The sequence below is a fragment of the Sporacetigenium sp. TC11 genome, assembly GCF_058146105.1.
The window spans coordinates 57,672-163,629 of record NZ_JBYVNY010000007.1; the positions used below are offsets into that span (position 1 = coordinate 57,672).

Sequence of the window (105,958 nt, forward strand, 5' to 3'; positions counted from 1 at the left end):
TGTTCTGCTGCAACTCAGGGAGCGGATGTCGGTGGAGTTGTAAAGTCAAGATTTAAGTATGCTTTAGCTGGTGCAATTATATCTCTTGTTGTATTTGCTATATTTGGCGGAAAAGGTGGATCTACTGCGGATATACCTTATGAACAATTACAACAATACATGAATCCTATAGGTCTTGTAATGTTAATACCAGCCTTTGTAACAATATATGTAGCTATTAAAAAAGGAGATATAATAGTTGCAGCCACAGTAGGCACTATATTGTCGCTAGCATTTGCTTTAATATTTGGGTTAACAACTTTTGATAGATTGTTCTTTATAAAAGATGGAGCTGTTGGTGGTGTTTTAGTTAACGGTATATCAGGAATGGTAGACATATGCATATTGGCACTACTAATACTTTCATGTGTTCATATAATGAAGTCTGGAGAGGGAGATAAAAAGTTACTACAATTAGCTGAAAGGTTTGTTCATACTGTAAGAGGTGTTGAAGCTTCTATAGGATTTTTGGCTATAACATTATCAGCTATAATGGGTCTTAATGCTCCTCCTATACTTGCTATAGGTAGTTCATTTGCAAAACCATTAGGAGAAAAATATAATATTCATCCATATAGAAGAGCAAATCTACTAGATGCAACAGCTTGTACCCTTGTATATTCACTACCTTGGACACCTGCTTTATTAATGACTCAATCATTAGCCCAACAAGCACATGTTGATTTTGGAAGTTTAGTTCCAGCTCTTACTACTACACAAATAGCTCCATGGGTAGCACATGCTTGGGCACTATTAGCTGTTATGATATTTGCTATAGCAACTGGATGGGGTAGACAGGAAGTTAAAAATAAATAGATATAGAAGCTATATTCTTAGGTATTAACGAAAATGAATTTAATTTTAGTGACTGATTTCAAAAATAAACAAAATAAAAAGATTACTTACCTTGTTGTATACAAAGTAAGTAATCTTTTTTATTTAAAATTCTCTGTTATTATAAAATTTTAAAGATAAAGCATAAGAAATTAATAAAACAATTATTGTTAAACCTATTGTAATCATATTTACTTGAGGACTTGATAAATTACTTATAAAATTTACAATACTACCTATAACTTTTATATTTTCACTTTCTCTAAAAAAGTCTATAATATATGATACGCCGAAAAAGAATGACATAAATAATATCATACTTAAAATTCTAGTTTTTGTATATCCCACCTTAAATAACACAGGCAAATATATTCCATTTAAAAGACTTACTGCAAATATAGCTATAACCATACCTTGAAAACTTATATAAGATACTTCTGTAGACATTCCAATAACATTAATAATTGCTACAGCTAAATAATAATAAACTGTTCCAATTATTACATATACTAATATTGAAAGGTATTTTGAAAGTACGATATGACTTCTTTTTATAGGCAAACTATTTAATAAGACATATACGTTATTTTTGTCTTCAGTAGCAGATGATGTTGTGATTAGTATATATGTTACCCCTATAAGTCCCGCAATAAATCCTAAGTCTACAGGGCCTGAAGAAATAATTATAACTAACATCATATAAACTAAACCTAATAAAACAGTCTTTTTTTGAATTATAATGTCCTTTAAAATTAAATTAATCATTTAAGCTCCCCCTTGTATAATAAAGCATTATATCTTCTAAAGTAGGTTTTTCAATAATTGCATCACTATTAAAAATCTTAATTGCATTTTGCTTATTATCTACTAATCCCTCAAACCCAAATTTATTTTCCTTGATTCCAATAAAATTCTTTTTAACATCTTTATCTAAAAGATCATTGCCCCCCTTAACTATTCCGTAATTATCCAAAATTTCATCCTTTGAAGTACTAAACACAATGTCTCCTTTATTTATAAAGGTAATATAATCGGCGATTTTATCTAAATCAGATGTTATATGTGTGGAGAAAAACACACCTTTATTTTCATCTTGTATTATATAAGATAAAATATCTAATAACTCAGCTCTAACTAAAGGGTCTAACCCCGATGTAGGTTCATCCATAATAAGTAGTTCCGCTTCATGTGATAATGCAATAGCCAATTGGAATTTCATTTTCATTCCTTTAGATAGGTTTTTTATTTTCTTTTTATTATCTAAGTCAAATTCTTTTAGATACTTTAAGAATGTTTCATCACTCCATTTATTGTATGTTGGGGAAATAATGTTTTTCATTTCAGAAATAGTTAACTCTTCATAAAAATAATCTTGATCATAAACAAATCCAATTCTATTTTTAATTTCTTGCTCGTATTTTACATTATCAAGTCCAAATACATTTATTTCTCCGCTACCTTTTTTAATCAAATTCATAATAAGTTTAATAGTAGTACTTTTCCCAGATCCATTAGGACCTATAAACCCCATTATAAATCCTTTTGGCATAGAAAAAGTAATATCGTTTAAAGAAAATCCCTTAAAATCTTTTCTCAAGTTTTTAACCTCTAATATATTTTCCATTAATTATACCTCCTCATGGTAAAAAAGCTTAAGCATCTCATACATCTCTTCTAAATTTAAATCTAGACTTTTAGCCGTAACAACTGCTTCTATTAACTTTTCCTCAATTATTTTTATTCTAGTTTCTCTCATTAGTTCTTTATTTTGTGCTCCTACATAAGTTCCCTTTCCTGGGATAGTAACAATATATCCTTCTTTTTCAAGTTCATCATAAGCCCTTTTGGTTGTTATAACACTTATCTGAAGTTCTTTTGCTAGATTTCTAATAGATGGAAGTGATTGATTTTCTTCAATTTCTCCCTTCATTATTGCTTCTTTAATTTGATCAACTATTTGCGCATATATTGGCTCCTGCGAAGAATTAGAAATAATAACCTTCATTTATATTAATCACCTCTTATAATCATATATACATTTGATTTTATTTTGTCAACTATATAAATTAAAAAATTTATAATTTCTAATACATACAAAAACACCAGTAAAGACTGTCTAATTTTAGGGGTTAGTAATCGTTGACTATGGATTTTCATTGAAATATAATATATTTATATCTTAACGAAAGGGGATACAATTTATGTCACAAACCACGAAAAGAGCTTTGGCGGCATCGTTAAAGAAATTAATGAATACTATTCCCTTATCTAAAATCACAATTAATGATATTGTTAATGATTGTGGCGTAAATCGCCGTACATTCTATTATCATTTTAAAGATATATTATAACTTAATATCCCCACCGTTGGTATTCGCGTCCTTTTGACACCCACAATGAGAAAACACACCATTTTGTGGTGTGTTTTCTGTAGTGGTGAAGTCTGGATTTGTAGAAACTGTCTCAATGCCTGAAACCATTTTAAAAACTATATTTCACAACCATCATCAATTCCTCAAGATTATTCAATGGTGTGGGATCAACTGACAATGTAAATGATTTATCCAATTTAATATCTGGATTACTTCCTCGGTAAAGCTTCCATTCATCTATTCTGTCAAGATCAGTAACGTCACCATCAACTTTGACCGAAAAATTTACCGGATTATTATCCTTAACCTTTGCCACAAACATTACATTTTCTATAGCAGCATTTAGTGTTTGTGCCATGTAGGGTAACCTTGACTTGTCAATTTTTAAATCAACAGTTCCGTTCTTTTTAAGCAAAAGCCACTCATTAGGCAGGTCATGTTTTATATTCAAAGCTACTTGTAAACCTGTTTCATTAAGTTCCTGTTCAATACTTTCAAGCCGTTTCGATACGGACTTGGTTGCATCGGATTTAAGTCGCTCACCGCCTTCACAGGCTGTGTATTTTAAGTGAATAATAATGTCTGAAATACTGTGATAATCAAATCGCCTGAATGTTGGTAATTCCAAACGCCACTTGCTGATAACCCCTGCCCCTTCAAATGGCAAATATCGCTCGTCCTTGAAGTTAAGCTCAAACATCCCGCTATCATTCTGAGCGGAACTGGCCGCTATCGCATTAATCGGTATAGTATAAGAGCTGAACCTGTCATCTGTTTCCTCGGTATTTTCTTCGTAAGCTTTACCACCTATAGCCGTGTTTCGGAATTTATTTTCTAAAAGACTGAGTGTAGCATTTATACCTGTATAAGGACCTGCAATACAAGGAATTGAAACAGATACCGATTTGATGCGGCGTTTGTAATGACCTGGGTAATCCATATCAAATAATACTTCCGGCAGTGTAAATTCACATTTGCCAGTTTCTCTGAGCTGTATTATTGCCAAAGGATTGATTTGATATATAGATATCTGATTGGTTATCTCGTATTCATGTCCCCTTTCGTTTTGATAAGCTTCTTCGAGTTTCTTAAGTCCCACATAGAGCTGCTCTCCTGCCAGCAGTCCATCTCTGCCAACATCAAAATAACCAGACTGAATAAAATTAGCACTGCTAATGCCTCTTTCAAAGCAATAGGTTTTCTCGGCTTTTTTAGCGAGATCATAAGCCAGGTTATAAACCTGATGGTATAAGGTTTTTAAGCTTCCCCTCATCCAGGTGTATAACTCTTCGCTGGAGTATTTGTTCTTTATAAATTCTTCCACTTCATTGGCATTGTCTATTGCCTTTTGTTGATTTGCTATTTCCTGTTTGGCAATATCGATTCGTATTTCTTGGGCAGTAATTTGCTTATCTATCTGTTTTAGCTCATAACCGGCTGCGTTGGCCTGGAAAATACGTTCTTGTAAGGCGCGGGTAAAGCCTCCTTTTTTGCCTGCGTTAGAACTTGCAAAAGAAAGATCGCTTGCGTGTACTTGCATTCCTCTTGCAACTGCTTGAGCTGCATTTCCTAGATTGATTCCCCCCCATTTTGTACCTGCCCCTACACCTAATGGCTTGACATCAGCGAATAAATCAGGAATAAGATGCATGGCGCTGGCTGTAGTTTCAACAATTCCAATGCCTTTTTGCCAGTCCTGTGCTTCGCTCGCCTTGTCCATATCCTCTTTTTCAAATGGTATCAATTTTAATCCGCTATCCCCATCTACAGTCACAATCTCATTTGGTATCCCATTGAAATCAGCCGTATCAGTAGGCACCAAACTTTCATCCAGGCCACTTAGCTTCAGGTAATATTTCATCCTAGCTTCCGGCGTCTTACGGTTTTGCATCAGATTTTCAATATTTTTTTGCGCTTCTTCCAGTTGTTTTTTCTTGATTTCCATCACCAGATTCTGCATTACTCCCTCGTGTTTTGCACGAATAAGCGCAATGGTTTCGTTGTCTTTTTTCTCAATTGCGGAAAGCATGGCACCACCTAATGACTTTAATTCATTACATAATTCCAGAGCCTTCTGTAACAAGTAGTAGAAGCGATAATTAGGCATTGGGGTATTGAGGTCATTTAATACAGTGGCTATGCTTAAACCCTGTGCGGCGGCCTTAACCAGTAATGCCGGATCAATAGGTGGTTCAAACAAGGGAAGTTTTCGGAAAACTCCTTCAATGTTTTGACAATAACGTATCTTATATAACCTATCGGCCAGAGTATCCCAATAGCCCATAAGCTTAGGATTGTTTGGGATGCGGAAATATAAAGATGAAGCCGAACCAAAGATATTGGCAAAAGCTATCTCGTTATTGACCACACCAAAAGGTAAAGTCGTTTGATTACTGAAAGGCGCCACCAATTCTAACTCAACCATTGCATTGCCAAAAGCATCCCATTTATCCAACAAACCAATATAAGTCTGCGGTTTGATTTTACCTCGCTTGGGTATCATCATTGGCTTAGGACCTAATATGTGGCCTGCTAAAACATAGAGTTGGGTTGCTTGGTTGATGGTTTCGATAGTGTCCTGGCGGAAAAGATAATCACCCCAAGCCAGAAGATTATCGATGTATTTCATTACGACCCATTTCATGTAGGCAACCGGTCTATTCCGTGCTACCACATGTGGCATAAAAGGTTTATTTCGCCATTCGTTAATGGTATTATCCGCCGCATTAGGCTTGAGGTTATTGAAGATGCTGTCCAAAATCCGTTTACTATCGATTTCCTGGAAAGGCTTAAATTGCCAAAAGCGTTTATCAATCTTTTCTTCTGGCAAATCATTTCCATCAGCAATAGGGTTGAACACAAAGTGGAACCATTTCATGGCTTCCTCAAATTGTTGGGCTTTGCTGAGCGCATCAGCTAAAAGTATTGGCGTGTGAAAAAATAACTCCCAATTATAAAGCGAATATGGCCGTTTCAATTCGTGATAAATATATGGTGGGCCAAAATTACCATCCGGGTCGAATGGACCAAAGTTGTTTTCCGGCATGGATAGATTTTCTTTGAAAAAAAGCTCCAATTGATCAAGATTAATTATTCCCAACAGATTCTTAGTATAAGAATGATTAAATTCAAATTGAATTAATAACCACTTCATTTGTTCCCTGGAGCTGTATCTTTCTTCATAAAAACAAAAATCCGTGTATTGTCTTACCATAGTGGAAATATCGATTTGCCATGTATACATCTTTAGAATATCTTCAGAATCGTCTAAATCTTGGTTAAAATAGTCAATCGGAATGTATTCTTTTATTTCTATTGCTTCTCCAACTTTTAATTCAGTTCCGTTGAACTCAAAGGCACCTGTGTGTCCATTTTCGCTATCATCATCAATGTTAATGTATACTTTATTTAAGAATACTATAGGAATAAATTTAAAAGATTCAATATTTTTCCTTAAATCCGAGACAACGGCGTCTTTACTAATCTGTTTCTGCGTCCATTTTCCATTTCTGTACTCACTCCAAGCCATTTTGATTTCATAGTATTCAATTAGTTTTGAATTTTCTATTCCTGATTTTTCTTCTGCAAGTTCTTTATAAGTAGTACTTATAGAAGCAGGATTAGGTCTAGCTTTCTTCATTATTTGCGGAAAGAACACTAACAAGCGTTTGTTCCAAACTACCGGCGTGAGGTAACATCCATTATCTTTCACGTTATGAGTATCATAGACTTCCACATCATAGCTTGGGATATCAATCTGCATTTTCTCCCATGGATACCAGTTCACCTCATCTAATGCCAAGTAACGGTAATAAAAGAGGTAGGGTGCATTGCGGGTACGGGAGAAAACATGCAGTTTTGCACCTTTACACCATTGTGTCCCGGTCCTTGTTCCATCAATATAAAACCCAACCACTTCCATATTAGCCACTTCATCTACTTTATAAAGATAAGACTTAAGAACATCGGTGACATTTTGTTTATTGATGTCTTTTTGCAATAGCTCACTTTCAAGCTCTTTAAAGAATGAACTTTTATCATCTCGAAGATTGCTTTCAAGCCAGTTTTCAGGATAAAGGAATACTTTGCGGTTGGCTTCCCATACTCTGTAACGCTGCATCCAATCCCAACGCGGTCTATCCAAGATATCGGGCTTTATGCCGTTGTGCTCTTTCTCTAAGCCTAGGAAGCATCGTTGCACAAATAATTGCACGGATGAGATAGCCTGCTTAATGCGCGAGGTTTCCATGCAAGCATCCATTTGAACATCTATAAGGAAATATTCAAATAATCCGTCCGCATCATTAACGTTAGAATCTATCAATTCATCTTGCTGCAATAAGTAACCAATCAACGCTTCTTTCTGATTATTCCTAAGCTGGTCATGGAGAGGTTTAACAACCTGCTCCCAATCGGTTTGGTTGTATTTTGCCCGAATGGTGTTTTTGATACTGTCGGCTATTTTACGGCAGATATCAAACTTGGAAACAGGCACTGCCCATTCAAAAAGCAAATCAATATCAACACCGATTTTGTCAGCTACCGTTAAGGCTTTCTGTAGTCTTAGCAGATTTTTTTCATTACGATAATCTTTTAATTTACCAATATTGAAATGATTCGCTGCTATTAATTTTTCAATGCGTTCTTTTTTCCAGGTAGTGAGATCAACTATCTTTTCAATGAGTTCGTTCTCATTGGTCTTATCTGATGAGGTTTTATATACCCAATTCCAAAAGTCAAGCATGTTCAGTTTGGCCTGCGGCAAGGAATTACGCAACCTAATATATGCCTCTATGCGTAACCACTGTGTAAGGGTTGGTGCATTAAAATCCAAATTGTCAAATTCATTCTTGTGAAGGTCTAAAAATTTGATTTCATCCGCACTTAAACCAAAGGTGGAAACCAGCATAGCTGCTTTTTTTAAGGCGATTAAGGCTGGTTCGCATTGTCTAGAAGCAAAATCTGGTATTACAGCTGATGAAGGCATAGAAGTAACAGCTGAAGCAGTGGTTTTCCAGAAAATATTTTTAAGATCTACTCCAGTTGCAGACAATTTATATAATTTCCCGGACTGGAGTTGTTTAGTTTCGCTCCACCACTCATTAGTCCCGCTCAAACATTCATTAACCGGTTCTTCCTTAAAATCCAAAACGTATCCATCTATGATGATAGTTGGTTTATTAGTACTGCTATTTTTAACAATGAACGTATATTCGGCGTCAACGGCAGGTATAAGATATCCGTTCCAATTAGTTTCCCCCGGTTTAGTGCTTTCCTTGATTTTTTCAAAAATGCTGTAAATCGACGTAACAGGTGAACCTAGTTTCAGCACCTCTGAAACCAAAACATCTGTGATTTTCACGTCAATCCCCGTAAAATTGGCAAGTGTATCTATTACAAAACGATGGTATAACTGCTGGCGCAAATAGGGCAAAAATATTTTCAGGAAGGCAGCCCGTTTCTGAGGTGCAGTATTGGTATCTGCTCCCCCTTCCGGGATTTTATCCAACGGAATTATTTTGTCTCCCAATTTGATAATTGCTTCTATTTCTGCTTTTTCAACCTCATTTTTTGATTTTTCGTTTTCAAATACACCCGACAAAAGTTCTTTAAACAATTTGTCCTGTTTCTTTTGAATACATGTCAATGCCTTAACCCAATCGGAGTTATTGCTAATGGCTTTATACTCAACAACTTCACATTCTGTTAAAATACCTGTAATCTGAATTATTCCCAGGGTTTTATCGTATTTGAGTTTCTTTTTAAGTGTACTGGTATCCGGTAAAGTAAAGTCCAAATTTTTTGGTCCATTGGTCATAAATACATTTGTACCTTCCAATATACCGATAATTTTTTCAACAGTGTCCGTTTCAAAAAGCAGACTGGTTTTTGTTCGTATCAACGCACTGGTTGCTTGATCCTGGATGTTTATTTCTTGCAGCACAGGGTTTGTAATTGAACCATCGGCTTTTAAGTCTTTATGCTCTTCATCAATTGCATTTAAGCCGTCATACAAAGTTTTGCTTAGCTGCAAAATATTCTTTTGGGTGGGAGCAAATGGTTTCTTTTCGTCATCTACATCCTTGATAATGTAATTAAGTTGCTGATAGGTAAATCCTGATTCCTTCATTTTTTCCCAAATATTCATAAATTTGAGAGACGCATGGGCATCCTGAAAGATATTTCCGTACAACGGCAAAATACTTACAAAAGCGGGAATCCTTAAACCTAACACTTTTGATAATAGACGATAACGATAGAGGACGGATAAATTACTTAGCGTAAGCTTGTCTTCCATTCCAGTAGCCTGCATTATCGCCTGTATATCATCGGCAGAAAGATTGAGAGAAGCCATCACTACTGGAACATGGTCAAGTAATTTGGCATCAGCCGTCAGATAATTTCCCTTATCATCAGCCTTGAATATTATATCAATCCCCAATATATTATGGGTCAAGAATAGTCGCTGATAAAGTGACTTTTCCCTGGCAGTACTAATATTGCTCCAAAAAGAAAGCAGCTTAATCAGTTCAAGACCTGTTTTATCCAACAGCTTCTTTACAGCTACAAGCTGGTGAATAAGATTTGGATTGATGCCGAAATCTTGCGTTACCGTATTTTCTTCACAGTCATCGCAATCTCCATTATTACAATCATCTTCGCCGCAATGATCGCATATGCTATCTGCTATGTCATCTTCTGGTGTACTGTCCTGAGTTATTACCTTGCTAAGGCCCACAATCGCCTGATCGGTTTCATCAACCGTCCAACCCAATTTGCGCCATAAACGGATGAAACGATGAATCCTGTCATATTCCTCGACAGTCAAAGGCGTGCCGTCTAAATGCTGGAGCAACGCCGTATCCAGATCGCAACTGTCTTTCTGTTCTAAAACCAGATAAATCTTTTGATCAATGACCATAAAAACGCCTTTTTCTCCTTCATCGCCAATGAATGATGAATCTGTGATGAATGATAAATCTGTGATGTGCAATACTTCTCCGGTTTTTTTATCGATACTACCTATTTCGCTTTTCACATCATCATCGTAATCGTAATAGAAAATTTTACAATCTTCTACCACAACATTCCATGGATAATTTGTACTCATAATCTTGCCATTCACACAACCTCTTCCACTCTCAATCACTATCATCTTACCTACTTTTTCAAAGTGGCATTTCACCCAGTGAATGATGTCTTTAACAACGGAGTCCTCAATTTTAGCCAGATATTCCGCCATTTTATCAATGCCATATACCTCGGCATAGTTCTGTAAAAACCGATAGCTGAAATGTAAGCTTTCCATTATTGTTTTTGATTGGCCTTTGGGCATACAGGGATTGATGTACCCGGTTTTTAACAAATCGACCAGATTGAAGTAGTCAATTCCTGTACGGCGCAAAAACTCTTTTTTAATAAGGGTAAGCCCATCGTCACCCAGCATGGTGTTATCATCATCAAAGCCATAGTATTTACAGACCGGTTTTACGCCAATCAATTTCCGATATTCGTCATCGGTGTGGATTTTATTTTCTAGCTTGTCCATCAAGTCTTTGCTTGCAAAGCACTCTTTGGTCAGGATCACATATTCTTCCATGGTTAACCCTAAAAATTCGGCATCAGCGGCCCTTTCCAGGGCTTTATCTTTTAAACGGGTGAGTTCCTCATCATTATCCGAATTATTTTTTCTAAATGTTTTAATCAGTTCATAGCGGCTGGTATCTAAATGTTTTAAGTAAATTCTTTCGGCATCGATTGGTTGATGATAGGGCAACGTGAAGGGATAAACCTCGTTTTTCAGAATGCAATACGCTTGGTATTCGGTATTCTGCGGTTCGGCAAGCAGTTCGCTGCTGGCTTCATCCTCCACGTTAAAAGGTTTAAGGTGCTTAAACGCAACATAATTTTCCATGACCTCATTTACCAAATCAATATACGGTAAAATGGTATTTGTATTTTTGCAGGTAAGTTCCAAGCATCCCAAATCTGGCCTACGGTCAAAGAGCTTTTCGAGAGGTGTTCCGGAAATATCTTTGGGAATCGGGTTATCCGGATCAGAATCCAAATTATTGTTGCGCAAATACTGAAGTAACTCCACAAAATATGCCGCCGCACTATACACAGAATTGCACTCGTCGCATTCGCAGAAATCAGCATCGCCAAAGAGCAAGTTCCAGGAAAGGTTATGTTTTTCCAGGGTTTCTTCGAGGGTGGCAAGAGCTGTATCTTCTTTGGCATCAACTTCCAAGCTCATTTTCTCAGTTTTTGCGGCAACGGCCATGTTCATGCTTTTATCGATCATGGCTACTCCTGTACATTTACCTGCTTCTCTTAACGCCATTATTGCCTGTTCGTTGCGCACACGCGCCTGTTGTGCATTGGTATGAATCTGCAAAAGAGTGTTATCATCCAAACCACTCTTGCTCATCACAACCATGAACTGATTTTTTGGTATGGCCGAAATTTGCATAGCCGAATGCAGGTTCGCTTTGTACAGCACCGGCAATGCATCCGTGTCCGGGCTGATGGCAGTGATGCGCTGCAAGGTTTTAAGCTGAGTTATCACAGTTTCACGGTATTCAAGAGGCGTGTCTTTCAACGCCTCTTTATTTTTGATAACCTCGTAGATAGATGTAGTTTTAATATTAAAATCGGGTTGTTTTGCTAAAACCGCCGCTACATTGGCGCCTACTGCGTCATTCAGCACCGGCACCTGCGGGTCTCTGATCACGTTGACCAACATAGCGGTTGGCTCCAGATTGAAAAGCTCGCGATGCAAGTTGAGGGCAAAAGCATTTTTGTCTTCCTCTGATTCTACCGTAGCAACACCCTTTACTTTCTCGATAAATGCTGCTTTATTAAATTTTGCTGCAATATCACGCATCGAATTGATCTGGTCGTCTTTTTGAAAAGCCAAAATCAATTCTTTGTTGTCTTTACTCCACTCGGCCAGGTGATGGGTAAATTCCAGGTTGTCGATGATATCGGCTGTAATACATTCTTCTCTGATGAGTTCAGATTTTATTGCTGACCAATTTCCGATGTTTTTTGTGTAAATGTCCTTGAAAACCTTTTGTTGCTCATCTGATTTTAGATCAAATTTAAATAAATCAATTCTCTCTGATAAATTTTGATTTTCTACTTGCCTTGCCATTTGATTCCTCCTTATTAATTAGATTTTTTTCCTCATCTACTCCTTTACTTTAATTTCATTGAAAGGGATTCAATTATATCTTCTATTACTTTCTTTTTGATAAAATTACTAGCATATTTTTAGTAAGTCAGTATCAGACCTTTTTCTAAATATCCACGAGCTAGATGTTTTCCTCTTTGTGCATTTGTTGTTATATCAATAGCCATTCCGGACAATAACCCATTTTTTGCGCCAAAGAAATCCGCAAATGCCCGCCTTGGCCCTTTTCCGACGACATGTCTAAGACCTAAGTATCCACCTTCACCTACATGGGCCGAAATAAATGGGTCTAGTTTAAATATTTCCCTTGCTCGTCTTTCGACGAAATATCCTAAACTTGCTCTAGCAGTTTGGCCACCCTGCAGTGCCCTAATTACTTCTTTCCACGAAAGAAATTGCCTTAATGTTGCTATATCTCTCCTAGAAGATGCGATTCTTCCTATACTCGCACTTTGATCTACAATTTTCTGCATCTTCTCGATAAGCTGTATACGTTGTAACGCTTCAGGTGCAGCTTGCGCCGTCGCTTTGGGCGATGCACTTGCTGCCGCTTTTGGTGCCGCATGTGCTGCCGCTTCTGGTGCCACATGCGCTGCCGCTTGCTCTGCAGCTACTGGTGCTGCATGAGATACTACAGCCTTAGTTGCACCTACTGCAGCGCTTGGACCTATCCCTGCCACAAAATCGGCTCCTGCTCCGATTCGATCGGCGGTCTTTTCACTTGCTCCAAAAGTGCGGGCAATTCCAGACACTGCTTGCTCTGTTAATGTATGTTGTACCTCACCAGTCAAGATGGTACGGATTCCTGTACGTGTGGTATCAGCACCATGAACTATTGCAATTGCACCTAATACTTGCGAGACTCCTGTTGGAGCGGCCATTCCAGATGCTCCTGCTGAAATTTCAAGGACACCTCCTACTACCTGTAACACACCAATGCCTCTATTTATCCATGCCCCTTTCCCATTAGGATCAGAGTACATTATTGGATTACCTTTTACATAAACATAAATGTTATGCCCATCTTTTATTCCAGCTGGGTCACAGTTTATCCACCTTCCTAACAATGTGTGATAGTATCTTGCACCATGATAATATAATCCACTTTCACTATCTCTTTCTTTACCAGTATACCTATACCGTTTGGCCGCACCTTTTATAGCTGCGTTTTTAGCTTGATATGCAGTAGTGCCATAAGGGTGGTATTCTTCGTAGCTGATAACCTTCGCTGTATCATCCAATTCCAACGCTACCGAACCAAGATGATTATGCAACTGATAACGAATCGTTTGAACAGGACTAGTACGGCCCATTGGTATTCCTAATACCACTCGGTGTTTTGTTTCGGCCTCTATCATGACAAAACGGTGCTCTTTGTCCATCAGGCTCAGGCTGGTGCGTTCCAACCCTGCAGCCGCACCGCTGTGCTGTTTGTAAAGTTCATATCCTGCAATATAAATCCGTTCGTCTTTTTTCCCTGGTATATCACCTGCATCGGCCTGGTTCTCGGTTATTTTTCTTATCCGTTGTCCTTGCCCGTCATATTGGTAATATGTCGTTTCCGGTGTGCCGCCATCTGTTCTCCTCTGGTGGATGGTTTGTACCAATTCTTCTTTAAAGTTCCATCCCATATTTTCCAAATGAGGCATGGCGGTTATAAAGCCATGACGCGGATGGTGCGGATAGGTGTACGTATTTGTACCTACTTGCGTGCTGATCAGACGATTATTCTCAGCCTGATAGTTATAATCCCTTGTCCAATTGTTGCCTGATGCCTTATGCCTCATTTGGAGTATATTACCAACTGAGTCATATAGGTAGCTTTGAGTATAATTCCACATTGCCATCGAATCGCCAGGGTTTAATTGCTGCATGAAAGCGATGTCATTCCAATTGTCTTTGCTGTCGAAAGACAGTGGCGTATTGTTCTCCCTTCCAGTGGCCTCCACCAGACGATAAAGGGCATCGTAAGTATAGGTAGAGACCCCGGTGATTTTTTGGTTATCAAAAAATACAACCGGAATGTTTTTGTCTTCAATATGGGTGATATTGCCCACCGGATCATAGGTGTAATGCCAATCCTGAAGTGGGTCGTTGTTTTGTCGTTTGGTTTCTAAACGCTTTAGCCGGAAGGTTTCTTTGTCATAATAAAATTGGGTGATTACATCATTGCCATAAATGATTTTATTGCGTTGGCCTTTTTCATTGTAGTCTATGTCTTTTATATAGGTAGTGGCACTGTCGGCACGAGCAACGCTTTCTCTGTTAAGCAAACCGGCTTCGTTATAAGAGGGCATGATTATGCTGCCATCTGGTGCATTTTGTTTAGTGACTCTTCCGAGTGCGTCTATTTCTGTAATAAAGGTAAAGCTTTCGGATTCAAGGTCTGTGACCAAATTGGCGTTTGTCCAGTTGGCAACGCCTTTATAATTTTTAAATAGCTTACGGGTGGTGAATTTTGGCTGTCCTTTGAAGTCATATTCAGATGTTTCCACAAGTCCGCCAGTGTCATAATGCCTGATTACCTGCCCTCTGAGGTTATTCAGTTCGGGATTTGCTTCTGCTTCCCCGTAAAAGATCCTCTCAAAAATATTGTTAAGAGGGTTATCGCCATCACCACCTATGACCTTGCTGTGAGTAGGCCTATGCAAGATATCGTAAAAATATTGGAATTCGTGATCTCGCTCATCCCAGGTACGCAGCGGGTTGCCCAGGATATTCGTAAGCGTCCACCTTTGGCCAGCATCCATGCTGTGCTGATATATTTTGTTGCCCAGCATATCATATTTGTATTGCATCACCACATTACCGCGAGCGTCGATAACTTTACGTAGATTGCCTTCAATATCGAGATCAACCCTAGTCAGGTAATATTCATCCTCATCGGCTTTCAAATGCTTATTGTGGTCGACTGACAAAATAAATCTGCCCAATGTATCAAAGTGCCGTACATTTGGGGTGTTGGCATGCTTCGCGGCTTTATCGGCAGCCGCTTTTTCCTTCTCCGGGTCTTTGCCTGCCGCAATGAGTTCAGCATCTATCAGGCGGTTTGTGCGTTTGTGATACCAAGAAGATTCCAAAATCGTATCGTTTTGGTCGTATACAACTTGTTTCCATGAATCAAATGCTATGCGCGACAAAGTGCCGTCGGGCATTTCGGTTTTGATGAGCCGTCCCAGTGCATCGTAATACATGATGGGCGTTACCCCAGTTTCCACCAATTCCTTCAGATCTTCGTAGTTGTGCGTTACCGAAAAGTACGGCTCGTATTGTTTTACAGCATTGCCTTTGTTGTTGAGCACGGATCTGCCGTCGCCAATCCATCGTAATTGCTTTGGGTTAAGTATGGCGGTATCGATGTCGATGACTATATAAGAATCGTCAGGATTGACCTTTACTTGCTTCGCCGGACCCGGTTCGGCCTGAGCCTTTTTCATCACCACTTGCCCATGGCCGTTGGAGTATTCAAAACTGATCTGAACTGGCGAATCATTATTTTTCTTAAACGAATCATTATTTTTCTTAAAGTGCTCTTCCCTTACAATGGAGGCTACAGCCACCGGTTTGCCTGAATTTTTATAAGCATCAAAGTCATAAACAAATCTTGCCGTAGCATGCTGCAATAAATTTTTCCCATAAGTAACCAATATACTGGAAACCGGGGCATGGAAGAAATCATTAACCAGTGTATTTTCAGACATAGAAGAAAACTCATTTAACCCAATCAGATCATCGGCTTCATTTCCTTTGCCAAATGTAGCCATTGCCTTCACCAGGCTCAATTCATCTTTGATAGCTTCAGAGATATTGTTATTCGGATCTTTCATTCGTTGCGGTGAAAGTGTCCTGAAATTAAAAAGCTCGACCTTTGTTTTATTGCCTAATGCATCTTCGGTTTCTTCAATGAAGAGGTGATAATTGCTGTCATATTTCACCTTTGTTTTGGTGCCATAAGTATCGGTATAGGAAATAGGGAGATAAAAACGGTCTCGAGCATCGGCTATGTCTTCCTCCATATCGACAAATTGGGTGGTTCCTGAGCGGATCCACCAGCTGTCATCGCCCTCCCTATGTGTGAATTTACCTTCCATCATCAACTCTTCATTAACCTTTACACCAAAAATATTGTCGACAAGGGTCGGTGTGTAAGCTAATTGATAGCTTTCAAAAGGCAGAGCCAATGATTCCAATTGATATAACGGCAAAGCATCCTTTAGATTATCGCTGCGATAAATGGTACGTATGTGTTCAACTAATCTTTTCTGTGAAGTCTTGGGTACAGGTTTTTTATCAACTTGATGATAATCCACTTCAACGGCAAGCGTAAGGATATTCTCAAAATCATTCACTGAATATAAAGAACTGTTTTTGGCAACACCCTTCAATTCGTAAGTCATCGTTTCCGCCGGAAGTCTCAGTCTGTACGAGGTATCAGTATCAATATCCTTCGTAAAGTTGTTTTTCGTATTTTTCGCATAAGTAAAGTTGTTTTTCGTATAAGTAATCAGTGTTTTATTCTGTGCTTTCTGTGTTTCTAGGGGTAGGGAACAGTCTTTTTTTACCCTCGGATAAACCACCGAAGCCGACTCTAACACATTCCCACATTCATCCATTTTGATATTGAGGGTATGGGCAATGCGTGGGTCCTCCGTGTTCCTCTCGTAGCTGTAAGTGATGGCCTCGCTCTCTTTAACAACAAATATAGCGTGCTTGTTTTGCCCTTTTGGCTGCAACAGTTCGATAACACAATTATGGCTGATAGCGGAATAAGGTGTTAATTCTTTTTGAATTTGCTCGGGGGATGCGTCTAATAAAGGCGCATCTTCAGCAAACACTTCCGAACGTAGGCCCATGCCTTTGCAGGCTCGTAAGGCTTCTCGCCATTCTTGTGCACTGAGGTGGTCTATGATGGATGCGTCTAATCCCAGTGCGGCAATAACCCGCGCATCAGGCAAAGGCGTTTCATAGTTTACAACAGTAAAGCCCTGCTTTGACATTTCTTCATACCAATATTCTTTTGCAAACTGGTTAAGGATTTTTTCCCTGCTTAGAAATGCTCCGGTATGAAACCAACTTTTGGTGATAACCGGTTCCTGATGCAGTGTTTTATCCACGATATTGCTGTCATCTCCTTTTACCCAATGCTCGAAATGTTCTGCATCCTTTTGTTCCACCATGCCAAAGCCCCTAAATTCTCTTTCTGCATGGTCGTAATAGCCATGATGGTATCGGTAAGAGCTGACGAATCGATAACCTGAAATTCTATCTCTTGTTTCGATTTTTGAAATACAATGAACCGGGAAATGCAGTTTGGTAATCCATGGCCTGCCTGCAAGCTTGTCTTCAATGTAAAACCTGGTTGAGGGGGTATATTCCAGCGTAACTTCTTTGCCAAGATTATTTTTGTAAGAAACCATGATGTGAGGTTTCTTGCTGTTCATCAGGTCAATATATTTTAATGGAGCCTGAGCATCCTTGGATAAAGGGCTTGACCAGACGATACATGCAACACCATTGCCCAGAAAATCAGTAACCGTGATTTTTGCCTGATTATGAATTTCAGGGAAGGCATCTATTTCAAAAGGTACGGTGCTAAATGCGTTTCCACTCAAATTCATCCAACAGGTAAATTTGTTTTTCCCAAGATAAATGATGTCGGTTGTGCCAGAGCCGTCTATGTCAGCCAATCGCAAATAAGTAGGATTAAATAAGTCTGGATGATCAAAAACGGGAGCATTATCCATGGTCACTTTTGCACCGAACCTTCCATAACCTAGGTTTGGCCAATAACAGACTTTACCGTTGCTAATCCTTACGATGTCAGTCATACCATCGCCAGACATATCCGCCAGAAAAATGGTTTGTTTAGGGTCAGCAAATACGATATGCGGACCGATTTCTTCATCAAAAGGTTTTACCGTTTTATGAACACTTTCAAACCCTTCTCTTCCTGAAGATTCATACCAGGTAAATACATTATCTTCCGTAATCAAGACATCTGGCTTACCATCGCCATTGAGATCAAGCATACGGGCATTGTCATCCTGCATATTGATATTAGGAATGTTTTTGAAAGTGCGAAAAGCTCGCCATTCCTCTTCTTCGCTTAATTCAAAGTATCCTTTGGGCTCTGTACTGAAGGTAACCAGTTGTTTTCCACCGTCAGCGTCCAGATCCATCAATTGCAATTGCCCACCTAAACCGGAAAAAGAAGGTTTAGGTGAAACTAATGTTGCCTGTTCAAATTTTCCATCGCCCAGACTGTGCTTATAATACCAACCTCCAGCTTGCTCCGTAAGTATACCCGACAAGCCTTCATTAAATAAATCGACGAATTGATATTGTCGTTCATCCAACCCTGACGGTGCATGAACTAAATTCTCTGACGATATAGTTTTAATCTTGTTATTCCAATGGTGCTTTTGATATTCAAATTCTATAGGGGGAAGATTTTTGGATGTATAGGCTCCATCTGCCCTTTTGATATATCCGAACTCCGTAATCGATTTTAAGAAAGTAAAACCTTCCTGAGTATTAGTGTCATATTGAAAATTCAGTGATTTTACCAGAGTTGAACCGCCTGGCAGTTCATTGAAATAGTGGAATAGTAAAACTCGTTTGCATAATCGAGTAATACGAATTTCAAAGCCGCCCTTGTAATCAGAAAAAGCATCCTTTCTTAAATCCCAATAATTAGTTTTTGCATAAGGGGCATTGCTCTCATACTCACCAAAATCGAACACCGTTTGGAACATAAAGTCTGATTCAAGGGGATAAGGATTATTGAATTTCGTATAAGGCGTTTTGTTACCATATAAAACCTTTTCTAAATAAAGATTAGTGTAAGTAATTGTTCCATTTTCAAGCCTGTTCCTGTTGTAAAGCAGCGTATCATCAAATCCCTTATCGTCTTCCTTTTTATAAATATATTGTGAGCAGTTTCCTTTGTCATCAAAAACAAATTCCGGCAGCCATTCGAATATTTTATTGACATTTTTAGGGTCAGAAATTCTTGATGCAACACTCCATCCAAAAAGTGTTGTTACATTCTCTTTCGTAATTACCCTCCATTTAATTTCTCCTGATGTTTTGCTGGACCATCTCTCAATTCGTGCAAATAAACCTTCAATTCTTGGTCTATAGAATCGAATAGTAAAGTTGCCGTCTGCTGAATCTTTTTCTTTGATTATATAATTCCCCTCTACATCTGTGTTGAATCTGCCATCTACCTTTTTGCTAAATTCCGGAACAAGATCTTCAACCTCAGAAAAAAGAAATGTATCCGAATCTATATCATCCATATACTGAGGCAGTCCTTTGTCGGTTTTACGTTTTATTGATGGCAAACTCAAAGCCCACCCTAACCCAAAAACACCATTTCCGGTACCGGAATTATAAGATAAATTCAATGTAGGTGAAGTACCTCTGGCGGTAGAGAAAGGAAGAGGTAGGGAAAAAGAAGCGGTACCATTAACCGTATTCACATTAAACTTTTCATCAATTCCTTTAATTGCACCCCCGCCTTGGGGTAAAGTAATAGATGGTACTTCAATCGCATTAGATTTAGTTTTGCCACCATCAGTTTTAAGAAATTGAGATGATAAATTTTTGTTTTCTATTTCTTTATTCATTTTATCCCTCTTTTCATTTGACTGTATGTGTAACCAGACACTGTCCTTGGTTTCCTGATTCCTCATTTTCCAATGCATTAAACTTTTAAAATGTCATGTCATCTGCCCTAAAGCTTTTAACTTTGTATTCATCTGGATTATTCATTTATAATTTATCCTATCACTTGTTCACAAGCCAATACGCAATTAATATTATTATATGTAAAGCTTATTTTGCATTACATAATATTACCTATATTCCCATTAGTTATACAATTGCCGTTACCCAATTCCATTAGTTATATATTTTACAAACAAAGATGAAAATTTTTTTATAGGTATTCTTCTTTGAAATAGTTTCTTTAGAATTGACACACCGGAAATATTTCTCAAGCTTAAGTCAATGGTGTGATTGAAATATATATCCATATTTGAAATTTTCACCAAATACATTTAAATTTATCAGAGATATCTTATATGATGCAATTATAGTTTAAAAGAAAACTTAAAATTTAATATGAAGACACAAACAAAGGTTAAAGGCTGTCTAATTTTAGGGATTAGTAATCGTTGACTATGGATTTTCGTTGAAATATAATATATTTATATTTTAACGAAAGGGGATACAGTTTATGTCACAAATCACAAAAAGAGCTTTGGCGGCATCATTAAAGAAATTAATGAATACTATTCCCTTATCTAAAATCACAATTAATGATATTGTTAAAGATTGTGGCGTAAATCGGCGTACATTCTATTATCATTTTAAAGATATTTACGACCTTTTAGATTGGATTTTCAGAACAGAAGTTAATGCTTCAATGGAAAGTAATGCTACCCTTGATACATGGCAACAATGTTCTTTAAAAATCTTTAATTACTTAGATGAAAACAAAAAAATTATTTTCAATGTCTACAATTGCATAGACCGCGATAAATTAGAATCTCATTTACATAGTGAAATCTATAAGCTAGTTTTTAATGTGGTAGATAAAATCTCTGTAGCTATGACTACTTCGGAAGAAGAGAAAGAATTTATAGTAAATTACTATAAAGTTGCTTTAACAGGATTATTATTAGAATGGGTAAAAAACAAAATGACAGAAGATCCTAATCAAATTATCGAGAACCTTAATAAAATCGTTACTGGAGATGTTCATAAAACATTATTAAAATGCGAGTCAATGTAAATTATAAAAAAACAATGCAGCCAATTGGCTACATTGTTTTTTATTTATATTAATCCTTCAAGACTTGTATTTTGTAAAAGTTTTTTCACAAAGAATTCTCCTGGTACAGAATTTTCCCCATATAATGTTTTTATTGCTGCTGCTCCTACACGTATATCATATTTAGAAGGATATACTGACGGTATATTTCTATCTACATTAAGTAAATTATATACAGCCATCATTGCAGAACGAATAGAATATTCAACAGTAAACACACAGTCTTCAGGTATCTCTACAAACTGCCCTAAGAATGCAAAGTTTACACTTCCTTTAGGTACAACATCTGGACGATCACCTTTTACACGAGGCATAAACTGACTCGTAATATATGGCATCATACATGGTATAACATTTATTGTTTTAATTATTTCAGGTATATCATCTTCTAATCCCATATGATATAAAAGTTCCATTGCTAACTCTTCACCTGTACAGTCACACATTTTCTTTTTAACAAAATCTCCAACATTATCAGCAAAAAGTCCATATGCCCATAAAACTATTACATCTTTAGGTTGGTTTATAAAGTGTGGTTGTCTATTGCATGTTACACTTAAAAGCCAGCTTGAATCTTTAATAGTTATTATACCACCTGTAACAACTTTTCCTGAGTATGGATCTCTTCCAGTTAAATCCTTAAGTCGCTGTACAAATTTAGAATCTTTACATGTTATAGTAAATGACTCCCATTTACTTTTATCTATATCACCACAGAATACTTCTGGCTTACCAAAAGACGGATGTTTTTTAGCGATGGTTTTCCATAAACTCCAAGATCCGCCTTCTTCTTTATTTAAAGTAGGTGCTTTATCCATACTTCCAAGAGTTGAACTTTCTGTCATAGATCCTATTGTAACAAAAACTAAATCATCTTCTGTTGTATTAATTGTTTCTTCTTTTCCATTTCTCAATAATTTAATAGCTGTAACTGTTTTTTTATCTTCTTCTATTTTAATATCTAAATCTGTAACTTGTATATTTAGGTCAAATACTACATCCTTAGATTGTAGCCATTTTTTTAAAGGAAGTATAAAAGAGTCAAATTGATTATATTTACTAAACATAACCTTTTTCATAGAGTTCATTCCAGGAAGTACATGTATAAAACGGTCCATGTATCGTTTCATTTCTACGGCACTATGCCAAGTTTCAAATGCGAACATAGAACGCCAGAAACACCACATATTAGTTTCTAAGAAAGAAGAATCGAAGAACTGCTCAATAGTAGCTGTACCTAGTTCTTCTTCTGTTGCAAGGAAAAGTTTAGCTAATTGTTTTATATGTGAATCATTTAACCCTAGTGATGAAAAATCTGCTTTTTCTCCACATTTGTGAAGCAATCTACAGTTAGATTCATTAGGATCTTTCATATTTAATTCTCTAAATTCTTCTAAAACAGTTCTATTAGGTTCTTCTATTGAAGGTATCCTTCCGTATAAATCCCAAGTACATTCATAGTGTTCTTCCATCTCTCTTCCACCACGAATTATGTACCCATCTTTAACATTTCCACATCCATCCATAGCCCCACCAAGAATATTTGTTTCCTCTAGTATAGTTATGTTTTTGCCATCCATATGACCATCTCTAATCAGGTATGCAGCTGCTGCAAGAGATGCTATACCTCCTCCAACTAAATATGCTTTTTTCTTTTCAACCCCTTTTGGTTTCACTGTATTGATATTTTGAAAATTCCCCATAATACTTCCCCCTTTATTTTATATTTCTTTAATAATAAGGATAATACAGGTTTTAAAAAATACAAATAATCAATACCTACCAAGTGTGAAAAGTTGCAACATATCTTATCATTTGTGTAAATTTAATTTTAATCTATTTATATTTTTCTATAAATTATAATTAATATTAGTAAAGCTAAAATAAAAAAGAAGATGCAGCTAGGTTTATCATCTAGCTGCATCTTCTTTTTTATTTTAAACTCATTAACACCTTACTTCATAATCAGGGAAAATAGATGTCATATGACACATCTTATGAACAACAATATAATCTAATTTTTTTGTTAATCTTATTATATGTATAGGTTTTGGTTTATAATAAAAACTTGAAAATTAAACACTTCAGTTTCATTGAAGTCTACCATTAACTCATATTGACCTTCTTGAGAAACTAAATCAGTTATAATTAAATTCTCTTCAGGAATTGATGTACTCGTATATACATAATTTCCAGAAGAATTATCTTTTAACATCACTGTAATAGGACATTTGGTATCAGTCTCGATTTTTAAACACTGACCTTCTTTCAAATCAATATTAAAAGAGTTCTTTGCCCCTGCACTTATGCCACCCTTCACTAATTCATTTAAAAACTTAGTATAGTTTCCCCCTATTTTACCTGGTTCTTTTAAGTTTATTCCAACTTTTAATATTTTAGTTTCTTGGCGAACCTTATATACAACCTTTGATGAGGTCTTGTCAGAGTCTACATCTTGTATTGAGCATCCCGTTACCCCTAAAACTAAAGTTGCAATTATAATTGCTTTAGTTATTAATTTCATGTTAGTTCTAAATCCCCTTTTAATACAAATTTACAACTTTCTCTATTTGTTAAAAATATATCTATGTTTAAGTTTATTATAAATTAATTTACATTATTTTTCTATAACTATCTTAAATTAATTCATATACTTAATTTGTTTATTTGTGAATTTAAAATAGGTAGTCCAAGAACGGACTACCTACAAGTTAAGTTAAATATATTTGAAGTTTCATACCCTATCTTAATTATGTATAAAAAACTCATCTTCATCACTATAAGGTACAACCTTTTTACCTAATAGACTAATAATCGATCCAGTAATTTTACCGCCAATAAATGCAATAATTACAGTTGCTACAATTGCACCTAACTGAATCTTTATATTTCCAGTAATAAATACAGCCACAATTCCTCCTAAAATTCCAGGCATTCCGTGTAAATTATGAATACCACAAGTATCTGTTCCTTTAATAAACTTTTGAAATTTCGGAGCAATAATCGCATAACCAATAACACTCAACGCTCCTGCAGCAATACCGATTAACATGGCATATCCTGGAGTCGTCACATCACAAGTTGAACCAATCGCTACTCCTCCTGCAAGTGCAGCATTAGCAATATCTTCAATGTCAATTTTTCCTCTAATCAACCTCGTAAATATATAAGTAGCAATAGTTGCTCCACATAAAGCAAAGATTGTATTGATTGCCGTTAAAACTACTCTTTCAGGAGCTACAATGGCACTCGTAAATGATGGCCAGAATAACCATAAGATCATACTTCCAAGCAAACAAAACCTACTACTTGTAGCATCACTTTCACAAGATGGGTCATCTTTAAACTTAGAAAATGTATTTGCAACAACTCCTAATCCAAAGTATGCACCAAAAGCATGAATAGCAATTGACCCACCTGTATCTAGAAAACCTTTAAAAATTCCACTTTCAAGCAATACCCATTCATTAAATATGTACACAGGAATAAATAATAAACCCATAATTATATATTGATCCATTTTGAGCCTTCCAAGAGGTGCTCCAATCGCTATTAATAAACTTGCAGCAGCAAATTCTGCAAATAGTAACGTATCCACGCTAATTGTAGGTTTTGAAAATTCTTCTCCCCCAAAACTTGTAATCATCATATACATTGGAATTGCAATACTTACAACAAGAAAAGTAGCAGTAATTGAACTAAATCCATGTTTTCTTACAGTTACCATAAGAAAACCAAAACCTACCAAAAGCATAGCAAGAACATCAATTGATCTGTTATACTTAAGAGTCTCAAATATAGTTCCATATTGACTTTCCATTTGAGCAGTATTAATATGTTCCCCATTGATTTGACTCATTTGTGTAGCTACATTTTCATTTATAGCTGGAATTAAAATAATAGCCATAACTATAAATACTGCCAATAAAAATACAAGCAAATTTTTGTTTTCTTTTGGTTTAGAAACTGGTGTTGATGTACTCGTTTGTTTAGAAACTGCTGTTGACGTACTCATTTGTTTATATCCCCCTTATAGTTAGTAGTTTCTTCTTTTGCATTTGAAACCGTTTTCCAAGATTATGCAAATAGCTTCTCTCTCTATGTTTTTTCATCACGTTATGTTAAAATTTTAACTTTTCGTAACATACTCTAGACTTTGAAGTTATTTTAATAGCCCCATTTCATTATATTCCTTTTTATCTATATTTCAACTATTTTTATTAAATTTCTAAAATAATTTCCATATTTCTCTAATTTATAAGGTGAATATACATAACCTGAATGGGCTAATTAAAAATGCAATCTAGTAAGAAAACAAATATTTTTATGATATAATGTAAACTGATGAAATTATTATTAGTAGTTTTGATAATCAAAAAGGGGAGATAAAAATGGCAAGTTTTATGTGGATTAATTTACTTTTTATAGCAGTTCTTGGTGGATTAGGTGTATTAGGCGTGTACGTTATTATCTTATTCATTAAAGCATTAAAGATTTATATTAAAAACAATTCATAGTATTTACATATCGTGAATGTATAGTATTATCCTATTGAAAGTATAAAAAACACGGCTATCTGGCTGTGTTAAACAATAAAATAATAGTAGGATAAATTTAGGATAGAGATTTGTTATACTCTTAAACACTACTCAAAAATTTATATTCAGAAAAGTAAACAGTTGACTTGTGTTTTACGAGGGGGGATAAGAGTGTTTAATACTGCGGTTACAGGTACAGAGTTTGCTTTTGTTGTTACAGGAGTTTTAATTATAATATATGGACTTATAATATTAACAGGAAGAAAATTCATGATAAAGCGAGAGTATGATAGTATTTCTACAATTTTTATTATCACATTATTTAACGCCCTAAGATATTTTGAAGACGTCTTGTCAAACGGAAGGTCGCATAATATCGTATCTATATTATTTAACGACATAAGATATATTGAATGGGGAGAGGTATTATCCTTGTTATTTATTACTTTTATATTTATATTAGCTGTTATGATAAATATAGGAAGGTATACCTTAACCAACATTAATTCTCAAATGCTATTAGATACACTCACTGAGATTTTAAAAGAAAAAGGAATATCTTATGATGAAGCAGAGAATTCTGTGATTTTAAAGGATTTTGATAATAAGATAATATCCTATACACAATCTTTAAATTCAGTAGAAATTAATCTGAGAGATATTAGAAAAACTTCCTTTTATAAGGAGTTAAAGAAAGAATTAGGATGTAGAATTAAAAAAATTAAAGTGAGAGTTTTCCCAGTTACAGGCTTATTTTTAATAGGATTAGGAGTAATAACGATGGCAATACCACAATATTTGGGAAATATATTATGATGAAAAATAAACAATACTTATTGAGTAATCTTTATAAACTATGAAAGTTGTTCTAAATAAAAAAAGAGTGTTTTTAGTAAAAAACACTCTCTTTTTTGTGTGATTTCTATTGTTTACATATTTATTCTAATAAACTTCGCCTTTCCAACCTGAATAACAAAGCTATTACTTGGATTTTTCATTACAAAATTATTAAACTTTTCCCCATCTATCTTTACAGCATTTTGAGTAATAAGACGTCTAGCTTCACTATTACTCTTAGCAATTCCACACTTTACAATAACCCTTATTATGTCAACTTCATTATTTTCTGTAAAACAATCTGAAGATAAAACAAGTTCATCTATATCATCTGGAATGAGATTTTTTTGGAAAACAGTCTTAAAATGTTCTTGGGCAGTTTCTGCTTCCTCTATACCACAGTATAGTGTTGTAATTTCTTTTGCAAGACGCATTTTAACATCACGTGGATTTGTCTCTGGTTTTTCAAGTTCTAACTTAATTCTTTCTATTTCATCTGGGTGAATATCTGTTGCAAGTTCAAAGTACTTAATAATAAGATTATCTGGTATAGCCATTGTCTTTTGGTAAATTAAAACTGCATCTTCGTGTATACCAATATAATTACCCAAACTCTTGCTCATTTTTTCAATTCCATCTGTACCCTCAAGTAATGGCATAAACAGAGCTATTTGACTTTCTTGGTCATAATCCTTTTGTAGTGTACGCCCCATAAGAATATTGAAAGTTTGATCTGTACCACCCATTTCAATGTCTGCCTTTAACTCTACTGAATCATATGCTTGCATTAATGGGTAGAAAAATTCATGTAATCCTATAGGTTGATTGCTTTTGTATCTTTTCTCAAAATCATCTCTTTCTAGTATTCTTGCAACAGTAACTTTTCCAGCAAGGTTTAATACATCTTCAAAATTAAGTTTAGACAGCCATTCACTATTAAACCTAAGCTCTGTCTTATCTCTATCAAGTATTTTAAATATCTGTTTTTCATAAGTTCTAGCATTTTCAAGAACTTCTTCAGTTGTCAATTGTTTACGAGTTTTGCTTTTACCAGATGGGTCCCCAATCCTACCAGTAAAGTCACCAATTATTATTACAGCTTGGTGTCCTAAGTCTTGCATTTGCTTTATTTTACGAAGTACAACTGCATGACCAAGATGTATATCTGGTGCAGAAGGATCAAGTCCAAGCTTAACTATTAGAGGTTTTTGTGAATCTATGCTTTTTTGTAGCTTTTGCTTCAAATTTTCTTCACTTACAATCTGACTTACTCCCTTCATAATAATCTTAAACTGTTCTTCAACATTTTTCATTATTATCACCCTTTCTATTATAATTTCCAATTAAAAAAGCCCCCGCCATCTGCTATATGCAGAGGACGAGAGCATTGCTCACGTGTTACCACCTCAAATTTATTTACACATCACTGTGTAAACCTCATCAGGTACGATATACCTTAGCGATATAACGGTCGCACCCGGCAACAGCCTACTAAGATATAATCCTTTCGGTGCGCCACTCAGAGATGTATTTCAAAATCTGTTTTCTGCCCCTCTCATCAACCGGTAGCTTTCTGTTGAAAACTTATGATTTTTACTTCTTCTCATCACAGTTTTTTGATATATTTTTAATATTCTATCATTTCAGCAATAGTCTGTCAATATTTATGTTTGTAATATTATCTCCATTTCTTAATTATAATACCTAAGTAACATCTAATTTTATAAAATCATAAAATATATAAAACATAAATGGAGGAATAACGGTGAAAAATTTGAATTATTTTAGTGGTAGAATTACAATGATTAAGGATTATTTAATAGATGAAGGTGCACAGGAAGCAGGATATTATAAATTAATATCTGTAATAAATAGATTTGGATTTATAGTAAACTTTATGGTATCACCAAACACTTACTTTGTAGACAATGCAATGATTTCAGTAGGAGATAGAATAACTGGATTTTTTGATGCAAATGCTCCTTTTCCCCTTGTTTTTAGACCACAATATAAAGCAATTGCCATAGTAAAAGATACACCATATGTAAATATAGTTATGTGTGATAGAGACTAAAAAGACAAGGATTTTTTTCCTTGTCTTCTTTATATTACTACTATTTTTATAAATCAATTCTTAACCTAATCATATCTATACATTCAATATCATTTTCTATAATCTTTTCTTTATAATGTATTTTAAAGAAATCTCTATCTACGCCAACTATACGAAATCCACATTTTTGATATAATGCTAATTGATATATACTCGAGTTTCCTGTTCCAACTTCTAAAATTTTAACTTTCTCTTTTCTGGCCATTTCTATTGCACTTAGTATTAATCTCTTACCAATACCCTTACCTTGGTATTCTTCCCTAACTGCGATATTTACAAGTTCTAAAGTTAAAGGTCTTGTCCTAATCATTACATAGGCTCCAACTATATCGTTATTAATGTAGGCAATATAACAATCTCCCCTACTTATATACTCATTAATTATTTCAATAGATGGGTCTGCCAAAAGAAGCAAATCATATGGGTATTCATCATTTTCTCTTAGTTTTTTTACTTCAATATCATACATCAATAATTCCTCCATGTTTCGTAATATTATGCAATAATATACTACTAATTTTATTATATCATTAAAACTAACTATTAAAATATTCCTATATCCTAAGGAAATACAAAATAAAACTTTGATAAAAATTATAAGGATTGAAAAATATATAAATTAATAATAGTATGTTTATATATAAAGATAACTAAGGGGGTAATTATTAATGAATATAGTTATTGCAAAAAATGGACAAGAAGTAATGCTAAGAGAAGCTACATGCGAAGATGCTAAAGATATTATAGATTTTTATAATATTGTAGGAGGTGAAACACCATACCTTTCATTTTGCGGTGGGGAATATAAAGTAAATGTAGATCAACAAGAAAATATGATAAAATCAACTAATTCTTCTGATAATAACACTATGATATTAGCGACAATAGACGATAAGATAATAGGTCTAGGTACAATATCATCAAATCAGAAAACAAAAGGAAAACATGTTGGGATATTAGGTATTGTAATCTCTGATAAATATTGTAATATAGGTCTTGGTAAGATAATTGTTGATTATTTAATTAATTGGTGTAAGTCTAATAATATAACTAAAAAGATATCTTTAGTAGTTAGTCAAGATAATCCAAGAGCTATTGCATTATATGAAAAATGTGGATTTGAACTAGAAGGAATACTTAAAAATGAGATATATTTAGATGGAAAGTTTTATAATTTATTAAGTATGGGCCTTATTTTAGGATAGAAGATGTATTATATTAAAGGAGCCCATATGGACTCCTTGTTTTTATATATGGTTTTGCCAAACCACAATTTCGTTAGTAGCACAGCTTATTATTACAGTCATTTCTTTTCCATTATCCAGCTTCACTTTAGCTTCTATTATTCTTTTAGAAGTTGTATTCGTCTCAATTTCTTTTATAGATGCTCCGTTATTTAAATTTTTTGATTGAATAAATTCAGCAACCTTAGTCTCTGCGTCATCTTTACTTAATGCTTCAGTTACTTCTGCTACATTTGATCTTTTACTAGCCATACTAAGTACCTCTCCAGTTTCAGCATCTACAAAGACAGAACTACTACCAATCGAAGTATTTGGTTGTGTCTTCCAAGAAACTACCCAAATTGACCTACCCTCATATGATGCATCATTCTTTGACTTATCAAAATAATTTGCTTGCATTGTATACTCATCTTTTATTTCAATATCAAATATGTTCTTAAGAGCATTTTTAGCTATATCAACAGCTTCATTCTCTTTAACTTTAGCTGATATATTAGTTTTATCAAAATAATCTTTATCACCATTTGATTCAGCACTCTCAGTCATAAGTACATCTTTTTTTACTATGTCACTATTTTGTGCCGCAAAAGACGCTCCTCCTATACTTCCTGCTACAAGTAAAGATGCTATTGCTGCACTCATAATTTTTTTACTTATCTTTAAACTGTTCATTTTAATTAACCTCCTCATAATATATATTTGGATTTGGCCATCTCCATCTACATTTTTAATTATATAAAACAGATATTTCATAAGTATGAATTACTTGTAAAGAAGTTGTAATTTCTATTAAAAACTCACCTCAAACTTCGTGCCTTTTCCTACTTCGCTACTTACACTTATTTCACCATTGTGAAGCTTAACAATTTCTGCACAAATTGCTAATCCTATACCTGCGCCTCCACTTTCCCTTGTTCTTGATTTATCCACCATAAAAAACGGATCAAATATTCTTTCAATATCTTTTTCAGATATACCAATGCCCTTATCTTCCACAACTATAACAGTTTTATCCTTTTGACTTTTCAAGGTTAAATTAACTTCACTACCTTCCTTAGAGGCTTTAATTGCATTGTCCAGTAAATTTGTCAGTAGTACTTTAAACAAATCTTTATCGACATAAGCTTTGCAATGCTGTAAATTAAGATTTAGTAAAATATTTTTACTGTCCAGTCTGTATTTAAGGATTTCTGCAGTTTCATTACATAATACAAAAAGGTCCTCTATTTTCATATTAAAATCCTGTTTATTTAGAAGTATCAAATCCATAAGTTTGAAAGAAAGAGCCTCAAGCCTCTTACCCTCATTATAAATATATCCTAATGATTCATAATAAATTTTTTCATTATATTTTGTAGACCTTAGAAAATCAGCATAGCCTATAATAGATGTTAGAGGAGTTTTTAATTCATGGGTAAAAGACTCAATGAAATGCTGTTTAATCTCTGCATTTTTTTCTAGTTCCCTTATCTTATCCTCTACTGCCTCTGCCATTTTGTTAAAGTTTTCTGCTAGCATACCCACCTCATCTTTAGATTCAATTCTCACTCTCTCAGAAAAATCGCCACCAGCAATAGTTTGAGTTGATTTTGTAAGAATACTTATAGGATAAGTAAAATATCGGGTAAGAACATACAAGGCAGATGCTAACAATAATGCTATTATTATATTTAGCTTTAAAAACAACCCGTATTGTCCAGTACGATCATTATAAACACTTGAAATATCTCTTATATAAGTGAATTTAAATGTCTGGTCACTAAGTTTTAGTCTTTTTGTTACAAATATAAAGCTTTGATCTTTAATATCTCGTATAATATAATTTCTAGTATTAGTCTTAGGATTATCTAATTCAACCCGGTTTCCATAATTACCATATTTAAAATTTGAGTAAATAGGATTGTTTCTTTCATCTAAAACTTCTATGTAAACACCTTTTTTATCAAAGTACTGTGTGTTCTCCTGAAATGTCATTCTTAGAAAGCTTCTTAACAAGTCCTGTGAATACTCAAAAGTATCACTTGCAATTTCGCTATTAGCTTCAATGCTTGTGTATAAAATAAGTTGCTCTGTGAGCCCTCTTTCTATTTCTTTTTTTAAATTCTGATTAAAAGTATACTGGATAAGAAATGGTGTGCTTATATTAAATACCAGCTCAAACAATATAAATGTGCAAATAAATATTTTATGCCACAACTTCATTATTTGCTCTCCAATCTATACCCAAACTTGTAAACAGTAGTAATTTTCTGAGCCCAATCTAACTTTTTTCTAAGCTTTTGTATATGAATATCTACCGTCCTTGTTTCCCCTAAATAATCATAACCCCATATAAGTTCTAAAATCTTTTCCCTTGTCAGTGCCTTGTTCCTGTTACGAACAAGTAATAATAGAAGCTCATACTCTTTAAGAGCCAAGTCTATAATTTTATCATTCTTTCTTACAATTCTCTCTTCTTCGTCTATTTCCAAGTCATCAAATATAATTAAGTTTTTATCGCTGCTATAACGCCTTAATATAACTTCTATTCGTGCAAGGAGTTCCATTGCCTCAAAAGGCTTAACTATATAATCTTCTCCTCCAATTTTAAGGCCTTTTACTTTATCTGCTAGTCCATTTTTGGCAGTTATAAAAATTACAGGGATATTTAGTGGACGAATTTTCTCCATAAGCTCAAATCCATCCATATCAGGGAGCATTACATCTAAAAGAATAAGATCAAAGAACTGCTCTTCTAATATTTGAAGTGCTTCATTACTTCTATATACTTGTTTGCTCTCATACCCTGCTACCTCTAAGTTTAAATATATTAAATTTGAAATTGACTTATCATCTTCCACAACTAATATCCTTTTCATGTGTTCCTCCTGTTAGTGTACTACCCTTAGTTTAATGATAAAGTATTCAATAGTTATCGCTAAGTTGTAAATAAGTTGTAAAGTTTTTATACCCTTTTAATTCTAACATCAATTTCAAATACATACTAAAAAATCTACTACAAATAGAATTGGCTATGTTTTAAAATAGTGTTGAAATCATATAAATTTTTTAAGGGAAGCCATTATGACTCCCCTTAATTCACCTTTATTGAATTTTATCAAAACGTTAATCATTTTCTGGTTTTGTATCTAGAAGTTTTTTTAATAGTTTTTGAAGCACGTCCACAATAGCGGTGATGATACTTGTTGCTAAAATACCCATTAGACTTAATGATATAGGACCTGCTGGGTCATCTCCTGTGATTTTAGAAAGTACCTTTAAGTATACTATCCCTAACACGATGAAGAAAATGGTTGTTAAAGCAGATTTCTTTATAACCTTCAAAGATTTAAGTGATAACTCGGAGAAAGCATTGTTCCTTTCGATATAGGTTAATAGTTTAAATACTTGATACAATGCAACAGAAAACGCAATACAGCATCCATACACAAATCCTAAAATGGGATATAGCGAGTAGTCCCCTGGATGTACTTTTGCATCTCTAATGGCTATCTCAGGCAACCAATAGATACACAAAGTAAGCATCGCAATTCCAATCATAAAAATAATTACCTTTAAGAAAGTGGTTGAACCTTGTTTAACATTCATTTAAAGCACCTCACTGATTTAATGATAAAATGATTTTAACACACGATTTATCGTTTTACAATAAATTTATGTCGTTTTTAATTATATTATTATTATATCCTTTTACTTATGACAAAAATAAAAAAACATTTCTCATTACAAAGAAATGTTCTTATTTTAAAATGTTAAATTTACAACTTGTCAACAAAACTTCCAATAGTTTAATAAAGTAAATCAACAACAAAAGATAACAGAACCTACTTAAAATAAATAATATCCTACAATTGTGTAATAAATTATAGTTTATCTATATTCCAATTATAATATTAATTTCAAGATAATGTACATACTTATGCAAATATTGGCTCTCTTTCTCTAAAGTCTACTGTTTTTGTATAAGCATGCGCTACATTACATTGAACCATAAAATTCTTTACTTTTACTGCTTCTTTATCATTTTCAAATAGTTCAAGCCATTTGAACCAGTACATATAATTACATCAATATATATTATAACTAAACAACTATATATAAATATCTGAAAACTCAATTTCTACAGCCTGTATTATTCTATCGTTATGTAGAAGTGACATATTATTAGAATTTTTTTCACTTCTTAATTTCTTTGCGTTAAATGCAACAGTAAATATACTTCCATTTCCCTCTTCACTATCTACGGTTATTTTTCCACCCATTGCATTAACCAAACTTTTTACAAGGGACAAGCCTATACCAGTACCTTCTGCTTGTCTGGATAAAGTGCTGTCTACCTGGCCAAAACGTTCAAATATTAGATCTTGTTTTTCTTTAGGTATACCTATTCCTTCATCTCTCACCGTTATAACTGCTTTTTTATTTTTGCAAGAGATGTTCACATAAATAGATTTATCTTTAGGTGTAAACTTAATAGCATTTGATAAAAGATTTAAAAGTATACGCTCGTACTTCTCCTCATCAATAGCTATCTCCAAATCTTCAATATCAGATGAAAAATTAAGTACTACCCCCTTCTCCTTTGCAAACACATCAACTGACTTAACAATTGATTGAGATATGAAAACAATATCTACATTACTCTTTTGTATTTTAAAATGTTCTGTGTTAATTCTAGTTATATCAAGTAAGTTATTTACAAGCCTTAGTTGTCTGAAGGAATTTAACTTGATACTTCTTAAATAATTTTTTACCTTATCACCTAATTCATGTCCATATATCTTTTCTATAACCTGAAGAGCAGCATAAATAACATTTATCGGAGTCTTAAATTCATGTGTCATCAGTATAAGAAATTCGTCTTTCATTTTTATTGATTTTTCAAGTTCAAGGTTCTTTTTCTTAAGCTCATCCTGTGCTCTCTTTAATGAAAGATGGGTTCTTACTCTAGAAATTAATTCTTTTCTATTAAAAGGTTTTGTAACATAATCTACAGCACCTAAATCAAAGGCTTTTACAACATCATTTTTCTCATCTTTTACAGTTAAAAATATTACAGGTATATCTTTGTATTTATAATTCTTTTTAAGAGTATCACATACTTCATAACCGTCAATCTCGGGCATATCAACATCTAACAAGATAAGATCAGGCATATTCCCTTCAAGAAATTTATAAGCCTCCTTAGCACTCATGGCTATCCCTAGTTCGTAGCCGTACTCAGCCATAATTGTAGCAACCACCTGAATATTATTAGGATTATCATCAACTACTAAAATCATTTCCCTGTTAATATTACGCATGCTGTTCTTCCCCCAAAATCATCTTCTTAATTTGCTCCAGCTTTGATTTTATATTTATTATGTTATAACTCTCAACAAATCTCATAAGTTCTTCCCCTTCTAATGATATGCAATATAAATTATGCTCATGGCCAAACGAAATTAACATAGTAGCTAGATTTTTAACATTGCCTATTATTATTGAACTTTCTAATTCTTCAAGGACAGGTAGCACTTTATTTCTTAAATCTTCAAGCAAATGTATATCTATTGTTGTAGATTCCCATTGATTATTAGAAGAAACATAAATTTCTTTTGGTACTTTATTTTCAATATACTTAGATATTTTCTTAAGTAGTTGTTCACCATTGACAGGCTTCATTAAATATTCATCAAACTTACTACCTTTTGGTATATCCTGTGTAGTTGAAGAACTTAAGGCTATAATTGGAGTACTACTAAACTTTGGATCTTCTTTTAGTCTAGTTGAAGCTTTAAAACCGTCCATTACCGGCATAATCAAATCCATAATTATTAAGTCAGGATTTTCTAACTCACATATCTTTAGTGCATCATATCCATTTTCAGCAGTTATAACATTAATTCCAACACTTGACAACAATTCCTTTAATAAGAATCTATTAGTTTCTATATCATCTACAACAAGAACCTTTTCATCAGAAAAGTCGTATTTCTCAAAGTAATGCATACTATTGTCTTCTGGCAGAGCTTCAGTTGCAGCTATCTGTACATTATAAAAATCCACATGAAAAATACTACCTTCTCCAACTGTACTCTCAACAACTATTTTTCCATGCATCATTTCAGCAAGCTTCTTAGTGATAGATAGCCCTAAGCCAGTACCACCAAATTTTTTGATACTTTGCCCCGATACCTGTTTAAATGCTTCAAATATATCTTCTCTTTCACTTTTAGGAATACCAATCCCACTATCTTCAACTGAAATTCGAAGGTCTAAACTACTGGAATCCTTATATGCAGTATTAGCTCTTAATGATACCTTAACATAACCTTTTTCAGTAAACTTTACAGCATTTCCTACTAAATTTAATAGTATTTGTCTAATTCTTACTTCATCAAGTAGAACATTATCAGAGAAATCTTCTTGAATATCTAATATAAACTCTATATTTTTACTCTCAAATTTTTGCCTAAATATATTTTCAATTTCTTTGAAAATATTATTAATCTTTATAGGTCTGTAATGTAGATCAATCTTCCCTGCCTCTATCTTTGAAAGATCGAGAATATCGTTAATTATAATAAGTAGACTGTTTCCTGCAACATTTATAGTTTCAATATAACTTTTATGCTTCTCATCTTTAAGCGTACTTTTTAGAAGTTCACTAAATCCTATTATTGCATTTAATGGAGTTCTAATTTCATGACTCATATTTGCTAGAAACTCACTTTTTGCTTCATTAGCCTTATCAGCTTCTATTTTTGCATATTTTAGTTCATTATTTGTTTTTTCTAATTCCATAGTTCTTTCTTTAACCTTTTCTTCAAGGTTATCTATATGTATGTTTAATTCTTCTGCCATGTTATTAAATGCATGAGATAACTTTCCAATCTCATCATTTTTGAAAATTTTGGCCCTTTGTGATAAATCTCCCTTTGAAAATCTTTCTGTTACCTTTATCAGATCCTTAACAGGCTTTAAGATAATATCTGTACTTTTAATATAAATGATAATTGATACTAAAAGTGCTATTATGGATAACAATATAGATGTTTGAATATTTTTATTTATTGGTGCCGTAAACAAACTTTCAGGAATAGATGTTATAACTATCCAGTCTAAACCTTCACTCTTATACTCAGAAAACTTAATATGACTTTTATCATTTCCTTCATCCATTATAAAACTATTGTCAGAAGTTTTCTTGTAACTTTCATAGGCTTTGACAATGGATTCATTTCCAGTTTCACTAATTAAAATTCTTTTAATCTTGCCATCTGAAAGAGTTATAAAATTAGGTTTTTCAAGGGAATTAGCTACCAGTTCTCCTGTGTCTTTTTCAATAATATAGGCAGTCCCATTATCTTGTATAATATCTTTTAACTGTGTATTTAGCCTTCTAAGAGTAATATGTGTACCTAATACCCCTTGTAGCCTATCTTCTTCATTGTATATAGGATAGGCTGCAGAAAGTGCAAAATCATCCTTAACAAAATGCTTATATAGTGGAGAAAATACTGGTGCATTTTTTTCTTTTGCAACTTTATACCAATCCCTTGTACGAGGGTCAAATGCTCCAAAATCTTCTACAAATTTTCCTTCACTTAAGTCTTCATTTGTAGAGTAATAATAAGAGTGTCCACTTGTCTCTTTATTACTTCTATATATTTCTATTTCGTTATTTTTGTTTCTACGAGCTCCATAATATTCCCCATTTTCTAAACCATAGCTAAAACTGTAAATCTCCTCACCGCTTGATTTGATTACTCCAGCAAAAAAAGCATCTCTTTTTTTCTTATCATTAATATCTAAAATTCCATTTTCAATTAAATTATGATTCATTTCATTTGTGTATAACGGCACACTAACAAGTACTTCAATTTCATGGAGTATGTTTTTGCTAAGATCATTTTCCAACTTATTAATAATATTATCTGAAGATTCCTTCCAATTAGAAAATATAATATACCCTATTGTAATAAGGGTACTTACCATAAGAACTATAAATGACACACTAATAATAACTCTAATAGAGCTTTGTTTTTTGATCATATATCTATACTCCTTATTTCCTACTATTTTTCTATTGAATACAATATATCATAATTTTTCTAATTATTCTACAAATTGAATTAATATAACATCCATACGCCACAATTTTCGCTTGACAAAAATCGCCAAAATAAACAAATAGGATGGATTACTCAATTTTTCAGGTAATCCATCCTATTTATTTACTTCCAAATACAAACTCTATATCTTTTGTAATATCGAAATCTATTAAATTTTCATCAGCCATTTCATATAGTATTTTCATAGATTGTTCATGTGATAGAGCCTCTCTATAAGGTCTATCCTCTGTTAGAGCTTGGTATATATCTAAACATGCCATTAAACGGGAATTAAAGTCAAGTTTATCTCCTGTAATCCCATTGGGATAACCTGTCCCATTTAATTTTTCATGGTGGTTTGAAGCCCACTCGATAATATCCTTAAATCCATCTAAAGGCTCTAAACATGTTCTTGTATAGTTACTATGAGTTTTTATAATATCAAATTCTTCTTTGCTTAGCTTTCCTGGTTTATCTAAAATACTATTTGGAATAGCTAATTTCCCTATATCGTGTAGATTTGCTGTAACAATGAGTTTTAGTGTTTCTTCTTCACTTTTATTATAATAGTTAGCCATTTGTGATACCATATTAGATAGTCCAAACGAATGCATAGCAGTAAATTTAGACTTACAATCTATAATCTTAGAAAGAATCTTTGTAATATTCCTAATATCTTTATAACTTAATTTTTTTGTAAGGGTTGGAAGGTTACTCATTAATGCATTATCTATAAATTCATCTATTAAGTCTAATTTAAAGTTATTTTTCTTATTTGAACTATAAAAAGCATTTAAAATTCTAGTAGAATATAACTGATTTTCTACTTCTCTTAGATATTGCAAAAGTTTCTCTTCTTTTTCCTCGTAATTTTCTTTTAAATTAAATATAATATCTATATTGTCTGCAAAGCTTATTATTTGAGCCATAATCGGTATATCATCACCTTTAATAGCGAAGAAACCGCTTCCATCAAAACGTTCATGATGGTATTTTATTGTATTTGTAACATCAGTAAAAAAAGGAAAATCTGATACATTTCTCTCACCAATATTACAGTGCTCTCTAACGCTCTCTAATGACATTAGCTTATTAAGATAATCCCCTTGCAAACTACTATGTAATACTTTTTCACTTGCACCATTATCATGTAAAATAGATAGGGCTACGATATCATAACATTCCTCAGGACTTAGTCCCATTTCTCTAGCCATATTAAGAGAAATATAAGCTACACGTTTTGAATGGTTTGAAGTAACTCCTAAAACATCTATCTCAACAAAGTCTATTGCATTAGATACTGCCAACAAAAGGTCGTTTAGATTTAATGTCATTATACTCTCTCCTTAAGAAAAACCTTTTTCTTCTTATATAATCTTATATCAAACCATCATATATATCAATAATATTTTTCTCACCATTTTGAAACTTTGTATGCAACATTATTGATTTTTAATTATAATATTAGTAATATATATAACTAAAAATTAGGGGGATTATATGAAGAATAAAGTATTAAAAATATTAGTTGCAGTATCAATTATATTTTTAGCTGGATACTTAATAAGTTCCAATGGAGAAATCTATGGGAATAATAGAGAATCTATAGTTAAATCCATTAAAAGCAATTCAATTATAAAAGATAAGAATGATTTTGCAATTGCAGATATTGTAGATGCTGATGAAAATACAAGGATAGTTGGATTCTTCTCTAGTGGTGGAACTGGAGTGGTTGCATTCATTAAAAATAAAAATAATAATTATGAAATGAAGCGAATATATATTCACGAAAACACAATGACTGCTTATTTTCATATAATAAATAGTGATCCTGATGATATGAAATTCGTTGTCGTATCCAATGGCGATGGTTTAGATAAAATTATAGTTAAAACAAATGGTAAGTATACGGAATCTAGGGACAATCTTATAAATAAATTATCAGTATCTGTATTTGATTATAGTTTGCCAGCAAATGAGTCCCTATCTTCAGCTTCTATACCTATAGAAGCTAGATTCTTAGATGTTAACGGAAATCCATTTAATTTTAAATAACTAAACACAAAAGCGAGTAAATTTCTTACTCGCTTTTTTCTTTATTATAATTAACTTCAATATACTTGTCTCCCCAAATTCTAAACTGCTCTAATACTGGACTAAAGGCCTCTCCTAAATCGCTTAGCGAATATTCCACCTTTGGTGGAATTTCTGGATAAACACATCTATTAATCATACCATAATCTTCTAGACTTCTTAATTGCTTTGTTAGTGTAGCCTGAGTAATATCACCTAGTCTTCTTTGAAGTTCTCCATAACGTAATGGCCCATAACTTAAGTGAAGTATAATTAATATTGACCATTTTCCAGAAAATACTTTTTGTGCTGTAAAATATGGACATTTTCCAAAAATACTATTATTATTCTCCATAATATTCCTTTCACAGTATCTTTTAGGATACTTACCTCACTAAATAATCGTACTTGTGGTTTTATTTGTACATGATATTATTACTGTGTAGTAAATTTTATCATATATATACGAGAGGGGCAATAATTATGAAAAAGGCATTAGAATTTTTACAAGAATGTGGTGTTTTCTATTTAGCGACTACTGAAGGAGACCAACCAAGAGTTAGACCATTTGGGGCTGTATTTGAATATGAAGAAAAGTTATACATTGTAACAAGCAATAAAAAAGAAAGTTTTAAACAAATGCTAGAAAATCCAAAAGTTGAAATTTCTGGTATGAATAAAAATGGACAATGGATTCGCGTTACTGGAGAGGTTGCAAATGATGACAGACGTGAAGTAAAAGAACTTGGACTTGATGCTGTTCCATCTTTAAAGTCTATGTATAGCGTTGATGATGGAATATTTGCAGTTTTATACTTTACTAAAGGAACAGCTACTATTTCTTCATTTACTGCTGAACCTGAAACATTCTCACTGTAATTTATGTAAAATAAACCATTCCAAGATAGCTCGAATCCATCTTTTGGAGCCAATAAGAAAAGAGTTGTCATATGACAACTCTTTTATTATTTTTAATGTATTTTAATATAGTGTTGAAGTTAAATCTAATTAATTAATCTATTTAAGAATTTCATTTATTTTATAAATTCTTTTTTGCTCTGGTTTATAAGATGTGTCTTGAATATTATCTAAGAATTCACTCTCATATATAATGTAAAAACTAAACAAAGCATAAAAATATTTTTAAAAATAGCTATGTTAGATGAAATTGTTGATATGAATATATTTAAACATGAATTTTAAAAAGAATTTGTTCAAATAATAGCAGTATTAGAATATTACATAAGAGAGGATGGCCATTTTGATAAAAAAATATAAATACTTATTTATTGCTATATTGTTATTACTATTAACTTCTCTAACTATATCTAGATCTAACAATGCTATAACTGTATTTAATGCACCACAACTTGAATATGAGAATTTTATTGAAAGATTTATAGTACAAATAAATGAATCTCAAAATAAAAATCCAGTAAGCAGAGCAGTTTATGAATCTAAAGGAGAAAGATATATCTATACTGCATTATCTGAAATAGAAACTATACTAGGTAGTTATTCTTATACTGATGATACAGTACCTAAAGAATATATTAATACACATAAACAAATGGTTGAGTTTATAACTACATATAGAGAAGGTATCACCCTAGCACGAGAAGGAATGCTACTGCTAGATATGAATGAATTTGAAGAAGGTTTATCCAGAATTGCAGCTGCTGATAAATTACTAGTTAGAACACAAGAGGATTTTATTCTAAAAAAAGGTTCTTTAAAAGACTAGATATCTAGTCTTTTATTTTGTATCAACAACATTATATAACATAGACTTAAAAATAATAAGGCTATGTTTTAATATAGTGTTGAAATAAGTATATATAAAAAAAAGAGGAGAATTAATTCTCCTCTTTTTGGTTCATAGTATATAAAAACTGTTCATTATTTTAATCTTTGTTATCTTTGATAATTTTCTCATGGTTAATATAAGCATTAATAAAAGGCTATGTTAAACAATTTGGTTGTTAACATAAATAATTAAAGCAATAGAAGGATACAGGCTGGATATTAATCCAGACCGTATCCTTCTTCTTTTTATTCGTATTATTTATAAACTATGAATATTTACACGTATCTTAACTAGTTTTTTTAGACCAAGCAACAAGCCTATCCCATAAATCTGGTATGCATAAACCGAGTACTAAATCAAATACAATTAGCCATAAGATATAAATAGGTAAAACTAACAATCTGTGTTTATTACCTCTTATAAAATTCGAACATTTATCTCTTAATACATTCATACACAAACCTCCTATATAATAATATATTGTGATGATAATTAAAAGTTCACTCTATGAAATACTGTAATATTCAAAAACTTATGTTTTAAGCATCAACTATAATAGTATCAATTATTCTTTCGTTCTCAGTATTATACTACTGTGTATCACATAAAAATTGCGAATTATTTTTTGTCTTTCTCATCATCAAAAGCCTCTTCGGGCATAAATCCCAATAAAAGAAATAGTAAGAAAATAACTATTCCATTCAAAAATGTACTATTTCCAAAGCCTATAGAAAATATCAGTAAAATAATATCTATAATAACTATAGTTTTGCTATGTTTTTTACAATAGATTTAATAAATCCTTCATAAAATCCCCCTTTTTTATATTGATTTGATTAAATTATATTTAGTTTATTAGGTAGTTATAATTAATTAAACAAAGTATATAGTTTTATACCATTGTGTAAGATATAAATATTATGAAGCAATTCTAATTAACATTATGTTCACTTGCATTTATAACATCTTTTATAAATTTACTACTCTCTTCTGCAATCATGTCATATTCAATATCGTGAATATAATGCCCCTTATTGAGTTTTATATATTTATTTGAACTCGTAGTTTTTATATATGATATTTGAGTATTTATCCATTTATCTCTATTCCAACCAGTTCCATCACCGTTAGAAATGAAAAATAACATTGGAATATTGGGTATACCATCATTTTTTACTTTTTCTGCACTAATCTTAATCTCATCTACTTCCGAGAACATTGGTTTAGTTAGTGTACGTCTATAAAAAATAGCCCTATAAAGATTTTTTTCTTCCTCTGACAACGTACCATATTTAATTGAAGCAGAGCTATCAACAATTGTTGGAAAAAATCTTGTAATACCAATATTAGAACCAAATGCACTAGCATTTAACATAAAACGATTGATTTGATAATTTTCATATGCTTGTGGTACTGCCATGTCAAGTCCTATAATTCCTTTAACCTCATTAGGATATTGTTGTGCCCAATACAACGCTTCTATTCCAGACATTGAGTGAGGAAATAAGATGTATGGTCCTTTTGCTCCTGCCTTAGATAATACTTCTCTGGTTTCTTCTAATATTGTATCAATATCTCTATCAACATCAGCAATTTCGCTAAAGCCATATCCTGATTTTTCTACAACAGTTATTCTGTATTCATCACTTAATAAAGAGTATAGACTTTTAAAATCTAAAACTGGAGAGCAAGTGCCTCCTCCTGACATAAATACCAATGTCTCATTACCATATCCTTGGTATATACATGCATTTTGTGTCCATTTACCTCAACCATTTTACCACTATGAATAAATATACTATTTTCTTTTGACAATTGTATTTTATGATTAATAAAGCTAGTTCCAATAGTAAATATTAATAATCCTACTATCACCCCTATAATAATTCCTATATTTTTCATCCCTTTTTTCATACTTCCCCCTAACAAAAGCTATTGTAACTTCTATGTTTGTTATAATACACTTTATATAAATAATACGTACTAACCTTCGCTTTCACCAATTAAATTTAAAAATTCTTTAATTTCGTCATTATGCTTTTTAATGTTTTTGTTTATAGGAATATCATTTTCTTTTATTATTCTATGTATGTCTTTTTTGCTATTATCCAACAATTCCTCTCTGCTTCTTAAACCAGCATCTTGAACATCAATAGTAAATATATCAAAGTTTAAAAGATATTGAAGGTTATAGTCACCGCCTTTTGTTCTATGATAATTTATTTCAACAGACCTTACTTTATCCCAAGAGTACTTTCTTTCTTCAAATAAAGTCCTAATATCTCTTACATAAAGTCCATCTATATCTGCCCTACAGTAGCTAAAAAATGAAATTAAAATCATAGAGAAAAAAACTACAGATGCTATCAAATTTGATTTAATATCTTTATCATATTTGGGCATTGGCTTCCCGTAATTTTCAGACACTTTTAGCTGCTTAAATTTGTAGTATGAAAATATAAATATTGTAGTTATAAATGCAGCTCCACCTAAAACCTCCATAAGTGTTACCAAAAATGAAGAAGTCATTAAGAGTAAAGTTTTCGAATCACAAAACAAATCCCATCGTATTTTGGCCGTAATATTTCTATTTACATAAAAATAAACAAAAAACGAAATTATAAAGAATATACCGAAAATTATATCTTGTTTTTCGTTATTTTTGCGTGAATTCTCATTAACATATTTTTCTTTTCTTCCCATAAAAACTCCAATCTCATATCATAATAAATTTCACAATATTATATAACTACGTATTAAACTATAGTTTGATTATATAATAAATATAAAAATTTCAACACTGGTTTAAAACATAGCCAATAATAAAAGTACCTACTTAATGTAGATACTTAATATTAGGATTATATTATATTCTTATAAATAAGTTATTGTTATTGTATATGAATTAAATTGGTAATAGAATTTTCATCTTTCTTTTCAACTTTAAATTTATCATTTGACCTAGGTATAATTGTTACAGTATTGTCTTTATACTCTGATTTCTCACAATTCAAATCCATTCCTAGTCTATCTACATAACCGTATAGGTAACAAACTGGTTTTTTATCTTTCATAAATACCATTTGCACCATATCATCACTTTCTGTTTCTGTAATGGCTTTCCACTTATATCCTACAGACTTGTATATTGTTTCTCTAGGAGTATTTGTCTCAAATACATAGGCCTTATCCCACTTAAATGGAGTTAATTCTGACAAACTAACTTCTTTAGTTTTATTATCTAAAAGTGAAACGTTAACCATTAACCTCCCGAAGTTATCAATATCTGAGTATTTCTCAATTTTAGTTATTTTACTAGATTTGTCCACTACATTCCACTTATCATTATTCTTTTTAAGCTTAAAATTTATTTTAGAAATAGCTTCTCCACGTGCCCCAGGTTGAGTAACTATTACAGTTTCACCAGATTTATTTTTGTAATCATGTTGAGAAATTTGCTTATGAGTATGCCCTGCAACTATTGCATCAATCCCTTCAACTTCTTGAGCTAACTCCTGTATTCTATTCCCTGGATTCTTTGGTTTTTTGGGTTCTTCTCCTGAATGTACAACGGCTATTATAACGTCAGGTTTATCTTTTTCCATTATATTTACCCACTTTTTAGCATCTTTTACTAAGTCATTCATATATAGCTTCTCATCATATCCATACTGATCTTTTAGATCTCTAGATTTAGCTTCTATTTTTTCACCATTTTCTGTTATATGGTATTTCTCTCCAACTTCCTTTATAGTAAGGCCTAAAATACCTAGTTTAACAGTACCTTCAGAAGTTTTAATATCTTTTATTATGTAAGGTTTTACATAGTTATAGCCGTTTTTTTCGTATGTATTTGCCGATAGTACCTCTATTCCTTGTTTTTGAAAATCAGATATAATACTATCTAAGTAAAATTTGTCATTAGTTATAAATTCGTGATTTCCAAGGACTACAGCATTATACCCTACTTCTTTCATCTCTTTTGCAATAGGAGCTTCTATATACTTTTTATCATTATTTTTAAAAGCTTCTTGCCTCTTTTCAGAATACTTTTGCATATCTCCTGATGATTCATAATCAACATCAAAGAAATCCCCTGCATCTACTAATGTTAAATTCTCATCTTTTTTGTACTCATCTTTTACATAGGAGGATAACTCATATGGTATTACCCCATGTAAATCACTGGTGGCTAATACATTGATTTCAGATTCCTTTTCATTTAAAGTTAGTATATTAGATGCTTCCTTTGTACATCCAATTAAAGATAATGTAAGTAAAAATGCTATTCCCAATATTATTTTATTTTTCATAAAATCCCCCTTGTTATATACCATTTTTTGTAAATTATGTATCTTAATACTTATTATATAGTATTGAGATACATAATTAAAGAATTGGTTTTCTCCTCTTTTTCATATCAATATTAAGAGTTAAACTGCACATTACACAATCTAAACCCATATATTATCCCCTAAATAAGAATAAAACAAAGGAGCCCTTAGGGGCTCCTTACTAAACAATAATATAATACTTAGAATTCTTCACTATCAAATAACATTTTGCCATCAAAGTATTTATCTTTTTCATTTTTTAAGTTAAATTGACCAATAAGTTCTTGTAACATATAAGCTTGGCTTGATAACTCTTCACTTGCAGCAGCACTTTCTTCAGAAGTTGCTGAGTTTGCCTGTACAACTGCAGATATTTGTTCAACGCCAATATTTACTTGATTGATATGTTCAGCTTGTTCATTAGTTGTATCTGCAATTTCTTGTATAACTTGTGCTGACTTTTGTGTACTAGAAACAATTTCTTCAAGAGACTTTGCAGTTTCTGAAACAATTATTGTTCCGTTTTCTATTGCCTTAAGTGCTTTTTCAATTAAATCAGATGTATCTTGTGCGCTTTGTGCAGATTTTGCAGCAAGATTTCTAACTTCATCAGCAACAACAGCAAATCCTTTACCAGCTTCTCCAGCACGAGCTGCTTCTATAGCTGCATTAAGTGCTAAAATATTTGTTTGGAATGCTATATCATCAATATTTTTTATTATATTTCCAATTTTATTTGATGCATTGCTAATTTCATCCATTGCAGAAATCATTTCTTTCATTTGTTCTTTTCCTTTATCTGTGGCAGTCATTGACTTTTCAGATATTGCCCTTGCTCTTACTGAATTTTGGGCAGTTTGTCTTATTTGTGATGAAACTTCATTTATAGTTGCTGAAAGTTCTTGAATTGAACTTGCTTGTTCTGTAGTCCCTTGAGAAAGTATTTGTGCACCTTCTGACACTTGACTTGAACCAATTGCAACTTGTTCTCCTGCAACATTTATTTGTGTTAAAGTATCATTTAAACTATCAATAATTTTATTTACAGCTATTAACATAGGTTCAAAGTCATTTACAAATAAATCACTTAACTTTTCATCATCTACATTAATATCTAAGTTACCATTACTAATTTCAGTTAATATATATGACAATGCAGTTATCATTTCTCTAAAATCGGTAACAATTTTACCTGTAGCATCTGCAACTAACCCTATTTCATCATCTTGATTTATAACTATAGTTTCTGAATTTAAATCACCTTCAGCTAGCTTTTTCAATCTTTCGCTACATTCTTTTAATGGATTTCCTATTTTATTAGCAAGTTTTATTGCCACAATAAATGCCATTATAGTAAATACTATAGTTAATATAATTGTAATAATTATTGAAGTATACATATCCCCAAGGAAGTCATTTTTATCTACCATTACACCAAGACCCCACCCATCAGTATCTTGTACTGGAGCATATCCTAAAAGCCAATTTTCCTTGCCGTACTTTATATCAGTATATCCTATTTCACCTGATATAAGTTTTTTGTCTGCTTCTGCAAAAGGTTTTAAGCTTGGATCTGTTTCTGCTTCTTTTATAGTATTTTCTACGCCGACAAGGCTAATATCTTCGTCTGCAATTGTTGTTCCTTCACTGTCTACAAGATAAGCATCACCATTTTCACCTATATTTATATCCTTAACCATATCATTAAAAAAGTTTTTATCTACATCAAAACTTATAACTCCTACTATTTTTCCTCCTTGTATTCCGCCTTCCCAAAGAGGTGCTGAAATTACAATTGTAAGTTCCCCTGTAGTTCTACTAATAATAGGTGGGCTTACATATGCTTTTCCTGTCATAGAAATTTTAAAATACTCTCTATCAGAGTAGTTATCTCCACTGAAGATATCCCTACCCTTTGTATCCTTAATCTGACCCTCAACCAAGCCATATAATTTTTCTTGTCCAGTTATAACTCTTTGTTTTTCTTCTAAACTTACCTTAGGATCTGAGAGAATTGGCATAATACCTGTTTGGACTGCTACGGTTTTAAGATTTATGATTTTTTGAGAAACATTTTTAGATGCTTGCTCAGTAGTCTCTACAACTGTATTTGATAAAATAGCATTAGAACTCTTATAATTTAAATAACTTGTAATTGCACCTAATAATAAACTACTCACTACTGCAAAACAAACAATTATAAATGCAAGTTTTGTTTTTACGCTTTTACTTTTGAATGTACTCTTCTGTCTTAATTTTAAATTCATTCTAACTTTATCTCCTTATGTTTTGATTTGCGTTTTTGACTTATTTTTATAAGCCTATTTTTTGAACATTTTTACCACCTCCAATTATTTATCGGATAAATCTTTATATCCTTTAGTTATTTATGGTATTTGTGGTAAAATGTACATGCATGTTTTATTCACAGTTAAAGGGGGACACACTTTATGGCAAAATTTGAATCTCTTCGCCATAGCACAATAAAAATTTTTACTTTGCTGTTTATTATCCTAATTTTTTCAATATATTTATTATTAAACACAATTATGATGAACAGCATTAACGAATTAGAAAGGAAAAATGTAGATGAAAATATAGATAGAGTTAAGAATTCCATTGACCTTGAGACATCTACTTTATCTTCTATTGCAAAAGATTGGGGAGCGTGGGACGATACCTACGAATTCATCGAGGATAAAAATGAGGAATATATAGTTGATAATTTAAATAAAGACGGATTTTTGACTCTTAATCTGAATTTAATGGCATTTATTAATGAATCAGGGGAATATGTATTTGCCAAGGGAATGGACATTAAGAATACAGAATTTATATCAGTTTCTACTGAGATAAAAGAAGCTTTAGAAAAAAAACATATATTTAAAACCACTGACTCAAACTATAAAGTAAAAGGAATCATTATGCTACCGGAAGGACCTATGTTAATAGCCTCTCATCCTATTATTAAAAGTGATTTTAAAGGACCAGTACGTGGAACTTTAGTCATTGGACGTTATTTAGATGATATAGCTGTAAGTGAATTATCAAGTAGGCTTAAGTTAGACATCTCTTTAGAAAACCTTGGACAAAACAAACAAACATCTAATATAGATATTGTGAAGCTAAGTAATGATAAAATTCTTGCCTCTACAATCTTAAAAGACATTTACAAACAGCCAGTATTGAGCTTAAGTCTAGAAATGCCTAGAGATGTAAGCCTTATAGGGAAGAAAGGCATAAACTATGTGCTTTATTCATTAATTGCAGCTGGCTTCATATTTGCTATTACTATAATATTTTTTGTAGAAAAAAACATATTGTCAAGATTACTAAAATTAAGCAAAGAAGTTTTAAATATAGGGGACAAAAGGGAATTTTCTATACGTTTAGAACCTCAAATAAAGCAAGATGAAATCTCTGTTTTATCAGAAGGAATCAACGATATGTTGGATAAGCTAGAAGGATCAGAGCATCAAATACGAGAAAGCGAAGAAAAATATCGAACCCTTGCAGAAAATTTAGAAATAAAAGTTCAAGAACGCACTCTAGAACTTTCAAAAACCAATGAACTTTTACAAGTTGAAATTATAGAACGAGAAAGTATACAAGAAGAAATCTATCATCTAGCATATCATGATCATTTAACAGGACTGCCTAACCGACTATTATTCGGTAATCGACTTAGAGAAGCTATTTTGCTTTCTAAATCATTAGAAAAGCCAATTGGAGTTATTTATATTGACTTAGATGGTTTTAAAATGGTAAATGATACAATGGGCCATGACCAAGGCGATGAACTAATAAAAGAAGTTTCTAGAAGATTTGTATCTTGTGTACATAAAGATAGCGTTGTTTCTCGCGTTGGCGGTGATGAGTTCATTATTATGGTGCAAAATCTTACAGAACCTAATGACATTACAAAAATTACAACTAAAATTATCAATAGTTTTCAACAGTGTTTTAAATTAAATAATCAAGATTTCTATATTACTGCAAGTTTAGGGGTTGCCTTATATCCAACTGACGGTGAAGATGCAACTACATTAATAAAAAATGCAGATATTGCAATGTACAAAGCAAAAGAAAATGGCAAAAACCAATATTCACTTTGTACTCCACTTATGAAGTCTAAGGTCATGGAAACTATGACTCTAACTAATAGCTTATACCGCGCTTTGGAAAGAAATGAATTAATGCTTTATTATCAGCCTCAGGTAAGTTCTTCTTCTGAGAAAATAATTGGTCTAGAAGCATTATTAAGATGGAATCACCCTGAGTTAGGTTTTATTCCTCCTAGTAAATTTATTCCTGTTGCAGAACAAACAGGTTTAATTATTCCTATTGGGGATTGGGTACTAAAAACTGCTTGCAAACAAAATAAATTATGGCAAGATGCAGGTCTACCAAAAATTCGTATGGCAGTAAATCTTTCCATATCTCAATTTCAAAACCCTGATATATCAAAACAGGTTGAAGAAATTTTGGTAGAAACCGGTTTAAGTCCAGAGTATCTTGAACTAGAAATTACGGAAAGCATTGCAATGAATGAAGTCAATGGTGTTATTGAAGCTTTGAACTCATTTAAAAAGCTTGGTATTACAATTTCTATAGATGATTTTGGTACAGAGTATTCTTCACTTAGCCGCTTAAAACAAATGCCTATTGACAAGATTAAAATTGCCATGCCATTTATCCACGGAATAAACATGAGTGATAAAGATGAAGCAATTGCAAAAGCCATTATTGTACTTGCAAATAATCTAGGATTAGACACTATTGCAGAAGGAGTAGAAACAGAGCAACAACTCGATTTTTTAAACCAACGTATGTGTGATGAAATCCAAGGATTTTATTACTATAAACCATTACCTGCAAATGAAATTGAATCTATATTAAGAAACAACAATATTCTAAAACCTGAAAAAGCCTATATCTAATGATATAGGCTTTTTATTATAAAAACTTTGAATCAAAATCATTAACATATGCAACTTTATTTCGTAATATTATACAACTTTTTATCAAATGTAATTACAACCTTAAATAAATCACCATCAACTACTATATCTAACTTTCCACCTTGAAGCTCTACAAAGCTTTTAGCTATTGCAAGGCCTAGACCTGCTCCTTCAGTATTTCGTGATTTATCTCCCCTTACGAATCTTTCCATAACTTCATCAACACTAAAGTTTATTTCATTAGCTGCCATATTCTTAAGTACTACTTCAACTTTATCGCCTTTGTTAATAATATCTATATATACTCTACTACCTTCTAGGGCATATTTCGTTATATTAAGTATTAGATTTTCAAATACTCTATACATTCTCTGGCTATCTAAAGGAAGTATTACATTTTCTTCTGGATAATTTGTCTTAACGATCAATGATGATTTAAGTATTTTATCATCTAGTTCTAATAAGGTTTGTTTCATTAAAGAAACCATGTCAACATCAATTATGTTTAAACTTACATTTCCACTAGTAGCCTTACTTACTTCAAATAAATCCTCTATTAACTCATTAAGCCTTTGTGATTTTCTATCTAATGTATCTAAATACGACCTGCGTTTATCTACTGGAAGATTTTCATCTTTTAATAAATCAACATAAGTAATAATAGATGTCAAAGGAGTTTTTAAATCATGGGATACATTTGTTATAAGCTCGGTTTTCATTTTTTGGCTTTTTACTTCTTCATTAACTGCCTTTTTGAATCCCTTTTGAATGTTTTGTAGTTCATCTTTAAATCCATTAAATAATCCTAAATCTTCTTCGATATTTACATCTAAATTCCCCTCAGCTATTTCATTTGTAGCATCAAGTAACTTATTATATTTGTAGCTTATATCACTATAGTTCTTTCTTATTAATTTATATAATACTATAGTGTATATAATAGATAGTATTATTCCAAAGAACCAAACTGTACTTATTACACATAATATTAATAAATTTACACCTAATAATATTCTAAGTTTTTTGTTTTCTTCACTTCTTAAATCTATATCTATTAAATAGTTATATAGCATATTAGCAACTCTCCAAATACTTTCAAAGATCTTGTATGTCAATGTGTTTTCTTTTAGATATTTAATAATACCAACACTTAATATATGTTTTATTAAAACAACTGTCATAAATACAATTCCAAAGCTAATAGCCCAGAAAAGAATATTTACTATACTTTCAAGTGTTCTAATAGTTGCTATATCTGTAATCATTGGAGTAAGATTAATTAAATTCCCTTCTAATGTAGCTTTTATCATTTCATAAGATAAATCGTTAATAACAGCTCCTATAGTAAACATTGATACAAATGCAATTATTTCAAAAGGTATTTTTGCAAATTTCTTAAACCCAATTGTATCTCTTGAAATCTTATATGGGATTATTAACCCAAGAGCAACTACTACAAGAAGAGCTATAGTTACAAAATGTGATGCAGCTATGTTATATGATTGAATTCTACTTTGATTTTGATAGCTAGATATTGAATCATCATACTTTAACTCTTTTTGTACTGCATAAACATAAGTCATGTTTTTTATAGGCTTCATTTGCAAATCATATGGAGCTTCTACTACAGTATTTTTCAGTATGTTACCTACAGTTAGCTTATCTGCTCCATAAACATCTTTTATAGTCATTTCGCCATTTTCATCGTAGTCAATTACCATATAAAAACTATATTCATCTTTTAAATCTTCAATAACATTTGTATTAACTTCATCATCTATTAGAGAATTTATATTACCTTCATTTCTTTTCTTAATTAAATTGTTATCCTTATTTACAGCATAGTAATTTAAGTTTTTTAAATTTGCATCTAAATTCTCTTGGTAGCTATTAATACTCATGTCAAATTCTTTTAGAACTTCAGTGTTATTTTCATCATTTTCGCCATACTCATTTTCTCTATTTTTCATAGCATCTGAATCTAAAAGAATCTCTGAAGGTTTTAGATTATTATTTTCTATATTTTTCAATGTATTAAAATATATTCCATAATTGCTGCGATATAAATCTGATAAAAAGTTCTCTTGTTCAAAGACATTATACTCATATTGTTTTGCATTATCTTTTATAAATGGGTATGTATAGCACATTCCTACTGATAAAGTTAATATTAATAAAAATACTATTATAGATATAATATATTTAATGCTATTGTTTTTCAATTTTGTATCCAACGCCCCACACCACCTTTAAGTATCTTGGATTTTTAGGATTTATCTCTATCTTTTCTCTTATATTTCTAACATGAACCATGATTGTATCTGTGTTTATTGCATGTTCATTCCAAACTCTCTCGTATATTTCCTGTGCTGAAAAAACTCTTCCAGGATTTTTTATAAGTAAGTTAAGAATCTTAAACTCACTAGGCGTAGTCTTAATTAAATTCCCATCTACAGTTACTTCCTTTGTATCACTATTAAGCTCCAATCCTCCAACTGTAAATACATTATGGTTTATATTATTTTCCTTGACCATATTTAAGAATTTGCTGTATCTTCTAAGCTGTGAATTTATTCTTGCCAAAAGCTCAAGGGGTTTAAATGGTTTTGTTACATAATCGTCAGCACCCATATTAAGTCCCATTATTTTATCAACATCTTCAGATTTTGCTGATAGCATTATTACAGGGAAATCATGATTTTCTCTAAGTTTCATGACAAATGTTATTCCATCCATTTTAGGCATCATTACATCTACAATGGCCAGATGTATATTCTCCCTTTCTACTATCTCAAGACCTTCAATACCATTGCTACAAATGAAAACCTTATAACCTTGATTAACTAAATATGCTTCTATTGCAATAGCTATATCAATTTCGTCTTCCACAACTAAAATATTATATGTGTTCATCCTCATACCTCTCTTCATAGGCTTATAACCCTATTATACAATATGATAGTTATTTAATCGCATCAAAATTCGTACTTCCCCCTTTCACAAAATTAAAGCTTATCTATTGAATATCTATATATTACTCCTAATTTTTAAAGATAATATAGATATAATTCTAAAGATTTTCTTAAGATTTTTATTAAATGAAAATAACATAAAAAGTGAGTTTTTAGTTAACTAAAAACTCACTCTTTTAATTACAATAATAAATTTAATAACTTTCTTTAATTAATGGTGTAATATTACCTGAATAGTATATGCATAAAACATGAAGCGCTCTGGTACAAGCGGTATAAAGTAGCAGCCTTTCATCTTCGCAGCAATAATTTTCATTCCCTACATTATAGATAAGTACTACATCAAATTCTAACCCTTTAGCAAGATAGGCCGGAATTACAAGGGTATCACTTACATATTCATCATCATCTTTCATTATGGCTTTAACATCAACCCTATCTTTTAACAATCCGTATACCTCATTCGCTTCCTTTACAGTCCTTGTTATTATTCCAATTGATTTGTATCCTTTATCCTTATATAATTTTATATCCTCAATAATTCTTTCTTGTATATCTTCTTCTGTGGAAAAACCAAGGACTAAAGGCTTATCTCCACTTCTTTCTACATATTCATCTGGCATCTCCTTGTTAAGCAGCTTTCTTGAAAACTTAGTAATTTCCATTGTAGATCTGTAGCTTTTAGTTAAATTTATTATGCAAGTATTGTCTTTCGGAAATATACTAGAAATATTATTATAATCTCCTACGTTCATAAACGGATTTATAGATTGATTAAGATCACCTAGTATAGTCATATTAGCATGTTGGAAAAGCTGATAAAAAATTTCATACTGAAGCGGTGTATAGTCCTGAGCCTCATCAATAATAACATATTTAATTTCTGATGTTTTAGGAATGTCTCCTAGTGCACTCTTAAGATATAGAAGAGGGGGCTGATCTTCATAGTTAAGCTTTCTGGCATTTAAATTGCCTAAAGTATATCTTTTTATTTCATCAATTTGCTTTTTAGAGTATTCAGTATTAGAGCTTTCAACAAAAATTTCTAATTTCTCAAAAATGTTTTTATAGATATCTACTAAATCAAAATCTGTCATCTTATTTATTTCATAATATATATCCTTCATTTCATTTTTTATATTAGACATACTAATCTCTTTAATTTCTTCTTTATCTATATAAGAACCTGAATCCCTAAGTTCATCAGCAGTTTCTTCAATTATATTTTTTTCATAAGGTTCTATAAGGAACAAAATTCTTTCTCTTATCTTTTGAAGTCTTCTTTTAAGAGGAAGTTGTACATAGTCTTTCAAAAATAGATCTTGTAAATCTTTAGATGATACTATTAACTCACCTCTAATAATTATATCTTTAAAGTTCTTGTCCATTTTTTCAATATAAGCGACATATTTTTTTAGTACATCTATGAACTCCATAGAAGACTTATATTTTATATTATATATTCTATTTTGATATGTTAGATTTTTCTTTGAGGCAAGAATATATTCCATCATATCGCAGTAGTCTTCCTTAACAAGTTCATTACCTAAGATCTTGTGCATATATTCTTTAAATGTTGTCTGATACATATTTTCTTCACCAAGCTGCGGCAATACATTAGAAATATAATCATTAAAAATTTCATTTGGTGAGAATATTACTATGTTTTTAGGTGTTATTTTTTCACGGTGTTTATATAAAAGATATGCAATTCTATGAAGGGCAACAGAAGTTTTCCCACTTCCAGCAGGCCCTTGAACAATTATATTTTTGTAATCCTCATTACGAATTACTTTATTTTGCTCTCTTTGGATAGTTGTTACTATAGCTTTCATATTACCATCGGCGCTCTTACTCAATATATCTTGGAGGATTTCATCATCTATCTTAAGATTGCTATCAAACATATACTCAAGTTTACCATTACTAATTTTGTACTGTCTTTTTAGTATTAGTTCTCCATCAATAGCCCCTTCAGGGCATGTGTATTTAGCTGCTCCAACTTCGGAATCATAAAACATGCTACTAACAGGTGCTCGCCAGTCGTATACAAGAAAATCATAATCATCATTAATAAGGTTTGAGATTCCAATATAATACTTCTCATCCCTTGCCTCTTTATTTTCAATAAAATCCATTCTTCCAAAGTAAGGTGACAAAAGCATCTTCTCGTATTTTTCCTGAAGTTTTGCTGTGAACTCATGGCTTCTTTTCTGTCTTTTCATAGTATCTATATATGACATAAATTCTGCAATCTGCTCAAGTCCATTGCCTATGGAAAGGGATCCTACATCTTGCCACATTTCCCTTTGTGTTTCAATGGCGTCCTTTTTGAATTTTTCTTTCATGTCACGTTTTTCATCAAGCTGTTTTCTTACTTCTTTAAGCACATTCTGTAGCCATTCATTCTCAGATTTCCATTCAAAGTCATTTTTGTTCATAATACCCCTCCTTAGTGAATAATTCAGTAATATTTTTTATAAAATCTATTGACATTGCTTTTGCAAAGATATATAATATAATTAGGAAGTTATGTTTTACATATTCAGAGAAAAGTGACAATGAATTAATTGTATCACTTTTAATTTATTGTGTCAATAAAAAAGACATTTGTCATTAGACAAATGTCTTTTTTTAATATAATCATCACTACTTTCTTATATTGTTAAACCATTCGATTGTTGCTTTTTCCGCCTCTTTTGGAAGCTTATTATTATATACTTCATCATATAACCATCCTAGCGTCTTATTATTTAGATATTTTTTCATTTCATTTTCTGCTTCTAACATCACTACTTTAATTAAGCAAGGACATTTTGTATGTGTATCTGGTAAATTCTCTTTATCTAGTAGTATGTTGTTTTGTCTTATTTCTGCACATTGGAAAAATGGTTCTTCACCTTCCACGGCTTCAACAACATCCCAAAACGTTATTTCTTCTGCTTTACGCGCTAGCGCGTATCCACCCTTTACACCGGATACAGATTTAATAATTCCTGACTTACTTAATTTTGCATATACTTTTGATAAATATGTCTCGGATATACCTTGAAATGTTGCTAAATCTCTTATCCCTACTGATCTGCCTTCCTCTAAATTTACCATATATAATAAACAATGTAGCGCATACTCTACACCAACTGAAAATTTCATTCATTTATTCTCCTTTAATATAATTTTTATATTCTATTATAATAGCCTATTATTTCTTCTCAATCAAGGTATACATGTTACCATCAACATTTATTACATTCATTATAATATTTTTATTGACTTAAAATCAAATTTATTATATTCTAATTATAGATAATAATTATCGACGATAAATTTTATCCATAATAAAAGGAGGATTACATTATGTTAAATGATAAGTTTTTTGAAGTAATAAACCACGAAGGAGTAGTATCTATTGTAACTTGTGCAAATAATGAGGCTCATGTTTCTAATACATGGAATAGCTATTTAGTTGTTGTTGAAGGAAATAAAATACTAATTCCTGCAGCTGCTATGATTAAAACAGAAGAAAATATTAATATTAACCCTAAGGTTAAATTAACTATGGGTACTAAAGAAGTAATGGGATATAGATATATGGGAACAGGTCTATTACTTGAAGGTACTGCTAGATTCTTAAAAAGTGGCGAACACTTTAATATGATGATGGAAAAATACCCATTCTTAACAAGAGTTTTAGAAATTACAGTTGATTCTTGTAAGCAAACACTATAAAGAATTTTAAACTTTGGGAGAAAAACTATGTCAAGAAAAATTAATAATTCTGAGTGTGTAGGTTGTGGAATCTGCCAAAGAGTATGTATTGTTGGTTGTATAACTCATCGAGAAGATAGAAAAAGATTAATTGACGAATCTGGATGCGTTGACTGCGGCGCTTGTCAACTTGCTTGTCCTAAGAAATGCATTTCAATAAATTAACTAAAAAAACGTAAAAATAGAATCTTTTTATTTAGTTTTTATAAGGCCTAGAATTAGTTCTAGGTCTTATTTTTTATATAAACTAAAATACATTACATATAGTTTAAATATATAATAAGAAAATATTTTATTTCAAAATTTGAAATTGTTATTCACTTTCTGAAAATTCATACATATATATTAAATAAACAATTCTATATTTTAAAGGAGGGAAACTTATTGGAAAACAAAGAAATCAGAGATAGGTCCAATGAAATGTTATCTATTCAAAGGCTTATTCCACTAGGATTACAACATGTTCTTGCTATGTACGCGGCTGCTGTCGCAATTCCATTGTTAGTTGGGGCCGCCGTTAAGTTATCACCAGAACAAGTGGCAACCCTTGTTGCACTTGACCTTTTTGCTTGTGGTCTGGCTACACTTATCCAAACTCTTGGTATTGGTAATTTTGCAGGTATTAAACTACCGGCAGTTCTAGGCTGTTCATTCGCCGCTGTTAGCCCGCTCATAGCTATTGGTAGCACATCTGGAATGAGGACTGCTTTTGGAGCTATTATCGTAGCTGGTATTATTGTTGTTTTAATCGCTCCACTTTATTGTAAAATACTACGTTTTTTTCCACCAGTTGTTACCGGAACTACTCTAACAATGATTGGACTATCTCTAATACCTGTTGGAATCACTAACATGGGTGGTGGTTATGTAGCAGATTTCGGTAATCCAAAATATTTAGCATTAGCATTTTTCACTGTTTTAGTTGTTATTGTATGTAATAACTTTTTTAAAGGCTTTATTCAATCTTTATCTGTTCTTATTGGTCTAATTGTTGGAACAATAGTTGCTGTACCAATGGGACTTGTTGATATGAAAATTGTAGCTGACGCTGCTTGGTTTGGATTACCAAAATTATTCTATCTTGGAGCACCACAATTTGATTTAACAAGTATTGGTCTGATGCTTCTAGTTATGCTTATAATTATGGTTGAATCAACAGGAAGTTTAATTGGTATTGGTAGAATCTGCGGAAAAGATATTGGAGAAAAAGAATTAGTCAAAGGATTTAGAGCTGAAGGATTAGCTACTGTAGTTGGTGGAATATTTAATTCTTTCCCTTACACAACTTTTGCCCAAAATATTGGTCTTGTTGCAATGTCAAAAATTTACAGCCGCTGGGTTGTCGTTACAGCTGGTGGAATATTAATGATTCTTGGCTTATGTCCAAAATTTGCAGCATTAGCTACAATAATTCCTGCTCCAGTATTTGGTGGAGCAACAGCAATAATGTTTGCAACTGTTGCTATAGCTGGATTCCAATCATTAGCCCATGTAGATTTTTCTAAATCTAGCAATATGTTAACAACTGCTATTTCGCTTGCATTAGGTATTGGCATTACAGTAAAACCTGAGATATTAAGTCAAATGCCTTCAATGGTGCAAACTATATTTGGCAGTGCTATAACTACTTCAGCTGTGTTTGCAATAGTATTAAATGCAGTTTTAAATTGGGGAGATAAATCTACATATGGTAACGTAAGTGATGTTGCCCATGCAGCGGATGCAGCTTCAACACATATTTAATGAATAAAAAAGCGAGTAAATTTTTACTCGCTTTTTTATTTACTATAATTAACTTCTTATTTAACATAATAAAAAAGCTGCAGATTTCTCACAGCCCTATTTTTCTACATTATTAATTTCAAAAGTATAGGTATAGTAAATACCGATAGCAATGTAGTAGTAACTACAACTACAGATGCATAGTCTCTTTGTATATCAAAGTGGTCTGCAAATATTGAAGTCATAGCTCCAGCTGGCATTGCACCTAGAATAATTACAGAATTTGCAACTATAGATCTATCTTTAATTAATAGTGATATTAAATACAAAATAGCCGGTATTATAATTAGGTTAACAGCAGTACCGTAGTACAATGTCCATTCTTTTAGATATTCCTTTATATTTACCTTATATGCCAATGCTCCAACTATTATCATAGATAGAGGTCCAGTCATATTTCCTACAGAACTTACACTTCTGAAAATCACTTCTGGTAATTTAATGTTAAATATCATCATTATTATTCCAATATACACAGCAATAAGAGATGGATTTTTTAGAGCTTTAAGCAATTCTTTTTTGAATTCTTCTTTTTCCATTTTTCCCTTAAATATTATAATTCCATAGGTCCAAATAAAAATATTAAAAAACACATTGAATATCGAACCGTATATAACAGCCTCTGGGCCATATATAACATTTAATATAGGAAAACCAATGAAGCCAGTATTAGTAAATATATTTGAAAAGTGCATTATAATCTTTCTTTCATTTTTGACTGGCATCATTAATAATTTAGAAGCAATTATCATTATAATATATACCGCAAAGCTATAATAAAAGGCCTTAGCTACGTTGCCTCTTATAGTTTCATCGTATGTTAAACTAAATGATGTAATAACCATACAAGGTAGCAATATCTGAAGGAGTATACTTGATAAACCCCTGTTCACATCGCTATTTATAATTTCTTTTTTTGCACAATAAACACCTACTAGCATTATTAAGAATAAAGAGATAACGCTATTTATAACAGTTGGCATCTTAACTATACCTCCTAATTACAATTTTATTAACAAAATTCACTTTATTAATCTAATTATTTTTACTTACATTACTTTATTATATACTATTGTACATATTTCTTGATAAATTTCTGTATTTGTCAATATACAAAGATGCAAAAAAACTAGGAACCTATAATCCCTAGTTTTTCAATTCATAATTTATTTTGCTAAGTTTTTTAATCCTTCTTCACCTAAAGCATCTATATTATCAACATAATAAGGATAATCTCTTAATATTGTTTCAGCAGTGATTTCTAACTTACTCTTATCTTCTTTTGAATTAGCTACATAGATATATTCTTCTCCATCTTCTCTTAATAAGAATTTATCTTTTGCAACTCTTAATAAACCAGGATTTTTTGAATCCTTATACTCTTCTAAGTCTCTATAAATAGTTGTTTTTTTAAGATATGGGAAGCCGCCTCTTGGACAGAACATATGACAGTTTCCACATTCATTACACATATTTTCGATGTGAGATATTTGGTAATTAGCCGAAAGTTCTTCAACAACAACTTTCATATTCGCTCTATTTGGACAGACATCAACACATATTCCACAGCTCTTTAAACAATCAAAAGTTTCTAGCTTGTCTTCTAAAACTTTTCCATTGCCTTTGTTTCTATAATTAACATCGATCTTTGATTTATCTGCTAATGTACTTATAGCTTCAAGATTTAATCCCTTAGGTGCTTGACCTGCTTTTTTCATTTCATTTAATACAGAATTGTTGTTTGTATATCCTTTTGGTTGTAAGAATAATGTTGACATAGTTATAGGAGCAATTCCTGTTTTAAATACATCTAATACATTGTTCTTATCTATTCCACCTGACATAGACATAGTTATACCACCAAACTCATTTGCAATGTTTTTAGCTACATTTATTGCTATTGGATATAATGGTTTTCCAGACATGTACATAGCTTCACCTGGCATAACACCTCTAGTATTAACTACAGGTAGTGTATTTGTTAACTTAACTCCAAATTCTACATTGTTTTCCTTAGCTGTTTCTAATAACTTAGCTATTATTTCCTTAGCTGTATCGAATTGTAAGTCGTGATCAAAATCATCTCTCTTTAATTCTATATCATTGTAACCTAAGTTATCTAAGATTTCTCTTACAGCATCATATCCTAATAATGTAGAGTTACATTTTAATAATGTATTTATCTTCTTATTTGATATTAAGTGAGTTGCTATATCTAAAATTTCACTTGCCTTACATCCGTGCATTGTAGAAAGTGTAATTATATTTGTAATCTTTGAAGTTATCTTATCTATATCTTCTAATTTAAAGTTTTTAAATTTGTCTATATTTTTCTTTAATACTTCTATACACTCTTTAAATATTTCAGTGTCTTTTGCATCTTTAAGGTCATCTATGAAGTTAGAAATCTTCTCTGATTGAATTCCTTTAAGGTCATATCCTACACTTATATTAAGTATAAAATCTTTTACATCTGATAATCCAAGTTCAATAGCTAGAGCTTGCATTAAAACTGAGGCTTTTACATATTCTTCTTTTGCTTCTTGAACTGTTAATTCTGTAGACCATTCTACGTTGTATCCTACATTTTTAACATCTATACATGGTCTTGCTATCATCTCTTGCATTTCTTTTCCATCTACTATTTGAACAGTCTTAGGTTCAAAATATCTACAACCTGTTAGGTAACCTGCTATAAAGTTTTGAGCTAATTGTGTATGCGGGCCAGCTGCAGGACCTATTGGGAATTTTAAATATTCTCCACAAAAATCCATTTCTATACTATTATCGATATCCTTAAAAAAATCCTTTTCCTCTACTTCAAATATCTTTCCTTTTGTATAATAATCTTGAAGAGATAGCTCAAGAATTCTTTCAAAAGACATTGTTTTCATTACTTCGCTCATTATTGTTCCACCTTTCTCCGAATAAGTTTTATGTGAATTAAATTGCTATATAACTATATAGCAATTTTCATGCCAAAACTGAAAGCTGAATACTGTTTTTTCTTGTAATAAAATGTAGATGTTGCGTTTCTTATAGTTATTTGCTATATATTTCACAAAAAAATTATAAAAGTATCAAAATGATAATTTTTTTCAAAACTTGTTCTGCTGTCACAAAATATCAAATCAATAATAAATATCAAAACGATAATTAATATCAAAATGATAATCTTACCAAAGCTTGTCTTACTGTGGCAAAACATCAAAGGAACAGGAATTATCAAACTGATAATGAATTATCATTTTGATAAGTAATTCAAAAACTAATAGTTATTAATATATGGTTTAAAATAAAAGGATGAGCTATCTTGTTATTTGGATAGCTCATCCTAGATTAAATACTAATTTCTTCTTTATTTCTCAGCTTATTGTGAACTTTATTGCTAAATAATCTATAAATACTTGCAGTTATAGGGACACTTAAAACCATCCCAACAATTCCACCTAACCCAGCACCTAATGTTATTGCAGCAAATACCCATATACCCGGAAGGCCTATACTTGACCCTACTATTTTAGGATAAATAAGGTTATTTTCCAATTGTTGAAGTATAGCTATAAAAATCAAAAATAATAGAGCCTTCGCTGGACTTATCGTTAGAATAAGAAAAGCTCCCAACGCTGCACCTATATATGCACCGACAATTGGAATTAATGCAGTGGCACTGATAAAAGCTCCAACTGTGACCGCATATGGAAACCTGAATATAAGCATTCCAATAGTACATAAACAACCTATAATAACTGCTTCCACACATTGACCTACTATAAAGTTTGAAAATGAATCATTAGTAACACGTAAAACATAATCTATCTTCTCTATAGTTTTATTTTTCAAGAAAGCCTTCATTACCTTTCTTATCTGAATAAATAGCTTTTCTTTATATATTAGAACATAAATAGCAAATACAAATGCAATAACAAAATTCATTAACCCACTAGTAAATGAGCTTACACCTGAAAGAATAGAGTTCAAAATACTTGTTAGTATACCTGATGCTGCAGTCATAACACTACCTAAAACTGCATCAATATCTATTTTTAGTGTAGCTAATGCTTTTTCAACTATTTCATACTTATAGCTATTAGTTATAATAAACTCTTTAACAGTTTCTAACGCTCCCGGAATTGCAGTTATAATAACAGAAACTGCATTAACAAATTCTGGTATTACTATTAAAGCTACTATTACTATTATCCCTATAATTATCAATATAGATAATAAGATACAAACAGCCCTTTTAGATTCTTTTATAACCTTATTATTTGATTTAGGAAAATATATTTTTTCTAACTTGCTAATTAATATGTTTAAAACATAAGCTATCACCAATCCATAAACTAAAGGTAAAACTGCACTACTGATATTTCTTAATTCTAATAAAACCCCCTCAGAATACTTTACTAAAAGTACAAAACATACTGCTAATAAAAAATACTTAGCAATACTTATAACTTTTTTATTATGATCCACTTAATTTATTCCTCCATTTTATTAATTTAATCATTTTACTTACATTCTCTATTATATACTATTGTACATATTTTTTGATAAATTTCTATATTTGTTAATACACAAAATAGTAAGTGTTGATTATGTATAAATATGAATTTTAAAAGGAGCTAGGTATAATCACACTAGCTCCTTAATTATTAATTTATTTAGTGGCTTTACTACTAGAATCTATTGAATACCCTAATCCTTCCACTTTTTTTATTGATACTTCGTAATTTATAGCTTTTTTAGGGCACTTATATTCACATATACCACAACTTATACAATCCGGATGAGTTACAACTCCTCCTTTATATGATTTAACATCTATATCCATTGGACAACTTTTATTACATAATCCACAGCTTACACAACTAGATGCTACTACCATACCATTAGTTTTTCTAAATCTAGCTACAAATGAAGCTAAGCTACCCATTGGACAGAATTTACACCATGTTCTATGACCATAAATAGGTGCAAGTATTATACCTACTATAGATGTTATAACTATTATTCTATAAAACACCATACCCATCCCATACAAATCTCCCCAAGTCTTCATTAGCCCTATTGTAAAATTAGATATTAAATAGATTATAACCAATACTCTAAACCATACACTTGATATAAACTTAGGAGCTCTTTTCTTTGGTTTTACTATTTTTTTCATTACATTATCATAAAAATTACCCCTTGGACAAAAATTTCCACACCAGTATCTCCCTTTACCAAACAAGGCAAATACAACAGGAAGTACCATACAGACTATTGCAGCTAATGCAAATCTTAAATCAAACAGACCTAATAATATAAATGTAAAAAACAATGTATAAGCATATTTTTTGTATAAATCTAAAATCTTCTTCATATTTTCTCCTCCTTATTTTCTAATGATATATCTTTATATTATTATATTACGATATATTGATTTATGTGTCAACATTATTTTCATATCAAAGAAAAAAGAGTGGATTTTTAATTAAAATCCACTCTACTGTTTGTTTACTTAATTTTTATAATTCATTTACAATATGTTCAGGGCGCTGGCCCTTTAATGCAGTATCAATATTAGTCCAATTTTTCCTATGTGCACGGAAGAAATAACTTGTAGTAATTCCACCGATGTGTGGTGAAAAAATTATTTTATCAGCATGTTCCTGCGGCAAATTCAAAAGAATGTTATCCTTTGTTGTAGGTTCTGGATAAACTGTATCTAAGCCAGCACCTTTAATTTGACGGGATACAATAGCATTATAGAGTGCTTCGTTATCAACTATTTCGCCTCTAGCTGTATTTATTATATAAGACGTAGGCTTCATTTTACTTAGGAATTCACTGTTAATCATTCCTGTAGTTTCAGATGTTACAGGACAGTGAATACTTATAATATCACAAGTACGTGCCATTTCATCTAAATCCATATAAGATACTTCATATTCTTTCTCTTCATCTACTGGCTTTTTTGTTTTAGCATTATAATATATTTCACATTCAAAAGGCTTTAATCTTTTTGCCGTTGCCTTTGCAATATCACCAAATCCAATAAGACCAATTTTGCAATCGCCTAGTTCTGCAATACCTTCAACCATCATTCTTTCCTTCATTTGCATCTGATAGCCTTCACGCTCAGTGCGATCACCAACAATAATGTTGCGAAGTAAAGCCAACATTAAAAGTACTGCCTGTTCTGCAACGGCCCCTGCATTTGCACCTTTGCAGTTACATACATATATACCCCTTTCCTTTGCTGCCTGGATATCAATACCATTGAATCCAACACCTTCTGACTGGATTATTTTTAAATTGGGCATATTTCGGATTACATTCCCAGAAAGAGTTGCCATAGGGTCAATGGCAATAGCATCAGCGTCAGAAGCAGCTTCTAATAGTTCTTCATCACTTGCACCACGAGGGCAGAAAACCATAGTAATATTTTTCACAATATCTATATCTGGCATATACTTTCTATATCTGTCTTCATTTGCAATAATTAAAATCTTCATAGCATACTCCTCTATGTATTAATTTGATTATGTCTATTTATATATCTAATATTAAATCTTCCAATTTTCTCTTTGGTACATGATGAACTCCATTTTCATCTCTATAATATTTTATATTACCATTTTCAGGTAATTCTTCTATAACAACTTCTTCTTTTGGCTTTCCAAGGGCAATTACTAATAAAACTTCATATTCATCGGCTATATTAAGGTCTTTTCTTAAGCCTTGTCTATCAACTGCCCCAAACATACAACCACCAAAGCCCTTTTCACAAGCTCCTAAAAGAATACTTTGGCATGCTATTCCATGATCCCATAGGTAATTTTTGCTTATATTAGTATCTCCAACCATAACAATATAAGCTGAAGGTTTTTCTCCTTCTTCAGGACCACTCCATTCAGGTAAGTATCCTGCCCACTTTAAATGTTTAAAAATAATATCGTTTTTCTTAGGTTCATTTGAGATAATATATTTTAACGCTTGAAGGTTTGCACCTGATGAAGATAATCTAGCTAAATCAACTAATTCTTCTAAAGCACTACGGTCGATGTCTACATCTTGATAAAACCTTCTATATGTTCTATTTTTCTTAACTAACTCTTTAATCATATGAAATTCCCCTCCACTTTGTTAATTTGACCATTTTTATGTACATCGCTATATTATGTACTTTGTACATATTATTTATTACATTGCTTCCTTTGTCAATATACAAAATGCTAAATATAGTAAAAAGCACCCAAGTAAAAACTCGAGTGCCTTATTTTCTATCCCTCTGACCCCCAAATAGCTACATTTTGATTATCTAAGACAAATTTATCATTTTCCCATTTTAGGGTATTTAAGAAATATCCTAGACCATCTGCATTATATCTTCCAGCTATTTTTTGATATGCCAAAAGTTCATAAACTCCATCGTAATTAAAATCTACAGGATACAAACCGCTTAAAGGATTTACAAATCCACTTATTCTCTCTTTAAGTTTGCCATTTTCATCGTATATTTCATTTAAATAATCATCTCCCCTAAGAGATATATCTATAATGTATCTTTCATTATTTTCATTACTATTAACTTCAACTTTATAGTTGTCTTCATAAGTAACATCATATTCATATTCATTGTTGTATGCATCTACATCAAAGATTAGTTGAAGTCTATTATTATTAAATGAATAAATATAGTGATACATCATGCCTCCACTTCCACCTGAATCAATGCTAATTAATATATCATTTACTTTGTCGCCAGTAAAATCTCCTAAAAACAATCTAGGATTATATCCTGCATTTTCTTTTAGAGGTACTGTTATGCTCCTACCTGTTCTCCCATCTTGTATTACAAGAGTTATGTTTTGAACAAATGGACTTGATTGTGTTATTGCTCCAGTAAGATATATCTTATCAGATATTCTATCGCCATTTACGTCTCCTCTAACAATATATAGAACATCTTGACGCATGAAATTGGGGCTATAATAATTGTACATATTAACCTCCTTAAATTATAAACGTAATATAATATCTTATGAATTAAGGAAAAAAATTGATACAGATAAACTTATAAAACTAACAATAAAATAAGTAATCTAATTATAGTTAATATAATATAATAGAGAAATAAACTAATTTAGGGGTAATTTTAACTATTAAAGTACTCTAAATTTTAGGCAAAGTCTATTAATTAAATAAGTATATTTCTGGAGGAAACATTATGTCGACAGTTATAAAAAGTCGTCCCCCAGAAGAAAAATCAAAGAAATACAAAAGAAAATTCTATATAAGTGTTAGTGCTAAGTTCGTGATTAGTTCACTCTTTGCATTACTGTGGACCCTGTTTTCCATATATATTTCTATAGATTGGATTATAGATATAGGCAATCTAACTAATTTAGCGCTATCAATAATAATTATAACTGGTATAGCATATATTCCAGGATATTTAAACATGTTTTTAGCTGTTAGTTTATTACTAGACAAACAAAAGAAACTAATAGATAACGAAGTAGATGATGACGTAACTATACTACTCCCTGCATATAATGAAGAAAAAAATATATATAATACACTTAGTTATATAAATAAGCAGGATTACAAAGGTAAAATATCTGTATTAGTTGTAGATAATAATTCAACCGATAATACTCTTCTTGAAGTGGAGAAAGCTAAATTAGATATGGGATTAGATATAACAATTATGAAAGAAAAAATACGCGGAAAATTTAATGCTTTAAATAGTGGATTAAGTAATATAAATACTCAATACTTAATTACATTAGATGCAGATACTGTAATATTATCAAATTCCGTCAATGCTTTAGTCACTAGAATTAAGCATTCTCCAGATAATATCTGTGCTGTAGCTGGATGTATGTTAGTAAAAAACAGCCGCGAAAGTTTTTTATCTAAGATGCAAGATTGGGATTATTTTTTTAGTATTTCTGCAATAAAACGTATGCAAGGTTTATATCAAGGTGTACTTGTAGCTCAAGGAGCTTTTAGTATTTATAAAACAGATGTGCTAAAATCAATAGATGGTTGGTCCGATGCGATAGGTGAAGATATTGTTTTGACATGGAAAATGTTCTATAAAGGATACAAGGTTTACTATGAACCTTTAGCTGTAGCTTATACACTGGTTCCTTCAAGCTTAAAACATTTTTGGAGACAACGCTCTAGATGGGCACGTGGTATGATAGAAGCATTAAAAGAGGTTAAACCTTGGTCTACCCCTAGATCTTTATCAAAATACCTAACTGGGGTTGACATTATAGTACCATATTTAGATTTAAGTTATACATTGTTTTGGATTCCAGGATTGATTCTTGCATTTTTAGGATACTACTATATTGTTGGTATAATAACATTATTAGTATTGCCACTTAGCTTGTTGACTTTTTACATTGAATATAGGTATAAAAAGAAGTACGTTTTCAAGGAATTAGATTTAAAATTAAGAAAAAATAAGCTTGGATTTGTATTGTTTGTGTTATTTTATCAGATGTTAATGTCTCCAATATCTATAATAGGATACATTCAAGAGTTTTTAAAATTAAGTAGAAAGTGGTAGTAAATTTTCAAATAATTTTAAGGAAGCCATTTGGCTTCCTTTATTTATATTTTTAATTTTTATTCACCCAAAACAATTTACACTTCAAAAGTAGCAACTACATCCTTTAAATGTTTTGTAATCTCGATATGTTGTGGGCAATGTTTTTCACACTTTCTACATTGGATACAGTCTGATGCCTTTCCATATTTTTTTGTATAATTGTTATAATATACCCCTTGTATAGAAAACCCTTTGTTCAAAGATTGATTTTCAGCATTATATAATGAAAAATAATTTGGAATAGCTATATTTTTTGGACAGTCCTCTACACAATATTGACAGGCTGTACATGGAATTGCAATTGCTTCGTTGATAATATTTACAGCTTCTTTCACAATGTCATATTCTTCTTGTACAAATGGCTTAAACTCCTGCATATATCCTGTATTATCCAAAAGTTGCTCTATATCAGACATTCCACTTAATACCATCATAACTCCATCAAGGCTTGCCGCATAACGTATAGCCCATGATGGTATAGACATGTTTGGATCATATTCTTTAAATAATCCCTCTGCTTTTTGTGGCACTTTTGCCAATGTACCACCTTTGACAGGCTCCATAACAATAACTAGTTTATTGTGTTTTCTTGCTACTTCGTAGCATTTTCTTGACTGAATACTTTCACTGTCCCAATCCAAATAATTAATTTGTAACTGAACAAAATCCACTTCAGGATGTGCTGTTAAAATTTCATCTAATAAGTCAGCGTTATCATGATATGAGAATCCCATGTGTTTAATTTTTCCTTCTTTTTTTTTTTGCTCAACAAATGCGAAACTATCTAACCTTTGAGCTATTTCATAGTGAGCTACACCTAAATTGTGAAGTAGATAGTAGTCGAAGTAATTAACACCACATTTTTCTAACTGCTCATTAAAAATTCTTTCTTGATCTTCCTTTGTTTTCAAAAACACAACTGGCAATTTTGTTGCTATAGTGAAACTGTCTCTCTTATGTCGTTTTACTAAAGCCTCTCTAATAGCTATCTCACTTTTACCAGCATGATACATATAAGCTGTATCAAAATATGTAAATCCTCTTTCTAAAAAATTATCTACCATTTTATTTAAAGTATCAAAATTTATGTTTGTTAGATCATCCTGGCTATTTACCGGTAAACGCATAAATCCAAATCCTAATTTTTTCATTACTAATCCTCCTATTTTCTCAGTTCTTTTTCTTTTTCAACTACTGAGTTTTCATAACTTTCAACTTTATAATCAAGACGTTCTATTGTTTTCTTCATATCTTCCATTTTTTCTGTTAATATCCTACGTTGTTCTACTAATAGTTCTTTTCTTGCTTCAATGGTTTCATCTCCCTGTTGAAACAAACCAACATACTCAATTAATATTTCAATTGGAAGACCTGCACCTCTCATACATTTAATAAACTCAACCCACCTACAATCTTCTTCAGTATAATTCCTAATTCCATTTTTATTCCTGTTAACAGTTGGAATAAGTCCGATTCTTTCATAATAGCGGAGTGTATCCTGAGTAAGATCAAATTTTTTACTTACTTCTGTAATAGTCACGTCTTTGTACCTCCTAATTCCCAAAAAATTTAACAGCCTGTTTCATTTTATATATAATATCCACGCCAAATGGTTTCGCAATCTTTATAACCTTTATATAATAGTTTATCACTTGAAGTTAACTCTAAGTCAAGTAGTTTTTAATAACTAAAAAAGCACCCAAGCTAGAGACTTGAGTACCTTATCTATGAGTATCTATCCAATCAATGACTTCTTGTATTACTTCTTCTCTGTTAGTTTCGTTGAGCATTTCATGCCTTCCATCTTTATATAGCTTGTAAGTTACATCTTTAATATTAAGTCCTTTATAAGTATTAAACAGTCTAATTATACCTTTACCATTTTTACCTACAGGATCTTTATCTCCGGAAAAAATATAAATAGGCAAATCCTTTGGTACATTTATTAAATTATTTTTGTTTTCGATTTCTTTTAACCCGATAAAAAAGTCGTAGAAAAATCCAGAAGTAAAAACACCACCACAGAAAGGGTCATTAATATAATTATCTACCTCATCTTCATCTTTGCTTAACCAATCAAATTCTGTTCTTGTTGGCTTAAATGCACTATTAAATCCGCCAAACATTATTTTGTTTAACTTTTCGCTTTTTGTCTTTCTTCCATTTTTCTTAATCTCATTTTTTGCTAAAAGTAAGCCTATATCTAGTATTATTCCTTGTTTCCCATTTGAACCAGAAAGTATAGCTCCCTTTAATTCATTGCCGTATAACATAATATATCTTTGAGCAATAAATGATCCCATACTATGTCCAAATAAAAATAAAGGTAGTTTAGGATATTCTTTTTTTATAATTTCAGTTAGTTTATGTACATCTTCAACAAGCAATTTAAATCCATCTTTATCTGCAAGATATCCAACATTTTCTATAACCTTAGCTGTTTTTCCATGACCTCTATGGTCATTTGCATATACAATATATCCATTATCAGTTAATTTCTTTGCAAATCTTTCATATCTAGCACTTGTTTCTGCCATACCATGAGATACTTGTACAATACCCCTAACTTCAATATGTTCCTCAGGTAACCATTCATAAACGTGTATTTGCGTCCCATCTTCTGATTTAAAGGTAAAGCTTTTATTTATCATAATTATTCCCCCAAGAAAAATCTCTTATCGTATTTCATATTTTCACTACTTTAAAATTAAATTAATACACATGATCTATACTATATAAATTATGCTTATTAATTTCTATCTATTCAAGTACAAATGCGGAATCAGTTTTTAGTAAGTAGAAAATATAATTTCAACTTCCAAGTCCTATTACATTGAAGAAATGAAAAGCGTTTAAAAATCTGATTTCGACTTATCAAGTTTAAGTTGTTCTTCACCCCATATAGATAATTCATTCAATGCAGGAAGTAATGCTTTACCTCTTTCTGTTAGAGCATATTCAACTTTAGGAGGAATCGCTTCATATTGGATTCTAACAATAAGATTATGTTCTTCTAATTCTTTTAAAGATTTTGTAAGCATCATATTAGTAATACCTTTAACTTTTCGTTTTAATTCATTATATCTAGTGAAATCATTTGCAAATAAGTACCACATAATAGGCAACTTCCATTTCTGTCCAATAATCTCTAATGCGTATATAAGGGGACATTTGTTCTCATATATATTATTCCCAGGGAATTCTACATTGCAATCCTTATTATTATTCATAGTTACAACTCCTCTAAATTTAATGGTATATTTTTTATACTAACACAGAAAAAAATACGTACTTGTAGATTTATGACCTTATGCTATATTTATTATAACAGAAATTTAAAAACAAAATACTATAGAAAATATAAAGAAAGAGGAGTGCTACTATGAAAGTTTATGCTATTAACGGAAGTCCAAGAAAAAATAAAAATACAGCTACATTACTTCAAAAAGCTTTAGATGGAGTAAAAGAATCAGTAAAAGATAAAGAAATTGAAACTGAAATCATTAATTTATATGATTTAAGCTATACTGGGTGTAAAAGTTGCTTTGCTTGTAAAAGAATTGAAGGTAAAAGTTATGGAAAATGTACAGTCAAAGATGATATTCAAGAAGTTTTAGAAAAGGTATCTCAAGCTGATGGTATTATCTTTGGTTCTCCAATATATTTTGGTAATATAACAGGTCAATTACAGTCATTTTTAGAAAGACTATTATTTCCTAATTTAGTGTATGATGAGAATTATTCTTCAATTGCACCAAAGAAGATGCCAACAGCATTCATTTATACAATGAATGTTCCAGAAAATCGTATGGAACAAGTTGGTTATCCAAAAACCTTCAATAACATTGAATCTGCTATTGAACGTACACTTACAAAACCATTAGTTATGTATTCAAATGATACTTACCAATTTGATGATTACTCAAAATATGAATCTAGTGCCTTTTCTGAAGAAGCAAAAGCATCACAAAGAAAAATTCAATTTCCTATAGATTGCCAAAAAGCATTTGAACTAGGTGTTAGCTTACTAAAGTAACGGGTTTACTTTTGAAGTGCAAATTATAAAATCTCAATCAAAATCACAATAGAAATCACGTAAAAAGGGGTGTGTTTTTTAACTAAAAACAAACCCCTTTTTATCTTAAAAATTAATTCACAGTTTATAAAAACTATCCATTAATTAAGAAATAAAAATAAAAGTATATAAATGAAACAATCAACTTGATTTTATAGAGCCAAGTAATATATATTCTTTTTGTGACATACAACATTTAAAAGATTTTCCTTCATTAGTAGTAATATTTAAATATACTTGGTCTATAAACTTTCTGTCAATATACAAATATCTTATATTTTTAAGTGAAATTGGTCCTAAACCTACTCTTATCCAATAATCGTTATGTAGATATGAATAATTTAAAATTAAATATGAGTGACCTAAGAATACTGCTAATACTCCTATTAGTGCATTATCTGAATAAAACCCATTTGAAATAATTTCAAGTAGAAAAAATACCTTTCCTAATAAAAGAAGGAAAGAGTCAATTCTTTCTTTAGTTGAAAGCTTGGTACTAGGAGGATTTTTTCTTACAATTCTTAACTTATAATTAACAAGAATACTTGCCATCAAAAATACTATTAAAGTTATTACATCTTTTGTATAAGCTATATTTTTTATAAACATTAATAATAAAATTAACGATATTATTATTAGGCATAAGTCTATATAATAAACTTTTTTCATGAAAACCCCCTTTTTTGATTATTAAAATCTATTATATCGTTTTTTATTAGTCTAAAACACTATATACTCCCTTGCTTCTAAAAACATATCTACACATTACTTACTTCTGAGTAGTATTTAAATATGGTGTTGAAATCGATTCTAGATATTCGAGATTATTTATTATCTGTACTACTAGTATTATCTTCTTTGAATGTATAATATATAGTAATTCCTATACCAGCAAATGCACAAAGAATACCTATTATCATTGGAACAGTATTAATTGACATGTTTATCACCTACCAATCTAAACGATTATAATCTATTTACTGAAAATATAAAATTTAGCACTAACTTAAAATATAATTATTAAATAGTGTGCATTAACACAATTCAATTCTATAAACTTGAGTTTATAACACTTTTATTTTTTATTATTTTTTTTATGCACTTCAAATAATGACCCACCCAATGCAATCGCTAAGCCTATAGAAAAAATCCAAACAAGTATATTTGGAATGGTTTTATTTAATAGCACAAGAAGAATCATAATGACCAATGCGATAATCTGAATAGAGATTCCAACTTTTGCTGATTTACAAATCTCCATAATTTGTTATCCCCCTTTGTATTTATTCTATATATAACATTATAGTTCATGTCCATAAATTCTAGTTTCAAAAACGTTTTTATAAATGTCATTTTCTTTAATACTAAAAACCATTCTATAGTAATCTTTAGAGTTTATATTTTTAATGTTAAACTTAGAGTAAAATCCGTAGTAACCTATATCATAATATTTATTTTTAGATAGCTCTTCATATACACTTCCTTTATTATCTATTAACTGTATTCTAAGAATATCTCCGTTTTTAAAATCTAAGTTCTCCTTTATTTCAAACCCTATTGGAATAGTCAATTGTTTATTACTTTTAGATATATTTATATTTTTCACAGTTATGTCCCCATCAAATGATATTTTATATTTTTCAGTATCATAACTTGAATGTGAATTAGTAATTACTTTTTCACTAAACAGAAGATTACTTGCAATTACAGTACCTATTGATAGTGTAAATAAGTATATTGGAATATTTTCTACTAATCTAGGATATTTTTCCCCTAAATATCTGCATGCTAAAATCCAACCAATAGCTATAATGACTACAGAATATATAAATGTTATATGAAATCCTGAATTTCCATTAGACCATGATTTTAATCCAATGTTATTTAATATAGTGTCACCTAAAGTAAACTCATTGCCAAATGTAAAGCTAAAATAAAATCCAAAAATTATTAATATAAATCCTAATATTCCTAATTTATTTTTATTCACATTGTGACCTCCTATTTGTATAGCGAGTTTGTAATATGTATAAGTAAGTATAAACGGTTGTTTTTTGTATATAAGTAGTTGAGTTATACCCCTCCTCGTGAAACACGACCCCGTCTTTTTAATAATTAAATTAAGAATATAGTAAAAGAAGAAAAACTAGTTCTTATTCTTTTATTTCATATTATATAAAAACTGTGTTTTAGAATAGCGTTGATAAAATATTGGTTTTAAGGTTGACTAAGATATGGTTTCTATTAATTTATATTTTGAAAATATTATACTTTTTTTATCTTTTTATCGTTTGAATACTCAATTAATCCTCCTATAAACGCACCAACACCTGAACCAATAGATGGTCCCATAACATAATGTCCAGATACAACTCCAACTGCACTTCCTGTTCCTATTCCAATTAATAGACATGTAATGTAAATGTTGCCTTTTTTCATATGTACTATAGTTTTGCTATGTTTTTTTACAATAGATTTAATAAATTCCAATAAAATCCCCCCTTTTTATATGGGTTTTACTAAATTATATTTAGTTCATTAGGTAGTTATAATAAATTAAGCACATTATAGAGTTTATAAATACTATGTAATACGCTCATAACTAATCCTTATCTAGCTTATTTTTTGCTTTAAAAACTATTAAATAACTAATTATTGAAGAAACAAATAAATACCAAAACCAAGTGAATGCTCTTTCACCAATACTATCTCCAATTAAACTTTCAATGTTTCCTAAAACATAGAAGTCTAAAAACATGAACACAAATGTAACAACAATGACTGTTATTGTAAATTTAATCCTATTACTCACAATATACCCCCTATTCAAATTTGTTTAATTTAGTTAATGCTAATTCTCTTGAAATCCCCCTTTTGATATAGATTAATTATATTTTAATTTAAGAATATAAGTAAACTAGATTAAAAAACATTTTCAATCATTTAATCCATAGTATTATACTACTGCGTAATATATAAATAATATTTCAGGACTTAATCATTAATTTTCTTCTCAAAAATAATTTCATAATCTATAGGCTTACCGTTTGTATTGTATTGGCTAGGGAGAACTTGCACTAATCTCCATCCTTCTTCAGCATGCTGTTTAATAATCTCATGATGGTTTGCCTCTGTAAAAAATCCTCCTAAAGTTGCTTTTACAAATTTATATTGATACATTAATTTCCCCTCCTAATTTAATATATTTAACAATAATTGATTTTACTAAAGTACAGTTAATTACTATATTTCTATCCAGTATCTTTGAGTTATTTCTCCATCTTTAATAACTTCATTCTCTAGTACTCCACCATTATTTAATATTGTTTTTGATGATGATACGTTGTTTTTGTTACAAGTAACTAGTACTTTTTTAATACCAAGTTTTCCTGCTATTGTTAATGATAAAGAAAGCATTTGAGTTGCATATCCTCTTCTACGTTGAGAAGGCCTTATTCCATAACCTATATGTCCACCATGGTTTAATAAATAATCATTTAACTCATGTCTAATATGTAAAGATCCATATATTTTCTTATTTTCATCTACTAAAAAATATATTGAAGCCGGAACAAAACCCTGTTCATATACTTTGTTAGTTTTTTGTTCTCTCCATTTCTCAATTAAATATTTATAATTAAAGTTATTTCTTATTGATGCAGCTGGAATAATAGTCTCCCCTAATTGCTCCCATTCATCTATATAATCGTTATATTCTTTTTCCATTTCCAATGTTGGCTCAACCAACTTAAATACCATAATATTCACCCCTTTAACCTTTTATAAAGTGTACCTATCCCAAGAACTGAAAAAAGAAACATACCTACTTGAAAAGTAGGTATAATAAAAATGTTTAGTCTTCTACCTTTGTGAAACTTGTAATAACTATATAGCCTAAAATCACTTGGAAAATTGATAGAAAGTTAGTGCTATCTCCTAAAAAGAATTGTAGCGGATAAGATAAAGGCTGCTGAATAAAACTTAATGGAATATACATGATAAATATGCCTAAAGAAAAATAAAGTGTAGGAACTCCTAATAATATAATTTTAGGTAAATTCACTCTCCAAGTTCCTTCTTTTTTAGTTTCTAATAAAAATGTCTCTAATCCAAGTAGTAATCCAAGAACTACAAATATTATCATTGACCATAACATTGATGGAAAAGGATTGTATGTCATTTCCCTTTGTTTATCCCAAAATATTAATATTTTATTGCTAAAAACAAAATAACATAGAAGGACTAACATATATCTAAAATAAGATAACCATTTATTTTTTCCCATTATACACCTTCTTTCAAATCATATTTATGCTACATTATATTCAATAATTCGGTATTTGTTATTTATATTTTATAAGTATTTAGTAAAGATAAATAAGTCTGAGCCACAACTTAGAAAAAAAAGGAAACAATAAGTGCTACAAAGTTTTTTAAAGCATGTATTATAGTGACTATTCAAAAAGCACTGTGTTTTGTATCGTCATATAATATAAAAGAGTATGCTAAAATCAATCCTATTAAAAAAGTTTGAAATATATATATAAGACTATAGTAATGGCCTAGGCCAAAAACTAAAGCAGATAAAAGTACTAAAATATATTTATTTTCTATTTTTAGAAAATCTTCTCCTAATCTTATAACAGCTAATTGATTTAAAAATGTCTCAAATATAGGTGCAAATATAACTGCTGTAAAAAAATCGAAAACAAAATTATCTCCTATAAAACTTGGTCCACCCCTATCTCCTATATTATTTGTATAATATATATAAATAGGAATGAATGGAATTACAATGAGATATGTAGATACGAAAGATATAAAAATAAACTTAATAGGAGATACTCCTTTAAGATAATTATGTATTTTTAAAAATATGTTTCTCACAAAATCCCCCTAATCTATTTTTAATATTCTATTATTTACTGAGCTTTTTCTTAGTCTATTTTTACGTATCAAATATATAGCACGCACTACCTTAAATAATAATCTTTTGGCTGATTTTATTTAAAGGAAATATGTTCAGCAGAAATAGTAAATTCTTCTATATTCATATTTTCATTTTGAAGTAATATATGTAATTCATATGTGTCATTTGTTTTATAAATTTCCTCATAAAGCCACCATGAATTTATTAAAAAACCATCTTGCCTTATTATTTTATAACTCTTAAAATTTATTTGATCTATATTGGTAAATCCTCCTGAATTATCAAATGATATGGATAAAACCTGTTCCGTCTGTTTTATATCTTTAATAATACAATCATGAAAGTTTATATTATCAACTATATTTCTATTAAATGACTTCAATGCTTTTTTATAATATATTTCATAATCTTTAATAACCTTATTTACTAACTTTTCATTCTCCTTACAAAATTGAGTTACATCATTTATTACTTGGCGAGATGCCTTACCCAATACATAAACCCTAATATCTGCTATCTTTTTTAATATTTCTTTTGGTAATGCCCCTTTAACATATTCTTGATTATATAAAAATGCTTTATAATATTCTTCGGATACTTTTTTTCTATCAAATGGTTCCTGACTAATTTCTAAAGGATAAATATCATCCAAATTATATGATGCGATTTCTTCATTTAAAGACAGATGCTCCATAAGTTTTTGATTGTATAATTGTTGGAAATATTCTTCGGAAAAAAACTCTGCTTCTTTATCTTCCTCTAAACTCAGATAATCACCAGTTCTTTGACATAATTCATACCATTCCTTAGTAAAGTAATTCATAACCTAACTTTATCCTTTCTAAATAGAAATAATCTTTATTCTTTTATTAAAGTAACTACTACTAGCTCTGGTGGATTAAATACTCTTAGTGGAAAAATGCTATTTCCTAATCCTCTACTTACAACCATTGATGTTGATTTTTCACTATATATTCCTTGTGTATACGTTGGAAATAAACCTTGATTTGGAGCAACTAACCCTCCAACAAAAGGAATTCTAACTTGACCACCATGTGCATGACCACTGAAAACTAAGTCCACATTCATATTCTTATATATACTGAATTGCTCCGGTCTATGTGAAAGTAAGATATTAAAGTCTGTATCTATATTTTCAAATAATTTATTAATATTACTTTTAATATATTCGCTACTATCATCCCAAAGATAAGTTCCTTCATTTTGGATAATTGCAGGATCTGCTATCCCCATAAGTCCAATTTCTTCCCCTCTTTTATTTAATGTCTTATAAGAATTATCGATAATTTCTACATCTAACTTTTCAAGTTTTTCCTTTAGTTCATTATATTTTCCAGATAATTGCTCATGGTTTCCCGAAACATAGTATATTGGTGCTATTTTAATTATTTGCTTCACAAATTTTGTTGATATATCTATTTTAGTGTTTCTTCTATCAATTAAATCTCCAGTTATTACGATAATATCAGGGTCAATATCTTCAATTTTTTCTAACAATCTCCCTTTATAATCCTTGTTGTGTAAATCAGAAATTTGAAGAATTCTGTATCCGTCAAAGCCTTCAGGAATTTTGGAGTTAGTATATTCGTATTTCGTTATGCCTACAGCATTGTTTTGCCATGTGAAGAATATGATTAATCCTGTAATAGCAATGATGAGGTTTTTGATTGATTTTGATGTGAGTTTCACTTTTATCTCTCCCTAATAAAGTTCTAATATTTACTTTACTTATGTTAATGCTGTACACTATCTATAAACCAATCTTCCTTATGTATATTTATTTTAACATAATAACTATATAATAGTTCATTTTGTAACTAAATTTGGATTTTATCTTATAATTAAATAAGGGAGCAATAAGCTCCCTCAATAAAATTATTGTTTTGTATATATTTTAGAATCTGGTATAGTCTGAAATATTTTTCTAAATCCTCTATTCTCAAGATTTAAATACATTACCAAGGTTTCTCCTTCGAAATTTATCTCTTCTGAAATCATCTCTATAGCCTGTGGGTATTTTTCTTCATCAGCATGCCATGGTAAATCTAATAAAACTCCAAGTACGTATAAAAGTTCATCTTCAGTATGCTTTAGTTTTTTCTTAACTAAATAAGCTTCCTTTATTACAGGGTATTTTTTTAGTTGTACTTCAAGTTTGTAAATATTTCTTTCATCAAGATTATGTGGAATATATTCATCATCTATATTTAAAACACTTTTTTCTTCTTCAATTTCTTCAAGGTGTAGTGACTCATTATATGCCATTTCATAGTATTTTTCAGCTTCACTTTCTTTACCTTGAGAAACGAGAAAACTATATATAATTTCACAACCATCTATTATATATTCTTGATCTAATTCCATAGCTTTTTTAATATAATTTATACCACTTATATCTTCTTTTTCAACTAAAATCCTACCTAATGCAAAGTTTCCTGGTGCAAAATTTGGATATTCCTCAACATGTTGAACATATAGGGGTAGTGCAATTTCGCTTCCTTCAATAGCTTCTGTTAGATAGGACATATCCCATTTTTCTTCCTCATTTAACTTGTCTTTTTTTCCAAGTTCTAATAATCTTCCTTTTCCCTCTTTAAACATATTATGTCTTTCTATCCATTCTTCTCTTACGTCTTCTTGCCAAATCATATTTATCTTATCTATATAGTTTTGGATATTTTTTCCCAATAACCATATTGATGATTCTGAATTACTTGGTATAAAAGGCTCAATACAAATAGATTCTAGACGTTGCTTTAATGTTGGATGGGTATCAAAAATATCATTTTTTCCTTTTAAAGCTTCATTTATCCACTTTTTAGATATTTCATCATCTATATTGTCGCCAAAACTATTATTTAATTCCCTATATACAGAATGTGGAGGTTCACTTTCATCAACAATTCTTTTATAAACATTACTCCAAAATACTTCATCGATATATCTACCTTTAATATGTAAATTTATAAGGGCTGAAGCTGTATCATTAGGCCCTACTGCTTGTACTGAAAACCTATCTGCTTCATATTCATTTTGCCTTCTAAGGATAAATGAATATACTTCATATTTTGGCACATACCAGTCGAAAAACCATCTAAATATAAATGCACCTTTACTATTCTTCTTTTGAAATTCTTCCCTAATGTTATACCAAGTTATTCTCATTCTATAAATCCAATTTCCAAATTTACCATGATAATGTGATATATGTCCTATTTCATGGGCAAGTACAGCTTTAAGCTCTTCCTTAGATAAAGCCATCATAAGTGGAATACCTATTGTAAGATAACTTCTATTTCCAAATACTGAAAATACCGGTAGTTGTTGAACTGAAGCATTAAACTCATCATCAATAATAACTTTATGTATCTTTGATGCATTTGTATCTCTTCTTATCTCTTCAATAATATGAAAAAGTTCTGATGATTCTTCTTTGTTTATTTCTATACCTTGCGGCTTAGGTATTTTTACTAATAAAGATTTAATTATTAAATAGATTATTGAAACAAGTATAACCAATATGTTTCCCATTCCAATTGTTATATCTGTAGTTACTCCAATGTAGAACATTCCTAAAATAGCTCCTATTAATATTAAAAGAATTAGTCCAATATAGGAATATCCAAGCATAGTAAATAAATATAATCTTAGTTTATACATACCTGGATTTTGATTAGCCAAGACCTCTATTTTCTTTATTTTTTTCTCAAATTTGTCCATAACTGCACCTACCTTTTATAATGTCTATTATTTAAATACATTATATCATCGGCATGCGTTTTTTTGTATATGGTATATATTTAAAAGGCTATGTTAACTAATTTGGTTGTTCATGTATTTATTTCTTAGTATAGGTTATATATAGATATATTATAGGACTAGGAGGTATAAGTATGGGATTAGATAAAACTTTAGAAAAACAAGTAAAAACATTAAATACTTCTGAACTTGAGGAACTATTTAGCCTTATAGGTTCTTTGCTTACTACAAATACTTATTCCTCCGAACTTAATAGAGAAATACAAGAAATAAAATTCTTTAAAGGTGAAATATGTCCTAGATGTAATAAAAGTCATATTATCAAATACGGCAAAAGATATGATAGAGAAAGATATAGATGTAAAACTTGTGGGAAAGTTTTTGATGAAAGAACTTCTTCTGTGATTTCTAGCACAAGACTACCTCTTGAAACATGGTTTAGATATATAAACTTATTAGTAAATAAGGCTACAATAAGAGAATGTGCAGAAGAATTACATATAAGCCTTAAGACATCATTCTTTATGCGTCATAGAATTTTAGATTGCTTGAGTGTAATACTTGGTAAAGGCTATGTTAGTGGAGTTATAGAAAGTGATGAAACATATTTTAGATTATCGTTTAAAGGTAATCATAGCAAAGGTAATAGATTTGTCATGCCTAGAAAACCTCATAAAAGAGGTGGTCAAAAACAAGGTAAAAGTTCAGGTAATAAATTAAGAGGAATATCTCACGAGAAAGTTTGTGTAGGCATATGTATTGATAGAAAAGGTGGGATAATCTCAAAGAAATTATACACTGGTAGAGTTAAATTTTCTCATTTGAAAGATTTCTTCAACAATAAAATTGAAGAAGGCTCTACTCTCTGTGTAGACTCTCATAAGTCATATATAAAGATTCCGACAGTTTTTAATGTTAGTCTTAAAAGAATAGATAGTGGTAAATATACTGATGGAATTTACCATATTCAACACGCAAATAGTTTTCATAGTCGCTTAAAAGGTTGGACTAGAGATTTTAATGGAGTATCAACCAAATATCTTCAAAACTACCTTACTTGGTTTAAATGGTGTGAAATTACAAAGAAAGAAAAAGATATATCTAAAATGAAAGAATTATTTTTAGGATTAGTCACTACTGAAAACTACTCCACCATCGAAACAATAAGAAATAGATATATAGAATTAACTTGAAACACTTTTGCATAACAGTTAGTATTGTAAATATGTAGAAGATGATATATACAGTTTAACTAGATATTTTTAATAGTTGTATAAAACTCTATAATGTGCTTAATTTATTATAACTACCTAATGAACTAAATATAATTTAGTAAAACCAATATAAAAAGGGGGGATTTTATTGGAATTTATTAAATCTATTGTAAAAAAACATAGCAAAACTATAGTTATTATAGATATTATTTTACTGATATTTTCTATAGGCTTTGGAAATAGTACATTTTTGAATGGAATAGTTATTTTCTTACTATTTCTTTTATTGGGATTTATGCCCGAAGAGGCTTTTGATGATGAGAAAGACAAAAAATAATTCGCAATTTTTATGTGATACACAGTAGTATAATACTGAGAACGAAAGAATAATTGATACTATTATAGTTGATGCTTAAAACATAAGTTTTTGAATATTACAGTATTTCATAGAGTGAACTTTTAATTATCATCACAATATATTATTATATAGGAGGTTTGTGTATGAATTTATTAAGAGATAAGTGTTCGAATTTTATAAGAGGTAATAAACACAGATTGTTAGTTTTACCTATTTATATCTTATGGGTAATTGTATTTGATTTAGTACTCGGTTTATGCATACCAGATTTATGGGATAGGCTTGTTGCTTGGTCTAAAAAAACTAGTTAAGATATGTGTAAATATTCATAGTTTATAAATAATACGAATAAAAAGAAGAAGGATACAGTCTGGATTAATATCCAGCCTGTATCCTTCTATTGCTTTAATTATTTATGTTAACAACCAAATTGTTTAACAGAGCCATTTAAAACTAATCAAAATCTCCCTGATTATTGTGTTGTACTAATGGCCTTATTTATTTCATCTAATGTTTTTCCTATCTCATCTTTTATAGAAATTACTTTGCTAGAGGTAGAATAAGGAGTATCGGTATAATTTATTATAATTATTTTAGCATTTTTAGGAGTATATTCTATGAGGCTTGCTACAGGATATACAACTAAAGATGTTCCTAACACCAATAGACAATGACAATTAGATACATTATTTATAGCTTCCGAGAATAAAGGTACATTCTCATCATATAAAACTATATCCGGCTTTATTAAGCCTCCACATTCACATCTATAATCTTTTAAGTATTGTTCTTGAGAATAAATCTTCTCGCAAATTAAACAAGTTCCCGTGTTAACATTCCCATGTATATGTAATACATTTTTACTGCCAGCTAATTGATGTAAATTATCTACATTTTGGGTTATAATACTTGAGATATATCCTTCTTCTTCCCATTTTGCTAATATTTCATGAGCTATATTTGGTTTAAACTTATGAAATACGAAAAATTCTTTGAAAAACTTATAAAACTTTTCAGTATTTCTTAAGAAATATCCTTTAGATAAAGCTACTTCGGGAGTAGTTGAATATATTCCATTTGATGATCTAAAATCTGGGATTCCAGACAAAGTACTAATTCCTGCTCCTGTTAATACTACTGTATTTTTTGATTCTTTTAAGATCTTCGCTATTTCTAAATACTTATTATCCAATATACTCACATCCTTTTTATTATTATATCCTTAAATATTAGGCTATGTTAGATAAAATATGAGTATATAAAATTTTATTTCGTAATATATAAAAAATATAATAACTCCAAAAAAATTATTAATATCAACATTTGCATTTTTAAACATTATAATAAAGGCATCACATCTACAGATATGATACCTTTATTATATATTTATCTAGCAAAATAGTTATTTATTATATCTTGACTAAGCTTTTGTTCAACTTCTATTATTTCTTTTACGATTTTATCCCTAGAATATACAATAACAGATTTATCGTAATCATTTATTTTATATAAACTAATTTGTTCTTTTGTACTTTTTTTAAATGCTTCTATATTTCCATATTTTAGATTATAGTTTTTATTAAATTCATCTATATTTTTTCCCATAAGTTCAGACTTAGTTTTTTCTAAATTAAAATCATTATAATCTATGGCTTTTGAATTATTGTAGTAGTTTATTATATATTCTGTGTTCTTGTATTCATTTTTAGGAATTTCTAAGAACTCCTTTATCTTTACTTCATTTATTTTATCTTTTTGTGCATAAACATAAAGTGCATTTTTTTCATCTTCTATTTCTCTATAAATAAATTCTTTTACTATAGGTATTTTATTAATTTCCTCTTTTTTATCAAAATCAGTTATATCTACAAAGTTAATTTCTTTATTATCAACATAATATGTAACTATATTAGGCTTATCTAACTTGACAAATAAATAATTTACATCTTTGCCTATTAATTCATCGGTGTTTTTTGAAAAGTAGTTCACATCTTTTACTGTATTTTTTTGTTCATCATTTTCATTTTTTGTAACTGACTTATTTGTACATCCAACTAAACTAAGGGTAATTAAAAAAACTGCTATTACCTTTTTTATCATCTTTCCACCTCCACATTAACTTAAGATATATTATTTTGTTAATTCTCAAAATTTATTATCCATAATATTCCTATAACCTTTTATAAATTATTGACTACTATGTAATATATAGCAACGGTTTATCCTTCTACATACATCAATAGATGCCATAAGGTTTTTTAAATTGACCTTTTTTTAAAATATAGTACAATGCATAACTAATTTAAATTTAATAATAAACTCTAGAAAACCACACATGTAGTGCTCCTTTGCGCGTAAATCTGATTACGGTACAAAGGGCTATATGTGTTTTTTTTGTTGCCAAAAATAGGTTAAAAGTTATTTGAGTAAAAGAAAAGAATAAAAAAGTGTTAATTAGAGTTTATATATGCGAGGTAATATATGATTAGATTTGAAAGAAATGCACAACTAGATATGGCAATGAAAAACCTTATGATATCTATGCTAGATATGAATGACTACCTCTCATCTATCCTGAATTATATGGGGGAGATTCTTACTCCTAAGAAAGAAAAAGAACTATTAGGAATACTTGAAGAGTATAATATCCCTTATAAAAATCTGAGATACGATGTGAAAATTCTGACTGAAAATCCATATTTCAGGGATATCAAACTCGAAAGTGTTCATTCTCAAAGTGTAAGGTATGAGAAAGACACCATAAAAAAGAGAACTTTAATAAACATGGATTTCCATAAACCTTTAGGGAAATATCTATTTCATCACCATCCCATGGGATACTTTGAAACAGACATTGATTTACCAGTCCTGAAGGAAGGCTATGATAAAGTATGGATGTCACCTACTATTAGTGAAATTGAGAGAGGCCATGGGAATTGTATGACTATGGGACTTGGAATCGGAGTCCTTCCTTATCTTTGGTTGCTAAAAGATGAGGTAGAAAGTGTAACTATAGTTGAATTTAACAAGGATGTAATTGATTTGTTTGAAAAGTACATTTGAACTCAGTTTAAAACTAATAAAAAACTAGAAATTATTCATGGCAATGCCTTTGACTATTATAACGAAGACTTCCTAAATAAATTTGATTATGTCTATGTGGATTTTTGGGAATCTAATGGAGATTGTTTAGATTTTTATACAAGACTTATGGAAAAAAGAATCGACCTAAATCATATCGACTACTGGATTGAGGATTCCATACTTTATGATATAAAGTATATAGTAGCGCCATACCTTTTTACCTTGTATCAAGGTAAAAGTATAGCCAATTTTATCTCATCCCTTGATGATGAAACTAAAGAGTTTTCTAAAAAAGTAAACAGATACTTTAAGAGTAGGAATGATTTAATAAGAACAGAAGATCAACTACTAGATATCATAAATAAAAAAGATGTTTTAAGAGAGATACTCTCTCAATAGAAAATTAACATATAAAAATGACTTACAACAAAATCAGGAAATTTATATAGGATTTAACTTTATAAGGTATATGATTATATAATTTGGTAAATATTATTTATTGATTGTCGTTAACAAAGGAGGCTAAATTGATGAAAACTCGTGTAGATAAGGATTTATGTATTGGATGTGGATTATGCCCATCTATGTGTCCAGAAATATATGAAATGGATGATGATGGATTGGCTATAGCTAGAAATCCCGAAGTAGAAGGTGATTTAGCTGATTGTGCAAAAGAAGCAGCAGAATCTTGTCCCGTTGATGCAATATCAGTTGAATAAAAAAAGAGTGTGTTTTCAACTAAAACACACTCTTTTTTGTGTTGTTTCTATTATGATTTTTAGTGCGATTTTATAATTTGCATCTCAAAAGTAAACCCGTTAGTATTATATATAGTCTTTTTTTACTGCGCAATATCTATAAAATCAAATTTAGCAACATCGAATAACCCTTTGTCAGTTATTTTTAAATTTGGAATTACAGGTAAAGATAAGAAAGATAAAGTTAAAAATGGATTAAAACTTATATTAGGTGCTATTTCACTTATAGCACTATGAAGTTTATCAAGGTCGTATATAACTTCTTGTGAACTTCTACTAGTCATAAGTCCTCCAATTTCAAGTTGCGTAGAAGCAAGTACCTTATTATCTTTAACTACTATTATTCCTCCACCCATCTTTCTTAGTTCATTTACTGCAAATATCATATCTTCATCATTGCATCCACTTACAATAATATTGTGAGAATCATGTGCTATAGTAGTAGCAATTGCACCTTCTTTTATACCTAACCCATTTATAATACCTAATCCGATATTTCCAGTACCTTTATGGCGTTCTATAACTGCTATCTTAATTAAATCTTTTTCTATATTAGAAGCAAATTCTTCATTATAATCAAGTTTATCAATATCTATTTTTAAGTGGTTGCTCTCTAGTTTATTTTGTATAATTCCAATAACATTTAACTTAGTCTTATTTTTTAAAGTTATAGTTAAATCTTCTTTATTTATATCTAAAATATTAATACTGTTTTCTATATTATATATATAATTTTCCTTTTTCTCATTAACCAAAACTTTATTATCTTTTACTACTAACTTCCCATTTTTATAAACAGAATTTATCTTAAATTCCTCTAAATTATCTAATATTATAAAATCAGCTATAAATCCAGGTGCAATAGCTCCTATATTTTTCAAGTTATAACACTCTGCAGTATTTAATGTAGCCATTTGTATAGCTGTTTCTGGTTTCAGCCCGTATTTGATAGCCATCTTAATTGAATTATCTACACTACCATTTTTTATTAAATCATCTATATGCTTATCATCTGTACAAAAACAAACTCTTCTAGAGTTAGCTATACTAGTAGCTTTTATTAGTTCATTAAGGTTCTTTGCAACAGTTCCTTCTCTTATAAGGACATACATTCCTCTTCTTAATCTATCTATAACTTCTTCTTTAGTATGACACTCATGGTCTGTTGTAATATTAGCTGTAGTATAAGCATTAATCATAGTTTCATCAAATCCGGCTCCATGGCCATCAATTACTAATCCATTTTGTTTTGCATCCCAAAGTTTATTAATCATGTTTTCTTCACAGTTTAATACAGATGGATAACTCATGACCTCAGCCAACCCCAAAACCTTATTGTCCTTATATAAAGGTAATAGGTCATTACTTTCTAGTTTTGCTCCACTACTTTCAAAGCTAGTTGCCGGAACACATGAAGATAGCATAAAATAAAAATCTAAAGGAAGATTCTCGCTTAAATCCATCATAAGTTTTATACCCTTAACCCCTAAAACATTTGCTATTTCATGTGGGTCTGTAATCATTGAAGTTATTCCATGAATAATTGCCCCTTTGTAGTATTCATTCGGTGTTATTAAAGAAGACTCTATATGTGCATGAGCATCGATAAGCCCTGGGCATATGTATTTATTAGTACCATCTATAACTGTTTTTCCATCATAATTTCCAATGCCTACAATATAACCATTGTTTATAGCTACATCACTAATAAAGGTATCATTTTGAAATACATCTATAATTTTTATATTTTTAATAACCAAATCACATATTTCATTTTTTATTGCTGCTTTGATATTTTGTACGAATATTTTTTTGTCCATAGTAATCCACCCTCAATAAATATTTAACCTTCGTGGATTATATTCTTCATAGTCATACTATTTAAGGTAGTACGGTAGATACGCTCAAACCATATTTTCGAGCTTATACGAAGGTTATTTTTACTATTATATTATTCTAAATTATCTTTGTCAAAGTATTTAATTTAATGTAGAAGGTGATTTAGCTGATTGTGCAAAAGAAGCAGCAGAGTCTTGCCTTGTTGATGCAATATCAGTTGAATAAAAAAGGAGTTGCATTAGCAACTCCTTTTTACTATTTATAAATTTATTTCCTCATATCATTAAATACAGATCTTAATTTCATTGTAGACTTTAATGACGAATCTACAATTACAAAAGCAAGTATTATAAATCCAATATATTTTCCAGATATTATATTTAATAGTGAAAGAAATCCTACAATAGCATAGAAAAGTCCTTCTATTAAATACAACAACTTCTTAGATTTTATGTATTTTTTCATAGCTTCATCATTAATATTTATTTTATTTTTATTGCCATATCGAATTGCTGAAAAGATAAGTGTTATACCTAGCAAAACCAAAACTAAACTCAATATTTTTATAGTCATTTCTTGCCTCCCGTAATGTCATAATTTAGTTTTATTATAATATATAAAGATTACAAATTGTAGTTAAATTAATCTGCTATTAAATTAATTTTATCTACAATACTATCAATTATTGAATCTATATCTCCATAGCCATTATATATAACGTGAATTACAACATCTCCTTTAGAGACATATACGTCCTTATATATATCAGATTCCCAAACAAGTAAATTATCTAACTCTTTGTGATTTATCTTTCTAAATTTTTTATTTTCATCTCCAGTATTATATCTTTTCATCAAATCAGAAATAAGGTCATTAGACATAGTCCCAAATCTAAGCTTATACACCTTTGTATAAATATTTGGTGAGTACTCTGCATTTCCATCTTTCCACTTTTTATTTGAAACAACACCTTGCTCATCAGATTCATATTGTATTGGTGATAACAAGCTCCAATCACGGGTGTACCTATTACCCCAATCAACATTGTCTTCTATGTATGATTTTTCTCTAACTAAATTAGGATCTTTTTCTATATCTTTTAATCTTATAATAGGTAAATCAATATTATTAATTGGCAATGTTTTAACATCACTAATTATAATCTCAGTCAAAGAAATTAAAATTGGAGTAATAACAACTATAGAATAAAAAACATTACTAATACAATTTAATCTATAACTCTTCTCCCATTTAGCATTATGATTAATAGGGTTGCCTTGTTTAAGACTTTTTCGCAAAAAGCTAATACCTATAGCCCCATTTATTGTACTATATACTGAATTTGCTATTGGTATAATTAATACAATTTGGGAAATAGCATTCCCATCTACCAAAGATAAAGTAGGTGTATTATCAATAGTCCAATTATAATAAGTCATACCTATAAAAATAACAATCCAAATTATACTTCCTAAAGCACTAGATCTAAATTTTTTGTTCAATTTTTCTAATGTATGAGATTGTTCATCAGGGTCCATATAAAATTCAGGTGCATTTATGTAAGCAGGTGATGAGAAAACATGAAACTCATTATAACTTGTAACATAGTCCCATCCCATCTTAGAATAACTTTCCTTTTGTTCTGCTGTTATATCATCATCTTGTAATACATCTATTCTATATCTCATTTCTTTAGATTCACCTTTTACAAACTTAGTAAAATACATTCCAGTATGTTTTAGGTGAAGCCCCTGTAAAGCCATATCTTCAAACCAACTCTCATGTTCGCCAATACGCCAATAATTACTAAAATTTAATTTATACACACTCTTACTTATTAGAATCACCTTCTTTTTTCTTATTAGTACTATTTCTAACATATCAAAAACAAACAGTTATGTAAATAAAAAAACTACTTGGAATCCTATACGTTTTTATAAATTATTGAATAATAACTTCAAACTATACTTGGAAAATCAGCTTTTACCAGCGGATTAGTACTTCTGCCAGGTGCATTATTAATGGCAGTTATGATGGTAGTGTCTGGGCGTCTATTTGATAAATATGGTTTAAAAAAGTTAGCAATACCTGGAATTATTTTATTGATTATTTCTACTTTCCCTTTTGCAAATTTGCATAAGGATGTATCCACTATGTATATTACTGTGCTATATGCAATTAGATATATTGGAATTGCCCTTGTTATAATGCCAATGCAAACAGCTGGAGTGAATGATTTACCTAATAAACTGCTGCCACATGCAAATGCTGTTGTTAATACAGCAAAACAAGTAGCAGGATCTATTGGATCTGCAATATTAATAACTATAATGTCTAATGTTGCAACTTCTAATGCTCCAGCTAAGTCTCTTGCTAAAACAAATATGGAGCTTTATAATTTGGGAATGTTAGATGCTGCAATAAAAGGTATGAATACTACATTTATATTTGTTATAGCTTTAACTATAATTGCTTTAGTTGTATCATTCTTATTAAATGATAAAAAGAAAGAGAACAGTCCTGCTATAACTAATGATGTAGAACAGCTTGCATAACTGTAAATAGTAAAAGAGAGTGTTTTACACTCTCTTTTTTGTTTAATACATAGTAATATTACCTTAATACTATTAGTTACTTTTTTAGTATACATATATATCTGAGAATTCAATGTTTATTTTCTCAATTATATTACTTTGAAAATTTTCATTACTATTTTCAACACAACATTCTGTTGTTTCAGATATAGGTAATTCAATAATAAATTCGCTACCTAAACCTTCTATACTTTTTAGTGTTATAGTTCCTTTATGTAGTTCAACTAAAGACTTTACAAGAGATAAACCAATTCCACTTCCTTCTGTATTTCTTGTAAAAGACTTGTCAGCTTGTCTAAACTTTTCAAAGACGAAACGCTGTTGTTCATTAGAAATACCTATTCCATTGTCTTTCACACTTATAATTACGCTATTTCCCTTATCATAAATATCAATATTTATAGTACTATCTTCTCTTCTAAATTTAATGGCATTAGAAATTAAGTTTAGAATTATTCTCTCTACAGCATCCAAGTCAAAATTTAGATATTTTTCTTCTACATCTGTATCAAATATTAAAGTCATACCGTGTAATTCTATATAACTTGCAACAGATTGTGCAATATCTTCTACTACTGATACTATGTTATTATATGTTAAGTTTAATGACAAAAATCCTTCCTCTATCTTAGTTGAATCTATTATATTGTTAACTAGTCTCAAAAGTCTATAGCAATTTTGCTTTATTATTGAATTATATTTTTTTATAAATTCATCATTAGAATTTGACTCTACTACTTGAAGTGCACTATAAATAACATTTATTGGAGTTCTAAGTTCATGAGATAAATTTGCAAAAAACGCTGTTTTTAATTTTTCACTTTCTTGGGTTTCATTTAATAATTTTACAGCTTTCTCAGCTCTTTTTCTTTCTGAAATATCATACATAACACCTAAATAAGAATTATTTTCTTTTGGTTCTAAAGGAATGCATTTAATTTCAACATCTTTTATTTTTCCATCGAAGTCAATTATTTCATATTCTCCAAAATTAATAATAGGATTAATACTATTTTCTTGATCCTTTAGTTTTTTTGTTAAATCATCTAAGTGATGTTTTGGAAATAGTTCAAAAGGAGTTTTCCCTATTAATTCTTTTTTACTTTTTGCTCCAAAGAGTTTTATAGCTGCTGTGTTTACATATGTAATTTTGTAATTTTGTCTACAAATAACTGCATCTGGCAAAAATTCTATAAGAGCTTTATAATTATTTTTGCTAATATTAAGTTTTTCATTAATTTCTTCAACTTTAGCTCTTTCTTCATTTAAACTAGTAATAGCTTTTTCCAATTCTATCGTTTTGAATTCAAGTTCTATATTTTTACTATTTAAATCATCAAAAATAGCTTTTAAAGGTTTTCTTATTATATTTTCAACCAGAGCTTTATATAAAAAGTAAAAAGATATAAATTTTAAGATATGAACTAATATATCAGCATCATGGTAAACAAAGTCATTTATAATGAACATATATCTTACTACAATTGATGATATTAAGTATACACTTAAGTAAAACGCTGTTTTTTTACTAAAATATGATTTATTTTTGATAAAAAGTATAGTAGATAAAACCATACACAAAATTACTATGTATCCAGAGATAACAGAAAACGTAGTTTTTCCATAACCAACAATAAAGCATGTTGGAAAATAGTTTGTTGAAAAAATTATATGTAATAAGAATAAAGAAAGAAATGTATAAAAATAAAGTACTACATACTTATTAAAACTTTTATATAAAAAAATGAAGGACGTTAATATTGATAGTGCTTCTACAAGTCTAAAAGCTATATTTAACTGAGCAGATATATTTATTAATTCTTTTCCATTATACATAGAACTCATATAAGTCATTGCATGTAGAAAATTAAAAAACGATACAAATCCAAATACAATTCCTAAAAAAAGAAAGTATTTATTTCTCGATGTTTCATAGGAATTGATGACAATTATAACAAAACTAAAACATATAGCTGTGTTTAATGTTTCAATCATACCGTGAGATACTATATAATCTACAGTTCCTACATATAAAACAAATAGTAAAAAAATTATTAATATAATGTATTTATGAATATCATATTTGCTTAATATACCTTGTGATTGAAAATGCCTTGAGAACTTTTTGTCAACAGCTTCCATATTCATACCCCCACAATTATATTTTAGTATAATAATCTTTTACCTTATTCTATATTATTCTACAATTTACTTAAAATTCCTCCTTTATATTCAGAATATTTTATGTATTCTGTCTATTTCTTTTGTATAATAAAAAGGTCCAAGCATTATTGCTCAGACCATGTTGTATCTTTGTTTATATCTTTGTAAAAATTAGCTATACGCTACTATTTCTTCATTTACAGAAGATTCTGAAACGTTCTCACTATAACTTAGATAGAACAATTAAAAAGGAGTCCTTATGGACTCCTTTTGATATCTATGCAGCTGTTTCGTTCTGTTCTTTTGTGCGTCCAACTGGATTTAATTCAAGTACAATTAATTTTTCACTTTGTAACTCTTCATAAGTTATTTCATCTATCAAATTTAATTTCATTAAGTCTTCTTCTGTTGTAGGTGCTGGGTATTTTCTACGTCTTAGACTGCCGTATCTTTTCTTATTATAATGACCCCATGCCGAAAGCAATATATACATTGATACAAATAAAATAATACCTATCTTAATAATATACCATATATCATTATTAGTCATTTTGAAAATAGTTTTGAATAATGCTGGAAATTCATGATTAAGAGAAAATAGGGAGTCTACAAAGAAGTATACTACAGTTAAACAATAAGTCCACACTAACAGTGTAAATAACCCAACTATGACTTCTTGCCACCAAGATCGTTTTGATTTTATGATAAATGATTTGTTTAATTGGATTTGCGCGTTCCTCTGTCTGGACTTGACCATGTGGCATAGCCCCCCTTCACTCTACTTTTGATAGCTTTAGGTAAAGCGAACATTACAATCAATGTATTTAGTATCCAATAAATAAATGGATACCAAGCTCCCCATAAAAGGTAAGGTGAAATGTTGTCGTATTTACTATCTATTATACATGATATTATCAATTGTATCAAACATAAGAAAACTAAGCAAAAAGATGAAAAAGTGAACCATATCAATACTTCCATGATATTTTTTGCCGTTATTAAGTAATAAACTGTTACAATTATCCAGGAAAAATTCCAAAAAAGACTAGCCCATTGTTCATAATAAATTGGCCACAAACGGCGATGGCGCCAATCAAGTATTATTCTCCAATGGCGAAATATTACTTCTTGCCCTCCCTGTGCCCAACGAATCCTTTGTCCCCAAATTCCTTTAAGAGTTTCAGGTACTAACATCCAACAAAGGGCCCTTGGTTCATAACGTATATCCCAAAATTTTTCTTGTAATTTCCAAGAAACAGATATGTCTTCTGTTATCATATCGTGATCCCATAACCCTACATCAACAAGTGCTTTTTTTCTAAAAGCCACACAAACTCCAGAAACTGTCATTACCTTTCCCCAAATTCTTTGTGCTCTTTTTATAATACCAATAATTGATGCATATTCAACAATTTGAAGTTTAGCTAGTAATGTATCTCTATTTCTAATCCTCGGATTCCCAGTCACAGCCCCCAACCTTTCACCTCTGTGTAAAAAATGATAAATCAAATAATGAGCTGCATAAGGATCCAGTATTGCATCTGAGTCAACACATACTAAATACTCAGCTTTTGAAGCAAATGTTGCTAACTTAAGGGCAGTTGCTTTGCCACGATTTTCTCTACAATCTATGACTTTTAGACTATCGTATTCTTTTTCCAATCGACGTAATATTTCTCCCGTTTTATCCTTGCTACCATCATTTACTGCAATAATTTCCTTATTCTTATAAGCTATTTTGTCCATATAATAAATAGTTTCTTCTACCGTACCTTCTTCGTTATAACAAGGTATTAATATGCTAATCATAGGCCAGTCAGTTTTATCAATTTCTAAATCTATAGGATGTTCTCTTTTTCTTATAAATACTATACAACCAGCAATCCAAAATAAAGACATTACAAAGGTATACCAAAAAACGTAATTTGACAAGAAATCAATAAATTTATTCATTCGTATTACCTCTTTATATATCAAATTGAATAATTATCTTTATTCTATGTGCATATATTTATCTGTTTTGAAGTAATATATTCAATATTTGTATATATTGTCTTTATCTTTACTTGTGCTGGACATAACTCATGACAACACATACATTCAATACAAGCACTATAATCAATTTGTTTAGTATCTATACCGGTCAACTTTCTACACACATATTGCACACTTACATATTATATTCAATTAAGCTAACTATAGATACCTAATTAAAAAAGTCACTAGAATTAATCTAGTGACTCCTTTTCTAATTTGTTGCTTTTGCCAAACATTCTTTGCTTTCAACTTTTATATTAAATATTTCATCAACTAAATTTTTAACTAAACTAGGAACTACTTCATAAGAATAATCAACTAAAATTCTTTCAGTAAATTTATGTGCATCTCTTCCGTGTGGTCCGTAGTTTATAACTGGAACATTAAGCTTTTTGATTTCATCTAATGGAAGAGTGTACCTATATCCAAGTGATGGCATATTAGGTTTTAAGTAATCCATAACCTCTTCTGCATCTTCTAGTGCAAAGTAACTTAGGTCAGATAAACCTTGGAAGTATTTTTGCTTTTTAATTTCTACTCCATACTCATTATTTGCTTTTTCTATTATTCTATCAGCTGCTTCTATTAGCTTTCTATCAAATTCTCTTTCTTCATTAAGCCCAACGTGAGGATAATATGGTGGAGCAAAGAATATTACTATCATAGGACTTCTATCTTTAGAAAATTTGTGTACTTCTGCAACTACATTAGAACTAACTCCTCTTTCATCTAGAGTTTCATCTTCTAACCAAACCTTTATCATTTTATCTATATGATTTTTGAATTCTTCTCCGTTATGAGCTAAAACTTGGTTATATAGCTCATCAAAAGTTAAAACTTTAATATCAAACTTAGGTTCTTTTAAAGGTAGCCTCGATAGTCTTTTATAAATTTCTGCTTTTTCCTTAACCTTTTCATTAGCAGCTTTTATTGCTTCATTTGCTACTTTTGTAAGTCTCTCAACAGCTTCTTTTGGATTCATCTTCATTGTTTGAAGATTATAATACATAACTCCCGCTACTGGTGTTTGAACGTTGTAAAGCTTCTTTGTATCTTCATATTTTAGGCAAGTAGGAGGCATTGTAACTTCACCATCTACTTCTTCACATAAATCTGTACTTACTTCTAATCTAGATAATAACTCTCCTGCTATAAGGTTTGCATTAAGTCCTGATAAAGATTCTCCTACGTGAGTTTCCTTACCTACTATATAAAATCCTGGAAGCAATTTTCCTACTGTTCCAAGATATATATATTTGTTATCATCTCCAGGATATGATGCAAAGTCAGGTTCACAGTTTAAAACAGCTAGAGGCTCTAAGTTGTATTTTTCTATAACTTTGTTAGCAAAAGGAATTGCAGCAATTGCCCCTTCTGAGTTAGTTTCTTCATCAGGTACAGCAAGTAACATTATATTACCTTCAAAGTCTTCTACTTGACTATAATATTCAAGTAAAGACATTTGTATAGCAAGACCTGTTTTCATATCCATTATCCCTCTACCAAATAGCCATTCACCAGATAATAAATCATTTCTAGAATCTTCATCTAATGCATCTGGGTTTAATCTCTTTGTGTATTCATATGGATTAAATATATATTCTTTTAAACTTCCAGCATCATCTACTCCAACTGTATCTAAGTGTGCAACTGTTAAAAGAGTTCTAGGACTTTCTTTTTTGCCTCTCATTAATGCACATACAGCAAATCTATTTAATTTATCATTTAATGGAACTAAATTTAAGTGTTCAGGATTTTGCCTATAGTATTGTAGTTCTGATAATTTATTGTATATAAGTTTAGCCATATCACTTTCTTTTCTTGTTCCTGAAATACTTTCTTGAGCTACTAAATCAAACGCTAACCCCTTTAGACCTTCTTTATTATTCCATTTCATATATATATATATCCCCCTTATTATTTATACCAATTCCTTTTTATTATCATTTTTATACATAAGCTCTTTGTTACCAAAAAACTCTTTAGATAATCTTCGAACTTCTGGAGAAAGTTTTAAAACTCCTATTATATTTGCAATTATTACTCCAGCTAGTGTGAAGTCTAGAACAACTACTAAAGTATTTAAATTCCAAACAGCTCCTAAAAATATAAATGCAAGATATACAACTCTCATCATTTTTGAAAATTTAGTTCCAAATAGGTACTCAGCTTGTTTTTCACCATAAAATATTATTACTATTATAGTAGAAAGAACAAATAATAACATACATACTGTTAAGAACCCTCCACCTAAACCATTTCCATATACACTTTGGAATGCTAATGAAGGCATTGTAGCAGCTTGAGATGATTCTACTGTATTCCATACCCCAGTAGTTAATACTAATAATCCAGATATAGTACATATGAACATAGTACTTACTATAATTTCAAATATTCCCCATAAACCTTGTCTTGCTGGATGATCCGTAACTGCTGCACTATGTGCTATTGTAGATGTGCCCATCCCTGCTTCATTAGAATATGCTCCTCTTGCAGCGCCAGCTTTGATAGTCGCCGCTACTACAGAACCAGTAAACCCTCCAACAGCGGCCATAGGTTTGAACGCTCCTTCAAATATAAGAGCAAAAGCCTGAGGTATACTAGCATAATTGATAGCTATAACTATAAGTGCTAATAAGAAATATGTAACTGCCATAAATGGAACCATTTTTTCTGTAACTTGACCTATTCTTTTTATTCCACCATATACAATAGCCCCTACTATTAAAACTAATATAACTCCTGATATCCATCCTGGTACATTAATTGTAGCTGCACTTTGAACAACTGAAGCTGCTTGCAATCCCACTGATGGAGCTATTTCTATCATAAGGAAAAATGCAAATATAGTTCCTAATAACGGAAGTTTTGCACCATCTCTTAAATAATACATAGGTCCACCTACAAAATCTCCATCTTCATTTTTCACTCTGTATTTTATACCTAAAATTATTTCAGAGTACTTTAGGGCACATCCGAACATAGCAATTAGCCACATCCAAAATATTGCTCCAGGACCACCTGCCGCTATAGCTAAAGGAACCCCAACTATATTAGAAGCACCTATTGTTGAAGCTAGTGCAGAAGTTGCAGCCTGAAACGGCGACACAGTTCCATCCCCACTTCCCTTTGTGAACATTTTTCCAAATGTTTGTTTAAGTATAAAAGGCAAATACCTAAACTGAAAAAATCCCAGTACGAATGTCATTACTATGCCTCCACCCACAAGCAAAAGTAATACTGGATAAGTCCAAAGCCAAGATGTAATGTTGGTGAATAATTCAACCATAAAAAAAATACCTCCCCCTGATTTTGTTTTTATATTTAAGGAAACTATGTTCCTATAAATATCGTATTTAAAATCGTATATTTTTTTAATTAAATCAAATATTTGGAAAACTCTTCTTAAAAGTATTTTAATACAGTAATTCAAAAATAAGAACTTGATTTTTCAGTATGATTATACTTCATTTTTCTTTCTTTTCTAAATATTAAATTGTTTATATATATAAATTCATTTGCTTATTGTATTTTCATATAAAATTTCGATTTTATTAAGTTTTTTACAAAAAAAAAGAAGCAGTTAAAAATATAACTTCAATAAAAAATTTTTCATTATAAAAAATTTTTTAACTGTGCAGTATTTTTTCTACTTCATATAATAAAATTTTAATTCTTAATGAATAATAACAACAATAACTGCAAATAACAATAATAGAACTTAATACATAAAGGAAGCTCTATTTTTACATTATTAAAAACTCTAAATTACTATATACCCAATGTTCTGCATCTAGATCTCCTGCTATTATTTTTATTAGTTCATATGTATCTTTAGAAATAAACACCTTTTCTTCATATATCCTTGAACATAGATGCTTTAAAGATGATTCATAATCCTCAGATTCTAAAATCTTTTTAGCTATAATTATATCCTCAAATGGTAATATATTTATCTGACTTAATAAGTTAATAATCTTTTTATCTATTTCCACAATTCACACCACCTTATTTAGCTCCCTGCTGCAGTTTTTTTCATCTAACAACCCTTTGTTTAAGTCTAGTTATAGTATACCTATAAGGCATATAAATTACTCCTATAGACTTTTCCATTGTTTTAAAATTCCTTTTTTATATCCTTTATTACATCTACGATTATTAGTTACAATTTCAATGGCTTTTTTAAATAATTTTATATATACCAACAAATTTTCATAAAATAACATAATATATGTTCGTATTTTAGGTAGTATTTTTTCGTTTAAGCTTGAACATAAAAAAAGAGGCAATTAAGACGATTTTAAGTCGTATTAACTGCCTCTTTTAATTTCTTGCCAAAGAACAATATTAGAATCTAAAATCTCGTTTTCCACCCTTTAATTCTGTAAGATGCTCTTTTGTTATTGTTTTAACCTTTTCATTAGGTATCTTTTCAACTTCCTCAATAATTAATGCTTCACCATTTTCCTTTGTGTCATTAGAAGCATAGTCCTCTAAATATTCTTTAAGAGTCATCAAAGCATTTGGCTGACAACAATTTGCAATCTGTCCTGATTTAACAAGTTGCATGAAACGGTCACCAGTTCTTCCTTCACGGTAACAAGCAGTACAGAAACTTGGAATATAATTCATCTTTAAAAGCCAGTTCACTATTTCGTCCAGTGTACGATTATCATTAACATCAAATTGTGCAGAATTATCATCTTCTAATTCAGGTTCAACATAACCACCAACACTAGTTCTAGAACCACCACTAATTTGTGATATACCTAATTCAAGTACACGTTCACGTGTTTTCTGAGATTCACGAGTAGATACAATCATACCTGCATATGGTGCTGCAATACGAAGTATTGCTACAATTTTTGCAAAAATATCGTCTGATATTCCATTTGAAAAGTTTTCAGGATTAATATCATCTGCTGGGCGAATACGAGGAACACTTATAGTATGTGGTCCAACTCCCGTTGTAGCTTCTAAATGCTCAGCATGCATTAGTAATCCAACAAAGTCATATTTGTACATATTAAGACCAAATAAAACTCCAATACCTACATCATCGATACCAGCTTCCATAGCACGATCCATTGCCTCGGTGTGATATGCATAATCATGTTTTGGACCTGTAGGATGTAGCTCTTCATAAGCCTTCTTATTGTATGTTTCTTGGAAAAGTATATATGTTCCTATACCTGCATCCTTTAACTTTTTATAATTTTCTACCGTTGTAGCAGCGATATTTACATTTACACGTCGTATTTCTCCATTTTTATGTTTTATACTATATATTGTCTTGATACTTTCAAGGATATATTCAATTGGATTGTTTATAGGGTCTTCTCCTGCTTCTAATGCTAAACGCTTGTGTCCCATATCCTGAAGTGCAATTGTCTCTCTCCTAATTTCTTCCTGAGTCAACTTCTTTCTTGCTATGTTCTTATTATTATAGTGATATGGACAGTAAACACATCCGTTTACGCAGTAATTTGAAAGATATAAAGGAGCAAACATTACAATACGATTGCCATAATTTCTCTGTTTAATTTCCTTTGCAAGTTTAAACATTTTTTCATTTTCATCTTCTAAGTCACATTCTAACAATACAGCAGCTTCTCTATGAGTTAAACCCTTACGATCCTTTGCCCTTTCAATAAGGCTGCTTATAAGTTCACGATTGCTTTTATTTTCTTTAGCATAGTTAAGAGTATCCATAATTTCTTGATCACTAATAAATTCAGTTGCAATTTTAGACTTAATGTTATACATTAAAAACCCCTCCTATTTTGTCATTTACTCTCCAATAGAAACCTTTGAGTAAACTGTTTTGATATTTACATCGGGTAACATTCCTAATTTTCCAGAAAGAGCACTTATAACATTATTAGGTGCATCAATAACTACACTTATTATGTTAATACCTCGTTTTTCGTAGGGGATTCCCATTCTGCCTATAATATATTTACTGTATTCGTGCAGAATAGCATTTAAATTTTCTATTGAATCTTTGCTTTCAACTATAATTCCAATAATAGCCACTCTTGTTTCCATTTTTTTAATCCTTTCATTATAAAAATAAAAAAATCCTTGGCACCATAGAGGAACAAGGATAGCAAATAAATCGCAAGTAATCATAAAAACGATTTCCCCGAATTTATAACAACTATTCTCTCGCCTTCTAATTTGGGACTAACCCTCATTCATTCAGTACGATACTTTTTAATGTTAAATCTTAGATATTATACTTATGCTATTTATTATATCAGAATATCTATCACATTGCATCATTTTTTGACAAATTTTAAACAAACAAATTTTTACTTGCTTCCGCAATCGCTATAAATTCATTGTAACTTAGTGAGATTACATATAAATTATGCTATAATTTCCTTAAACTAAATCAGAATCTTATATTTTAATATAGAAAAGGAGATTATAATGAAAATAAATTTAATGCTTTTTGTATCATCAGTAAAAGACCAAAACGAGAAGAATATACAAGAGATGATGATGAAAACATTTGAATCTAATATTCGCCCTTTTGAAGGTGATATAATAGATGACCCTGGATTTGATCCAAAATTTCACAATGGATATGAAGTTGTAAAAGTTACTATTAATTATGCTTCTGATGAATGTTGGGTTTCTTTGACACCACTTGCCATAGAACTTGAAGAAATTAAAATAGAGATGTATATAGAGAAACTTAAAGCACACGGTTGGCGTATTATCTCAAAAGAGGAGAATTAATTCTCCTCTTTTGAGATAATAGTATATAAAAATTACGAATGTATACCATATAAATTCAGCAGGAATTTTTTCGAATATTTCACTTTCTTTAAGTCCATGATTTTATATTTTCTTAATAAAACTTTTGAATTTTACAGTTGAATCATAGTTGGAATGTGACTTGTATAGTTTAGAAAATCATTTACGATCTCATTTGTTTTGACTTTCATATACCCAGTAGTAGTCCCATCACTACATCCATACCACTCTTCCAGAAGTACATCCTTATCGAAAATAACTTTCACGAGATTGTCCTTGTCCATTAAAACACTAAATACTGTCGCAGCACCAATTTTTGTGCCCAAAATATTTTCCATCAGCTCAGCAGGAGCAAAGGATACACGAGAGATGCCCAGTGCATTGCTGAAATCCTTTGATTTAAATGGCTTATCTGCAGTAGTTACAAATAAATAAAACTCTGTTTTTTGCCTATTGCATAAGAATAACGTTTTTACCATTTGCATATCTAGTTTTTGATTGATAGATATACAATCCTCCATTGAAATTGCTTCATCAGTATCCACACGTTCAAATGAAATCTGTAACTTTTCCAGTGATTTGTAGGTCATTTCTTGTAGCGGAGACTTATATAAGTCTGGTGCTTTATCCATAATATAACTTACATAAAACATCTTTATACACCTTTTTCCTTTCTAAACTTGAATTTTTAACGACAATAGTATATCATATTCCCATGTATTACAAAACCGAATGTTTTTCATGTTATATATGACAAAATCACATAGAAAGGAGAAAGAGATATGAATATTCAAAAATATATGGCATTTGTAAAAGCAGTGGAATATGGGAGCTTTACAAAAGCTGCTGAAGCATTGAACTATACACAATCTGGCATCAGCCGTATGATTAACGATTTAGAAACGGAATGGGGTGTTTCTCTACTTGAAAGAGGGCGTGCAGGTGTCAGTTTAACCTCCGACGGTTTGAACTTACTGCCACAATTAAAAAGAATCTGCAATGAGCATGAAATATTAATAACACAAATCAAAGACTTACATGATATTCAGTCTGGGATAATTCGTATAGGAACATTTTCCAGCGTGGCAACCCATTGGCTTCCTAATATGATTAAGGTTTTTCAGAAAGAATACCCAAAAATTAATTTTGAACTACTGCTTGGTGATTATACAGAAATTGAAAACTGGATTTTAGAAGGACGTGTTGACTTCGGATTTTTGCGACTTCCTACAAAATCTGAACTCGAAACTATGTTTTTGGAACAAGACCGTTTGCTAGTAGTGGTTTCACAAGATCATCCGCTTGCTACCTGTGATAAGTTTCCAATTAGCGAGTTATTGAATACTCCGTTTATGCTATTGGAAAAGGGTTCAAAATCAGAAATTTCCGAAATTTTCGAGAAGCATAATATTTCACCCCAAATTCATTTCACAACATGGGATGACTATGCTATTATGTCTATGGTAGAAAACGGGCTTGGAATCAGTATATTACCTGAGTTAATTTTGCAACGTATTCCCTATCAAATAATAGTTAAAGAACTTGAGGTTCCTTCTTTTAGAAATATAGGTATCGCTATGAGAGATAAGAAATCACTTTCCCTTACATCAAGGCGATTTTTAGAATATTTGAAGTATAGAAATAAGGAGTTAAAATAAGTGAAAAACCCTCAACATTTTATCGAGGGTTTCATTAGCAAAGGATTTAATGAAATATTGTTGTGTCGCAATATTATACAACTATATACTAATATATAATTCAACTGAATATAAAGTAATACAGTTATCTAAATTGGTCAAACATTCCCCTAATATCCAATAATCCATAACCATAAGACACATTTGGATATGTTATATCTGGAAACTTTCTAGCTCCTTGCAACATAAATGATTTTATCATTTGATCATATGCTACATTAGGATTAGCTCCATCAACTAATACATACTCCAGAAACAATGCAACAGCTCCTGCTGCATGTGCTCCTGCTGCACTACTTCCTGTTATATTACTGTATCCACCACCTGGGTAAGTTGATATTATATTAACTCCTGGAGCTACAATATCTGGCTTTAACTTTTCTAATCTTGTTGGGCCTCTCGATGAAGATTGCCATATACTATTATTTACAGTATTGTATGTTCCTACTGTAATCATTTCATTTGATGATGATGGATAGTTAAGCGTTCCAAAAGGGTCTGCTTCTGAAAATTTAGTTCCAGACTGTAATAGAGACCTATTTGGTAAATACATATCATAATGCCCATCAACTATATAGTCTCCACTTAATCTAATTGTCCATATTCCCGGTTTTATATCTCTTAAAGTTATTATTGCTAACTCATCACCAGAGAAAAAATCAGGATATTTATAAAAAATTTCATATGTTGTAAGTTCATAATCAAATATTCCTGAAACTATAGCTAAATCTCTAACTGTTGATGTTTCACTTAATTCCCCCGATGGTGATATTATTAATACAGATATTTTATCAGGTCTTTTTCCCCAAAACTGAATCTGTATATCTCTTTCATTTGCTCCTACTTCTAATAATATATCTCTACTTTCTCCTTGTACTATAGTCCCTGAATAATGAGTTTGTGTATTACCTTCGTTTCCAGCTGCAGCAACAGTAACTACACCTCTATCTTCATAAAAAAGTAAGTTCTCAAATATAGTTGTTCCTGCTACTCCACCAAAATTACTTCCTAAAGATATATTTATAACTAATGGCCTCCCAAGCTCTACCGATTTAAAATATGCATAGTATATTCCTGCCATAATATCAGCCTTACTATAATATCCATTTATTTCTGCTAACTTTACTACTATAAGTTCTGAACCGGGTGCTACACCTACATATTGAGGATTCACCCTTCCTCTTCCACCTACTATTCCAGCTACTAATGTTCCATGACCATTTGTATCTTGTGATAA

General features: G+C 30.8%; 91 protein-coding genes, 1 pseudogene, 1 riboswitch and 1 other annotated feature (1 of these 94 running past the window's edge). Of the genes and pseudogenes, 25 read left to right on the forward strand and 67 right to left on the reverse strand.

Features of this window, described 5'->3' with window-relative positions; all coding sequences use genetic code 11:
* A protein-coding gene (locus ACUSRV_RS11245) for a Na+/H+ antiporter NhaC family protein (RefSeq protein WP_490142054.1) crosses the window boundary here: on the forward strand, positions 1–855 show its 3' portion. The gene continues 540 nt to the left of window position 1, outside the view; the window shows 855 of its 1,395 coding nt (coding positions 541–1,395); its start codon lies off the left edge, out of view; its stop codon occupies positions 853–855.
* Positions 856–978: 123 nt separating this feature from the next.
* On the opposite strand, the gene ACUSRV_RS11250 is transcribed toward ACUSRV_RS11245, so the two are convergent.
* From ACUSRV_RS11250 to ACUSRV_RS11260, 3 genes are read right to left on the reverse strand one after another with little or no spacing between them, the layout of a single operon-like run.
* Positions 979–1,638, reverse strand: coding sequence for an ABC-2 transporter permease (locus ACUSRV_RS11250; RefSeq protein WP_490142055.1), 660 nt, complete (start codon positions 1,636–1,638; stop codon positions 979–981).
* Complete coding sequence (locus ACUSRV_RS11255) at positions 1,631–2,497, reverse strand: ABC transporter ATP-binding protein (protein ID WP_490142056.1); 867 nt, start codon at positions 2,495–2,497, stop codon at positions 1,631–1,633. Before ACUSRV_RS11255 ends, ACUSRV_RS11250 begins: the two co-directional genes overlap by 8 nt.
* 3 nt (positions 2,498–2,500) lie before the next feature.
* Positions 2,501–2,878: a GntR family transcriptional regulator gene (locus tag ACUSRV_RS11260; protein ID WP_490142057.1), complete on the reverse strand. Its 378-nt coding sequence runs from the start codon at positions 2,876–2,878 to the stop codon at positions 2,501–2,503.
* Positions 2,879–3,074: 196 nt separating this feature from the next.
* On the opposite strand from ACUSRV_RS11260, the gene ACUSRV_RS11265 reads away from it, so the two are divergent.
* A complete protein-coding gene (locus ACUSRV_RS11265) occupies positions 3,075–3,224 on the forward strand; it encodes a TetR family transcriptional regulator (RefSeq protein ID WP_490142058.1) in 150 nt (49 codons plus the stop codon).
* 130 nt (positions 3,225–3,354) lie between these two features.
* Here ACUSRV_RS11265 and ACUSRV_RS11270 read toward each other — a convergent pair whose 3' ends face one another.
* Both ACUSRV_RS11270 and ACUSRV_RS11275 read right to left on the reverse strand, forming a co-directional pair.
* Positions 3,355–12,402, reverse strand: coding sequence for a Tc toxin subunit A-related protein (locus ACUSRV_RS11270; RefSeq protein ID WP_490142059.1), 9,048 nt, complete (start codon positions 12,400–12,402; stop codon positions 3,355–3,357).
* Between the two features lie 119 nt (positions 12,403–12,521).
* The gene (locus ACUSRV_RS11275; protein ID WP_490142060.1) at positions 12,522–20,072 is read right to left on the reverse strand and encodes a SpvB/TcaC N-terminal domain-containing protein; all 7,551 of its coding nucleotides are present in this window, start codon (positions 20,070–20,072) and stop codon (positions 12,522–12,524) included.
* A gap of 611 nt (positions 20,073–20,683) precedes the next feature.
* Between ACUSRV_RS11275 and ACUSRV_RS11280 the strand changes: the two genes are divergently transcribed.
* Complete coding sequence (locus ACUSRV_RS11280; RefSeq protein WP_490142061.1) at positions 20,684–21,241, forward strand: TetR/AcrR family transcriptional regulator; 558 nt, start codon at positions 20,684–20,686, stop codon at positions 21,239–21,241.
* A gap of 44 nt (positions 21,242–21,285) precedes the next feature.
* Here the strand turns inward: ACUSRV_RS11280 and ACUSRV_RS11285 are convergent, their stop codons facing one another.
* From ACUSRV_RS11285 to ACUSRV_RS11295, 3 genes are all read right to left on the reverse strand, one after another.
* A complete protein-coding gene (locus tag ACUSRV_RS11285; protein ID WP_490142062.1) occupies positions 21,286–22,983 on the reverse strand; it encodes an oleate hydratase in 1,698 nt (565 codons plus the stop codon).
* A gap of 332 nt (positions 22,984–23,315) precedes the next feature.
* Positions 23,316–23,804 (reverse strand): hypothetical protein, encoded by a 489-nt coding sequence (locus tag ACUSRV_RS11290; RefSeq protein ID WP_490142063.1) that lies wholly within the window; start codon positions 23,802–23,804, stop codon positions 23,316–23,318.
* Positions 23,805–24,026: 222 nt separating this feature from the next.
* A complete protein-coding gene (locus tag ACUSRV_RS11295; RefSeq protein ID WP_490142064.1) occupies positions 24,027–25,295 on the reverse strand; it encodes an ammonium transporter family protein in 1,269 nt (422 codons plus the stop codon).
* Positions 25,296–25,671: 376 nt separating this feature from the next.
* Here ACUSRV_RS11295 and ACUSRV_RS11300 point away from each other — a divergent pair, with 376 nt between their 5' ends.
* Entirely contained in the window at positions 25,672–25,797 is a 126-nt protein-coding gene (locus tag ACUSRV_RS11300; RefSeq protein ID WP_490142065.1) for a hypothetical protein, read from the forward strand.
* A 192-nt stretch (positions 25,798–25,989) separates the two neighbouring features.
* Positions 25,990–26,634 (forward strand): hypothetical protein, encoded by a 645-nt coding sequence (locus ACUSRV_RS11305; RefSeq protein WP_490142066.1) that lies wholly within the window; start codon positions 25,990–25,992, stop codon positions 26,632–26,634.
* 113 nt (positions 26,635–26,747) lie between these two features.
* On the opposite strand, the gene tyrS is transcribed toward ACUSRV_RS11305, so the two are convergent.
* Positions 26,748–27,968, reverse strand: a complete 1,221-nt coding sequence (tyrS, locus tag ACUSRV_RS11310; protein ID WP_490142067.1) for a tyrosine--tRNA ligase — start codon at positions 27,966–27,968, stop codon at positions 26,748–26,750.
* A gap of 58 nt (positions 27,969–28,026) precedes the next feature.
* Positions 28,027–28,274, reverse strand: a binding site (T-box leader).
* A 146-nt stretch (positions 28,275–28,420) separates the two neighbouring features.
* Here tyrS and ACUSRV_RS11315 point away from each other — a divergent pair.
* Entirely contained in the window at positions 28,421–28,729 is a 309-nt protein-coding gene (locus tag ACUSRV_RS11315) for a hypothetical protein (protein ID WP_490142068.1), read from the forward strand.
* Between the two features lie 46 nt (positions 28,730–28,775).
* On the opposite strand, the gene ACUSRV_RS11320 is transcribed toward ACUSRV_RS11315, so the two are convergent.
* Complete coding sequence (locus ACUSRV_RS11320; RefSeq protein ID WP_490142069.1) at positions 28,776–29,237, reverse strand: GNAT family N-acetyltransferase; 462 nt, start codon at positions 29,235–29,237, stop codon at positions 28,776–28,778.
* 199 nt (positions 29,238–29,436) lie between these two features.
* Between ACUSRV_RS11320 and ACUSRV_RS11325 the strand changes: the two genes are divergently transcribed.
* Positions 29,437–29,973 carry a GNAT family N-acetyltransferase gene (locus ACUSRV_RS11325; RefSeq protein ID WP_490142070.1) on the forward strand — a complete coding sequence of 179 codons (537 nt, stop codon included), beginning with the start codon at positions 29,437–29,439 and terminating at the stop codon, positions 29,971–29,973.
* 42 nt (positions 29,974–30,015) lie between these two features.
* Here the strand turns inward: ACUSRV_RS11325 and ACUSRV_RS11330 are convergent, their stop codons facing one another.
* The 8 genes and pseudogenes from ACUSRV_RS11330 to ACUSRV_RS11365 form a co-directional block, all read right to left on the reverse strand.
* Positions 30,016–30,684 carry a hypothetical protein gene (locus ACUSRV_RS11330; RefSeq protein WP_490142071.1) on the reverse strand — a complete coding sequence of 223 codons (669 nt, stop codon included), beginning with the start codon at positions 30,682–30,684 and terminating at the stop codon, positions 30,016–30,018.
* Positions 30,685–30,801: 117 nt separating this feature from the next.
* A complete protein-coding gene (locus ACUSRV_RS11335; protein ID WP_490142072.1) occupies positions 30,802–32,214 on the reverse strand; it encodes a sensor histidine kinase in 1,413 nt (470 codons plus the stop codon).
* On the reverse strand, positions 32,214–32,870 hold the full coding sequence (locus ACUSRV_RS11340; RefSeq protein ID WP_490142073.1) for a response regulator transcription factor: 657 nt from the start codon (positions 32,868–32,870) through the stop codon (positions 32,214–32,216). The genes ACUSRV_RS11335 and ACUSRV_RS11340 overlap by 1 nt, the downstream gene beginning before the upstream one ends.
* A gap of 247 nt (positions 32,871–33,117) precedes the next feature.
* Positions 33,118–33,600, reverse strand: coding sequence for a DUF2975 domain-containing protein (locus tag ACUSRV_RS11345; RefSeq protein WP_490142074.1), 483 nt, complete (start codon positions 33,598–33,600; stop codon positions 33,118–33,120).
* 329 nt (positions 33,601–33,929) lie between these two features.
* Positions 33,930–34,076, reverse strand: a pseudogene (locus tag ACUSRV_RS11350) (IS1595 family transposase); the annotation flags it as partial.
* Positions 34,077–34,103: 27 nt separating this feature from the next.
* Complete coding sequence (locus ACUSRV_RS11355) at positions 34,104–35,315, reverse strand: hybrid sensor histidine kinase/response regulator (protein WP_490142075.1); 1,212 nt, start codon at positions 35,313–35,315, stop codon at positions 34,104–34,106.
* Positions 35,308–38,049, reverse strand: coding sequence for an ATP-binding protein (locus ACUSRV_RS11360; protein WP_490142076.1), 2,742 nt, complete (start codon positions 38,047–38,049; stop codon positions 35,308–35,310). Before ACUSRV_RS11360 ends, ACUSRV_RS11355 begins: the two co-directional genes overlap by 8 nt.
* Positions 38,050–38,227: 178 nt before the next feature.
* Positions 38,228–39,442: an HD-GYP domain-containing protein gene (locus ACUSRV_RS11365; RefSeq protein WP_490142077.1), complete on the reverse strand. Its 1,215-nt coding sequence runs from the start codon at positions 39,440–39,442 to the stop codon at positions 38,228–38,230.
* Between the two features lie 166 nt (positions 39,443–39,608).
* On the opposite strand from ACUSRV_RS11365, the gene ACUSRV_RS11370 reads away from it, so the two are divergent.
* On the forward strand, positions 39,609–40,163 hold the full coding sequence (locus ACUSRV_RS11370) for a hypothetical protein (RefSeq protein WP_490142078.1): 555 nt from the start codon (positions 39,609–39,611) through the stop codon (positions 40,161–40,163).
* A gap of 25 nt (positions 40,164–40,188) precedes the next feature.
* Here ACUSRV_RS11370 and ACUSRV_RS11375 read toward each other — a convergent pair whose 3' ends face one another.
* Positions 40,189–40,536 carry a winged helix-turn-helix transcriptional regulator gene (locus tag ACUSRV_RS11375; protein ID WP_490142079.1) on the reverse strand — a complete coding sequence of 116 codons (348 nt, stop codon included), beginning with the start codon at positions 40,534–40,536 and terminating at the stop codon, positions 40,189–40,191.
* Positions 40,537–40,664: 128 nt separating this feature from the next.
* Here ACUSRV_RS11375 and ACUSRV_RS11380 point away from each other — a divergent pair, with 128 nt between their 5' ends.
* Positions 40,665–41,060 carry a pyridoxamine 5'-phosphate oxidase family protein gene (locus tag ACUSRV_RS11380; RefSeq protein WP_490142080.1) on the forward strand — a complete coding sequence of 132 codons (396 nt, stop codon included), beginning with the start codon at positions 40,665–40,667 and terminating at the stop codon, positions 41,058–41,060.
* A 382-nt stretch (positions 41,061–41,442) separates the two neighbouring features.
* Positions 41,443–41,925, forward strand: a complete 483-nt coding sequence (locus ACUSRV_RS11385) for a hypothetical protein (protein ID WP_490142081.1) — start codon at positions 41,443–41,445, stop codon at positions 41,923–41,925.
* Positions 41,926–42,274: 349 nt separating this feature from the next.
* Here the strand turns inward: ACUSRV_RS11385 and ACUSRV_RS11390 are convergent, their stop codons facing one another.
* From ACUSRV_RS11390 to ACUSRV_RS11415, 6 genes are all read right to left on the reverse strand, one after another.
* The gene (locus ACUSRV_RS11390) at positions 42,275–42,442 is read right to left on the reverse strand and encodes a hypothetical protein (RefSeq protein WP_490142082.1); all 168 of its coding nucleotides are present in this window, start codon (positions 42,440–42,442) and stop codon (positions 42,275–42,277) included.
* Between the two features lie 477 nt (positions 42,443–42,919).
* Positions 42,920–43,696 carry an alpha/beta fold hydrolase gene (locus ACUSRV_RS11395; protein WP_490142083.1) on the reverse strand — a complete coding sequence of 259 codons (777 nt, stop codon included), beginning with the start codon at positions 43,694–43,696 and terminating at the stop codon, positions 42,920–42,922.
* On the reverse strand, positions 43,663–43,902 hold the full coding sequence (locus ACUSRV_RS11400; RefSeq protein ID WP_490142084.1) for a hypothetical protein: 240 nt from the start codon (positions 43,900–43,902) through the stop codon (positions 43,663–43,665). The genes ACUSRV_RS11395 and ACUSRV_RS11400 overlap by 34 nt, the downstream gene beginning before the upstream one ends.
* A gap of 69 nt (positions 43,903–43,971) precedes the next feature.
* On the reverse strand, positions 43,972–44,691 hold the full coding sequence (locus ACUSRV_RS11405; protein ID WP_490142085.1) for a hypothetical protein: 720 nt from the start codon (positions 44,689–44,691) through the stop codon (positions 43,972–43,974).
* 188 nt (positions 44,692–44,879) lie between these two features.
* On the reverse strand, positions 44,880–46,301 hold the full coding sequence (locus tag ACUSRV_RS11410; protein ID WP_490142086.1) for a metallophosphoesterase: 1,422 nt from the start codon (positions 46,299–46,301) through the stop codon (positions 44,880–44,882).
* 221 nt (positions 46,302–46,522) lie between these two features.
* Entirely contained in the window at positions 46,523–48,589 is a 2,067-nt protein-coding gene (locus tag ACUSRV_RS11415) for a methyl-accepting chemotaxis protein (protein WP_490142087.1), read from the reverse strand.
* Positions 48,590–48,772: 183 nt separating this feature from the next.
* Between ACUSRV_RS11415 and ACUSRV_RS11420 the strand changes: the two genes are divergently transcribed.
* The gene (locus ACUSRV_RS11420; protein WP_490142088.1) at positions 48,773–51,262 is read left to right on the forward strand and encodes an EAL domain-containing protein; all 2,490 of its coding nucleotides are present in this window, start codon (positions 48,773–48,775) and stop codon (positions 51,260–51,262) included.
* 56 nt (positions 51,263–51,318) lie between these two features.
* Here the strand turns inward: ACUSRV_RS11420 and ACUSRV_RS11425 are convergent, their stop codons facing one another.
* From ACUSRV_RS11425 to ACUSRV_RS11440, 4 genes are all read right to left on the reverse strand, one after another.
* Positions 51,319–53,517: a HAMP domain-containing sensor histidine kinase gene (locus ACUSRV_RS11425; RefSeq protein ID WP_490142089.1), complete on the reverse strand. Its 2,199-nt coding sequence runs from the start codon at positions 53,515–53,517 to the stop codon at positions 51,319–51,321.
* On the reverse strand, positions 53,492–54,196 hold the full coding sequence (locus tag ACUSRV_RS11430; RefSeq protein WP_490142090.1) for a response regulator transcription factor: 705 nt from the start codon (positions 54,194–54,196) through the stop codon (positions 53,492–53,494). Before ACUSRV_RS11430 ends, ACUSRV_RS11425 begins: the two co-directional genes overlap by 26 nt.
* Positions 54,197–54,449: 253 nt before the next feature.
* Positions 54,450–56,696 (reverse strand): RNA polymerase recycling motor HelD, encoded by a 2,247-nt coding sequence (helD, locus tag ACUSRV_RS11435; protein WP_490142091.1) that lies wholly within the window; start codon positions 56,694–56,696, stop codon positions 54,450–54,452.
* A gap of 208 nt (positions 56,697–56,904) precedes the next feature.
* Entirely contained in the window at positions 56,905–57,408 is a 504-nt protein-coding gene (locus ACUSRV_RS11440) for an Rrf2 family transcriptional regulator (RefSeq protein WP_490142092.1), read from the reverse strand.
* Between the two features lie 204 nt (positions 57,409–57,612).
* Between ACUSRV_RS11440 and ACUSRV_RS11445 the strand changes: the two genes are divergently transcribed.
* The 3 genes from ACUSRV_RS11445 (at position 57,613) to ACUSRV_RS11455 (ending at position 59,766) form a co-directional block, all read left to right on the forward strand.
* On the forward strand, positions 57,613–57,984 hold the full coding sequence (locus ACUSRV_RS11445; RefSeq protein ID WP_490142093.1) for a pyridoxamine 5'-phosphate oxidase family protein: 372 nt from the start codon (positions 57,613–57,615) through the stop codon (positions 57,982–57,984).
* Between the two features lie 27 nt (positions 57,985–58,011).
* Complete coding sequence (locus ACUSRV_RS11450) at positions 58,012–58,188, forward strand: ATP-binding protein (protein WP_490142094.1); 177 nt, start codon at positions 58,012–58,014, stop codon at positions 58,186–58,188.
* A gap of 306 nt (positions 58,189–58,494) precedes the next feature.
* Positions 58,495–59,766, forward strand: a complete 1,272-nt coding sequence (locus ACUSRV_RS11455) for a nucleobase:cation symporter-2 family protein (protein WP_490142145.1) — start codon at positions 58,495–58,497, stop codon at positions 59,764–59,766.
* A 104-nt stretch (positions 59,767–59,870) separates the two neighbouring features.
* Here the strand turns inward: ACUSRV_RS11455 and ACUSRV_RS11460 are convergent, their stop codons facing one another.
* The 7 genes from ACUSRV_RS11460 to ACUSRV_RS11490 form a co-directional block, all read right to left on the reverse strand.
* Positions 59,871–60,788 carry an AEC family transporter gene (locus ACUSRV_RS11460; RefSeq protein ID WP_490142095.1) on the reverse strand — a complete coding sequence of 306 codons (918 nt, stop codon included), beginning with the start codon at positions 60,786–60,788 and terminating at the stop codon, positions 59,871–59,873.
* A gap of 183 nt (positions 60,789–60,971) precedes the next feature.
* Positions 60,972–62,711 carry a hypothetical protein gene (locus ACUSRV_RS11465; RefSeq protein WP_490142096.1) on the reverse strand — a complete coding sequence of 580 codons (1,740 nt, stop codon included), beginning with the start codon at positions 62,709–62,711 and terminating at the stop codon, positions 60,972–60,974.
* A gap of 433 nt (positions 62,712–63,144) precedes the next feature.
* The gene (locus ACUSRV_RS11470) at positions 63,145–64,284 is read right to left on the reverse strand and encodes an AI-2E family transporter (RefSeq protein WP_490142097.1); all 1,140 of its coding nucleotides are present in this window, start codon (positions 64,282–64,284) and stop codon (positions 63,145–63,147) included.
* 184 nt (positions 64,285–64,468) lie between these two features.
* On the reverse strand, positions 64,469–65,176 hold the full coding sequence (locus ACUSRV_RS11475; protein WP_490142098.1) for a 4Fe-4S binding protein: 708 nt from the start codon (positions 65,174–65,176) through the stop codon (positions 64,469–64,471).
* A gap of 145 nt (positions 65,177–65,321) precedes the next feature.
* Entirely contained in the window at positions 65,322–66,311 is a 990-nt protein-coding gene (locus ACUSRV_RS11480) for an NAD(P)-dependent oxidoreductase (protein WP_490142099.1), read from the reverse strand.
* Positions 66,312–66,348: 37 nt separating this feature from the next.
* Positions 66,349–66,921, reverse strand: coding sequence for a nitroreductase family protein (locus ACUSRV_RS11485; RefSeq protein ID WP_490142100.1), 573 nt, complete (start codon positions 66,919–66,921; stop codon positions 66,349–66,351).
* A 158-nt stretch (positions 66,922–67,079) separates the two neighbouring features.
* Positions 67,080–67,802: a VCBS repeat-containing protein gene (locus ACUSRV_RS11490; RefSeq protein ID WP_490142101.1), complete on the reverse strand. Its 723-nt coding sequence runs from the start codon at positions 67,800–67,802 to the stop codon at positions 67,080–67,082.
* A 224-nt stretch (positions 67,803–68,026) separates the two neighbouring features.
* Here ACUSRV_RS11490 and ACUSRV_RS11495 point away from each other — a divergent pair, with 224 nt between their 5' ends.
* Positions 68,027–69,382: a glycosyltransferase family 2 protein gene (locus ACUSRV_RS11495; RefSeq protein WP_490142102.1), complete on the forward strand. Its 1,356-nt coding sequence runs from the start codon at positions 68,027–68,029 to the stop codon at positions 69,380–69,382.
* Between the two features lie 77 nt (positions 69,383–69,459).
* Here the strand turns inward: ACUSRV_RS11495 and ACUSRV_RS11500 are convergent, their stop codons facing one another.
* From ACUSRV_RS11500 to ACUSRV_RS11515, 4 genes are all read right to left on the reverse strand, one after another.
* On the reverse strand, positions 69,460–70,575 hold the full coding sequence (locus tag ACUSRV_RS11500) for an aldo/keto reductase (protein ID WP_490142103.1): 1,116 nt from the start codon (positions 70,573–70,575) through the stop codon (positions 69,460–69,462).
* Between the two features lie 11 nt (positions 70,576–70,586).
* The gene (locus ACUSRV_RS11505; RefSeq protein ID WP_490142104.1) at positions 70,587–70,964 is read right to left on the reverse strand and encodes a MerR family transcriptional regulator; all 378 of its coding nucleotides are present in this window, start codon (positions 70,962–70,964) and stop codon (positions 70,587–70,589) included.
* 181 nt (positions 70,965–71,145) lie between these two features.
* The gene (locus ACUSRV_RS11510; RefSeq protein ID WP_490142105.1) at positions 71,146–72,075 is read right to left on the reverse strand and encodes an alpha/beta hydrolase; all 930 of its coding nucleotides are present in this window, start codon (positions 72,073–72,075) and stop codon (positions 71,146–71,148) included.
* 201 nt (positions 72,076–72,276) lie between these two features.
* Positions 72,277–72,654, reverse strand: a complete 378-nt coding sequence (locus ACUSRV_RS11515; RefSeq protein ID WP_490142106.1) for a winged helix-turn-helix transcriptional regulator — start codon at positions 72,652–72,654, stop codon at positions 72,277–72,279.
* A 152-nt stretch (positions 72,655–72,806) separates the two neighbouring features.
* On the opposite strand from ACUSRV_RS11515, the gene ACUSRV_RS11520 reads away from it, so the two are divergent.
* On the forward strand, positions 72,807–73,460 hold the full coding sequence (locus ACUSRV_RS11520; protein ID WP_490142107.1) for a flavodoxin family protein: 654 nt from the start codon (positions 72,807–72,809) through the stop codon (positions 73,458–73,460).
* Between the two features lie 180 nt (positions 73,461–73,640).
* Here ACUSRV_RS11520 and ACUSRV_RS11525 read toward each other — a convergent pair whose 3' ends face one another.
* From ACUSRV_RS11525 to ACUSRV_RS11580, 12 genes are all read right to left on the reverse strand, one after another.
* The gene (locus ACUSRV_RS11525; protein WP_490142108.1) at positions 73,641–74,168 is read right to left on the reverse strand and encodes a hypothetical protein; all 528 of its coding nucleotides are present in this window, start codon (positions 74,166–74,168) and stop codon (positions 73,641–73,643) included.
* A gap of 406 nt (positions 74,169–74,574) precedes the next feature.
* On the reverse strand, positions 74,575–74,760 hold the full coding sequence (locus ACUSRV_RS11530; protein WP_490142109.1) for a hypothetical protein: 186 nt from the start codon (positions 74,758–74,760) through the stop codon (positions 74,575–74,577).
* A 39-nt stretch (positions 74,761–74,799) separates the two neighbouring features.
* Complete coding sequence (locus ACUSRV_RS11535) at positions 74,800–75,489, reverse strand: hypothetical protein (protein WP_490142110.1); 690 nt, start codon at positions 75,487–75,489, stop codon at positions 74,800–74,802.
* Positions 75,490–75,764: 275 nt separating this feature from the next.
* Positions 75,765–75,989, reverse strand: a complete 225-nt coding sequence (locus tag ACUSRV_RS11540; RefSeq protein ID WP_490142111.1) for a glycine zipper domain-containing protein — start codon at positions 75,987–75,989, stop codon at positions 75,765–75,767.
* 112 nt (positions 75,990–76,101) lie between these two features.
* Entirely contained in the window at positions 76,102–76,311 is a 210-nt protein-coding gene (locus ACUSRV_RS11545; protein ID WP_490142112.1) for a hypothetical protein, read from the reverse strand.
* Positions 76,312–76,493: 182 nt separating this feature from the next.
* Positions 76,494–76,679, reverse strand: coding sequence for a DUF4177 domain-containing protein (locus tag ACUSRV_RS11550; protein WP_490142113.1), 186 nt, complete (start codon positions 76,677–76,679; stop codon positions 76,494–76,496).
* Positions 76,680–76,742: 63 nt separating this feature from the next.
* Positions 76,743–77,258: a GNAT family N-acetyltransferase gene (locus tag ACUSRV_RS11555; RefSeq protein WP_490142114.1), complete on the reverse strand. Its 516-nt coding sequence runs from the start codon at positions 77,256–77,258 to the stop codon at positions 76,743–76,745.
* A 94-nt stretch (positions 77,259–77,352) separates the two neighbouring features.
* Entirely contained in the window at positions 77,353–77,784 is a 432-nt protein-coding gene (locus ACUSRV_RS11560; RefSeq protein WP_490142115.1) for a hypothetical protein, read from the reverse strand.
* A 173-nt stretch (positions 77,785–77,957) separates the two neighbouring features.
* Complete coding sequence (locus tag ACUSRV_RS11565; protein ID WP_490142116.1) at positions 77,958–78,386, reverse strand: CPBP family glutamic-type intramembrane protease; 429 nt, start codon at positions 78,384–78,386, stop codon at positions 77,958–77,960.
* Between the two features lie 116 nt (positions 78,387–78,502).
* Complete coding sequence (locus tag ACUSRV_RS11570) at positions 78,503–79,252, reverse strand: DUF4085 family protein (protein WP_490142117.1); 750 nt, start codon at positions 79,250–79,252, stop codon at positions 78,503–78,505.
* Between the two features lie 35 nt (positions 79,253–79,287).
* The gene (locus ACUSRV_RS11575; protein WP_490142118.1) at positions 79,288–80,139 is read right to left on the reverse strand and encodes a metallophosphoesterase; all 852 of its coding nucleotides are present in this window, start codon (positions 80,137–80,139) and stop codon (positions 79,288–79,290) included.
* Positions 80,140–80,325: 186 nt separating this feature from the next.
* Positions 80,326–82,170: a M48 family metalloprotease gene (locus tag ACUSRV_RS11580; RefSeq protein WP_490142119.1), complete on the reverse strand. Its 1,845-nt coding sequence runs from the start codon at positions 82,168–82,170 to the stop codon at positions 80,326–80,328.
* A gap of 173 nt (positions 82,171–82,343) precedes the next feature.
* Here ACUSRV_RS11580 and ACUSRV_RS11585 point away from each other — a divergent pair, with 173 nt between their 5' ends.
* From ACUSRV_RS11585 to ACUSRV_RS11595, 3 genes are all read left to right on the forward strand, one after another.
* Positions 82,344–83,402 (forward strand): IS1595 family transposase, encoded by a 1,059-nt coding sequence (locus tag ACUSRV_RS11585; RefSeq protein WP_490142120.1) that lies wholly within the window; start codon positions 82,344–82,346, stop codon positions 83,400–83,402.
* A 169-nt stretch (positions 83,403–83,571) separates the two neighbouring features.
* Positions 83,572–83,760: a hypothetical protein gene (locus ACUSRV_RS11590; RefSeq protein ID WP_490142121.1), complete on the forward strand. Its 189-nt coding sequence runs from the start codon at positions 83,572–83,574 to the stop codon at positions 83,758–83,760.
* 164 nt (positions 83,761–83,924) lie between these two features.
* Entirely contained in the window at positions 83,925–84,092 is a 168-nt protein-coding gene (locus ACUSRV_RS11595) for a hypothetical protein (RefSeq protein ID WP_490142122.1), read from the forward strand.
* 161 nt (positions 84,093–84,253) lie between these two features.
* Here ACUSRV_RS11595 and ACUSRV_RS11600 read toward each other — a convergent pair whose 3' ends face one another.
* A complete protein-coding gene (locus tag ACUSRV_RS11600; protein ID WP_490142123.1) occupies positions 84,254–84,973 on the reverse strand; it encodes an NAD-dependent protein deacylase in 720 nt (239 codons plus the stop codon).
* Positions 84,974–85,167: 194 nt separating this feature from the next.
* Positions 85,168–85,881 carry a hypothetical protein gene (locus ACUSRV_RS11605; protein ID WP_490142124.1) on the reverse strand — a complete coding sequence of 238 codons (714 nt, stop codon included), beginning with the start codon at positions 85,879–85,881 and terminating at the stop codon, positions 85,168–85,170.
* A 381-nt stretch (positions 85,882–86,262) separates the two neighbouring features.
* Between ACUSRV_RS11605 and ACUSRV_RS11610 the strand changes: the two genes are divergently transcribed.
* The 3 genes from ACUSRV_RS11610 to ACUSRV_RS11620 all read left to right on the forward strand — a co-directional run bounded on the left by ACUSRV_RS11610 (position 86,263) and on the right by ACUSRV_RS11620 (position 87,584).
* Positions 86,263–86,844: a hypothetical protein gene (locus ACUSRV_RS11610; protein WP_490142125.1), complete on the forward strand. Its 582-nt coding sequence runs from the start codon at positions 86,263–86,265 to the stop codon at positions 86,842–86,844.
* Positions 86,845–86,940: 96 nt separating this feature from the next.
* The gene (locus tag ACUSRV_RS11615) at positions 86,941–87,264 is read left to right on the forward strand and encodes a hypothetical protein (protein ID WP_490142126.1); all 324 of its coding nucleotides are present in this window, start codon (positions 86,941–86,943) and stop codon (positions 87,262–87,264) included.
* A 131-nt stretch (positions 87,265–87,395) separates the two neighbouring features.
* Positions 87,396–87,584: a ferredoxin gene (locus ACUSRV_RS11620; protein WP_490142127.1), complete on the forward strand. Its 189-nt coding sequence runs from the start codon at positions 87,396–87,398 to the stop codon at positions 87,582–87,584.
* A 122-nt stretch (positions 87,585–87,706) separates the two neighbouring features.
* Here the strand turns inward: ACUSRV_RS11620 and ade are convergent, their stop codons facing one another.
* The 3 genes from ade to ACUSRV_RS11635 form a co-directional block, all read right to left on the reverse strand.
* Positions 87,707–89,443 (reverse strand): adenine deaminase, encoded by a 1,737-nt coding sequence (gene ade / locus ACUSRV_RS11625; protein WP_490142128.1) that lies wholly within the window; start codon positions 89,441–89,443, stop codon positions 87,707–87,709.
* 29 nt (positions 89,444–89,472) lie between these two features.
* A riboswitch (purine riboswitch) is annotated at positions 89,473–89,574 on the reverse strand.
* 155 nt (positions 89,575–89,729) lie between these two features.
* Complete coding sequence (locus tag ACUSRV_RS11630) at positions 89,730–90,035, reverse strand: hypothetical protein (RefSeq protein ID WP_490142129.1); 306 nt, start codon at positions 90,033–90,035, stop codon at positions 89,730–89,732.
* A 68-nt stretch (positions 90,036–90,103) separates the two neighbouring features.
* Complete coding sequence (locus ACUSRV_RS11635) at positions 90,104–91,288, reverse strand: DUF2812 domain-containing protein (protein WP_490142130.1); 1,185 nt, start codon at positions 91,286–91,288, stop codon at positions 90,104–90,106.
* A 138-nt stretch (positions 91,289–91,426) separates the two neighbouring features.
* Between ACUSRV_RS11635 and ACUSRV_RS11640 the strand changes: the two genes are divergently transcribed.
* Positions 91,427–92,017 carry an MFS transporter gene (locus ACUSRV_RS11640; protein WP_490142146.1) on the forward strand — a complete coding sequence of 197 codons (591 nt, stop codon included), beginning with the start codon at positions 91,427–91,429 and terminating at the stop codon, positions 92,015–92,017.
* 84 nt (positions 92,018–92,101) lie between these two features.
* On the opposite strand, the gene ACUSRV_RS11645 is transcribed toward ACUSRV_RS11640, so the two are convergent.
* From ACUSRV_RS11645 to ACUSRV_RS11680, 8 genes are all read right to left on the reverse strand, one after another.
* Positions 92,102–94,198, reverse strand: coding sequence for a sensor histidine kinase (locus tag ACUSRV_RS11645; protein ID WP_490142131.1), 2,097 nt, complete (start codon positions 94,196–94,198; stop codon positions 92,102–92,104).
* A gap of 298 nt (positions 94,199–94,496) precedes the next feature.
* Positions 94,497–94,976, reverse strand: coding sequence for a poly-beta-1,6-N-acetyl-D-glucosamine biosynthesis protein PgaD (gene pgaD / locus ACUSRV_RS11650; RefSeq protein ID WP_490142132.1), 480 nt, complete (start codon positions 94,974–94,976; stop codon positions 94,497–94,499).
* Positions 94,937–96,118: a poly-beta-1,6-N-acetyl-D-glucosamine synthase gene (gene pgaC / locus ACUSRV_RS11655; protein ID WP_490142133.1), complete on the reverse strand. Its 1,182-nt coding sequence runs from the start codon at positions 96,116–96,118 to the stop codon at positions 94,937–94,939. Before pgaC ends, pgaD begins: the two co-directional genes overlap by 40 nt.
* A 349-nt stretch (positions 96,119–96,467) precedes the next feature.
* On the reverse strand, positions 96,468–98,153 hold the full coding sequence (locus ACUSRV_RS11660; RefSeq protein WP_490142134.1) for a M20/M25/M40 family metallo-hydrolase: 1,686 nt from the start codon (positions 98,151–98,153) through the stop codon (positions 96,468–96,470).
* A gap of 24 nt (positions 98,154–98,177) precedes the next feature.
* Positions 98,178–99,548 (reverse strand): alanine/glycine:cation symporter family protein, encoded by a 1,371-nt coding sequence (locus tag ACUSRV_RS11665; protein ID WP_490142135.1) that lies wholly within the window; start codon positions 99,546–99,548, stop codon positions 98,178–98,180.
* 457 nt (positions 99,549–100,005) lie between these two features.
* On the reverse strand, positions 100,006–100,254 hold the full coding sequence (locus tag ACUSRV_RS11670; protein ID WP_490142136.1) for a hypothetical protein: 249 nt from the start codon (positions 100,252–100,254) through the stop codon (positions 100,006–100,008).
* Between the two features lie 352 nt (positions 100,255–100,606).
* Positions 100,607–102,025: a [FeFe] hydrogenase H-cluster radical SAM maturase HydG gene (hydG, locus tag ACUSRV_RS11675; protein WP_490142137.1), complete on the reverse strand. Its 1,419-nt coding sequence runs from the start codon at positions 102,023–102,025 to the stop codon at positions 100,607–100,609.
* A 24-nt stretch (positions 102,026–102,049) separates the two neighbouring features.
* Positions 102,050–102,307 carry a TM1266 family iron-only hydrogenase system putative regulator gene (locus ACUSRV_RS11680; RefSeq protein ID WP_490142138.1) on the reverse strand — a complete coding sequence of 86 codons (258 nt, stop codon included), beginning with the start codon at positions 102,305–102,307 and terminating at the stop codon, positions 102,050–102,052.
* 387 nt (positions 102,308–102,694) lie between these two features.
* On the opposite strand from ACUSRV_RS11680, the gene ACUSRV_RS11685 reads away from it, so the two are divergent.
* On the forward strand, positions 102,695–103,006 hold the full coding sequence (locus ACUSRV_RS11685; RefSeq protein WP_490142139.1) for a hypothetical protein: 312 nt from the start codon (positions 102,695–102,697) through the stop codon (positions 103,004–103,006).
* Between the two features lie 131 nt (positions 103,007–103,137).
* On the opposite strand, the gene ACUSRV_RS11690 is transcribed toward ACUSRV_RS11685, so the two are convergent.
* Complete coding sequence (locus tag ACUSRV_RS11690) at positions 103,138–103,656, reverse strand: prolyl-tRNA synthetase associated domain-containing protein (protein WP_490142140.1); 519 nt, start codon at positions 103,654–103,656, stop codon at positions 103,138–103,140.
* Between the two features lie 150 nt (positions 103,657–103,806).
* On the opposite strand from ACUSRV_RS11690, the gene ACUSRV_RS11695 reads away from it, so the two are divergent.
* On the forward strand, positions 103,807–104,682 hold the full coding sequence (locus tag ACUSRV_RS11695) for a LysR family transcriptional regulator (protein WP_490142141.1): 876 nt from the start codon (positions 103,807–103,809) through the stop codon (positions 104,680–104,682).
* 124 nt (positions 104,683–104,806) lie between these two features.
* On the opposite strand, the gene ACUSRV_RS11700 is transcribed toward ACUSRV_RS11695, so the two are convergent.
* Positions 104,807–105,958 (reverse strand): S8 family serine peptidase (locus ACUSRV_RS11700; protein WP_490142142.1); only part of this gene is annotated, 1,152 nt, incomplete at its 5' end.

Coding starts and splice junctions, on each gene's coding strand:
- ACUSRV_RS11250 (WP_490142055.1), bottom strand. CDS start 1,638: ATGATTAATTTAATTTTAAAGGACATTATAATTCAAAAAAAGACTGTT.
- ACUSRV_RS11255 (WP_490142056.1), bottom strand. CDS start 2,497: ATGGAAAATATATTAGAGGTTAAAAACTTGAGAAAAGATTTTAAGGGA.
- ACUSRV_RS11260 (WP_490142057.1), bottom strand. CDS start 2,878: ATGAAGGTTATTATTTCTAATTCTTCGCAGGAGCCAATATATGCGCAA.
- ACUSRV_RS11265 (WP_490142058.1), top strand. CDS start 3,075: ATGTCACAAACCACGAAAAGAGCTTTGGCGGCATCGTTAAAGAAATTA.
- ACUSRV_RS11270 (WP_490142059.1), bottom strand. CDS start 12,402: ATGGCAAGGCAAGTAGAAAATCAAAATTTATCAGAGAGAATTGATTTA.
- ACUSRV_RS11275 (WP_490142060.1), bottom strand. CDS start 20,072: ATGAATAAAGAAATAGAAAACAAAAATTTATCATCTCAATTTCTTAAA.
- ACUSRV_RS11280 (WP_490142061.1), top strand. CDS start 20,684: ATGTCACAAATCACAAAAAGAGCTTTGGCGGCATCATTAAAGAAATTA.
- ACUSRV_RS11285 (WP_490142062.1), bottom strand. CDS start 22,983: ATGGGGAATTTTCAAAATATCAATACAGTGAAACCAAAAGGGGTTGAA.
- ACUSRV_RS11290 (WP_490142063.1), bottom strand. CDS start 23,804: ATGAAATTAATAACTAAAGCAATTATAATTGCAACTTTAGTTTTAGGG.
- ACUSRV_RS11295 (WP_490142064.1), bottom strand. CDS start 25,295: ATGAGTACGTCAACAGCAGTTTCTAAACAAACGAGTACATCAACACCA.
- ACUSRV_RS11300 (WP_490142065.1), top strand. CDS start 25,672: ATGGCAAGTTTTATGTGGATTAATTTACTTTTTATAGCAGTTCTTGGT.
- tyrS (WP_490142067.1), bottom strand. CDS start 27,968: ATGAAAAATGTTGAAGAACAGTTTAAGATTATTATGAAGGGAGTAAGT.
- ACUSRV_RS11320 (WP_490142069.1), bottom strand. CDS start 29,237: ATGTATGATATTGAAGTAAAAAAACTAAGAGAAAATGATGAATACCCA.
- ACUSRV_RS11325 (WP_490142070.1), top strand. CDS start 29,437: ATGAATATAGTTATTGCAAAAAATGGACAAGAAGTAATGCTAAGAGAA.
- ACUSRV_RS11330 (WP_490142071.1), bottom strand. CDS start 30,684: ATGAACAGTTTAAAGATAAGTAAAAAAATTATGAGTGCAGCAATAGCA.
- ACUSRV_RS11335 (WP_490142072.1), bottom strand. CDS start 32,214: ATGAAGTTGTGGCATAAAATATTTATTTGCACATTTATATTGTTTGAG.
- ACUSRV_RS11340 (WP_490142073.1), bottom strand. CDS start 32,870: ATGAAAAGGATATTAGTTGTGGAAGATGATAAGTCAATTTCAAATTTA.
- ACUSRV_RS11345 (WP_490142074.1), bottom strand. CDS start 33,600: ATGAATGTTAAACAAGGTTCAACCACTTTCTTAAAGGTAATTATTTTT.
- ACUSRV_RS11355 (WP_490142075.1), bottom strand. CDS start 35,315: ATGCGTAATATTAACAGGGAAATGATTTTAGTAGTTGATGATAATCCT.
- ACUSRV_RS11360 (WP_490142076.1), bottom strand. CDS start 38,049: ATGATCAAAAAACAAAGCTCTATTAGAGTTATTATTAGTGTGTCATTT.
- ACUSRV_RS11365 (WP_490142077.1), bottom strand. CDS start 39,442: ATGACATTAAATCTAAACGACCTTTTGTTGGCAGTATCTAATGCAATA.
- ACUSRV_RS11370 (WP_490142078.1), top strand. CDS start 39,609: ATGAAGAATAAAGTATTAAAAATATTAGTTGCAGTATCAATTATATTT.
- ACUSRV_RS11375 (WP_490142079.1), bottom strand. CDS start 40,536: ATGGAGAATAATAATAGTATTTTTGGAAAATGTCCATATTTTACAGCA.
- ACUSRV_RS11380 (WP_490142080.1), top strand. CDS start 40,665: ATGAAAAAGGCATTAGAATTTTTACAAGAATGTGGTGTTTTCTATTTA.
- ACUSRV_RS11390 (WP_490142082.1), bottom strand. CDS start 42,442: ATGAATGTATTAAGAGATAAATGTTCGAATTTTATAAGAGGTAATAAA.
- ACUSRV_RS11395 (WP_490142083.1), bottom strand. CDS start 43,696: ATGTCAGGAGGAGGCACTTGCTCTCCAGTTTTAGATTTTAAAAGTCTA.
- ACUSRV_RS11400 (WP_490142084.1), bottom strand. CDS start 43,902: ATGAAAAAAGGGATGAAAAATATAGGAATTATTATAGGGGTGATAGTA.
- ACUSRV_RS11405 (WP_490142085.1), bottom strand. CDS start 44,691: ATGGGAAGAAAAGAAAAATATGTTAATGAGAATTCACGCAAAAATAAC.
- ACUSRV_RS11410 (WP_490142086.1), bottom strand. CDS start 46,301: ATGAAAAATAAAATAATATTGGGAATAGCATTTTTACTTACATTATCT.
- ACUSRV_RS11415 (WP_490142087.1), bottom strand. CDS start 48,589: ATGAATTTAAAATTAAGACAGAAGAGTACATTCAAAAGTAAAAGCGTA.
- ACUSRV_RS11420 (WP_490142088.1), top strand. CDS start 48,773: ATGGCAAAATTTGAATCTCTTCGCCATAGCACAATAAAAATTTTTACT.
- ACUSRV_RS11430 (WP_490142090.1), bottom strand. CDS start 54,196: ATGAACACATATAATATTTTAGTTGTGGAAGACGAAATTGATATAGCT.
- helD (WP_490142091.1), bottom strand. CDS start 56,696: ATGAACAAAAATGACTTTGAATGGAAATCTGAGAATGAATGGCTACAG.
- ACUSRV_RS11440 (WP_490142092.1), bottom strand. CDS start 57,408: ATGAAATTTTCAGTTGGTGTAGAGTATGCGCTACATTGTTTATTATAT.
- ACUSRV_RS11445 (WP_490142093.1), top strand. CDS start 57,613: ATGTTAAATGATAAGTTTTTTGAAGTAATAAACCACGAAGGAGTAGTA.
- ACUSRV_RS11450 (WP_490142094.1), top strand. CDS start 58,012: ATGTCAAGAAAAATTAATAATTCTGAGTGTGTAGGTTGTGGAATCTGC.
- ACUSRV_RS11455 (WP_490142145.1), top strand. CDS start 58,495: ATGTACGCGGCTGCTGTCGCAATTCCATTGTTAGTTGGGGCCGCCGTT.
- ACUSRV_RS11460 (WP_490142095.1), bottom strand. CDS start 60,788: ATGCCAACTGTTATAAATAGCGTTATCTCTTTATTCTTAATAATGCTA.
- ACUSRV_RS11465 (WP_490142096.1), bottom strand. CDS start 62,711: ATGAGCGAAGTAATGAAAACAATGTCTTTTGAAAGAATTCTTGAGCTA.
- ACUSRV_RS11475 (WP_490142098.1), bottom strand. CDS start 65,176: ATGAAGAAGATTTTAGATTTATACAAAAAATATGCTTATACATTGTTT.
- ACUSRV_RS11480 (WP_490142099.1), bottom strand. CDS start 66,311: ATGAAGATTTTAATTATTGCAAATGAAGACAGATATAGAAAGTATATG.
- ACUSRV_RS11485 (WP_490142100.1), bottom strand. CDS start 66,921: ATGATTAAAGAGTTAGTTAAGAAAAATAGAACATATAGAAGGTTTTAT.
- ACUSRV_RS11490 (WP_490142101.1), bottom strand. CDS start 67,802: ATGTACAATTATTATAGCCCCAATTTCATGCGTCAAGATGTTCTATAT.
- ACUSRV_RS11495 (WP_490142102.1), top strand. CDS start 68,027: ATGTCGACAGTTATAAAAAGTCGTCCCCCAGAAGAAAAATCAAAGAAA.
- ACUSRV_RS11500 (WP_490142103.1), bottom strand. CDS start 70,575: ATGAAAAAATTAGGATTTGGATTTATGCGTTTACCGGTAAATAGCCAG.
- ACUSRV_RS11510 (WP_490142105.1), bottom strand. CDS start 72,075: ATGATAAATAAAAGCTTTACCTTTAAATCAGAAGATGGGACGCAAATA.
- ACUSRV_RS11515 (WP_490142106.1), bottom strand. CDS start 72,654: ATGAATAATAATAAGGATTGCAATGTAGAATTCCCTGGGAATAATATA.
- ACUSRV_RS11520 (WP_490142107.1), top strand. CDS start 72,807: ATGAAAGTTTATGCTATTAACGGAAGTCCAAGAAAAAATAAAAATACA.
- ACUSRV_RS11525 (WP_490142108.1), bottom strand. CDS start 74,168: ATGAAAAAAGTTTATTATATAGACTTATGCCTAATAATAATATCGTTA.
- ACUSRV_RS11530 (WP_490142109.1), bottom strand. CDS start 74,760: ATGGAGATTTGTAAATCAGCAAAAGTTGGAATCTCTATTCAGATTATC.
- ACUSRV_RS11550 (WP_490142113.1), bottom strand. CDS start 76,679: ATGTATCAATATAAATTTGTAAAAGCAACTTTAGGAGGATTTTTTACA.
- ACUSRV_RS11555 (WP_490142114.1), bottom strand. CDS start 77,258: ATGGTATTTAAGTTGGTTGAGCCAACATTGGAAATGGAAAAAGAATAT.
- ACUSRV_RS11560 (WP_490142115.1), bottom strand. CDS start 77,784: ATGGGAAAAAATAAATGGTTATCTTATTTTAGATATATGTTAGTCCTT.
- ACUSRV_RS11570 (WP_490142117.1), bottom strand. CDS start 79,252: ATGAATTACTTTACTAAGGAATGGTATGAATTATGTCAAAGAACTGGT.
- ACUSRV_RS11580 (WP_490142119.1), bottom strand. CDS start 82,170: ATGGACAAATTTGAGAAAAAAATAAAGAAAATAGAGGTCTTGGCTAAT.
- ACUSRV_RS11585 (WP_490142120.1), top strand. CDS start 82,344: ATGGGATTAGATAAAACTTTAGAAAAACAAGTAAAAACATTAAATACT.
- ACUSRV_RS11595 (WP_490142122.1), top strand. CDS start 83,925: ATGAATTTATTAAGAGATAAGTGTTCGAATTTTATAAGAGGTAATAAA.
- ACUSRV_RS11605 (WP_490142124.1), bottom strand. CDS start 85,881: ATGATAAAAAAGGTAATAGCAGTTTTTTTAATTACCCTTAGTTTAGTT.
- ACUSRV_RS11610 (WP_490142125.1), top strand. CDS start 86,263: ATGATTAGATTTGAAAGAAATGCACAACTAGATATGGCAATGAAAAAC.
- ACUSRV_RS11620 (WP_490142127.1), top strand. CDS start 87,396: ATGAAAACTCGTGTAGATAAGGATTTATGTATTGGATGTGGATTATGC.
- ade (WP_490142128.1), bottom strand. CDS start 89,443: ATGGACAAAAAAATATTCGTACAAAATATCAAAGCAGCAATAAAAAAT.
- ACUSRV_RS11630 (WP_490142129.1), bottom strand. CDS start 90,035: ATGACTATAAAAATATTGAGTTTAGTTTTGGTTTTGCTAGGTATAACA.
- ACUSRV_RS11645 (WP_490142131.1), bottom strand. CDS start 94,198: ATGGAAGCTGTTGACAAAAAGTTCTCAAGGCATTTTCAATCACAAGGT.
- pgaD (WP_490142132.1), bottom strand. CDS start 94,976: ATGGTCAAGTCCAGACAGAGGAACGCGCAAATCCAATTAAACAAATCA.
- pgaC (WP_490142133.1), bottom strand. CDS start 96,118: ATGTCTTTATTTTGGATTGCTGGTTGTATAGTATTTATAAGAAAAAGA.
- ACUSRV_RS11660 (WP_490142134.1), bottom strand. CDS start 98,153: ATGAAATGGAATAATAAAGAAGGTCTAAAGGGGTTAGCGTTTGATTTA.
- ACUSRV_RS11665 (WP_490142135.1), bottom strand. CDS start 99,548: ATGGTTGAATTATTCACCAACATTACATCTTGGCTTTGGACTTATCCA.
- hydG (WP_490142137.1), bottom strand. CDS start 102,025: ATGTATAACATTAAGTCTAAAATTGCAACTGAATTTATTAGTGATCAA.
- ACUSRV_RS11680 (WP_490142138.1), bottom strand. CDS start 102,307: ATGGAAACAAGAGTGGCTATTATTGGAATTATAGTTGAAAGCAAAGAT.
- ACUSRV_RS11685 (WP_490142139.1), top strand. CDS start 102,695: ATGAAAATAAATTTAATGCTTTTTGTATCATCAGTAAAAGACCAAAAC.
- ACUSRV_RS11690 (WP_490142140.1), bottom strand. CDS start 103,656: ATGGATAAAGCACCAGACTTATATAAGTCTCCGCTACAAGAAATGACC.
- ACUSRV_RS11695 (WP_490142141.1), top strand. CDS start 103,807: ATGAATATTCAAAAATATATGGCATTTGTAAAAGCAGTGGAATATGGG.